Raw genomic sequence first — 115,294 nt, forward strand, 5'->3', positions numbered from 1 at the left:
CATAAAGGGAATGACTTTTTTTATGAATAACTCCAGTGAGAAAATCTCCATTTTTGAATTTATGTTATTAATTGTACTATTTGAAATCGGTACTGCCATTGTCGTTATACGAGGTGCAGATGCAAAACAAAATGCTTGGCTGGCAGTCATCATAGCAACGATGTTCGGAATTATGCTGTTTAGCATGTACTTTAAATCTTTCCTATGGAAAGAAGGAAGTTTATATGAAATTTTAATCGCTTGCTTCGGAAAAAAAATAGGGAAGGTCTTCTCTTCCGTTTATACCGTTTATTTTATCTACTTAGCAAGCCGCGGCCTGCGTGATTTTACGGAACTGCTTGTTTCAGTGGTTTTGCCTCAAACACCGATAGAATTTTCCTCTATCCTGTTTATGACTGTTTCTGCCTATACTCTTTATTTAGGATTTGAAGTTTTCTCGAGGACAACCGTCATTTTTGCACCATATATTTTTGTACTACTAGGTGCAGTTACGCTCTTTTTATGGGTGAATAAGAGCATTGATTTAACAAATTTGCAGCCTATCCTTGGAGATGGCATAACACCCGTTTTTAAAGCGATTTTTCCTGATCTTTTAACCTTTCCCTTTGGAGAACTTATCGTATTCACGATCATCCTGCCACAAGTCGTAAATGTCAAAAAAAAATTCCGGCATATCCTTTTAGCGATCTATACTTCAGGATTGATCATTACAGTTACCATTATTTTAAATGTGAGTGTTTTGAGTGAATCCGGATACTTACGTGCCAATTTCCCATTGCTTAGTTCAGCAAGGGAGATCTCGATTGCTAATTTTCTGGAGAGAATTGATGCCTTTGTTGTTTTCATTGTCATGCTGGGTGTTTTTACAAAGGTTTCTATTTTTTTATATTGTGCGCTTAAAGGACTCGAAGCTATTTATCAGCAGCCTTATCGCTATTTTGCTTTTCCAATCAGCATGCTTTCTGCAACCTTTTCTGTTCTAATCGCTTTTAGCTTAAATGAACATTTAAGGGAAGGATTAGATATTATTCCATACTATTTAAATATTCCGCTCCAAATTGGGCTGCCGCTGTTAATGTTTGCCATTCTTTTGTACAAATCTAAACGTGGGGAGGGAGCAAAAAGTGAAAAGAACAGTAAAAACGTTCAAAAAAATCGGAGTAAAGAAAACGAAGCCAGCAGCTAAAGTAATAACGGTGGATGAAGTAGACCCACTTTCCGATTCATTGGAAGAACATATAAACGAATTAAAATCTCTATTGCATGGTACAAGTGATCTCTTAATTGATGACATTTATGTTGGCAGCCTAAAAGCTAAATTATGTTATATCGAATCTATTTGTGATTCGAGTCATATTTACGAAAAAATCCAGCACCCTTTAAACACAATCCCTACTGTTACAGATCAAAATTTACGGCTCGATAGTAAACGCGAACTGATTCGCCTCTTTTCAAGTGCGCAGCTTCATTTTTCAAATGACTTGAAGGAAGCTGGAAAAAAGCTTGTCGAGGGCTTTGCTTTAATCATATTAAAGGATTCAGAGCCCTACTGTTTTATTCAAGTCAAAGGGACCGAAACCAGAAGCATTTCAGAGCCCACTACGCAAACAACGATAAGGGGTCCTAAAGATGGCTTTGTAGAAGATCTTTCAACAAACTTAAGTCTTATACGTAGCAGAATTAAAAATCCAAACCTATGTTTTCAGAAATATATCATTGGTGAAGATACAAGCACCACCGTTACGATTGGCTATATGGGCAATATTGTAAATGATAAGATATTAAAAGAGGTCAAGACACGGCTTGAGGATATTAAAACATTTGCGATCTTTGAGTCATCGAATATAGAAGAAATGATCGCTGATAAAACTTTCACTCCTTTTCCGCTTATCTATAATTCGGAACGTCCGGATTCTGTTGCGGCTCATATTGTCTCAGGAAAAATTGCTATTTTAGTGGATGGTACGCCTTTTGTGCTGACGGCACCTGCCACATTTAATGACTTTTTCAGCATATCAGAGGATTATTATCAGCCTTTCTTTATGGCATCCTTTTTGCGGATCATCCGTTATTTTTCCTTTGTCATTTCACTGCTGCTTCCATCTCTTTATGTAGCTATTATTACTTTTCACCATGAAATGATTCCAACCACACTGATAACTAAAATATTTTCGCAGCGGGAAGGAATTCCTTTTCCAGCTGTTATTGAGGCGCTTGCTATGGAGATTACATTTGAAATCTTGCGAGAGGCTGGGGTTCGTATGCCACGCGCTGTTGGTCAAACCGTTTCCATTGTCGGCGGACTTGTCATTGGTCAATCGGCTGTAGAGGCAGGCATCGTCTCTAATTTCATGGTCATTATTGTAGCGTTAACAGCAATTGCCAGTTTTGTTTCACCTGTATACAATTTAGCAATTTCAACTCGGATGCTGCGATTTGTATTTATTTTGCTCGGAGGAATGATTGGCTTTTACGGGATTATATTAGCTCTTATTATTATGGTCGCCCATTTAAATAGTTTAAGATCGTTTGGGATACCTTATCTAACCCCAGTTACCCCATTTATTGCTGCCGACCAACAGGATACCTTTGTTCGCCTTCCTTATTTTATGATGTTTTCAAGGCCAAAGTATTTGAAAACGAAAAAGGAGAATAAGCAGTTTAATGATAATTCTCCAACACCGCCATTAAATAAGGGTGGTCAGAAATGAAAAAAATCATATTAGTGTTCTTTTACTTAAGTTTGTCTGTATTGCTTACCGGCTGCTGGGATCTGAAAGAAGTCAATCAAGTATCAATTGTCTCCGGGCTGGCTCTTGATAAAGGTAAAGAATCAAAATATCGGTTAACAATTGAATTATTCAATCCTACCGAGTTAACTCCCCAGACCAGTGCTGGAAACACTGCTAGCATCGTCTTTGGCATAAATGGAGATTCAATTGGGGAAATGATGCTGAGATTAAATGAGATCTTTTCCAGGAAACCTATATTTTCTCATATGAAAACCATGTTTATCAGCGAAGAGCTTGCCCAAAACGGAATCGCCGAATTATTTGATCCTATGGACCGCAACAGAGAAATCCGTAATGATTTTAATATCATGGTTGTAGAAGCACCTCATAGTGCAGCAGACGCATTAAAAATCACCTATCCGCTGCAAAAGGTTTCCACCTTAAAAATAAACACACAAGCTAACAACTTTTTTGAAGAATGGGGTGGAGATCCTGATGTCCGTTTGAAGGATATTGTCGATTCTATGGTATCTGAGGGAAGAGAGCCCATTACAGCTATGGTTGAAATTATTGGTGATCCAAAAGAAGGCTCAAAGACAGAAAATATACAAACCACTCATCCGAATACTTATATAAGGATTAGCGGCATCGCACTATTTAAGGGGGATGCAATGATTGGCAAGCTTCCCATTACAGCGACTCGGAATTACTTGCTCACACAGAATAAATTAAAACAAACATCCTTGTACATAAACTGTCAGGATGAAAAGACAGTTGATATTCAGCTCAAAGATATTGACGTTGGAATCGATATTTCTGTGAAAAATAACGAGCCTACCTATCATATTTCCATAAGTGCGGAAGGTAATATAAATGGGGTACAGTGCTCTAACCAATTGAATTCATTTGCTACAACTGAGGATTATGAAAGAAAAACCGAAGATTATATAAAGAAAGAACTGTCTAATACTATAAGTGAAGTACAAAACGAATTTGGTGCAGATATATTCGGATTTGGAGAATTTTATTACAAATCCTATCCAAAGAAATTTAAACAAATGCAGTCAAATTGGAATGAAGCTTTTGTTCATGCGAAGTTTGAAGTCGATTCAACCGTGAAAATTCGCAGATCTGGCTTAAGAAATGAATCGTATATCTCTGAAATACATGATCAAGATGTAGAGCAATAATCTTGTCCTTGTAAAGTTGCCATTGAACACTTCTAAAGAGAAGGGTATACTCAACTTTAATATTATGAAGAAAGTAGAAATGGTTAAACATATGAAATTGAGTATGAAGTTTCTTATTTTAACATTGCTCAGCTTTACAATGATTGGCACTTTCGTCGGAAGTATTGCATCAAGCATTATCAGCAGCAGTAATCATTTAAAAGAGAATTACCTAGCTGAGAATCAATATTATGCTGAAAAATTGGCTGCTACAGCAAATCTGCTTTTTAAGGATATGTTTAAAAGCCTTGAAGTCGCAGCCAATGATACCTCCTTTAAAACCGCTAATGCTAGTGAAGCAAGCTTGGAATTAAACAACCTTTTGCAATCAACATCTTACTTCAATTCAACATGGTTTGTGGATGCAAGCGGCAGTATTGTTGCCACTGCGCCAGATATTAATTTTGAAGGAAGAAAACTAAGCAGTTCAGGTGCAATGGAAGCTTTAGAGAAAAAATGCCCTTAGTCAGTGAACCTTATACTGGAGCTACTGGCAGGTTAATGATTTTGGTTTCTGTTCCCGTTACAGATCAATCAGGTTTATATGCCGGCTATCTTGGAGGGACCATTTATCTTGAAGAATATAATAGCTTAAAAACGGTTCTTGGCCAGCATCCTCTCACTGGAAATAAATCTTATGTATATGTCGTTGATTCAAACGGGACGATTATTTATCATCCCAATAAAAATTATGTGAATAAGAATGTCCGGTCTAACTTCTACGTTCAGGAAGTCATGAAGGGAAAAACGGGAAGTCTGCAGGGAGAAAACTCACAAGGTATTGATATGCTTGCTGGATATGCTCCAACAGCTGCTTCAATTGGCTGGGGGATTATATCACAAACACCAGTCAATACAATACTGGAACCTACAACCGAGCTACTTAAACAGTCTATACTTAACATGATTCCATTTATGATTTTCATTCTAGTTTTCTCAATTATTTTTCTTACCAAAATAGTTCATCCTATTCGTGACTTAGCTCTTTATGCACAAAATATTAGCCGCAATAAACCTGAACAAATAAAACAAATACCCGCATGGTATTTTGAAGCTCGCGAGCTTAAAAAAGCCATACTAGTAACTGTTGCACATTATCAAACTCGTCTTATTGAAGCTGAAAGCGAGTCCAAACGGGATCAGCTCACAGGCTTATACAATAGACGGGCTTTAGATAAGATGATTGAAGACATGAATCAATATTCTCTTATTTTATTTGATATCGATTACTTTAAAAACGTGAATGACCAGTATGGCCATTTGATGGGGGATCAAGTTCTCATATATACAGCAGAAACCATTCTAGCAGAAACGAAAAACACTGATTTTTGCTTTCGGTGGGGCGGTGAGGAGTTTCTCATTCTTCTCCCGGAAACCAAACAGGAAGAAGCCTATTTTATTTCAGAACGAATAAGAGAAACATTTGCTCGCACATTAAGCCCAATAGACAAGCCAATTACCATTTCGGCAGGTGTCGGAACCCTATATGAAACGTCTGATTATTTTTCCGAGCTGCTGCATTTGACTGACCAAGCTTTATACGAGGCAAAGCATTCTGGTCGCAATACAACAATTAGAGCGAAAAAAACGCCCAAACTTAAATAAGTGACCTGTCATGTAATCAATCAATAAGCTTTTCCTCACATGCCCGCCGCTTGGCGGGCAATTTTTATAATCATGTGCAAGTTTCCGTTCATCATGGCAATTGTTTCTGCAGACTGTCGTTTACCTCATCTTCAAGACGTTTCATTTTCAGCTCAAGCCGGTGAATACCTTCATCAATAGCATTTTCTTTCTTTGCTGTTCCGCTGAATGTCAGAGGCTCTCCGAACGTGATAATCGCTTTCCTGCCTTTTAGAAGCTCCGAAAAGTTTGTTGGCCCTTCATAGTGTGCTGGCAAGATCGGTACATTCCCTTTTATTGCAATAGTTACCGCACCTCTTTTCAATGGTACATCCTCACTTGTTCTGGTGCCGCTTGGAAAAATCCCTACACATTGCCGTGCTCTCAGCAGCTTTAACGGAGTCTTTATCGTACTGGGACCAGGGTTTTCACGATTAACAGGAAAGGCATGGATGGAACGCAGGAACTTATTCTTCCATCTTCCTTCAAACAACTCTTTTTTTGCCATAAAATGTACTGGTGTCGGATATAAAGCTATGGCCAATATAATAACATCAACCCAGCCGATATGTGTACATGTCACGATAAAACCAGTGTTCTGTTGAATATGGTGGTTTCCTTTTACTCTTACAACCTTAAAGATTCTTAAAAAGATATAGATAATAGTACTGATAAATTTATACATCTGCCCCACCTCTTATCACTAGATTATAGCACCTAGTCATAATTATATAGTGGAGGGGTTTGTCCATGCAATTTTTCTTTCCTAGACGTTTATCTCTTCCAGGAGAGCAGCGCCCTGCTCTCCTGCATTTATTTGAGATTGAATAGTTCCATGGGCGGTTGTTGATCATTTTTGTAGGTAAAGAAGTGTGGATTATTTTCATCGTCGAAGACAAGAATATGTGATGATTGTTCATTTGGAATAATGATGATAAGTTCATCGATATAACCATTTAGCCATTGATTATCCACGGGAACACTTGGTTCTAATGGAATTTTAACCATATATCCTGTCTTTGGCAGCGGATCAAGCTTTTTGTAAACACCTGTGATCTGCTGAATCATCTTTTCAGACTCTTTTTGAATCTTTTCATTTGGTGTGATTGTACGTGTGACTTCCCTTTTATTAATATTAAAAATCTCTACATTTTTAGCTGGTGATGCAGCACTCGTATACATAGGTATGGCAATTGCAATTAAAAAACAAAGCAAAACTGCCGCTTTTTGTTTCTTCATATTATCACCTCATTCTTACGATGCCCTATTATAGTGATGATATGACTGATCCAATTATAATAAAAATCTTAGCCCTCTGCTAAATGCTGCCGGGACGTTAGACATGTGATTTTCGCCTGCTCCTGCAAAAAACTCTGTCTCGAGATTAATCTTGGAGATGAGGCTTCGTCTTTCGTACATGGCTTTTGAATCCTCAAAAATTTCCCCTGCCATTTCCTCCGTGCCTGCAGTGATAAATAATTTTGTTGGGTTTTTAAGTTCACTATTGGTGGTAAATTCCGTTTCTAAATTCATGATACTTTTCTGATCCCACCAAATGGATGGGCTGCTGACAAAATAATTCTGAAAGCTGTTTGGCTTTTGGAACAGCGTATATAACGTAAATAAGCCCCCTAATGAATGACCAAAAAGTGTTTGTTTTCGTACATCAATTGGATATTTCCGCTGAATCTCCTTCTGTATTTTATCTGTCAGAAATGATAAAAACTGGGCTGCTTTCCCGCTTTCTGGCCATGGGTTTCCATCTGGCCTTAGAGGAATATTCTTTTCGTCAACAGGTGTTGTGTAATCAGCAAATCTTCTAGAATGAAATCGCTCCTCTCCAGGATAACCAATGCCTACAAGGATTAAAGGCGGTATACCCGTTTTTTCCGGGTGAACTAATTGCAGTTCAACCATTTCTGTAAACATCGTAAAAAATGCATTACCATCCAAGATATACATAACCGGAAAACCTTCTGCAGGAACTGGTGTTTTTGGAATTGAGACCATCATTTGATAATTTTGTTCCTCTGCTGCCAATTCCCACTTTTCTATTTTGTTCGAACTCATATGTATAACACTCCTCTATAAATAATGGTTGTATAAACAGATAATGATAATCATTATCAATTGGAATATATCTTATTTCTCTGCTTTAAACAACCATTACCGTGGGATAAACTGAAAATAGAATGGATCATTCTTCTCAGTTTTAAGGAAGCTTTACTTTGTCCTCATCAGTTCCACAAATTCCATAAGATATGCTAATGATTGAATCTGCTGATTGCATTCAAAACTATCAGAGCAAATATAATTTCCTCTTTTGGTAAAGGTTCCTGCTCCATGTCCTTTAATTTTGGATGTAAATAAACCAACCTTTCCAAATTTCCGGCAGATTGCACATACACCCTTTTTTTCTGCAGGCTGAAAACCTCCTTGCAGCCCGATTAATCTTTCTCCTATCGGAACGATTAACAGCTTGCTGCTGCTTCCTAGTTCTTCCCAGGCTAAATAGGACAGTGTATTCTCCATTTCATCCTGTGATGGCAGTTTGACTTTTTTATTCTTTGGGAACAGTTTTTTTAGTGTTTTATCAGTAATGCTTGGAAAAGAAAAAACATTTGCTTTAATCTTGTCCAGGTATGCTTCTAATTCTTTTCGGTCTGTAATCGCCTCTAATTCTTTTATGAGTGGGCCTTGTTCCTCATCAAGCTGTTTTTCAAAAACGGCTTCCGCTTTTTCTACTGCGAGCATTTTAACTGCCTTTAAAACACCTTGGTCTTGAACATTTGCATAGGCACTTATAAGATGTTCCCCTTTTTCTTTAATAAAATTATATTGATCATTTCGAATAAACGGTTCCATTAAAATCTCTCCATTCATGCATTGGCGTTCTCACTCCTTTTATCTTATAATGTGGTTTCTTCTGAAAGATAGGCATTGTTTTATTCTAATAGAAATATACCTTTTGTTTTTATCCTAAAAAAAGCACTGATTAGATCAGCGCTTTTTTTTATAAACGATTTTTTTTATAGTTTCAGGTGCAAGGCAAAATTCATCTGCCAAGTCACTGATTTGTTTTCCGCTTTGAAACAAGGCGCATATCTGCTCATTTCGGTGCTTTAAATAGATTCTAACACCCGTTTTAGCTCCCCACTTTTCCCTGGCCTCTTCTTGTTTAGGAATATAGATGGATTCACCTTGTATATATTTCTGTATTTCCATTATGAGCTGCTCAGGAAGAACAGCTGTTGCTTTTACGTATTTCACCAAGCTCAGCTCCTTATTCTTTTCATTCAATAAGGGCAAAGCCATTGATGCCGGAAAAGCTTATAGGCGATTTAATTAATGTTCTACCTCACGCAAAGTATCGCCTTGCCGACACCAGGCTTTGCATGAGCTGCTGATAAATCGGGCACGAACCGATTTACTGCCATTGAAATCACCTCCTAAAAAGCATAAATATCTCTGAAAATAGTAGTTACCTGCGTATACATTATTTCAAATACAAGCGAAACAAAAAATTAGGCAGATCCAAGTGGATCTGCCTGCAGGATTAATCTTCTAAATCCACATTATGATAAACACGCTGCACATCCTCTAAATCTTCAAGTGCATCGATTAATTTTTCGAACTGAGCTTTTGCATCTTCATCAAGCTCAACATCCGTTTGCGCAAGCATCGTTTGCTCTGCAACTGTAAAGTCAGTAATTCCAGCATTCTTTAACGCTTGCTGTACAGCATGGAACTGATCAGGTTCAGCATAGATAATAACGGTATCATCCTCTTCAATGATGTCACGCACATCCAGATCTTCTTCCATTAAAATCTCTAAAATGTCATCAGCCGTTTTTCCTTCTAATCCAATGACAGCTGTTGCATCAAACATATAGGAAACAGATCCGCTTACACCCATATTTCCGCCGTTTTTTCCAAAGGCAGCGCGAACATTGGATGCTGTTCTATTCACGTTATTTGTCAAAGCATCCACGATGATCATAGAACCGTTAGGACCAAATCCTTCATAACGCAATTCATCATAGCTCTCATCTGAGCTTCCCTTAGCCTTTTCAATTGCACGATCAATAATATTTCGAGGCACATTGTATGTTTTAGCGCGCTCAAGTACGAACTTTAATGCTTGGTTTGACTCAGGATCAGGCTCCCCTTGTCTTGCCACAACATAGATTTCAAGTGCAAATTTAGAATAAACCCGGCTCGTATTTGCATCCTTTGAAGCCTTTTTTTCCTTAATATTGTTCCATTTACGGCCCATATTTCCCACTCTCTTTCAGCTTTTAACTCTATAATAAATGAATGTATATGCTTGCATATACCGAATATGAACTATTCAAACCATATTATAGCGCAAACCTTTAGCCAAAAAAAGCATGTGGTACTTAATTACATTTCGACTGTGTTTAGTATAATTAATTATCTAACTAAAACTTTTTAAGTCTTTTTTACCTGCCTTGATGTCTAACATATAAAGGAGGGATTTTTTTGGAGATAGCAGATTTATTAAAAAAAGCCAAAAAAGGTGACGACCATGCTTTTTATCTTTTAATAAAAATACATAGGGATCGGCTCTTGAAAGTGGCTATTTCATATTTAAAGAATGAAGGAGAAGCGCTCGAAGCACTTCAAGAGGTTACATTCCGAGCTTATAAATCCATAAAGAAAGTAAAAAAGCCAGAATACTTCTCAACTTGGATCACGCGAATTATGCTTAATTATTGCCACGATCAAGCAAAACATAGAAAAAGAATGACCGTAACAGACTTGTTTGAAGAGCATAATAGTAAAGAAGACTATGAACAAAAAATAGTGATAGAAGAAGCCTTAGCCAAAATTGATGACCGTTCCCGAGAAGTCATTATCTTAAAGTATTATCATGATCTCAAAATTAAAGAGATTGCGGATATCCTTGACAGTCCTGAAAGTACCATAAAAACCTGGCTATATAAAGGGATGAAATCACTGCGAAAAGAATTGGGTGAAGGGAGCGGTATTCATGTTTGAAAGAGAAGAAAAAGAACTGGCACAATCGAGAAACGAGATTGAAAAGATTATGATTTCTGAAGAATTAGCAGATCAAGCCATATTAAAAGGAATTCAGAAAGCAAAAGCTATACAATCAAAGAAAAACAAAACAAGACCATTCAGCTGGCTGCTGTCGGCTTCCCTTATTTTCTTATCGTTTTTCCTTACTATTCATACCTCAGAATCAGCTGCAAAATTTTTTGCCAATATACCTGGTTTAGAACAGGTCATAAGTAAGATTCGAAATGATACGGGCCTTTTGGCGGCTGCTGAAAACAATTATATCCAAAAAATTGGAATGACCAAGGAACATACAAGTGGAAGTGTAACCATTGATTCTATTATTCATGACGAGAAATCTCTCATTGTCTTTTTTACAAGTGAAAATTCAGATGCTGTTCTAAGTATATCTTTGCTTGATGACCAGCAGCAGCCTTTAGATACCGAATATAAATTTGAACAAACGGAAGCATTAGACATATCCGATACATTAGAGTCTGATACCTTAACTTTAACGGATCCTCAAGATACTATGCCGGATGAGATAAATATTCGTGTAGAGGTTAATACAGATAAAATCGAGTATCTTACATTTCCGGTAACATTGGATAAAAAAAAGGCTGCAAAAAAGAAGGAATTTGAACTAAATGAAACAGTCACAGTTGCTGGGCAGCAAATTACCTTTACTTCACTTAAAATTTATCCAACCATGACAGCTGTTCATGTAAAATACCCGGAAGAAAACAGCATGGAGATTTTTGGATTTAACAACCTGCAATTAAGTGATGAGAACGGAAATGTATGGAAGCAATACCCTTCAGATCCTGCTGCCAATACAAGTACTAAAAATGAAGAAGTTGTAATCCTGGAAAGCAGTTATTTTACAGAGTCCGAAAAGCTATATCTGCAATTTGACTCTTTAAGAGCTTTAGATAAGAAGGAAACATCCGTTGTCATAGATGCAGGTAAAGAGCAATTTATAAAAACACCTAGTGATGGTCTGTTATCAGATGTGTATGTAATAAAGGATGATCTATACATTCGCTTGGATACAAATTCATTTGAAAATCTAATCTTTCCTTTAGAAGAAGTAAAGGGCACTAAAGGAGGTTATGGAATCGTTAAAGATACGGACCATATGCGCTATAGTGTTCCCTACAATGGATCACAGCTGGTCCATTTGAATTTAGTTGATTATCCTGCTGAAATTGTAAATAAGACTGAAATAGAAATTAAATGACTTTTAGAGCAAAACCTATCTATTTAGACATTTACAAAAGGAAAAATGACCTCTAAAAAGAGAATTTTGAATACAACCTTTCAATTTACTCTCCTGATCCGCCATTTTATAGTGAATCAGGAGAGTTTTTTTCGCTTTCCTATCAAATTCGGACTTTTTCCTATCAAATGTTTTCGTTTTCCTGTCAAACTCAAGCTTGTTCCTATCAAACCTTTTCAATTTCCTATCAAATTCACTCTCTTTCCTATTAAATCCTATTTCCAACCTTACAACAGTACAAAACCACGCGCTTTTCCATTTACAATCTTTTTCCAAACACCACCACTGTAAAGGGGTTCCGAATTTCGTTTATTTTGTTATACTGTTCTTTATAAACTGCAATTTTGGGGATGAACCTGTTTTGAATTTAATTATGATTATGCTGCCAGTGTTGCTAATTTTTGCTACTGGCTATTTATCGCAAAAAAAATTCGGCTTTGATATTAAATCCATTTCAAGGATGGCTCTTTATATCATGTCACCGGCACTTGCCTTTCGAACGTTTTATGCAAATGAAATTACGATTGATTATTATTATATTTTACTGTTTAGTTTCGGCCTCAACATCATTCTAGCGCTGATCGTTGGAGCAGTAAGCTATTTTACCAAGGCAACTCGGCAGCAAATGTCCGCCATGATGCTTGGCGGTATTTTTATGAATCAGGGGAACTACGGTGCACCCATTGTTCTTTTTGCCCTTGGTGCAGCAGGCTTTGATTATGCGGTCATTATGATGGTCTTTCAATCATTTTTAATGAACACAGTTGGATTATTCTTCGCTTCTCTGGGCGGAGAAGAAGGCGCCAGTGTTAAAGAATCTTTAAGAAGAATGGTAAGAATGCCTGTATTGCATGGCGCCATTTTAGGTGTTCTTCTTCAACTGACTGGAGTAAGTATTCCTGTTAACTTTATGGATGCGATCAGTTTAGTTGCAGATGCCTCCATTCCCACTGTCATGCTGATACTTGGAATGCAGCTTGCTGTTATTTCAAGAAAAAGAGTGGCGTATCGTTTCGTTTCGATTGTTACGGTTATTCGCATGGTGGTTTCACCTATAATCGCCATTATAGTTGTTCATTTTATGCCAATTCCAGAACTGCTTAAGCACGTTTTTATTATACAGGCAGCGATGCCATCTGCTGCGAATACTACCATGCTCGCAGTACAATTTAACACGGAACCGGATCTGGTATCCTTTACAACCTTTATAACAACTATTTTAAGTATCATAACCATTCCGCTTATCCTAATTTACATTGGGGTATAGACTCTTAAACAGCAGGAAAACGTTGAAAGGTTGTTACCCTAATGAAGATCCTCAATCATTCATACCGAAAAAGAGGCGGAATTGAATTTAGTTTTGCCGAGTTTCCAAATTCAAAAGTCCTTCTGGTGCCGATAAAAAATTATTATTTTGTTAAATCTGTGCGCTGGAGTTCAAAAGACGTTCCTGTTACTCGGAGAGATTTAGAGATGATGGAAATTGCCGTGAATGACCTGTTGGGGACAATCGATTTTTATAAGCAAAGGAAAGCACGATTAACCAAAGATTATAAAGTAACAGCTAAAAACAAGGACAGAGATGATTCGTAATTACGATTCCTCTGTCCTTTTTTATGTTAATCATCCAAACCCAACTTTTAGGTTCTCTTCTGAGCGATGGCTTTAAAACTCACATCTTAGAGAGGCAATTTAGTACTATGCCTGTTGATGAAAACGAAAGAGGGCAAGACTCCTGCAGAACGAGGAGACTCTGCATCCGCCCCGCCGAAAGGCATGTACTTTCAAGGGGAATCTTTGTCCATTTAAGTTAAAAGCAACAAAGTTTGCGAAAAGAGCCTAATTTATACTCATAAGTATTTATAACTAGCGGATACTACCCATATGTAAAAATTATAAGGAGGGAACGAAGTGGAGGATAAAACTAAACTGACAGCAAGTGAATTATCAGTTTTATTTGGTTCATATATGGCAGAATCAGTATCTATTTGTGTTTTAAGCTATTTTCTTCAGCATGTTCAAAGTTCTGCAATAAAGCCTTATATCCAGTCTGGGCTTGAATTATCACAATCAAATTACAATTTCATTGAAAATATATTTGTTTCAGAGGAAATCCCTGTCCCAGATGGCTTTACAGAAAAAGACGTAAACATCCACGCTGAACGCTTATATACCGATGAATTTATCCTGCATTATACTATGAATATTGGGCTAATGGGGGTAAATGCTTATAGCAGCGCTCTTCCTAATGCCGCCAGAAAGGATCTTCGGGCATTTTATTCTTCATGTCTCCTATCAAGCACAAATCTCTTTAATCAAGGTATTGATATTGCCCAAGATATGGGGAATTATATTCTAGCTCCTTATATTCCTTATCCAAATGGAGTAGAGTACATCCATTCCAAAAGGTTTTTGGGAGGATGGTTTGGCGAACAAAGACCTTTAACCTCCGTCGAAATTTCCCATCTCTTTACGAACTTATATCGAAATATGCTCGGTTCTGTGTTGCTGATGGGCTTTGCTCAAACTGCTAATACGCCTGAAGTTAAAAAGTTTTTGAAAAGAGGCACTGAATTAGCAAAACATCATTGCGATGTGTTTTCCGAGTTTCTAAAAGAAAGTGATCTCTTCCCGCCGGCAAATTCAAGTATTTCAGCTACCGCTTCCACAGAACCAGTTTTTTCGGATAAGCTCATTATGTTCCATACCAAAGCCTTATACTCTGCTGGCATCGCCTTTTACGGAGCAAGTGTTGGAGCAAGCGGGAGAAAAGATTTAATTACTGCTTATACAAGGCTTATTGCCGAGGTGGCAGATTATTCAAAGGATGGCGTCAGTATCTCAATTGAAAGACAATGGCTTGAAAAACCTCCTTCAGCTCCAGATCGTAAAAATCTTTAAGTTGAGACCTCAAGCAGTGGATATTTGTTTTTTTCCCGCTGCTTGAGGTTTCAGCGTTTTACTATCTCTTTCCGTTTAGATTTATCAACTTCTCTGCTAATGAAATTCTTATATCGAGATGAAAAATGCAGTCAAAAATTATCATATTCACAGGTGTTTTGATTCGCAGTTCATGTGATTTTTCCCACATCATACAATCTTTAAATTTATTATTCTTATAAACTTCTTTTCCCTTGCAAAAAAGCATTAACCTTTTCCTTTCATGCCCATTAATACTATTTTTGTATATCTTATAAGCTTTTGTTCAAAATTTAGTCAAAACTTTATTACAAGATTGTGAAATTAATCACAATATTAGTGAGGAAAATCTGCTCTCATGTTATATTTTAAGTGTAATCAATAACATAATTCTTATCAGTGAAAGGAAGATGTAAGATGATTAACAATTGGCTAAGAGAAAATAACATTGCCGCTGCTCTATTAACTGTTATTCGTGTATACTGGGGTTATTTATGGCTCACTGCAGGCTGGGGGAAAATTACAGGAGGATTTGATTCAACCGGTTTCTTAACAAACGCCGCTGCGAATCCTGTTACAGGACCAGATGGCGGACCCGTTTTTGGATGGTACAGCAGTTTCCTTGAAAGCTTTGCCTTACCAAATGCAGAACTATTTAACTTTATCATTCCTTGGGGAGAGTTTTTAGTAGGACTTGGATTAATTCTAGGCTGCTTAACAACTGCAGCTGCATTCTTTGGATTAATGATGAACTTCTCTTTCTTGCTGGCTGGAACCATTTCTCATAATCCGACAGATATCTTAATGGGAGTCTTTATAGTAGCAGCAGGATATAATGCTGGTAAATTTGGACTTGATCATTATGTATTACCTTTTCTTCGCAAGCAATTTAACAGAGCAAAAGATAGCGACACAAGCACTAGCCGGGCTTAACACTTCCTTGATATAAATAAAAGAGCCATCAATCTTTAGGTTGATGGCTCTTTACTTTAGCTATTTTTTTAAGAGATCACTCAATATACTCACTTTCCGACTAAGCGGGTACTGATTAAGCAGAAGGAGACTGGCTCCCAACCGTTTCAATATTGTCTTTAAATTTCTTCAAAAAAGCGAGCATTACAAATGTATAAATAGACGGAGGAATTCCGCTTAAATTATAAAATCATTTAAAATGTGCTTAAATAGACAGAGTAATTCCGTCTAACTAACCTAAAAACGTGTAAATAAAAGGTTTTATTCAAATTAACGGGAAAATCTCCTCTTATTCCGCCAGTAAATAGCTCAATTCTGGAAATAAGGGTAAATTCTCCGCTTATTTCACCGGTTTCTTCATAAAAGAAAAAAGTAAGATAAGTACACAGCTTTTCTCTTTCTAGTGATTACTAAGAACAACAATCGCTCAGAAAAGAGCCTAAAGAAAAGACAATGCACTGAATCTCCCGCATTGTCTAGACATTTCCCTTACTGTATTAATTCTTTTACCAGCTCCCGGTTTCGCTGCTTAAATGCATCATTATGAGACGAAACCATTGCATATTTTAAGGCATCTGGCTGAATATATTGTTTTGCCATGTTTACGGCGTTGGCTGCATCCTGAAAAGCTCCTGCAATTAAGTGAAGCTTGCCGTCATGCTTTAGGATATCTCCTGCAGCATAAAGCCCAGGAACAGATGACTCACTGTTTGCAGAACCTTTAACGTAGAAGTTTTCTTCCATTTCTATTTGAAGTTCGCTATTTTGAAGGAGGTCGCTATCGCGTTCATATCCATGATTGATAATGACTTCATCAATATCCAGATATGTAACCTCTCCTGTTTCACTATTGGTTAATTCCACTTGCTGGATCAATTCATGATTTTCGCTGGCAATCAGCTTTGAAATCGTTGAATTAAAATAGCAGTCAACAGAACTGTCCATCAGTTGCGTAATCTGTGCTTCGTGTCCATTCAGTGAATCCTTTCTATAGGTCAGATACACCTTTTTAGCAATGGACTCCAGTTCATTTGCCCAGTCAATCGCTGAATTTCCCCCGCCTGAGATGACGACTGTTTTATCTTTAAAATGCTGTAAGGATTTTACGGTATAATTTAGATTTGCAATTTCAAAACGCTCTGCACCTTCAATATCAAGCTTTTGAGGTGTTAGAATTCCGCCTCCAACTGCAACTATCACTGTTTTAGAGTAATGAATAGCTCCAGAAGCTGTTTTTAAAATAAAGATTCCATCTTCATCTCTGCTGACCGAAACGATTTTTTCATTTAATACAACTTCAGGATCAAACGTTAATCCCTGTTTTACTAATTGCTCAATCAGCTTTGCTCCGGGAATTGGCGATAAGCCGCCCACATCCCAGATCATCTTTTCCGGATAAACATGTATTTTACCGCCAAGCTGAGGCTGAAATTCAATTATTTTCGTTTTCATTTCTCTTAGTCCACTATAAAATGCTGAATAAAGACCAGCAGGACCACCGCCAATAATCGTTACATCAAACAATTCCTCTATGTTCATGTCCTTTCACTCCTCAGCTCGCATTAAAATTGATAATCATTCTCACTATACTATACATCTTTTGAGAATATTTTTCAACTGTGTTTGTGAACGTTTTTCAACATCTGTTGACTTCTATTATTGATAAGTTTATAGTTAAATAGCAGTTATATTGAGAATCATTATCATTATTTATATACATTCTAATCTACACATACTGGAGGGCTATTATGGTTCGCCTATATACAAAGGATTTAAACATTGGATACGGTGAACGTCTAATCGTAAAGGACCTCACTGCTTCTATTCCAGATAAACAAATTACAACCATTATTGGTGCTAACGGCTGCGGCAAATCAACATTGCTAAAAGCTATAACTCGGATCATTTCTCATCAATCGGGAACTGTCATTCTTGACGGTGAAAATATTGCTAAAGAAAACACAAAATTATTGGCAAAAAAAATGGCGATTCTTCCTCAAACACCTGAGAGTGCCAGCGGCTTAACCGTAGGTGAGCTTGTCTCTTATGGCAGATTTCCTCACCAGACTGGATTTGGAAGACTGACTAAAAGAGATTATGAAGTGATTGACTGGGCATTAGAAGTCACGGGAACAGCTGAATTCAAATCCCGCTCTGTTGATGCTCTTTCTGGCGGCCAAAGACAGCGTGTCTGGATTGCGATGGCCCTGGCTCAAGAAACAGAGATCATTTTCTTGGATGAACCTACAACTTATTTGGACATGGCTCATCAGCTTGAAGTGCTTGAGCTTCTTCAAAAGCTAAATAGAGAACAGGAACGTACCATCGTAATGGTGCTTCATGACTTAAATCAGGCTGCTCGTTTTGCAGATTACTTAATTGCTTTAAAAGATGGCGAGATTGTCAAAGCAGGGTCATGTGAAGAAGTGGTTACCCAAGATGTGTTAAGAAATGTTTTTCATATCGATGCACTAATTGGACGTGATCCTCGTACAAACAAACCAATGTGTATAACATATGATCTTGTCCGCGACGAATCACAAAGTTTAAAACAGCCTATATTATCAGTGGCAGGAGCACTTTAATTAGCTCCAGCAGAGGGATTCCCAAAACGGATTCCTCTTTTTTTTATTTAAAAAAGTATCTAAGGTATGCACATTCACTATCTGCTGGGGTTATCCCTTAAATATCGTTATTCATAAGGCGGAAATAAACGGGCTAATAAATGGACAAATAGAAGCATATATCGTATCTTAAACACAAAATCTAACGCAGTGAATTGAGGTTTATGTATGAAACGAATTTTAGGCTTTGCTGTTTTTATTCTTATATATACTGCCATCGCTTTTTATATTAGCTGGAATGGCTGGGTTTGGCTTCACACCGTTTTTGGATTCCAAAACCAATGGCTTTTTGCTTTCCTTTCAGGACTTTTATTTTTTTCATATCTCATTGGGCAAAGTTCTAAACGACTCTCTCTTTTTCGGATGATCGGATCTTATTGGTTCGCAGTCCTTCAATACGCCCTTTTAATTCTCCCAATCGCTAATATTTCCGTATGGTTATTACAAATTAGCGGAGTTCGTTCAGAGGATGCTATTACATGGGTTGGTTTCATCGTCTTTATCATTTTCATTTTTCTGTTCCTGTATGGTTCCTATAACGCCTATTCTCCAGTTGTTCGCACCTACAAAGTTCAGCTTAATGAACAAATCAAGCATTTTGACTCTCTAACAATTGCTATGGCCTCTGATATGCACTTTGGCCATTTGTCAGGTTTAGCACATGCACGCCGATTAGTAAAAGAAATCAATCATCTTCAGCCTGATCTCATTTTGCTTCCGGGTGACATTATTGATGACGATCCAGCAGCTTTTATCCGTAAAAATATGGGGGACGTGCTAAAGGAACTATCTGCACCGCTTGGAATTTATGGCGTACTTGGCAATCATGAATATTATGGTGGCGCCATTCCTCAGTTTATCAAAGAGATGGAGCGGGTCGGCATACGTATATTGCAAGATGAAGTCCTATCGATTAAAGATTCCTTTCACCTTGTCGGCAGGAAAGATAAAACAGACAAACAGCGAAAATCAATTCTCGAGCTAACAAATGATTTGAACAAAGACATGCCGATCATCATGATGGATCATCAGCCAGCGGAAATTAAAAAAGCTGAAGAACATGGTGTTGATATCCTTTTAAGCGGACATACACACAGGGGGCAAATGGCACCAAATCACCTTATTACGAGAAGAATCTTTGACTTAGACTGGGGATACCGCCAATTTGGCAAATTGCATGCAATCGTATCCTCTGGATATGGATTCTGGGGTCCTCCAATTCGGATCGGCAGCCGTTCGGAAGTTATTAAAATTGAAGTGAGCACAAACAATCATTAAGCAGAAAAGGCCATCTCCATTGGATAGAGATGGCCTTTATTCTTTTACTATTTTTACTCTGTTGCGGCCGTTTGCTTTGGCCTCGTATAAAGCTTTATCGGCATCTCCGATTAATTGGAAGATATGATCAGGATTTTGAGCTTTACCGACAGCTACACCTAGGCTCAAGGTGACATGATCAGCAGCTCTAGAATATTGGTGAGGAATTTTAAGGCTTTCAATCGCTTGTCTGATTTTTTCAGCTTTATAAAAAGCCTGATCCTGATCTACATCAAATAAAACCGCCACAAATTCTTCGCCGCCAAAGCGTGCGAGAATGCTCGGTTTTTCATTTAAAAGAGATTTAAAAACTCCAGCAACCATAGCAATCACTTGATCCCCTTCAAGATGACCATAATGATCATTATAATTCTTAAATGAGTCTATATCCCCCATCAGCACAGCAAATGGCCTCTCCAGATGATTGTTTTCAAATTCATGCTGAACATACTGGCGAAACCCGCGCCTATTCAGTATAAACGTTAACTCATCCAATACGGACAGCTGCTTTAACTGATGATTTGCATTCGCTAGTTCCTTATGAATTTCCTCATTTTCGGCCATTTTCACTTCTAAGCTCTCATTCATTTCTGTTAAAAGAAGTCTCTGATAAAAATTAGAAGAATGGCTAGTATAAAGCATACGGGAAGCAAGCCAGCAAAAAAACAAGAAAACAGTTAAATTAACATAATGGCCAGAGACAATTTCTGCAGAAGGCTGGGCAATTGGCAGCCCCACATATAAAATCACGATTGGAAGACAGTATAAATAGAGCATCGTTTTATTTGATGCATGAAATAAGACCGACACACACATAAAATTAACGGCAAATGCCATTACATGACCATATGCTTTCTGATCCACAAGAGTCACTAAAGCACCCCAAGTTAAAAAGAAGATGACAAAAAGCCATAGTCCGTTTTGGAACATCTTTGTCTTTCGTTCACTATGATTTCTGCCTCGTTCATAAATAGATATATATATAAGCATTAGGATACTAAAACTCCATAATAGTATATATAAAATGATATATACATCGAACACAAACAATGTTCCGCTTTCTGAATAAGCAGAAGACAAATGCATAAGGATTAGAATGGTTTCAAAGAGAATGACTATTTTGGCAAAAAGCTTGCAGCGCTTAATATTGTCCATTAATAAATGCTTTTCAAGCAGCCGTTTTTTATCCTCTGAAACATCCTGTACAAAGAAGGGAAAAATCTTTTTCATCGTTAGCCTCTCAAATCATATTCACAACATGCTTTTTATTTTGTAAATCCCGATTCATCAAATGGATAAAAACGGAACTTCACTTCACCCACTACAGCTTCATCTGAAATAAATCCAAACTCTCTGCTGTCAAAACTTCTTAAACGATTATCTCCCATCACAAAGTAGGAATCCTCGGGAACCATTCCTTTACCCAAGAGCTCCTGCAAAGTGAAATCAGCAGTCACTTTATCCATTACTAGCTCTCGATTCACATAAGGTTCCTTGTAGGCTTTGCCATTAACATATAATACATCGTCCCTCATCTCCACGGTATCACCAGGCATGCCTATGACTCTTTTCACATAATCCTCATTTTCCACAGGAGAATGAAAAACAATCATATCAAATCTTTCAATTTCACTTGTTTTACTCACAATCAATTTTTGTTCATTTGTAAAAGTTGGAACCATTGATTCTCCCCGGACTGTGACAGGTTCAAATATAAAATGCCGGCAGATAAGAGCTAAAATAAATGCTAATACAAGTGATTTAATCCAAGAAACAACTTCTTTTTTCGTTTGGCTCTCCATACAGTCCCTCCTGCTTCTTTTTTACCATTTTAACATAAATGCTACAGCTCTTATGATATACGGGTTTAAGAATAAGATAAACATATTCTCCGAGAGACTGGGTAATTTGTCGTCCAATTATATATACTCTTTAAATGCAGGACTTAGTTCACTCCAAACATCATATAAATTTTCATCAGGATCAGAAAACACGAAATTCCTGCCCGCATGTCCTCTATTTTCTATCTCTCCTACTGACACTCCTTTTTCAATCAGCTCTTTGTGCAAAGATTGGAGGCTTTCCAACCCATCAACCTCGAATGTCATCGAAAAGCGCTTTTTCCCATCAAAATCTGTAAAGTTAGCACTCTCTCCATCTCTTCTTTTGACGAGAAAGAAGCTTTGATTTGCAAAGTTCACAATAGCCTTATCCATATCTAAATAGCTAATATCGGCTTCAAGAATATCTTTATACCAATTTGCAGCTTCTTCTGGATTTTCAACCGGTATATATTGAGTGCCTACACGGATTAGTTTTTGCTGATTCATTGGATTCCTCTACTTTCTTTAATTTTGAATATTTTTTAAACATTATTTCAATATAATCATATTTTATTTTGTTAGTTATTATTTCCATTCCAGGGTGCTCGCTTTCTGGCGGGAAGGTGCTAAGCCTCCCGACACACAAAGAGCCTGAAGTAATATACAACAGGCTTGCCGATTCAATGAGAGATTTATTCGTTTTTTACACCTTTAATTCAAAGCGCTCATTTACTTCTTCTATTAAGTCATTAAGTGCTTTCTTGCTTAATACAATTTTCCCATCGGCGAGAGCCACGTTGTCATCAAGTATCTCCCCAGTAACAAGACATGCTTGTCTGCTTTCGTATTTACGCAGAATGATCTTTTCATCTTCTACGAAAATTTCAATTGGGTCTTTAATTTGGATGTTTAAAGTTTTTCGAAGTTCTTTTGGAATGACGATTCTTCCCAATTCATCAACTTTGCGTACAATTCCAGTACTTTTCAATATGTTCCCTCCTTATACTTAAATTATCTGATTATTCTTATATATTTTCGTTATATAAATTTTATATTAAATTACTATTTTTTACAATCAGAAATATTAACACATTAAATTAAAAAATACATTCCTAAGCTTAGATCATGAGCAGAGAAATAAAAAAAACCGAATGATTAAAAAACTCCCCTAATCATTCGGATCGATTATATGATTAAATACTTATGGACCAGCCACTTTGCTTAGTTATCTCGTTTTCATAAGCAAATAGATAAAGTAGGGAGCTCCGAGGATGGAGACAACGAGACCAACAGGTAATTCTGCTGGAGCAAGAACAACTCTTCCTATTGTATCTGCGGTCAAGAGCAAAAATGCTCCAAGCATAACGGTTACAGGCAGCATTCGTGCGTGCTTCGCCCCTACAATTCTCTTTGCTAAATGCGGTGCTACTAATCCCAGGAAGGTGATGCCTCCGCCTACTGAAACACATGCACCTGCAAGAGCAACTGCTATGATGAGAAGAATTCTTCTTTCCCGTTCCACATGACTGCCCAATCCGATGGCCATCGGGTCCCCTAAATTTAATACATCTAGAACTCTTGCTTTATAAAAAGCGATTGGTGTAAAGATGAGAAGCCACGGCAACAGCGCTAGCACAAAAGTCCAATTGGTTCCCCAAATGGTTCCAGATAACCAGACAAGCGCCTTCGTGAAATCATTCGGCTCCATCATTAATTGAAATACAAGCATAGCCGCACCAAACGCAGAGTTAATGCCGATCCCCACAAGAATAAGCCGAACTGGTGTTACTCCGTTCTTCCACGCAATCACGTAAATAAGGAGAGCTGCAACAAAAGCTCCTGCTAAAGCTGTAAATGGAAGGGAGAAAATCGATAACGCTCCAATGGCAAATCCTGTTCCCTGAGAAAAGAACATAAAGAGTACAACTGCAAACCCGGCGCCAGCATTAATGCCTAATATTCCAGGGTCTGCCAGGGCATTTTGTGATACCCCCTGCAAGATCGCTCCTGCCAAAGAGATCCCCGCTCCCACCAATAATGCCAGCACCATACGCGGCAGGCGAAAATCAAATAATACCATTTTTGTCCCTTCGTCTCCTGCTCCAAAGATCGTTTTTACCACTTCAAGGGGCGGGATTTTCGTTAACCCGGTGTTTAAGCTGACGAAAAACATAACAATCGTCGCCACAGTAAGGATACTGAGTACGGATATTGTTTTTTTCCATTGATGACCATATGAATCCATTTAAAAATTTCTCCCTTCATTCCGTGCGAGATAGAGAAAGAACGGCACACCGATTAAAGCCGTTACAGCACCAACTGGTGTTTCAAAAGGTGCATTGATCATTCTTCCTGCAATATCAGCCACAACAAGGAGAATTCCGCCCAGAACAGCTGAACATGGAACAATCCATCTGTAATCCAACCCTACTAAAAAACGTGTAATATGAGGAATAACCAAACCGACAAAACCAATCATTCCAGCGATCGATACTGCTGCACCTGTTAAAAGTAAAACAGCGATTGTTCCCAATAGCTTTATTCTTCCGGTATTTTGTCCAAGTCCTTTTGCAACGTCTTCTCCTAGACTTAATACTGTCAAAGACCTAGAAAGAAAGATTGCAAGAAGTATTCCAATTGCAACTGGTAAAAATAAATAAAGAACGCTTGTACTTTGAACTCCTGCCACTCCGCCGGCATACCAAAAGCTTATGTCTTTGGCAACATCAAAGCGAATCCCGATTGCAGTGGAAAGTGAGCTCAGAAGTGTAGTAATAGCTGTTCCTGCAAGTGCAAGCTTTACAGGTGACATTCCGCCTTTAGAAGCAGCGGTAATTCCAAAAACGAGTGCTGCCCCCAAACCTGCTCCAGCAAAAGAAAAAATCATCAATCCTGAATAATGCAACCCAGGAAGTACAGCATAAGCAATAGCCATTAAAAAAGAAGCTCCCGCAGTCACCCCCATGATAGATGGTGATGCAAGCGGGTTTCTAGTCATTGCCTGCATAATGGTTCCAGATACCGCCAATGCGGCTCCAATTAACGCAGCCGCCACCGCACGCGGCAAACGAAGCTCACGGATAATCTGATGTGCAGGATTACTGCTGTCAAACTGAAAGACTCCTTGCCACACTGTACTCAATTGAATATCTGCCGCTCCAAATGCAATGGAAGCAGCAATAATAAGAAACAATCCTATTGTTCCGATGGTTAAAATGAACGAAGCGGCAAATGGCTTAGTTTCAACTTTATATTTTGCATCGTCCTTGTCCTTCATGTGCTTTGTTTCCCCTTTTTCATACATGCTCATATGTATATCATCCTTCAAATTGGCGAACTGAAAAATCATTTTCATTATAGGGGAATGCTGTTAAAATCTCAATGCGTTATTCATTTTAGTACCGGTTTCTCTGCATTATTGAAGATTTGATGAACAGTTTTTAATTTTTTTTACTATAGGGCAAATAATAGATTGTAATCGCAAATGAAAATTGTTATCATTTAGCAGGAAGCTTTATTTATACTATAGGGGGAACAATCATGAATCCAACCAAAAAGAAACTATATAAATTGGCGGCAATATGCACCATGGCTCTTGCATTAGCTGCATGCGGAAACGATGAGCAGCCAGCTGAGGAAGATGCGACAAATGAGAATGACACTGCATCTGAAGAAACAGTTGAAAAAGACCGAGTATTAACGGATGCATTAGGAAATGAAGTTACGATTCCAGCAAAGCCAGAACGGGTTTTAGCATCTTACCTTGAAGATAACTTAGTCGCATTGGGGATTACACCTGTTGCACAATGGTCAGTTAGAGAAGGTGAAACACAAGGCTATTTAGCAAAAGAATTAGAATCAGTTCCTACAATTCCACATGACCTTCCTTTTGAAGCAGTAACAAGTCATAATCCTGATTTAATTATTATGGACTCACCGGGCATGGTAGAAGGCGGCAAGTATGATCAATATAATAAAATTGCTCCTACTTACGTAATCGGTACAGAAGAAAATAATGACTGGAGACAGGAGCTCTTAACAATTGGTGAAATCTTTGGCCGTGAAGATGATGCACAAAAAGTACTTGATGATTATCAGGCTAAGGCTGACGATGCTAAGCAACAGTTAACAGATGCGATTGGAACACAGTCTGCAGCTGCTGTATGGCTAGTAAACAACAGCTTCTTTATCGTAAGTGATAACCTATCGAGCGGCGCAGTAATGTATGGAGACCTTGGCTTAACCGTACCAAGTGTTGTAGAGGAAATTTCAGCTAGTGCTACTGGAAACTGGAGCGCCATTTCACTCGAGAAATTAGTAGAATTAGATGCAGATCATCTCTTCTTGATTAACAGCGATACAAAGATTGAAGATTCCGCTATTAAAGAAGAATTGTGGCAAAACATCCCTGCTGTTAAGAATGGTAATGTCTATGAGTTCGGTCCTGACACAGCTTGGTTATATACTGGAGCTGTAGCAAATGGACAAATTATCGATCACATTATTGAAAATTTAGTAAAATAATGACAAAGCCCCCTTGGGATAAGACCAAGGGGTTCTTTTTATCATTTCAGATAGTAAAAACCAGCAGCACTGGAGAAAATTCAAATCAGTTCTAAATTTAAAATGTATAATTGTAATTAAGTCTCTGTCTCCAGCTCATAAACTTGCCAATTGGCAAGTTTTCTTTATTTAGCTTGTACAGAAATTTGCCATGAGATTCCGAACCGATCTGTTACTTGTCCATATGCAGGACTCCAGAATGTTTCTTGCAGCTCCATGCCAATTTTGCCGCCAGCAGAAAGCTTTTCAAATATAGATTTTGCCTCTTCCACTCCTTCAGGAATGATAGCAATAGTGACTTGGGAGCCTAGTTCATAAGGCTGTCCTGGAAAGGTATCTGATAACATCAATTCAACCTTGCCAATCTTCAACTGAGCATTCATGATACGATTTTTTGCCTCTTCCGGAATTTGAAAATCCGGATCAGCATGTGAATCTCCAAAGGTTGTCACGCTTTCTGTAACTGCCCCTAGAGCCTCTTCATAAAACTTAATTGCTTCTTTCCCATTACCATTAAGCACCAAATACGGATACATATTCACAATCATGACCAGCACCTCATCCACTATTATTTTTAGGAACACACGTTCTTATTAAGAATTTAGCACGTTAGCGGGAAATAAGCAAGAATATTCCATACTTATTGTTGTCCATTTACACAAAAAATATATGTAAACTCAGAGCCAGCCCATCCGGCTGCACAGGGCTTGTATATGAGCAAAATGGTGCTCTCCATGCCATGCATACCTTCCAATATTCTCTTCAAGCGTAACTTCCCCAGACTCTGGATGAATAAATATAATTTTTAGATTATCTTCATCTAAATTCTCCAATAAATATGTCCATCGTTCATGCAGAGCTGAAATAAGTGAAATAGAAACACCTATTGGCAGCTTTGAATCCGGGAGCTCAGCCCACTTAGCCTCGTGATAGGCTTTAATGACTGGCTGATCCTCGGTAAGTGCCCATTTAAAGCGGATATAAGCATTCATATGGCTATCAGCAATATGATGAACCACTTGCCTGACTGTCCAGCCTCCATCACGATAAGCCATATCTAATTGTTCTTCGCTTAACATTCCAACAAGCTGCTGCAATCTATTTGGCAGGTTCTTGATATCATCAATCCAACTGTTTACATGCTCTGCTGTAATCTTGCCTGGATGCTGAAATTCCCCTATCGGATATTGCAGATTCATTGTGAATCCTCCCTTTTCAACTTCTTTAGCAAAACCGAAATTGTTTTTAATTATAGATCTCTTCGCCTCAAGTATTTATATACTGAAGTATTGTCTAATTCTTGTATTCCATAAGTGTTTTCGGGATTCCTTCTTTTGCAAATAAGGACCACAAAAAGATGCTGTAACAAAAAGAAATTAGTATTTCTAAAACACGAATTGATTTGGGTATTTAGACAAGCCCGTTCCATTGCGCTGCGGACTCTCGCTTTCCGTGGGGAGGAAGCTGAGCCTCCTCGAAGCAAAGCTTCTGCGGGGTCTCACCCTTTCCTCTATTGCCCACTGGAGTCGAGTGTCCTCCGCTCCATTTCACTCATGTTGATAAAATATATTTTATAACCATAAAAAACCGAATGCTTAGAAAGATGACTTCCTAACCATTCGGCTCTATAGGGGTTAAACACTTATGTCCAAGCCTCTCTATCTTATTTAATCCACTTTTCAAGCAGTGGACCTTCTTCTCCAAAGACTGGGTCCTGATTTGGTACAGGGACGTTTTTAATCTCAGAAATGGCTTGCGTACGGTCCACTGGATCCTGTTTCCTTGTATTGTAACTGGCTCCATTGGGATAAGCTCCAACCACTTCAAAATCGTGACTGCTTTCCAGCTTTTTGTGGCCCGTGCCTGCAGGGAGCACAATCGCATCGCCTTTTTTCAGCTGCAATCTCTCCCCTTCATCGCCTCCAACAAGTATGGTGGCTTCCCCTTCTTTTACTGCTAAGACTTCATGGGTATTGCTGTGATAGTGGTGAAAGTCAAATACATCTCCAGTCCATGAGCCTTTCCAATTGTGCTGCTGAAAAGTTTCCTGTATAGGAAGACCGTCATCAAATGCTCCTTTATAAACAACCACAGGCAAGTCGCTGTTATTAGGGATTTGGCCATCATCTTGAAGATAAAAGGACGTTACATCCATATTCATAGTCTGATCAGCTCCTTACTCATTTTGCTATACTTCTTCTATACCCTGGACTCTATGGATCAAACGAATAGATTTAGAGATAAACAGCCATTCCCTTCAGTTTGTTTTCTATATATGAATGGCTTCTTTCATCTCCATCTCAGCCAGGAGGCAGTCTTTAAAAAATCGTTTTTCATAGGTAAAAAATGATACACTTAATTTACCATACATATATGTTTTTAGGAGGCACCTTAAGGAAAGGAGTAATACGAATGGATATAACTGCAAAGATACAGTTTTTGCGCACCCGTATGCCTGACCTGTCTATTGAAAATATAGATGAAATTAGCAGAGGCTGGGACCATGATGTCATCATTATTAATCATTCCTATGTCTTCCGATTCCCTAAAAAGAAAGAAGGATTACAGAGGCTGGAAACAGAGGCTTGTCTGCTGTCTAAATTACATGAACATAATCTCTCGATCCAAGTGCCACGTTATGAATTATTTTATAAAGAAGAACGGCTTATTTGTTCCATGCATAAGAAAATTAATGGAGAGCCTCTTGAAAAGCTGGAACATCTCAATTCAGCAAAAGCAGCAGTGCAGCTGGGGTCATTTTTAACGACCTTACATACCTTAAATTCTGAAAAACTGATACACCACGGATTGAAAACCATACATACACAGCGTTATTGGGAAAATTTTTATGCTGAGATTACTTCTAAGATTAGTCCCTATCTTCGTTCTTCTGAGCTAAAGGAAGTCAAAATGATCTTTGAACGTTTTCTTTCCAATAGCCAAAAACATATGTATCCAACAGCTCCTATACATGGCGATTTAACAGGTGCCAATATCTTATATAATCCTGCCAATAAGAACATCAGCGGCATTATTGACTTTACTGATGCACAAATTAGCGATCCTGCTTTTGATTTTGCAGGCTTTTATTGGGAACATGGTCCACATTTTACAAGAGAAGTATTGAAACATTATCAGGTTTCGCTTCCTAAAGAAGAATTGTTTCACCGAGTTTCTGCTTTTTATGGACTTCAGCCTGTTTTTCATGAATGGCTGCATGCTGCAAATGAAAAATCTGACCCAAACTTCGAGAAAGGATTGGATAAATTGCGGAGACTGCAATCTTTACAATAAAATAGCTTTTGCTTGCTCCTTTTCGCGCTCCATTAATTTACAAAAGTTTCAATGATAAGAAAATAGGAAAAGATAGAAAACAGTAAATTGTTTTGCCGAAAGGAGCCTGTTATGACTGAAGTAAAACACTTTCCAAAAGAAGAGGGTCTCGATCATAGCCTTGATTTATTAAAAGAAGGCTATTTGTTTATTACAAATCGCAGTACTGCATTTCAATCAGATATTTTTGAAACACGCCTGCTGGGAGAGCGGGTTATTTGTCTGCGAGGCAAGGAAGCTGCATCAATCTTTTACGATACGCAGAAATTCAAACGAGAAGGTGCAGCCCCAAATCGAATTCAGAAAACCCTGTTAGGGAAAAACGGGGTACAATCACTGGATGGTGAAGCACATCAGCATCGGAAGGCAATGTTTATGTCGTTAATGACACCTGCTTCTCTCCAAAGAATGCGTGCTCTTATAAAAAAAGAGTGGGACATTGCGGCCAAGAAGTTTTCACAAGAAAAAGAAATTATCCTTTACGAAGAAGCCAAAAGGGTGCTTTGTAAAGCAGCTTGTGACTGGGCTGGTGTTCCTCTTAAAGAGAACAATGTTGAGGAAACGGCCAATTTACTTGGATTACTATTTGAAACACCCGCAGCACTCGGCCCTAAGCATTGGCAAGGCAGACACGCACGGACAAAATTGGAAAAATGGCTTAAGGAATTAGTCATAGAAGTTCGAAACGGCAAATTCCTCCCTCCTGAAGATAAATCCTTATTCATTATTTCAAATCACCGCAATTTGGATGGTGAGCTGCTTGATGCAGACATCGCCGCTGTTGAACTATTAAATATTTTGCGTCCTATTGTCGCGGTAGCCGTGTATATTTGTTTTACGGCGCTTGCTGTATACCAGCATCCAAAAGAAGCAGGCAAACTGCGCGGGTATGATGAAAATCTTCTTCAGAACTTTGTACAAGAGGTCAGGAGATTTTATCCATTTTTTCCGTTTGCACCAGCAAGAGTAAAAGCGGACTTCACATGGAATGGATATTCTTTTGAGGAAAATACATTAACACTCCTCGATTTATATGGAACAAACCACCACCCTAAATTATGGGATAACCCTGAGCTCTTTCAGCCGGATCGTTTTTCAAACTGGAAGGACAGTCCATTCAGTTTTATTCCTCAAGGCGGAGGTGACCATGATTTTGGTCATCGCTGTGCAGGCGAATGGGTGACGATTGAAATTATGAAGGAAACGCTGAATTTTCTTGTGAATAAAATTAGCTTCGCCATTCCAGATCAGGACTTAAGCTATAGCTTTAATGATATTCCAGCTCTTCCTCACAGTAAAATCATTATGAAAGAAATTCATTTAAAATAAGTTACATGAATACCAAAAACCGCTGGAGACGATAAAGTCAAAGTTCCCAGCGGTTTAGTATTATATTTTTTTAAGGTAGTTTATTTCCAGCGGCTTTATAAAGCTCGTACCATTCCTGCTTCGTCAGTTTGAGGTCTGATCCTTTACATGCGTCCCTCATTCTTGCAGTATTCGTCGTTCCTAAAACAACTTGAATATTGGCTGGATGTCTTGTAATCCAGGCAACGGCGACTGCAGTATTTGTGACATTATATTTATCTGCAATCCGGTCAAGGACTTCATTTAATTCAGGATATTTTTCCAAGTCGCCAATGAATGGACCATCGAAAAATCCAGATTGAAATGGAGACCATGCCTGCAAAGTCATCTCATTTAAACGGCTATACTCCAGCACACTGCTGTCACGGTTCACTGCTTGATCGATTTTCATATTAACCGCAACACCAGAGTCAATCATTGGTGTGTGGACAATGCTGAACTGCATCTGATTCACAACAAGCTTTTGCTGAATATGTTTTTGCAGCAGCTCAATTTGTTGAGGATTGTGATTGGAAACTCCGAAATAGCGAACCTTTCCACTGCTTTGAAGCTCATCAAAGGCCTCTGCCACTTCTTCAGGCTCCATGAGCGGATCCGGACGATGCAACAGCAGCAGATCAAGATAATCAGTGTTTAATCTTTTTAATATCCCGTTTGCTGCTTCTATTATATATTCTTTTGAAAAATCATAAATGCCCAAGTCTGGACGAATGCCGCACTTGCTCTGTATGACCATTTTTTCACGAACAGCTGGGTTCATTTGAACTGCCTTTGCAAACAGCTCCTCACATTCCCCCTTGCCATAAATATCAGCATGATCAAAGAAATTAATGCCTTCCTCTTGTGCAGTTTGAATTAACACTTCTGCTTCTGCCGTTGAAAGCTGCTTTAATCTCATATTTCCCATAACCATATTCGATACATTTAAATCAGTATGTGCTATATTCGTATATTTCATCTTAGCTCCACCTTCTTCTGTCATATATAACTCATCTTGATTATGCCATAAGTATTGATTGCAGCCAAAATCCTGTCTATATATATGCTCCATATTTCTTTCTTTATTTACTAGACTTTTTAGAAAATTGAATATAAAATTTGTTCTAAGTAAATTTGTAAGGAAAAACACGGTTGACGAGGAATGATCAGCATAGGACTAAAATTACCCGAGTGAACTGCCTAATAACTTACTTTTACTTTCAAAGTACATATTCCTCTGTTATGAAATTTGCATTTAAAGGTGGATCAGCATGGAGCATTCTGAACGATTAAAAAATTTGCCGCCGCAATTTTTTGCATCTCTTGTAAAAAAAGTGGCAAAGGCAGTAAATGAAGGTCGAAATATTATTAACCTGGGACAAGGCAACCCAGACCAGCCAACTCCTCCACATATTGTTAACGCGCTTCAGGAAGCAGTTCTGGACCCTAATACACATAAATATTCGCCATTTCGCGGGATAGATGAACTGAAGGAAGCAGCTGCGGATTTTTATATGAAGGAATATGGTGTAACAATTGACCCTTCAACAGAAGTTGCGATCCTTTTTGGAACGAAAACAGGTCTAGTTGAGCTGCCTATGTGTTTGATGAACGAGGGAGATTTAATGCTGTTGCCTGATCCAGGATATCCGGATTACCTATCTGGAGCGGTATTGGCAGATGTTGAATATAAAACCTTTCCATTGCTGGAGAAAAATCAGTTTCTTCCAGATTACAATGATCTTTCAGATGAAGTAAAGGACAGTGCAAAGCTTCTTTATCTGAATTATCCTAATAACCCTACTGGTGCAGCCGCAGACCATACCTTCTTTGAACAAACAGTCGAAATGGCCAAGAAGCATAATATCGCCATTTTACATGACTTTGCCTATGGAGCGGTCGGTTTTGATCATCAGAAGCCAGTAAGTTTCCTTGAAATTGAAGGTGCAAAAGATGTTGGTATAGAGATGTATACCTTATCTAAAACGTATAATATGGCTGGCTGGCGTGTTGGGTTTGCTGTCGGAAATCCTGTCATCATTGAAGCCTTAAATTTAATTCAAGACCACCTGTATGTCAGCCTTTTTCCTGCAGTTCAAAAAGCCGCAGCTGCAGCTCTTACCGGTGATCAGCAGTGTGTACGAGATCTTGTCGCACGCTATGAAAGCCGCCGCAACACACTGATCTCCTCATGCCAAAAAATTGGCTGGGATGTTTCAGCACCATCAGGTTCATTTTTCGCATGGCTCCCCGTTCCACATGGATATACAAGTGAGGAATTTTCCGATTATCTGCTTGAACATGCTGATGTTGCTGTAGCCCCTGGAAATGGATTCGGAACATATGGAGAAGGCTATATCCGTGTCGGACTGCTTGTAGATGAGGAAGCGATTCAGGAAGCAGTAGATCGCATAGGCAAGCTTGGCCTTTTCCCACCAGCAGATAAGCTGTCCTTAAAAGAATGACAAAATAAATAGAACAAACAAAAGCAGGCAGGAACTGTGTAAACAAAGTCCTGCCTGCTATACTGAAATCTCATGATAACTAATGCTCATGAAAATACTGCCAAAGAACCTTTTTTAAAGATGAAGCTGTCAGTACATAATCTTGGATTCCATTCCTGCTCAATCCCTCAGCAGCATTTGGTTTTACACCAATTAATCTAGCTTTTTCTCCTGTGATAATCTCAATCGTTTTTAAAAAATCAATCAGCCTCCGAATTCCAGCTTCTTCTATCGATCCTGATGCTGTTAAGTCTACAAAAATCGTTTCAAAATCACCTTCAGATATATTTTGCAGACAACTTTCCGAGATCACCCGCAACTTCTCTTCAACGATATCCCCAAAGATCGGAATATAGCCTATTTTTTCACTCAATGGAATAAAGGGTCCTGACAGGACATCTAGTCTTCTTAAGGCACGCTCCAGTTCTTCCTTTTTTTCGAGTAATTCAAAGTCAGTATCATTTAATCTCGTTTGCAGACTGAGCAGCCTTTCCATTAAAATGCTCGTGTCATGATCTTTGCACCGGAATAGCAGATTCGCATGTTCATTTTCATCTATGGATATAAACACCTCATATAAAGATAAGTCCGATTTTGCGGATTTAACATGTATCTCTACCCCTGCAGCTGACTTTTCTGCATGAATCGCTCTTTGAAGCTTAGCCATGCTTTCTCCATCTACAAGGGAATAAAGGTTCCCCCTTAGTAAATTGAATTCCTCATAGGCTGTTTTGGAAAAAGAAAGGATGGTACCGTCCTGTTTAATTTTCACAAAAGGCAGCGGCAGATTTTCATCAATTGCTTGCATATGTGGAATCCTCCGTCCTTGTGCTCCAATCCTTTAGCCAGTCTGTCACTGAATTTAAATCTTTCAAAACAATCGACTGAGATGAGGTAAAAAGATTAAGATCATACATGGATGCGAGTCTGCCTCCTACTAAAATAGCAGGTTTCTGGGGAAGCCCTTCAAATGCTTTCGTATATTCTTTAAGCTTTGGCAGGTTTGTTGCTAGTGAAATAGATACGCAGATCACTTTTGCTTGCCATTTCAAACTATCCTGCAGAGCAACATCTAGGGGCAGGTTTGGTCCATAATACTTCGTTTCCCATCCATGTTCCTGGAAAAGACTGTCCACCATTTTTAACCCGAGATAATGCTGCTCGCCTTCTATGCAAAAGAACATAGCCCTTCTTGTTTTGTTTTCTTCACATTTATTTTTATACATAAGCTTTGATAGGACAAAGTCACATGTGGCTGTTGCCAGATGCTCTTCAGCAACCGTAATTTTATTTTGCTCCCATAGCACCCCAATATATCGCATCGCGGGTGTCATAACGTCATTATAAATAGAGAAGTGATCTTGCTTCTTCTCTTTTTGAATGTATTCTATTGCTTTATCGGTATCTCCCAAAAGAAGGATGGAAGCAAATTCAACTTCTTTACTCATTTGATCACACCCTTTGCTGCCGTTTAAGAATAGTGTAACATACAATCATTTCTGTATGAGATGAACTGCTTATTCTTTTGATCCCGCAGTCTATCCATCTTACCGTGCAACGATTTTATATTGCGTTACTTTCGGAACAATAGCAGCAAGCTCTTGATCAGGATATTTTTTTTCCAGATCATGTATCTTTTTAAAATCTTCGCCTCTTACCCAATTTAAATAATTTTCCTTTGAATCAAAAATAAGCTGTACCGTCAGCTCTCCCTTGCGTTTATCGTTTTGGAGCAGCATAAAGTCAATAAATCCTGGTGCGGTATCAACCATTTTAGATCGATTTCTATAGATCGAAACGACTTCATCAGCCTTATTATCTGGTACGTCAAAAGTTGAAAAAACAGTGTACATTGATGTGTATCTCCTTTTAAAAGGTCATTAATTTTGAATTCCCATCTTACTCCTTTCGACAAATCTTTCCCATTTCCTTTGGTAAATGCATAGAAAAAAGAGATCACACCCATGCAGTTTATTCCACATAGGATGATCTCTACCTTTTTATTATTCTTTTACTCTTCCTGTAAATTCCTCGCCAAAGCTGCGGCACCGCTCAATGTCCTTCCCTTCAGGAGCATACTCAACCTTTAATCCTTCTAATGACTTTAGCTCCACATTTTTTTAGCCTTTCGATTAATAAATCTACTGCGTTACAGTATAAAAGGTATCTCCCGAGCCAAATACAGCTGCCTTTTTCCGGTTAACTGCAGCCCGGCCATATCATCATAAAAGCCCTCAAACTTATACGGAAGATCTCCATCTCTCCATGTAAGAATAATTGCATCATAATCTAATAGCTCCGGTGCGTGACAGTCTGAAAATTCCTTGACCGTTATAGAAAGTTTCAGTTTCCATAATGTCAGCTCCAATCAAATCAGCCATTTCTTTCTGTATTGCCTGACATACTTGCAAATATTAAGAGAATATTGCTCATTTACACCACGATTGATTGAATATGGTGCTGTTTCATTTATGATCCTTAACCCCGCAAGAACTGAGAGGCAGTTCATTTAAATAGCTTATTGCATGATCTTCAAATAAACTACCTTCCCCGCAGCACGGACAGGCATCATAGTACACTTTTCCATTTTCAAAGCAGCCGCAGTCAAAACAATCTAATATATACATAATCTCCTGCTCTTTTCTTGTCCTCATTTTACGCACCTTCCTTTAAGAATGATTATCATTCACTTCATTTTAATTGATAATGATTATCAAAATCAACATTTAATTTTCACTCTTTTGTTGAAACCAAAAGGAAAATAATACCGTCTCATAAATAGGAGGTGCTATGATTGCATAAAAAGAAATTCCTAACAACTTTTAAAATCTTTGTTATTTCTTTTGCTGCTATTTCTCTTTTCACTTACTTTTTCCGTGGCGAACTTCTTTTAGACCATATTGGGATTTACTTAGAAAGACCTTTTACAGAAGAAATTGAGGTTCCCCTTCTCTTCAATGACAAAGATCACAATGACAACGGAATTGCAGATCCTATTGATTTTGTCTATGCAGCCAGAAAAGAAGTTCAACAGCGCACCTTTTATCGAAGCCGCTATTATGAAGGAGGATATCCGCCAGATGATGAAGGAGTCTGTACCGATGTGGTTTGGCGTGCGATGATAAAAGCTAATATTCATTTAAAGGAGTTAATGGATAAGGATATTGCTCAGCATACAAAACTTTATCCTCGGGTAGAAGGAAATCCCGATCCAAATATTGATTTCAGGCGTGTTCCCAATCAAGATGTTTTCTTCAAAAGATTTGCAGAAAATCTTACAACAAATCTAATACCAGGAGATAGTGAAAACCTAAAGCAATGGCAGCCTGGTGATATTGTTGTCTTCTTGACAGATCAATTTCAGCACGTAGGGATTATCTCTGATAAACGCGCAAAGGATGGAACGCCTTATCTCATTCATAATATTCGGCCCTTTGCTGCTGAGGTAAAATTGTCCTCATTTAAAACACCTTTACCGGACATTACCGGTGGAAATATGGAACAGGTGGCAATGATTGACGAATGACAAAGGAGTTCTACATAATTAGTTTTTTTGATAGATAACAGTGAGGAATAATTACTGAGGAACCTTTCTTTTTAGTAGAGATCAATAAATATTGATTGGAGAAATGATATCTTGAATATACAAGGCATTAACCATTTACTATTTTCTGTATCGAACTTGGAAACATCTATTCTGTTTTACAAGTCAGTTTTTAATGCTAAGCTGCTTGTAAAAGGACGTTCAACCGCTTATTTTGATTTAAACGGACTTTGGGTTGCACTGAATGAAGAGAAGGATATTCCAAGAAATGAGATAAACCTGTCGTACACCCACATCGCTTTCTCTATAAATGAAGATGAGTTTGATGCTGTCTTAAAAAAATTGCAGGAACTTCATGTTCATATTTTGCCTGGTCGCCCCAGAGATGAATTAGACAGGAAATCAATCTATTTTACTGATCCAGATGGTCATAAGTTTGAGTTTCATACAGGGACACTTGAGGATCGAATGAACTACTATAAAGCTAAAAAAGAACATATGAAATTTTATTAAGAATTTAGAGGATAAAAAAACCTCGCCCATTTCAGCGAGGAAGTCTGTGATTCGTATTTCACTTTATTTGGCAAGCCCTCTTTTCAGAAGCTCCATTTCCATTTTATAATGCTTTAGAGCTTCTGCATTCGGAAGCTCTCGCGCAAATTTTTCAATGAAACTCCTAATCGTTACTGCTATAATGATCTGCCCCATACATGCCAGTTCTTGTTCATTCGTAATATTTAATTTCTTTTGATCCACAAGGCCAGCAAACATATTATAGTCGTTATTTCGATCCTGATTATCTTGAAAACTTCTTGCATAGGTACTTTCTATTTGATGAGTCATATTCAGAAAAATATTTTTTAAAAAATGCAGATTTTCCTCTTCCTCACTTATAATCGACTCATAAAATTCCAGCATGGCTGAAAACAAGTCACCATTGTTTTTTATTAAGATAGAAGCAAAACGCTGTTTGTTTTCTTTTACATGCTCATTCAGCAAGAAGAAAAAGGCATCTTCTTTATCCTCGAAATACTGGTAAAAGCTCCCCCTTGGAATTCCAGCAGCTTTTATAATATTTGTAATAGATGCCTGCGATAAAGGCACCCTTGAAAACTCTTCTCTTGCCGCTTTAATTAATATTGTTTTTTTATCTTCAGGTAAATTAAAGAATGTAATTTTCGGCAATGGTCTCACTCCTGATTCTCTATCAGACTAGCTATATAATCTGTCGCGTTTTTCCTCTTTTAAGAACTCGATAAAATGCTGTATCAGTAAAAAAGGCTGTCCTTTAACAAGCATGATATATTTATTTTTTAAACTCTCACTTGCATCCTCACTCTTATTGATACGTTCAATAATATATTCTGCTGTTCTTTTCAGGATATCTTTTCTTAGTAATTTCCCTTCTTTTGACAGAGCCATACCAACCGCCCCGATAATAGCGTAGATCATTATAGTTAAAGCCGCATTCTCGGTAGTTGTCATGCCAAACAGCACAAGAAACAGATTCATAATGGAGATAAAAATAAGCGGATATGAAAAAAGTACATATTTTGATGCCTTTTTCATAACTGGCTGTATCTTTTCTTCTAATTTCTCTAGCTCCTTTTTTATAAATGCAGGCATTTCTGCTGTTCTTTGAAACATCAAACTTCCTCCTTAGTTCTGTTGATTTCCTGTTAACAGATCATATGGAAAACGGAAATGGCGATTGTTGAATATCAATCCCTCCAGGTTTTCCTCTTTATTCAGCTCTTTTATTTGTTTCATTTCTTTATGGATTTTTTCCATTTTCCTATCAAGCTCAGCAGCTGATTCAGCCGCTTCTTTAAGCTCATCAATTATATTGCTGGGTACTTCCTTATTGTATTTGTAATAAATTTTATGTTCGAGGCTCGCCCAGAAATCCATCGCAATTGTACGAATTTGAATTTCAACATTGACGAGATCCTCCCGGTCAGACATAAATACAGGGATCTGCAGAATCAAATGCAGGCTCTGATAACCATTTCCCTTAGGATTGTTAATATAATCCTTGCATTCAATCACTCTAATATCTTTTTGCTTTTGGAGCATATTGCTTATTTCAAAAATATCAGAAATGAATGAACAGGTAATCCGAATACCTGCAATGTCATGTATATTTTCTTTAATTGCCGGTAGAGAAAGGTCATAGCCTTTTCTCTGCATCTTCTGCAGGATACTTTCAGGTGATTTCAAACGAGATTTTACGTGTTCAATTGGATTATAGTCATGTATATATTGAAATTCCTGCTTTAAAATGTCAATCTTTGTATTCATTTCATCTAAAGCAAATTTGTAGGTCATCATAAACCGTACAAGATCTGTCTTAAGTGTTTTCATTTTATCCAAGTCAAATATCGTTTTCATGGAAGTCTCCTCTTAATTCTTTACAAGTACAGGACGCTTACATATTACTGCGTTAATTCCTTGTAACTGCAGTTTTTTAACGAGTGCTGCTACTTTGCTATTTTTCATTATTACACCTCAATGTGACATGTTGTCATGTTCATAGTTATATCTTATATGACACGGTGTCATCTGTCAATAATTTTATGACACGGTGTCATGAATGTCATAACAATAGTGAAGAAAAAACAACAAACCATATGAATAGTAAAAACAGCACATTAATCGAATTGTAGGTGTTGTATTTATTGCAGTAAAAATTTGTATTATTTCTGGCAATATCGATTTCTATAATAACTTTTAGTTGCGTAAATACAGCAAGAAATTTATAATGCTTCATATAACTATAACGTTACAGTTCGGAGGGATTGCGTTGGGAACGAGAAATTAAAAATTGGTGAGCTTGCTGAAAGAGCGCAAGTAACAAAAAGAACGATTGATCATTATACAAACTTGGGTCTTCTTCATGCCGAGCGTTCACCTTCAAATTACCGCTATTATGATATATCTGCTGTCTCTCGCCTTGAATTTATTGAAAACCATAAAAAAGATGGTATGCCGCTTTCAGAAATTAAACAGCTTCTGCATAAAAAAGATTTAGAAGAAGCAGAAGAAATAGATGTTCTTGAGCTCCGGCTAAAAATTAAAGGATTACAGCAGGAAGTTTCAGATGTATTGGCTCAGCTAGATAAATCTGATGAAAATAATCATGAGTATGTAAAGAAACAAGTTTCAAGTGAAAGCATGTCCCTTATTCAAGCGCTATTATTATTACTAAATTAAACTTTTTACAGGAGGTGTAAGTCTTACAGATTGCTGTAAGACTGCCATTGACAACCCTTAATTTAACTATATTTGCTATCTTAATTGCATTAACCGCCTTTTTTGTGGCGACCGAATTTGCTATTGTAAAAATACGTTCATCAAAAGTAGATCAATTAATCGCAGAAGGAAGAGCTGGTTCAATTGCAGCCAAAAAAGTCATCACTCATTTAGATGAATACTTATCCGCCTGTCAGCTTGGAATTACAGTCACAGCTTTAGGGATTGGATTTGTTGGGGAATCAACATTTGAAGTCCTTCTTCATCCCCTGTTTGCTTACTTTCAAATAAGTGAATCATGGTCACATGTTTTAACAATTGGAATTGCTTTTGCTATCGCTACATTTTTGCATGTCGTGGTTGGTGAGTTAGCACCTAAAACCATCGCTATTCAAAAGGCGGAAGCAGTTACACTTGCTTTTGCTACTCCAATCATTTGGTTTTATCGCATTTTATTCCCGTTTATTTGGTTCTTAAATGGATCAGCTCGGCTTCTAGTTGGGCTTTTTGGATTAAAGCCCGTGTCGGAGCATGAATTAGCTCACTCTGAGGAAGAACTGCGCATCCTTTTATCTGAAAGTTATAAAAGCGGTGAAATTAATAAAAACGAATTGAAGTATATGAACAACATTTTCGAATTTGATGAAAGAATTGCAAAAGAGATCATGGTCCCTCGTACCGAAATGGTTGCTTTTTCAGCCGATGACTCTTTTACTGATGTCATGAACACAATTAAAACGGAGCGCTATACACGTTATCCTGTAGTAGATGGAGATAAAGATAACATCCTTGGATTCATTAATGTAAAAGAGTTTTTAACTGCTAACCTTCAGAGTGAAGACACACAGGATTTAACATTAGAACGATTTATTAACCCAGTTATTCGTGTAATTGAAACGGTTCCAATAAATGACCTTTTAATCAAGATGCAAAAAGAACGTACACATATTGCTATTTTAATGGATGAATATGGCGGTACTTCTGGCTTAGTTACTGTTGAGGATATTATTGAAGAAATTGTTGGAGAAATCCGCGATGAATTTGACGAAGACGAATTGCCAGAAATTCGAAAAGTTAAAGAAAATCATTATATTCTCGATGCAAAGCTTCTTATTGATGACGTCAATAATCTTTTAGATATTGAATTGGAAGATGAAGATGTCGATACATTAGGCGGTTGGTTCCTCACCCAAAACTTTGATGCTGAGGTGGGCAGTAAGGTAGAGTATGAAGATTTTATCTTTACGGTTACTGAAATAGAAGGTCATCAAATTCATTATATTGAGGTTACGAAGGAGCAAAGCTAATCTGCATAATGAATTTATTAAAGAAAGAGCTGCCATTTTGTTTGGCAGCTTCTCTTTTTTGATAAAAACAAAAAGCTTGGTATCTGCTCCAAACTTTTCATAGAAAGACTATAAAATTTCTTTTTTGTTTTTTATTTCATCTAATTTTAATTGTATTTCCAGCTCTTGTCTCATTTTTTCGGTTTCCAGCATGAAGTTTTCATGTTTGAGCTTTTCCAGTTCCAATTGGTCTTTCACAACTTTGTGCTTTAGCTTTGATTGTTTTTGGAAGTGGTCTGCTAAAATTGCAATAATTGGAATTGAAAACACCATTATGACAGCGATCGTACCTGTCGTCATCATTTTCTCCACCTCATTTTTTATCCTTCTTTACCATATGATAACAAAAATATAATGAGAAGTGCGTTATAATGTCTATTTTCTTCTAATAAAAATATGGAGATGCTTATGCTGCCGAGCTGATCGTTCAAACCCCAAACATACGAACATACCTATTAATCAAACATTTGATTAGTCTATCACTCTGCAAATAATAGGTGATTTTGGTGAAATCTTTTTATTTACTAACATAAAAAATATTGTTATGATAAGAACACTTTTTAGAGAGGGAGGAATAAAGATGAATCAACATAAAAGAATCATATCCATCGGTTTACTGTTCATCTTTATGTCTTATCTTCTCATAGGCTTTCCAAACAATATGGCACAGTCCTTCACTGGAGCTGACGATATTCTGACAGCTGGGGCCATTGGTGTTCATGACCATACTGACGAAAAGGATGATTTGAAAAAAGTCCCGTCGCTTTTATTTGATTCTGCGGCCATCATTGTACTTATGACAACTGCGGCTGCAGCTATTTTTCTTCATTTCTTAAGAAATACGAGAATTAAGATTTTTATGACCCCGTATTTTTATCAGGCAAATTCAATATCTGTTACTCCTTGATTTTTTTAAAGCATTTGATAAAAATTCGAGGAGGAATTATGATGTTATTTCGTTTTCTCATGATTGGATTATTTTCACTTACAGCAGGAAGCATCTTTGCTTACCAAGGCTATGAAGTAGTTCATGTGTTATTTGACTATATGAAACGGCACTAATTGATCCACCGCAGGCATATGCCTGCGGTTTTTTATTTGAAGCATTTCCCTTTTCAAAGGCTGTATTACCTGATCTCCCCTGTAATTGAATTCTTTTCTTGTTGACTTGCCTATATTCATAGACTATTATTTGTAAGTATGTCTGCCGTGGTTCGAGAACCTCCCACGATAAAAAACTAAGGAGAGAGAAATAAAATGAATAGTAAAAACCTTGTACTTAACGGCATTATTGCAGCCCTTTATATTGCCGTTACAATGCTTATTCAGCCATTCGGGTTCACAGCTATTCAGTTCCGTGTATCGGAATTGTTTAACCACCTGATTGTCTTTAATAAAAAATTCCTCTACGGCATCGTATTAGGTGTATTTTTAACCAATTTATTGTTTTCTCCAATGAAAGGCTATGATCTTATTTTCGGGACTGGTCATTCCTTACTATCTTTGCTGATTACAATTTTTATTTGTAAATATGTTAAAAATATATGGGCTCGATTAGCGATTAACACGATTGTGTTTACTCTTATGATGTGGCTGATTGCATTAGAGCTGAAACTGGCTTTTGGATTGCCGTTTTTAGAAACGTATTACACAACAGCAGCCGGGGAATTTATTGTTTTATTGGCGGGAATTCCAGTTATGTACGCTTTGAATAAGCGAATTAATTTGGCAAAAGCATTATAATCACACACTAAAAAAAGAAGCTTGCTCCCATGTGTTGGGAGACAAGCTTCTTTTTATGAACAAATACGATTAATGCTTCACTTCACCACTTGCGACAACTTTTTCTTTTGATAGGAACCATCCGCCTGCCGCGATAAGAATCAACACGATATAGAAGATTGATTTCCATTCAGTAGATTTTGCAAACGCTTCTGGAAGGAATGCCAATGCTGGATGTGACATTGTATAAACAAGCAGCTTAACCCCAACCCAGCCGACAATCATAAAGGCAGCAATTTCAAGCCCAGGTCTTCTTTCAAGAAGTACGACAAAGAAGTTGGCTGCAAAACGCATGATTACAAGACCAATTAATCCTCCAGCAAATATAACTAAGAACTTTCCTCCATCAAGTCCGCCGATATTCGGCAGTCCTGAATCAGGGAGTGCTACTGCTAATGCTACTGCTGCTAAGATCGAGTCAACTGCAAATGCGATATCTGCCAGCTCTACTTTAAAAACAGTCATCCAAAAACCAGATTTTTTCTTGGGACGCTCTTCCCCCGATGCCTCTGCTTTTTTTACAACAAGCTTTCGGTATATGTGATTAAGCGCGATGAATAATAAATAGATCGCACCGATTGCCTGAACCTGCCATACATCTACCAGGAATGAAATGGCAAATAAGGAACCAAATCGGAAAACAAATGCTCCCGCCAATCCATAAAATAAGGCTCTTCTTCTCTCTTCTTCTGGTAAATGCTTTACCATGATTGCAAGTACGAGCGCATTATCAGCTGCCAGCAGTCCTTCTAGTGCAATCAGAACTAATAACACCCATCCATACTCTAAAAATAATGATAATTCCACTTCCTTTTCCTCCTTTAATCGTTTTATTCATATGTTCGGTCCTATATGTAAAATGGCAATAAAAAAACCTTTACCATTTTGGTAAAGGTCCTTAAAAATAATAAAGACCTCTACCGTGAATAGGTAAAGGTCTTGCTAACAGTGTTCACACTGCCAACAAAGCCGAGAGCTAAAAGCTCCGAAATGACGACTTTGCTGTTAAAGCTACTCCCCTTTAGGGAAATCCGAACATATTTAATTATATTCTTATCATATTAAGGATCTTACTTTTTGTCAACTTAATTTTTCTCAGCCAGGTAGTCAGCGAGCTTATGCATGTGAATAAGACTTTCATCAGATGTTGTAATTTCAGCTTCCCAATCACGAATAATTCTTGCTGATATTTGATTTTCTATATGTTCTAAATGAATATATAGCATATTTTCTAGTGTTTTTTCCTTCCAGTTGGGATTCGCCTTATTTAGAACTGCCGCCAGTTCCTTTGCATTTTCATACCACTTATTCCGCTCTTGAGCCATTGTGTCTTTCTCACCATTTTTTGCTGACTTCATCAATCTTCCCGCCAGTAAAATATGATCCTTTAAGAGAGCGGTTACTTGTTCCGTTCCCTTTTCACCAAGGTACGGGGAAAGCGAGACACCAATATCTTCTTGATTTTTGAGGAGCCTTTTGAGTACGGCATCACGGCCATCTAACTCCTCCATTTCGCTTACAATATAGCTTTGGGACCATATGAAATGTTCTGTCCAAACCTTTCTAAACTCATCATTTGTACTGCTGTCTTTTCTGGAGGCCGCTACATGAACCGTAGAAAAGAACATTGTCATTACCATGAATAAAACAGCATATTTAACAGCATATTTCAAATAAATCTCTCCTTTATTATCCTCTCCTTTATATTGGATTTATTTTCTAGATTTATTCTAGGGTAAAAGAAAAAGTCAGAGAAGACTCTTTATAATGATTACTAAAAACAACAAACGTTCAGAAAAGACCTTTCTTATATAAAAAAACCGAATGGTTGGGAATGACCCAATCATTCGGAAATATAGCTGAACATAATAATGTCTCAGTCTCCTGCATTATTTTCAGGATTAAAATAACGATGTCCCCGCATTACAGCTGTCATTCATTAAGCAGCATCAGTATTTTTCTTAGCCGGGTTCCAGGATTTCTTTTTAAATAAAGGCACGATCATAACAAGCAAAGCGATAATCATCAGCGTTAATCCAATAGGACGGTCTAAGAAGATTGATAAACTTCCATCTGAAATGGTCAGTGTTTGTCTTAATGCCTGCTCCATCATTCCTCCTAAGATAAACGCTAAAATAAACGGTGCTGCTGGAAATGAAAAGATCCTCATTAAAAAACCGACAATACCGAAGATCAACAGCAAGTAAAGATCAAATGTACTGAAACTTAACGCATACACCCCTACCATACTAAACGTGATGACAAGTGAAATTAGCATCGGTCTTGGGATCGTTAACACTTTTGAGATATAAGGAATCAGCGGCAAGTTTAAAATAAGCAAAAATACATTTCCTATATACATACTTGCGATAATTCCCCAGAATACTTCTGGATTATCCTGAACAAGCAGCGGACCAGGCTGAATGCCTAAAACAAGAAAAGCACCAAGGAGGACAGCCGTCGTACCCGACCCAGGAATCCCTAGACTGAGCAGCGGAACAAATGCTCCACTCGTGGCGGCATTGTTTGCCGCTTCTGGAGCCGCCAGTCCTTTGATCGAACCCTTTCCGAATTCTTCAGGCTTTTTGGCAATTTTTTTCTCTGTAATATAGGCAATGAAGGAAGCAATTGTAGCACCTGCTCCCGGCAGCACCCCAATGATAAATCCTAAAAATGATTGTCTGGCAATTGGTCCCTTCATTTCATGTGCATCTTCTTTTGTCAGTTTCAAACTGCCAATATTATTATTCTTATCCTTATCAGCGGATTCATTCCTATTAAATATAAGTGTACACACTTCTGCAAGAGCAAATAACCCTAAAGCAATGATTAGAAAGTCAATGCCTTCAAGCAAATAGGCATTTTCAAAAGTAAAACGCGCTGTCCCTGTTTGGCCATCAATCCCAATTGTCACAACAATAATTCCTAACGTGGCAGAAATTAACGCTTTTATCGTTGATCCATCTGATAGACTGGAAATTGCCGTTAATCCGAGAAGCATTAAAGCAAAATACTCTACAGGTCCAAATGAAACTGCAACAGAGGAAAGCAATGGTGAAAATAACATTAATAGCGCAATACTGACTGTTCCGCCTATAAATGAGGCAATGGCTGCGACAGCAAGTGCTTTCCCTGCTTTTCCTTGCTGGGCCATCGGATATCCGTCAAATGCAGTCGCAACCGTTCCAGCAACTCCAGGTGCATTTAACAAAATAGAAGAAGATGATCCGCCAAACACTGCTCCATAATAGACACCTGCCATCATCATCAGTGCAATTGCAGGATCCATGCTATACGTAACTGGAATCATAATCGCAATAGCTGAGATCGGTCCAAGTCCTGGCATCATGCCAATAAAAGTACCAACAAAAACACCTATAAAAACAAACAATATTCCCTGTAAGCTAAGTGCGACTTGAAAGCCTGACAACAATCCTTCCATTGAGCCCATGTATTTCCCCCCTTAAAACGGCAATATTCCTGCCGGTAAATTTATTTGCAGCATATAATTGAATAAAATGTAAATAGATAATGAAAATCCAAGTGACACAATCGCATTTACGACATGTCTTTTATAGCCTAAATACCAAGAGCAAACATATACAAACAATGCTGTCATAATAAAAAAGCCGATCATTTCAAATAGAAAAATATAAACTAGCATGAACACACATACAACCAGCAAAGTTATAATATCTGCTTTTGGAATGGTTCGTTTCTTTTTCTCATCTTCTGTTTCCTTCGTTTTTGATAAAAACAGCAGAATAGATAGAAACAACAATAAAAATCCTAATATCTTCGGAACAAAGTCTGCATCAATGATGGCATAAGGATACTCAGGGAGCTGAAAACTTAACAAAAGATAAAATAAGGAAAAAACAATCAGCACTAATGCGATTTTACGATGAATCATTTTAAGCATTTTCTGCACTCCTTCCTCTACTTATCTAAGTAGCTTTAATTCTTCTAATATGGCATACATTTCTTCATTTTGTTCAGCTAAAAATTGCTTGTATTCCTCGCCATCCATATATAATTCATTCCAGCCGTATTTCTCACGAATTTTTTTCCACTCAGGTGAATCATTGAGCTGCTTAAACTTTTCTTGGTAATATTGGATTTGCTGTTCGTCCATGCCGGCCGGTCCAAAGAAACCTCGCCAATTAATGAATGTTTCATCGATTCCTTGCTCTACCGCAGTTGGGAAATCCTCTAACGTCTCACCTTGAAGCCTTTCAGGTGCTGTAATTCCAAGCACTTTAATCTTCCCTGCCCTCACCTGTTCAACTGTTTCTGAGGTTCCTGCCGAATAAACATCAACGCTTCCATTTAAAAGCTGTGTTAATGCTCCGCCATCCTGGTCAGAAACATACTTTATTTTCGTCACATCTACTCCTGCAGCTCTGGCAATTTTAATAAACTGGATATGATCCATACTGCCCGGCGATGATACGCCTACAATAGAAACACTGCTTGGATCCTTCTTCATATCATCAAAGAGATCATTTAAGGTATCCCATTTCGCATCAGCACTCACAGCGAAAGCACCATAATCCGCAATCACATTTGCAAGTGGAGTAAAGTCCTCATATCCATATTTGGACTGTCCATTTAGCGGAACTAACATAATAGGTGGTGATGTGACAAAAATATTATGCGGATTGCCTTCTTTTCTCGTCATATAAGCCCAACCAACTGCTCCACCGCCGCCTGGCTTATTGATCACCGGCATGCGCTCTTTGATAATGCCTTCCTTCTCAAAGGTTTGAGTTACCAATCTTGCAGTAGTATCCCAACCACCGCCAGCACCTGCTGCTGCAACTACTTCAATTGGATTATTCGGACTCCAGCCATTCTCTCCATATACACCAGCAACATCTTTACCTGAACAAGCAGTTAATAAAACAACAGCACAAGCGATCATATATAAACAAAAGCGCTTATTCATATGCGACTCCTCCTCCTCTTTTGTTGTAAACGTTTTCTTTTTGTTAGTATAGAAAAAATCAGAATACTCTGTAACTATTAAATAAGTAAACTACATTAAAAAAGTTAAATATATTTTGTTCATTTTGTTTACGGTATAGGATATAGGAGGATTAGCTGCTAAAAAGCCTGTTTAGGAAGGTTTATTGGGGATCGAGAGAACTTTTATACTATTTAGAAGTTCTTGATTGGAGTAATAATTCAATTCTATTGGTTTTTTTGATCGTGCTTTCTATTGAATTTATTCGGTATCCTTCCTATCAAATTCAGCCGAGTTCCTATCAAACAGCCCCTTTCCTTTATTGCCTGCAGGAGTCGAGTGTTCTCAGCTCCTTTCACTTATTGTTAATAATAAAAAAACCGAATGATTAGAATTCATCTCCTAATCATTCGGATGTATTACTAGGCTACTAGGCTGAATACTGACGGTCCAAGCCTCTTTTGCTATTCCATATAATATTTCCTTTCAGGTCTTCCAACAATTCCATATTCTAGCTCTGCACTTGCTTCTCCAGTTGAGACCAAATATTCAAGATACCGTCTGGCCGTTGTTCTTGATGCTCCCATCTGGCTGCCGATTTCAACTGCATTCATCCCTTCCATTTTTTCTTGCAGAATACCTTTTACTTTTGACAATGTTAAAGGATCGATTCCTTTAGGAAGCTTTTCTTCAATGGCCGTTTGTATAGTTCTTCTAAAGAAATGATCAATCATCTCTTGATCCAGTTCATTCTTTTGATTTAGTAAACTCTTTTTTTTCTTATATTCCTGTATCGCCATAACAAAGCGCTCAAAGCTTACCGGCTTTATAATGTAGTCAATTACACCATTTCGCAAGGACTGTTCAACCTGATCTTTCTCATTAGAAGCAGAAATCATGATAACATCCACGTTTGGATACTTTTCACGAATTTCAGGAAGAAGACTGCTGCCAAGACGGTCTGGCATATAAATGTCCATTATCAGAAGGTCTGCGCTTTTTTCTTCAAGCAGGTTTAACGTCGCTTGTGCATTTAAGGCTTTTCCGGTCACTTCTACTCCATCAATTTTTTCAATAAATTCTTCATGTATCCGAGCAACCCGATAATCATCTTCGGCAATAATGACTTTGATCATGTTTCGTCCTCCTTGATCTCCTTTGGAAGAAATACTGTAAAGACAGAGCCACCATTAGCTTTTTGATCTATTTCGAGGTGACCCGATAATTGTCGTATCGTTTGGGCAACTAGGCTAAGGCCATACCCTCTGCCTTGCTCCGCTTTTGTTGAGAAGCCTTTCTCAAAGATTCTCTCCATGTCGCTTTCTTCAATGCCATAGCCATTGTCACTTACCTCAAACACGATATCTCTACCAATATCAGTTGTAAAAAAGCTTACTATTCTTTCTGTCTTCCCTTCTGTCGCTTCAAATGCATTGTCAATGATATTGCCGATAATGGTAATTAGAAATGAGATCGTAATATGAGAAGGTAACTGTTCTGTGCTTGAATCAGCATTTATTTTAAAATGGATCTTTCTCTCAGACGCTTTAGCCATTTTTCCAAGCAGAATTGCCTGCAGATTGCTGTCTGCAATTTGTTCGAAAACAATTTTTTGCATATGCTCATGGCTGCCTGATTCCTTCTGAATGAGTTTTACCGCTTCATCATACTTACCAAGCTGCATAAGACCTGATAACACATAAAGCTTATTTGTAAATTCATGTGTTTGTGCTCTTAGTTCTTCCGAGTATTGTTTTACTTCTGATAAAGTATTGACCATTTCGTCTATTTCCGTTTTATCTCTAAAGCTTGAAACGACACCTGTCACTTGATCGTTTTCCATAATGGGAGTGCGGTTAACGATGACTCTTCGATCGCCAAGCATCATATCAATATTTTTTTCTGCCTGACCGGTTTCTAGTACTCTATAAATAGTTGTACCTGGGACTATTTTCTCGATTTTCGTATTAATAACTTCTTCTTTAATGTTGAGAATACTTTTGGCCGCGGGATTCAGCATGGTGATGATTCCCTTCCCGTCAATTGCTATAATGCCTTCTTTAACAGAGTATAAAATCGCGCTTCTTTCATGATATAAAGAGGCAATTTCATACGGCTCTAATCCCAGAATATCTTTGCGAATATTTCTTGCCAAGAAAATTCCGCTGATGACTCCAAATAAAATAGCACCAGTACTGACAAATAAGACCCGCTTCATATTATTGAAAGCGGCTTCTTTCAAATCGTCAACTAAGAAACCGACAGAGACCACTCCAATAATCTCGCCACTTGAATTAAAAATAGGCGATTTCCCGCGCAAAGACGGACCTAAAGAGCCAGTTGCTTCAGATATATAGGACTCTCCTTGCAGCAGGGCGCGGTCATTATCTTCACCCATCATTCTTCTTCCAATTTTATTTTCGTCCGGGTGTGCGTACCTAATGCTGTCAGTATTTCCAATTACAATGAACTCAGCTCCAACATCCTCCCTAATTTCTTCAATTAATGGCTGTATTGTTTCCGAAGGATGATCCTCTTTAAATGCCTCGCGTAATGACGGCATTAAAGAAACTGTATTGGCAACCTGCAGTGCAAGCATCCCCATATTATTCGCAGTCTGTTCATATTCCATCTTTGCGAATAATCCTGTCAGCAGCATAATAATCGTTATGATAATCGCTAAAATGAGAACGATAATCTTCGTTTGCAATGATATCGCTTTTCCTTTATTCATCTAGAGCTCCCTGTTTATTCCTTTTCTATAACTATAATCAATTTTTGTGACTCTGTCATTTCCTTGTTTCTAATTTGCTGGAACGCTTTACCCGAACCACTGATAAAAGCCTTCCTAATAGCGGAAGGCGCCTTTATAGCTTGTTATCTTTAAACTGGAACAGCTGCGAAAAATTCTTCATATAAAGCTGTAACTGCTCTTTTTTCATCGATCACTTTAACGCCAAACATCATGCTTACTTCAGAAGATCCCTGATTAATCATCTCAATATTTACCCCAGCTTCAGCAAGAGCTTTGGAAGCTCGCGACATAGTCCCGACATTATGCCTCATCCCTTCACCAACCACCATAATTAAGGACAAGTGATGCTGTATAACTACTTCATCTGCCTGCAGATCAAGCTTGATGCGCTCAATAATATCCAATTCTGCTGCAGCTGTTAATTGTGCCTCACGCAATATAATTGAAATATCATCAATTCCTGAAGGAGAATGTTCATAGCTTAACCCAAACTCTTCCAATATTGTAAGGAGCCTGCGTCCAAATCCAATTTCACGATTCATTAAATATTTACTTACATATATACTGCAAAACCCATGGTCACTCGCAATCCCTACAACTGGACCATTTACTTGATCCCGACTGCTGACGATCCTTGTACCGGCTGCTGAAGGATTGTTGGTATTGCGAATATGAACAGGAATCTGTTCTGAGAAAGCCGGAATTAACGCTTCATCATGCAAGACAGTAAAGCCTCCATAAGAAAGCTCCCTCATCTCTCGATAGGTAAGCTCACGAATCTCTTTAGGATTCAAAACAATTGCTGGATTCACAGAATAAACTGCATCTACGTCTGTAAAGTTTTCATAAACATCTGCCTTTACTGCTTTTGCAAGAACAGCACCTGTAACATCTGAACCACTCCGAGAGAAAGTCATGATTTCTCCATCTTCACTGTAGCCAAAGAAGCCCGGAAATACGATAATACCTCTTTTTGTTTTTAACCGTGCTAATACCTCATAAGATGATGGCAAAACCTGTGCATTTCCTGGTTCACTTGATACAATTAAACCAGCTGATTCCGGATTTATATATTCTGCCTCCAGCCCTTGTTTTTGAAAGTAACAAGCAACAAGCCATGCCATATAGTTTTCACCACAAGCTTTTATGCTTTCATAAAATTGAAATGAATCTTTGACGGTGCTCATTAAACGTTCACTGAAATCAGCTTTTATTTCGTCAAGGAGTCTTAGGGGCAGTGCAAGCTCGTTGCAAATATTTTCATAACGATTAAAGATTGCCGCTATCACCTCAGGACTGCCCTCGCCGCTTAAATGTTCTTCTGCACAATCTATTAAAAGATCAGTTACTTTTCGGTCCTCTCTGTTCCTTTTCCCAGGGGCTGAGACGACAACGATTTTCCGAGAAGGATCTTCGCAGACAATCTGATAAACTTTTTTAATCTGATCTCCTGTGGCTAAAGAGGATCCTCCGAATTTGACCACCTTCATTAAACACCTCTCCCTATCCATTAAAAATTTAATCTTAATTTTACAGCACCATTCAAAATAATCAAGAGTTTTTCCACCCTAAAAATACATTTGTTCTTCTTTGGTAAACATCATGTTTCTCTTCAATAATATTTGATGAAGGAATACAGGCTATTATTCTCGAATGTTTTATTAATAAAAATTAGATAATGATGTTTAAAATAAATTAAAATGGGTATAGAGAAGGGTATTTAATATGTTTATACACTCGAAGGGAAGTTAACGATGAGAATACTAGTGGTTGATGACAACGAAGCAAATTTATATGTCATCCAAAATATTTTAAAACGTGCGGGGTATCTTGATCTCTTAACATTTACATCAGCAGACGCAATGTTTAACTACTTTCAAGAAAGCTCTCATATTATTGGAGAAAGTTTAGCTGATGTCATCTTAATGGATATTATGATGCCTGAAATGGATGGGATTGAAGCTTGCAGACTGCTGCAGGAATCACAACGGCTAAAGGACATTCCTGTAATATTTGTAACCGCTCTCGAAGATTCCAATAAAGTCGCTGAAGCACTGGATGCTGGCGGTATGGACTATGTGATGAAACCTATAAATAAAGTTGAACTTCTTGCCAGAATACGCGTTGCCATTCGATTAAAAGAAGAAAAGGATTGGCATATGGAGCAGGAAGAAAAAATTAAAACTGAATTAGATTTGGCCACACAAGTACAAATGAGTGTCTTAAGTGAGCCATTAAATTTCGATAACCTGCTTATCAAAGCTTCATATTTACCGGCAAACAAGTTAGCTGGCGATCTTTATTACTGGAGAAAAATCGAAGAAAATCGATATGCTATTATTCAGCTTGATATGATGGGGCATGGGATCTCTGCTTCACTTGTTTGCATGTTCATTTCTTCCGTGCTTCGTGATTTGATGAGAACAGATCCTGATCCTGAGTACGTTATGCAGGAGCTAAACAAATGGATGAATGGGCTAAACAAGCATAACGGACAAATTCCCTATTATTTCACAGCTATTTATCTTGTCCTTGATACAGAAGAAAAAACGGTTCAATATGTAAATGCTGGTCATCCATCAGGCATTGCTCTTTTGGACGAAAAAGAAGTAATAGAGCTTTCAAACAATACATATGCAATCGGTTTTTTTGATGACATTGAAATCAAAAAAACTACCTTTACTTATACAGATTCATTGCAATTACTACTTGTAACAGATGGAATTGTAGAGACATTAGAAGATTCTGGAATTACTCCTTGTGATTACTTAAAAGAGACAACATCATTCCTTTGGAACTCGGCAGCCAAAATTGAACCCATCAACATGATCCTTTCAAAAGAACAGCAATTATTAGCAGATGATGATATGTGCGCCGTTCTTATTCAATCAAAATAAACATTACATACCGATTGGCAAACTACCGGTTTGCTGCTTCCATCTGTCTTTCCATACAAGCTCAGTGGTAAGAACAATAAATATTTTTAAACTTCATCTATAAAATAAAACCCGAACGAATTCAAATTCTTTTAAATAAATGAATTTGATGCATCGTTCGGGTTTTTCTATTCCAGCTTCTGTTACATCGACTATGGGAAGGAGTCTGAGCTGTTATATTGTATTCCAGCAGCCCGCGTTCCCCACCTGTCAAATTTTTCTCATCTTTTTCTTCCTTTTGCATCGCTTAAAAAGAATGTTATCTTTTTTTCATATAAAACTTTTCCTTCATATTAAAAGGTTCAAATATTTGTGTTTCAGTACGGATGGATTCCTTGCTGCCCAGTCCTAAAAATCCATTTTTTGTTAGGCTTTCATTAAATAAGTTTAGAACATGGCCTTGTAATTCCAAGTTAAAATATATCAGGACATTGCGGCAGATAATGACATGAAATTCATTAAACGACCGGTCTGTGACCAGGTTGTGCTGAGCAAATATAATCCGATCGAGTAAATGCTGGTTCAAATAAGCGGCTTCGCTATCCGCCGTGTAATACTCTGAAAAGGACTTCTTTCCGCCTGCAAGCATATAGTTTTTTGTGTACGCTTGCATTTTATGAAGAGGAATAATACCGCTCTCCGCTTTCTTTAATACTGTTTCATTCATGTCGGTCGCATAAATGTTAGTAATAGCACCAAGACCCTCCTCTTCCATTAGAATAGCCATTGAGTAGGCTTCTTCTCCTGTTGAACAGCCTGCATGCCATATTCTTATTTCCGGAAGCCCAGCAAGAAGCGGAACGACTTCTTTGCGAAAGGTTTGAAAAAAGCCCGGGTCTCTGAACATTTCTGTTACATTGATCGAGAAATCACTTAATATTTTGCGAAGCATATGTTCATCATGAATAATTCTTTCTGTTAAAAGGGTCATATTGGCAAGTCGCTCAATCCGAAGTCTATTATCAACTCTGCGTTTGATAGAAGCGCGCATATATTTTCTAAAATCATAGCCTGATAGTTTATATACTGCATGAAGCAGCAAGTCCAATTCTAATTCTTCTTTGTTCATGAATTTTTTCATTCCTCATCTTTCTCAATCAATTCTTCTAATATCCGCCTTCCAAGTGTAAAAGGAAAGAAGGCAATTCTTTAATACCCAAATTCTAAGATGAGTAAACCTTTTTATCATGTGTTTTAAAAAAGATGGCGGCCTGGTTATAGCCGCCATCTTTCCTATTGAAACCCTTCAGTGTTTCTTTAACTGTTTAGGATTCATTAAGTCTCCTGGTACTTTACTTTGCAATCCACACGCGCATGACAGATAGGAGCTGGTCTAGTTTGAGTGGTTTGCTTATATAGTCTGATGCTCCTGCTTCAATGCATTTTTCTCGGTCACCTTTCATTGCTTTTGCTGTAAGAGCAATGATTGGAACGTCATGATGCTGTTCAAGGCTGCGAATTCTTTTCATTGTTTCATAGCCATCCATTACCGGCATCATAATATCCATTAGGACAATATCTACTTGGTCTCTGGCCATTAAAGTGTCAAGGCATTGGAGGCCATTTGCTGCTGTAATAACATTCATTCCTTCTTTTTCTAACGCATTTTTCAGTGCGTAGATATTTCGATTATCGTCATCTACAACGATTACTGTTTTGTCTTTTAAGTCCTTCGCCATCTCTGCTTTTTCAACATGTTCTACATGGTCAATTGTCTTCTCGACTACTTCATGAACAGGATCATTTGATAGACTATTTTCTAATTCTAACGCTGATGCAGCTTCCTCTTCAGCTTTTAATTCCTCTATTGTAGAAGGCATTCCGCCTGGCAGGCTTGGAATCAGTAAAGCAAAGCTGCTGCCTTCTCCTTCAACGCTGTGTTCTACCTTGCAGGTACCGCCAAGCAGGTTCGCAAACTCCTTAGTAATGGATAAACCGAGACCCGTACCGCCAAATTTGCGCATGGTGGCTCCGTCAGCTTGCTGGAAAGCTTCAAAGATCATTTTCTGCTTATCAGGTGCAATTCCAATTCCCGTATCGGAAACGATAATTTTGAGCCAATTCGAGGAATGCTCTGACATAGGCAATAAAGCATATTCCTCCTGTTTCGCTTTTTCTAGCAATACAGTTACCGAGCCTTCTTCTGTAAACTTAAATGCATTTGATAGCAGGTTTTTGACAACCTGCTGCAGACGCATCTCATCGGTATGCATCAGCATCGGAATATCATCATTAGCAATCACAGAAAAATCCAGACCTTTGTGCTTCGCCATTTGCGCAAAATGAAGCTTAATACGATCGGCAAAGTCTACAATATTTACTTCTTCAAACTTAATTTCCAGCTTTCCAACTTCAACCTTTGATAGATCGAGAATATCATTTATCAAGTTTAGAAGATCTTGACCAGAAGAATGAATCACACGTGAAAATTCCTTCTGCTCATCTGTCAGCACTTGATCGGGATCTTCTTCAAGCATTTCAGATAATAATAGAATACTATTTAATGGTGTTCTTAACTCATGTGACATATTCGCAAGGAACTCCGATTTATATTTAGAACTTAAAGTTAATTCCTTCGCTTTTTCTTCGAGCTCTTCCTTTGCAGCAAGAAGTTCTTCTGACTTCAGCTCTGCATCCTTTGTGCGCTCCTCAAGCTGTTCATTAATAATGCGCAGTTCTTCTGCCTGTGTTTGCATTTCTTCAGATTGGGCCTGAAGCTCTTCAGATTGCGTCTGCAATTCTTCAGATTGTGTTTGCAGCTCTTCAGTTTGAGCCTGTGATTCTTGTAGCAAGCGAACAATTTCCATTCTGCCTGCAATATTTGTAATAGCTATTCCAAGTGTTTCAGTGACTTCCTGTATCATTTTAATTTGAGCTGCTGTAAAATGCTGTAACCCAGCAAGCTCGATTACCGCAACAACTTCATCATTCATAAGAATCGGTGCCATTACAATGCTTCTTGGCTGGAATTCACCAAAACCTGTTGAAATCATTCTATAATTGTCTGGTATATCGCGAATTTGGGTTATTTTCTTTTCAATAACCGTTTGGCCAATCAGCCCTTCGCCAGGTGCGAAAGCATCTCTTCCGGCACTATCTTTATCCCCAGCAACAGCCGCAGCACGCGTAAAGAGAACTTCATCGCCACTTTCTTTTTTGATATAGAAAATACCAAGATCTGCTCCAGCAATAGGCGTCAGTTTCTTTATAAAGTAAGACGCAAGCTCATCTACTGTTACAAATCTGCTATAAGCTCCGATAATATCCGCAGAGGTTGTTTGAATCCAATTTTGTTCCGTAATTTCCGCCGTATACTTTTTCTCTTTTTTATTGTAATCCTCTAAAGAAGTGGCCATATAGTTAAACGCCTTCGCAATCTCACCGATTTCATCCTGCGTTTCTACTTCTAAGCGGGGAATCTTAGACAATTCGTTATAATCAATATCATTAATTCCTTTTGTAATGCTATTGATGCTACTGCTTGTACTGCGGATCACCCATAATGTCACACCTACAATCAGAATAATCACAACTGAAACAGCCGAAATAATAAAAATTAGCAACTGATTATATGTATTTGTGGCGCTTTCTAGAGACTCATTCATAAGTCCTTCTTGGTGATCTTTGAAATCGACCAATAGTTGTAAAAGCCTATCCCGGTTTTCAAGTTCTGCTGTATAGATTGCCGATACCCCAGCTTCATTCCCATCATTTATTAACTGAATGATTTCCTGCTCCATCTCTAAGTAGGAGTTATAGCTGGACTGCAATTGATTAAAGATGTCCATCCCGTTTTCTGTATTAATGCTGCGTTCAAGATTAATCAAGTTGCTTTCAATTGTATGGTGACTTTCCTCCATGGAGCTTGCCAGCACCTGAGCATCCAATTCTTCACCATATGAGATAATATTAAGAAGCATTCTGTCGGCTTCATAAAATTCTTGTCTAATTTCTGTCGCTTCATTGACTTTGCTATATCGGTCTTGAACGATTTCCAGCATATTTTCTCTCATGACATTTACCATCATTAAAATGACAAACATGAGCAAAAACAAAAAAAGCGTGGTCAAACCTAAACCGATAAACTGCTTTCTCTTAAAGCTCAAAAATGCCCCTCCTATCTCTAACTTTATTCCTAATACAAATATAGCAATAAAAACGGTTTGTTACGAGTTTTTAAGTTAAAAACTTATAAAATATATAAATGCCAATTTTTTCATTGTTAAATTGATTGAACCCAAGTTTATTAGTCATAATATTTCGTCATCCGGAGGAGATTTTTACATTTCAATCTAAAAAAGCGGCTGGGACAAATCTAATATTACATTTTAGAACACGAATATTAAATGTCATGGTTTGCTTATTAAGACCGTTCCATGGCGCTGCGGACCCTCGCTTTCCGCTGAGAGGAAGATGAGCCTACTCGTCACTGCCGCTCCTACGGGGGTTCATCCCTTCCACTACAGCCCGCAGGAGTCGAGTTGCCTCCACTACATTTCACTCGTGTTTAATCAGGGTATATATTAGAATAACAAAGAAAAAACCGAATGATTAGAGAAATTCACCTCCTAACCAATCGGTTCAATGGCCGTGGTAAATACTTATGTCCCAGCCTCCATTCAAGATCCCTTTTTACTGATATGGGATTTTTTCTTGGTTGGAAGAAATCATCCATTCATATTGTCTTAATCTCAAGTCAAAAAGAGTCAATGGATCACGATAGCGCTCTGGATGCTTTCTCATTTGTTCTAAACCATGAGCAGCACCTTCTATTGCGTCCTTTGTTTCGGTTACTGCTTCCCCTAAAATATCAAATGGCTGCCTAAAAAATATATTTATATCTCTTTCTAATCCTTTTTCAAAAAGATCAAACGGCTGAATAAACCGCTCTGAAATTTGATTTGTAACTTCATAATAATCTTCATGTTCTATAAACTGTTTATATCTGTTATGAAGCATCGTTTTATTTTGCATTCCGCCAAAGAGTTTTCCTGCACTTTTCAATATAAATTGTGATGGTGAAAACTTTAAGAGAATATTCACCTGGTCAAAACGCACAGTTCCTCTTGTCATTCTGTCTGCATCTCTCGCCCAGTCTTCAAGCACTTTAAAGTCACATAGCAGCTGCAGCTTTTCTTCATTATACATATCATTAAAGCCTTCCCCTATATCATCAAGAAAGCGCTGGCTTTCAGCTAGTTCAGCTTCACTGCTGACCATCCAATCTTTAAAACGATTATGAAACTCCGGCATAACTTCCAGTTCGATAAACTGCTGGGCTTTTCGGTTCATCTCTTCATTCAATTCCACATGTATGCTGCCAAAATTACTGCTCTCTGTAATCAGCTCTGAACATTGTTTAAATATATCAGGGAGCTTAGACGTTATTTTATCCTTCATTTCATTTTTCAGCTGGCTAAATGCAGCTGTAATAGATTGCACTTTTCCCTCTTCAGTGTCCTCAAGCTGATGAATAGCGCCTTTTAATTTTGCCTGCATTTCTTCATTCCAACTGATCTGTTCGACCAATGTGTTTTCCTTCTCACTTCTTTTCTCAAGCAGGTAATTGATTGATTTCCTTATATAGTAGAGCACTTTTTTGGTGCGTTCTTCTTCAAGGCTTCTTCCGCTAACTATTTGTCGAATAAATGCTCCTAGCTCTTCCATTTGATCCTGTCCCTGATAATGCAATGAAAATGAAAAGATAGATGCACTAGGAAAACTAGTGTATATTCTTTGAGCCGCTTCCTCTGCAGAATTTCGGGTCCCAAGCTCATCCTGCAGCAAAAGAAAATGTACTGGCAAATTGGGAGCCTTATTTTGTATTATTTCCACAGCCTCAACCTCATCCTTAGAAATTGAATGACTGACATCGATTACTAGCAGTATTTGATCCGCAAAATGCAAGTATTGCTGCAAATTTTTAGTCATTATATGCTGCTGATCTTTTGCATGAATAATAGCCGTCTGCTGCTGCTGAAGAAACGGAACTGGCATTTCTACATCAATCATCATCTGTTGCAGGCCGCCTCTATATTCTCGCATTTCTTCAATTGAATTTAACGGGATCATTTTGTCATCCATTATAGCTGTAAGTTTATTTTCTTCTGAGTACTTAATCATCACGGCACTGCTTTCAAGTTCACCAGCAAAGGGAAAGGATGTGATGGCTTCCAGAAATTCAGCTGCTGAGCTTTTTCCTGCCCCGGAAACAAGCAAATGCTGTTCATCCACATTGAGCAGCTCCCGTACCATCCATTTAAAGCGTTCCCCCATAAAGACACCATTTTCAGATGCCCAGGACATAAGGCTTTCAAACAAGGCAAATGCTGATTGGAGTCCGTCTTGCGTACGTAAGGTGTAACTTAATGTTTTTTCAGCTTGATAGATTGTTTCTTCGTCTACATCTGATGGAAATAATTCTTGCCATGCCAGCACAGCTGAAGCTGCCAATAAAGCGTGCGCTGAGGATGCCATGCTTAACCAGACTTTTAACGTATTCGGCATAAGATGAGCTATTTCACGCACTAAATATTTACCAGAGATCAGCTCTTTATATGCATCATAATAATGTTCCGAGAGTCTATTCCATGTATAGTTATCAGTAGTGTTTACATGGAGCATCATGTAATTTATTTCTTTTAAAAATGCAAAACGCAGGTCTTCTTTTTGCTGATAATGAAGAAATAGAGCAGATGCCAGCTGTTCAAACCTATTTTGATCAACTTCATATAGTGCCATCATTGCTTCGTTATAATAACTAGGTTCAGTTTGCTTGGCTTTTCCATCTGCAATATACCTCTGCAGCACATCAAACCAGCTGACAGACCTGGTACGAATTGATTCATCTGCAGCTAGCTGTAATGCATTGCGCCAATCCTGATGTTTTTCAAAAAACATTCGGGCAATCTCCGTGACATCTGGATAATCTGGATCCAAGGCAACTGCTTCCTTAATGGTTTCAACTGCTAATTCAAGTTTTCCACACTGTATGTATAAGGAAAATAATTGCAGCAGCACTTCCATTTTTAAAATAGTGGAATCTGTTTCAATCGTTTTGTATATATCTTCGGCCATTGACAGTAAATCAAGCTCAAAATAGGCATCCGCCATGTTTTTTTTCGCCCAAGGCTCTAGCTCATTATTGATATTTTCCCATTTAAAAATGGCTGCCTCATAATCTTTATGAAGAAAGTAGAGTTCACCTTGTGCAAACCGAATTTGCGCTAAATCGGGAACCTCACTGCTTTGCTCTTCCATATACACTTCACCAAGAACCTTCAGCGGGTGTACTCCGTCATGACCATCCATAAATATCTCATAATATACTTTTTTCATTAATTGCTTTTCCAAGTGTTCATCAACCTCCGCTATACATCTTTTTACGCACGGACTCATGTATCATATATATCTTGTATTCTATCAAAGAAATGACAAAGATAAATGTCATTTCCCTATCAATTCAAAGACAATCTTATTAAGAAAAGCTGAAGCGCCTTGCTCAGATTAAAGAACGCTGACTAAAATCGCCACGTCCTGTGGCAACGTCTGCACAACCCACATCCTGTGGGCCCCAAGCTTAAAGACAAGATGGCAAGAAGGTTGTTCTTTACCTTCTGGACAGATTGGCTTAAGACCTCGAGGGGCTAGGCGCTGCAGCTAGACATGAAGAAAAGCGGAAGGCGCTTGCTCAGGGGCGACACCTCGAGCCCCTAGCGCCTGCAGCTAGACACTTCCCTAACCATAAACCTATACTTTAAAATGGAAGATTCTTTTGTAAGACAGGTTCTAGGAATATATCATTATCATATGATTAAAAGTAAGAAAAAGTATTCTATTAATTTAAAATACCCAAGTATTGCCCTGCAAGTTATGTAAAAAATGCCTTATTATAAAAGAACGCATAGTATTTTCTTTTACCACTGTCTTTACTCATTAAAACGTTTGAGAGGATCGAAGAAGCGGTATAAATCATATATATCATACTCACTTTGTTCCTGAATTACGACAGTTCGGATGATTTTACGTACCTTTTTCCCAACAGAAAATATGATAAATGAAACTTTTATCATACAAAGACGTCTATATCATATAGCTCAAAATTATGAATAAGGAGTTAACTAACATGAAGAATTCAAAAAAATGGCTGTCTGCATTTGCAGCCCTATCTCTTGCTTTTAGCATAAATGGAACAGCTTTTGCGGCAAACGGAAATGAAAAAGAGAGCATTAATGAAAAGTTTGGCCTGCCTATCGCCGTTTATGGTGAAGCCTTAACTGCTGCTCAAAAAGAAGAAACACGCAGCCTGCTAAACATTAATGACCCTGAAATGGTGGAAGAAATTACGGTAACAGCTGAGGACATCGTTTATTATATTAAAGGAGATCCTCACTCTAATATGTATTCTTCGGCTAAAATTACACGCAAGGAAACGGGCGAAGGTGTCGTCATTAATCAAGTGACACCAGAGAATATTACTGAAGTTTCCGATGAAATGTATGCAAATGCTCTTTTAACAGCTGGCATTGAAGATGCAGTTGTAGATATTGCCTCCCCAGTTAAAGTAAGCGGACATTCTGCATTAGTTGGAATTTACAAAGCATATGATCAAGGTGAGGGCACTGCTCTTAATCAGGATCGTACCGAAGTTGCTAACGAAGAACTCAGTATTGCCACAAAGCTAGCTGGTCAAGAAGGAATGGATCAGGATAAAGTATCTGAGCTTCTGACAGAAATAAAGACCGCTATCGCTGAACAAAACCCGGCGACAAAAGAAGATATTCAGCAAATCATCGACGAACAGCTAAAGACACTTGAAGTATCATTAAGCGAAGAAGATCGACAGCTTCTGGTCGACTTGTTTGAAAGAATGCGTGAACTGAACATCAATTTTGATAATGTTAAAAGCCAGCTCGAGGACTTAGCCAATGATGTAAAAACGAAAATTGAAGAAGCAGTTGGAGACAAAGGATTCCTTCAAGCGGTGTCTGACTTCTTTAAGAACCTTATTGATTCAATAAAAAGCATTTTTTCATAAAGCACGGACAAACATTGCCTGGGGACTTTTTTCTCCAGGCTTCTTTGTCTATAATAAGGAAAGGAAAAGGTCCTATGTGATTCGGAGGACGGCGAACCCCTGATTCGTTATAATATTGTACAGTGAGAAAGCCACATTGAAATAGAAAGCCAAAAATAAAAATGGCTGAATGCTTTATTTCTTGCGATATAATCATTAAAATATGGATAACTACTTAAATAGAGAGGCTGATCCGAGTTTGGAACATAATTCAAATTTTATTCGAACCATTATAAAAGGAGACCTTGAATCCGGGAAACACAATAAAGTGATTACTCGTTTCCCTCCTGAGCCTAATGGCTACTTACATATCGGTCATGCAAAATCAATTATTATTAATTTTGGATTGGCAGATGACTTTAACGGAAAGACCAATTTACGCTTTGATGATACCAATCCGCTGAAAGAAGATCAGGAATATGTCGATGCTATTCAAGAAGATGTCAAATGGCTTGGCTATGAGTGGGACGACCTCCGATATGCATCTGATTACTTTGATGAAATGTATCAGCGCGCCGTTCTATTGATTAATAAAGGCAAAGCGTACGTAGATGACTTGAACCAAGAACAAATTCGTGAGTACCGCGGAACTTTGACAGAGCCTGGAAAAGAAAGCCCTTATCGAAATCGTTCGGTTGAAGAAAACTTATCATTATTTGAGCAGATGAAAAACGGAGAGTTCCAAAACGGTGAAAAAGTGCTTCGCGCGAAAATTGATATGACTTCACCTAACTTAAACATGCGAGATCCTGTCATTTATCGGATTTCACATGCTACCCATCATAACACAGGCGATCAATGGTGCATCTATCCGATGTATGCTTTTGCACATCCCTTGGAGGATGCAATCGAAGATGTCACGCACTCACTTTGTACAACAGAATTTGAGGATCAGCGTCCATTATATAATTGGGTGGTACAAGAATGCGAAATGGAAAGCCAGCCTCAGCAAATTGAATTTGGCCGTTTGAACTTAACCAACACGGTTATGAGTAAACGGAAGCTAAAGCTTCTTGTTGACGAAGGAATTACCGATGGCTGGGATGATCCCCGTATGCCGACGATCTCCGGTTTAAGAAGAAAAGGCTTTACACCTGAAGCTATCAGAGAGTTTGTCAAAGAAACCGGCGTGTCCAAAGGCAGCGGTGCGGTAGATGAGGCAATGCTGGAGCATTATGTGCGTGAGGATTTGAAATTAAAGTCTCCTCGTACGATGGGTGTGCTTCGTCCATTGAAGGTTGTTATTACAAACTACCCTGAAGGCGAAAGTGAAATGCTTGAAGCGGAAATCAATCCTGAAAATCCTGAAATGGGCATGCGCCAAGTTCCATTTTCACGAGAAATATACATTGAACAGGATGACTTTATGGAGGATCCTCCGAAAAAGTACTTCCGTCTCTTCCCTGGCAATGAAGTGCGCTTAAAGCATGCGTATTTTATTAAATGCCATGACGTCATTAAGGATGACGAGGGGAATGTCGTTGAGATCCATTGCACATATGATCCTGAAACGAAAAGCGGAACTGGCTTTACAGGCCGTAAAGTAAAAGGCACAATACATTGGGTCGATGCAAACAGTGCGATCCCTGCAGAATTTCGTTTGTACGAGCCGCTTGTTCTCGACGAAGTGATGAAAGCAGCTGAAGAAGAAGGCGAAGATAAAACGTTCCTTGATTATATTAATCCAAATTCAATTGAGATTATTAAAGGATATATTGAACCAAATATGGAAAATGTTCAGCACCAGGACAAATTCCAATTCTTCCGCCACGGCTACTTCAATGTTGATCCAAAACATTCGGAGCCAGGAAACATTGTGTTTAACAGAATTGTTTCACTGAAGAGTTCATTTAAGTTAAAATAACTGCAATTAAAAAGAAGGTAATCCCCTGATACTGCCGAGGGGTTACCTTCTTTTTTTATACGTTCAAAAGCAGTGTGGTGATAATTCAATGCAGCCGCTGAATGGATGAAGTTCTCTTATGACCAGCCATAATTCCTATTATCCCAGTCTTTTTTCGGCAGCCCTGAGACAAAAGGGTTGCCTTTTACATAATATCGAAGCAGTGCCGATGTCCATATTCCTTTATTTGGAATACCAATACGAGCGGTCTCAACGATTTCCAATGGTGTTTTACTATCTGCCTCATGAATTAATAATTCGCAAGACCCGATATTCTGACCGTCTAATGCTTTTGTAATCTCTATAGCTTTTGTTAGTTTCCCCGGACCATTACTGACTTGTACACCGGTATGATTTCTATTTCGCTCCATTAGTTCTATTCCCTCTGCCGGTTCAATCGCTCTTATTAAAACAGCCTGGGGATCATCTTCTTCTTTTGTCACAATGTTTAACATATGGTGAGTATGCATGGTGTATATGTAGATCGTACCGCCTATTTGGTACATAGAGTTTACTTTCGGCGTACGCCTTCCGTTAAAGGTGTGGCATGCCTCATCACTAACACCTATATACGCTTCCGTTTCTGTAATATAACCGCTGTAGACCTTTGTTCCAATTCTATGAATAAGTTTTTTGCCGAGCAGCTTTTTTGCCACTTCTTCTGTGGAACTATTTACAAAATCAATCATAGAATCCACCTTTCGCATCCTTTTAGACTTAGTATTCCTTTTTTGGTCTTCAATTAAGCTATTTTGGTTCGTTTATTTGTTTAAATACGTGGAGTATCCTCTTTTATATTCGGTTTCCTATCAAAATTTATGATCATCCTATCAAACTATTTCTGTTTCCTATCAAACTCCCTCGATTTCCTATCAAACTATTTCTGTTTCCTATCAAACTCCCTCGATTTCCTATCAAATTTTCCGATTTTCCTATCAAACTTCTTCCTTTACCTATCAAATGCCTTCTTTTAACCATTCTTAAGGTCACTTCTCCTTTAATAAGCAAATGAAAAAAACGGATGCGATTAATTCGCACCCGTCTACATTAGTTATTCATAAAACGCTCTGGAAAATCACTCATAATAACTTCAACGCCAGCTTCAAGAAGCGGATTTTGCTCGTGCGGATCATTTACCGTATATACCCGCAATGGAAAGCCCCTGTCTAGAGCCTGCTGGCCAAACGGAGACAGAGCAAACTCCGGCTGGCAATGGATTGCGTTAGCACCGATTTTTTTGGCCATTTCAACCGCATTTTCTGGAATCCCTATAATTAAATAGCCGATATCGATTGTTTTATGAAGTGAGCGAACTTTTTTTAAACTTTCAGGATTAAAAGATGAAATGATGATCCGCTCTTCCAATTTATACTGCTCTATTAACTTGAGAACCTTTTCTTCCATTCCTTCATAGCGCAGCTGATCATTTTTTAGCTCAATATTAATAACCAATTCATTGCCGGGCATACTAGCCCAGTCAAACACGTTTTTTAATGTTGGAATGGATGAGCCCTTAAACTTTGATGAAAACCAGCTTCCTGCATCAAATCTTTTTAACTGATCGTATGAAAAGTCTTGAATATAGCCGATTCCGTCAGTTGTTCGATCAATCTGCTCATCATGTATAACTGCAAGCTCGCCATCCTTTGTGAGCTGGACATCCAATTCTATCCCTGCAGCCCCTGATTGCAATGCAGCTTCAAAAGCCTCCATTGTATTTTCAGGATAATCACCACTTACACCACGATGGGCAAAAATAGAAGCTTGCTTAGTCACATGAATTTCCTCCCTGTCATCGGCATGACTGCTTTTATTTAATGCATCTGTATTTATGTTATTAGATTTATTTTTATTAATTCCCGCTTTTTTTGGCAGCAGCCTCCAAAGCCTGGTTTGTTTCCTCTACAGCACGGTCAAGAGCTTCTTTTGGATCCACACCTTGATATAAACTCTCCATCGCACTTACGACCTTTTGACGTGCTTCTGGGAATACTGAGATCAAGGCACCTTGTGTAGCAGTAGATGGTTTCGTATCTTTCAGCTGATCAACAGTTACTTTTAATTGAGGATACTTTTCCCACTCTTCCTGAACGATAGCCTCTTCATATGCCGCTGGGTTAATGGCAAAATAACCAGACTGCAAATGCCACTCAGCCTGTACTTCTGGAGTTGTTACATACTTCATAAACTCCCATGCAGCCTTCTGCTTTTCTTCTTCAATATCGCTTGTCATCCAAAGCGATGCGCCGCCAATAATAACCCCTTGACGATCAGCTTCATCCGGCACAGGCAAGTAAGAAGCACCAACTTCAAATGGAGAGTTATCGACCATTGCTCTAATACCCGCTGATGAATCAATGTACATCGCAATTTTTCCAGATTGGAAAGCAGCACGCATATCGTCCCAAACCTGTCCTGTATTGTAGAAAGTACCCTCATTATACATGTCACTGATTAATTCAAAAACCTTTAAGCCTTCTTCACTGTTAAACACCGCTTCTGTTGCATTCCCAGCACGTCCGTTATCTTCGTTTACAAACAAACCGCCTTGTGCAGCCAGAAGTTCTTCAAAAAACCAGCCATAATTCAAGATAGAGAAACCGACCTGGTCGCCATTCGTTAATTTCTTTGCTGCATCCTTTAACTCATCGTATGTAGCAGGAGCCTTTTCTGGATCAAGTCCAGCTTCCTTAAAAGCATCTTTGTTGTAGACTAACACAGGTGTTGATGAGTTAAACGGCATTGAATATTGTACGCCATCTACTGCATAGTAGTTTGTAATATTTTCTTCCCATTGAGAAGTATCATAGCCTTCTTCATCAATAAATTTTTGTACAGGCTGTATTTTACCAGAGTCTATCATATATTTTGTTCCTACTTCAAAAGTCTGCATAATGGTTGGCGCATCTTCTGTACCCGCAACAGTATTAAACTTTGTGATTGCCTCTTCGTATGTGCCTTGGAAAACAGGTTTTACTTCAATTTCTTCTTGAGAAGCATTAAAATCATCTGCTATTTTCTGAACAGCGCCTTCAAGTTCACCACTCATAGCATGCCAGAAAACAACCTCTGTTTTCTCTTCAGTTCCTGTTTCCGCTTCTGTCTCACCCTCAGCTTCTGCTTCATTGCCTGCAGATTCGCCAGAGCATGCAGAAATCACCATTGTAATTGCCAGTAAAAGCATAAATAACCATCTTTTTTTCATTTTAAAAACTCCTATCTTAATAGTTTTATATTAAAATCTGATTACTTTAAAGCTCCCTTTGTTAACCCTTCCTGCAATCTTTTTTGTCCAAGGAATAAAAGCAATAATGTCGGTAAAATTACCATTACTACTCCAGCCATCACCACCCCCCATTCAGTTGAAATTTCTTGAGATTGCATTTGCTTCAAGCCAATTTGCACGGTGCGCACTTGCTCATCGTTTGTAACGAGCAATGGCCACAAATACATATTCCATGCCGTTAGGAAGCAATACATCCCAAGTGTCACCAGGCTCGTCTTTGAAACAGGCATTACAACTGAACGAAAAAAGCGGAAATTGCTGATCCCCGCCACCTGGGAGGCTTCATAAAGCTCTTTTGGAATCGTTTTAAACTGCTGTCTCAGCAGAAATGTTCCAAATGCCATTGCAAAGAATGGAACCGTCAGACCCGTGTAGCTATTGAGCCAGCCGAGCATTTGAACTGTCTGGAAGTTAGGCACCATCGTTGCTTCCCAAGGAATCATCATGGTTGAAATAAAGATAAAAAACAAAAGATTACGCCCTTTAAAAGGGATAAATACAAAGGCAAACGCTGCTAAACTGGAAATAATGACCTGACCCAGCATAATAAGAAATGAAACAATCAAGCTATTAAACAAGTAAGTTAACAGCGGCACTTTCTCAAATGCGTTAATATAATTAGCAAATGTAAATTCTTCTGGCCACAATTTCCCTTGCAGCACTTCTCCGCCTTGCATAAAGCTAATTAGAAAGGCATAGACAATTGGGAAGAACATAATGGCAGCAGCAATCAGAAGCAAAACATAGGTGAAAAGCTTTTGGCCCCATCTCATTGGTAATGCACCTTCCTCTCACCTAGCTTAAATTGGATTAAAGTGACAATCAGAATACCGAAAAAGAGCAAAACTGCCTGGGCGCTTGCAGAGCCCACATTGTAATTGATAAACGCATCCTTATAAATCGCGTACACAATTACATTAGTCGTTTCCATCGGTCCGCCCTTTGTTAAAATATCAATCTGTCCAAACGTTTGAAATGCATTAATCATTGATACCGTAATAACAAAAAACAGTGTAGGTGAAAGCATTGGCAAAGTTATTGTTCTCAATGAATAAAACCGGCTGACACCTGCAATTTTCGCACTTTCATAAAGCTGGCTATCAATATTCTGCAAACCGCCCAGCAGAATCATAAAGGTGAAGCCCGTATTCATCCAGATGGTCGCAATGGAAACGGAAATTAACGCCCAACTTGGATCAAGCAGCCATTGAATTTCCGACAATCCCAGCCAGTTAAGAAAGCGGTTTGCGATCCCAATTGCTGGATTATACATAAACATCCAAATGACAGAAGATGCCGCTACACTCATCCCCATTGTCGATGAAAAGATAGTCCTGAAAAATCCAATGCCGCGAAGCTTTTCATTGGCTAACAAAGCCAAAGCTAATGCTAAAATAATTCCTGGCGGCACGGTGTAGAGCACAAACAATAAGGTAGCTTTCATACTCGTCATAAAGCTGGTTGAGGTAAACAATTGCACAAAATGATCGAAACCAGCAAATGAAAGTGGCACACCTTGAGCATCAGAGTAAAAAAAGCTTAAGTACAAAGTCTTCATTAATGGATAAAATAAAAACACCGTAAATAACAAAATGGAAGGCAATAAATAGAGAAGCCCTTCAAAAAGCGAAGCAAATCTCCATGAATTTTCTAGTCTTTTCCTTTTCTTCACTAATGATTGTGTTTCCGGCTGCGCCTGGGGAAGACTCATAATACAACCTCCAGCACTTTTTTGGAGTGTGTTTCCTCCAATCGTTCTCCTGTAACAGCATCAAATAATTCAAGTTTGCCTGTATCAACAGAAACCTGGAGGGTTTCACCTATTTCAGCGCTCCATTGACCGGGCCACTTAGCAATCCATTGCTTAGTGCCTTCTATTTCAAAAGAAATTAGAGTCTCCGTTCCAAGCACTTCAACATTGGCCACTTTAACTTCTGCAGTAGGAAGCAACTCATTAGCAGGCAATATGGCTTCTGGTCTTATACCTATAATCACTTCTCCATCCTGATAACCATTGACCAGTACGTCCCATTTTTTTGCGATCTGCAGCTTACCTTCATTTAATTTTGCAGCGGTTAAGTTCATTGGCGGTGCTCCAATAAAAGACGCAACAAATGTATTTTGCGGTTTATTATAAATTTCGAGCGGCTTCCCAACTTGCTGTACCTCGCCGTGATTTAAGATCATCATCCGATCAGCCATTGTCATAGCTTCTGTCTGATCATGAGTAACATAGATCATAGTAATGCCGAGCTTCCGCTGAATTTGCCGAATTTCTGACCGCATTTTCGCACGTAGCTTTGCATCTAAATTGGAAAGCGGCTCGTCCATCAGACAAATAGGAGAATGTGTCACAATGGCTCTTGCTAAGGCAACGCGCTGCCTTTGTCCACCTGATAGCTCCTTCGGTTTACGCTTCAAATACTCTGATAAACCCAGCATTTCTGCTGCTTCCTTACAGCGTTTGCTTTGTTCTGATTTGGCTATTTTTTTCACATGCAAGCCGAACATAATATTCTGCTCTACTGTTAAATGTGGAAATAGAGCATAGTTTTGAAAGACCATTGATAAATCTCTTTCACTCGGCCGCAGTCTATTTGCTGTTTCTGTGCCAATGAGCAGCTCTCCTCCTGATACCTCTTCAAGACCGGCAATTATACGCAGCATTGTACTTTTCCCACACCCGGAAGGTCCAACTAAAACAAAAAATTCTCCAGGTTCGATTGCTGCATTAATCCCTTTTAGCACTTCAGGATTTTGACCATAGGACTTTCGAATATCCTTTAGCTGTACTGCTTTCATGAAAGCACCACCTTTTCTTCTGATTTATAAACCCTCCATAACTGCTGTTTACCTGTAGAGGCTGCCATTGCTCCGCTTTCAATTGCATCTTGGATTTGACTTTTATAATGGATAAGCCCGCCTGTAATAATCGGAATATCTGTTTCCTTCTTTATATTTTTCACGATTCCAGGGAGGAGTCCCGGCATAATTTCCAATGCATCTGGCTGGATCTCCCGGCTTACTTTTAAACCGTTTTCGACTGCCTCCGAATCAATAAGAAACAACCTTTGAATAGCAATCAATCCTTCTTGCTTGGCGATTTTAATCAAAGATGGTTTTGTTGCTACAATCCCTGTCGGTTTAATGAATTTTGAAATAAAACGCAGGCCTTCCTTATCCTGACTAATGCCAGGGATTTTTTCTAAATGGAGAAAAACGAGTCTGTTATGCTTTTTAAGCAAGTCAACATATCTCTTAATGACACTGATGTTTCCCATTAACAAAAATGCTGTATGAATATCAGTAGTTAAAAAGTAATCCAATGATTTTGGATCCTTAATAGCCGCAATTACCCTCTCTTCTTTCATGTTCCTTAGAAATTGCTGTTTTTGTTCCATCATATTCATCCCCCGCGGCAATTTAGTTTCGGCAGGATAGACCTAACACTTTGAAAAAAGCCATAAAAACATATGGAGTAATGGGTATCATCCTCCATGTTTTTATGGCTTCTCATATTCATAACCGGTCTATTCACTTGTCATTCACAAGGCTCATTCTAAACTGTGAATGTGAAGAGCATGTTAAAAATTCAGTATATTTTTGTAAATTCAAAATCATTACCCCTTGTGATTTCCATCCATTATAAAATTACCTTATAATGATGATAAGAATATATGAATCTAAAAAGGTACAAATCTTACATATGAAGACAAAGGGGAGAACAATGAATGGGTGTACGTCTCAGAAAAGGACAAAAAGTAGATCTTACGAAATCAAATCCAGGCTTACAAGTGGTTGTCGCAGGTTTAGGCTGGGATGTAAGCGGCGGTTCGGCAAACTATGATCTTGATGCTTCTGCTTTTCTAACAAATGCTGCAGGCAAGGTCCAGAGTGATCTCGATTTTGTATTTTATAATAATCCGACTGGCGGCAATGGATCTGTAATATACACTGGTGATAACCGGACTGGTGCGGGTCATCAGGATGATGAGCAAATTAAAATTGACCTGAATCAAGTTCCGGCATCGATTGAAAAAATTTCTTTTGCTATTACGATTCATGACGCCCAAATGAAGGGGCAAAATTTTGGACAAATTCAAAACGCATATGTAAGGATTTTTAATGCTTTTACAAATGAAGAATTACTGCGTTTTGATCTTGGCCGAGAATTCACTGTAGAAACGGCAATCGTAGCTGCTGAGTTATACCGACATAATGGAGAATGGAAGTTTAATGCAACTGGAGCAGGCTTCCAAGGTGGACTTGCTGCTTTGTGCCGCAATTTTGGTATAGATGTGGACGATGAGCCGGCACCTGCACAGCCACAGGTAGGTAATTTTCAGCCGTCCTTCCAGGCTCCGCCAGCACAGCCATCTTATCAGCAGCCGTCCTATCAGCAGAACACATATAACCAACAGCCATCCTACCAGAGTCAAAGTCAGCCATCTTTCGGACAGGCAAACTATAACAGCAATCCGTACAATCAGCAGCCGTCCCACTCACAGCAGGGTTACGGATCTGCAACACAGCCGACACAACATCTTCAGCCTTCATCTAATTATGGTGATAATGTCAGCTGTACCCGCTGCGGCTCAACAAATGTAAGAACTGGTGAAAAAGGGTTCGGTCTTGGAAAAGCAGCCATTGGCGGACTAATCTTGGGACCGATTGGTTTACTTGGAGGTTTTATCGGAAAAAATCAGCTAAAGTTCTCCTGTAACCAGTGCGGCAATAATTGGTCTCCAAATCAAACCGATTATGCGCAGTGGGCGAATGATCAAAAGAACAAAGCTCAGGCTTTATTTGCCCGTTATAAAAGTCAGGATGTTCTAGATGCAGTTGTTGCCTCTTGTGCCCTTGTTGGCATGGCAGATGGTCGCTTAGATCCAAGTGAACGTCAAAAAATGATGGAATTTATTCATCAAAGCCAAGAGTTAAAGGTTTTTGAAACCAATAAGGTTGTTCAGCAATTTAACATGTTCGTGCAAAAAATTGAAATGGATCCGATTATCGGCCGCGCAGAGGCATTTAAGGCTGTTGGGCGTGTACGGTCGAAACCTGAAATTGCCCGCTTGGTAGCCCGCTACTGCATTGCGATCGGCTATGCAGACGGTCACTTCGATCCAAATGAAAAGCAGGCTGTCACTGAAATTTGCATGGAACTTGGCTTAAATCCACATGAATTTCTATCATAAAAAATAGATCTTCTGCGGCTGCAGCAAATTCAGCTCATATTATCAAGCAGCTGTACTAAAAAAGAACATAACTTATCCGATTTAAGGCTCTGTGAACCCGCAGAGCCTTTTTGGTTTCTTTTCATCTAAATGAATAGTTCTTATTCATTGAGGGTAAACTCCCTTAAATGATATGTGGCAAAGGAGCTGAGTTAGATGCACGAAAATTCATCAACCGAACGATATATGCCTGTTACCTCCTCAACAAGCGGAATGATACAAAATGCTGCTGATGGTGTATATGCTTTTACCGTTCAGATTGTCAATGTATGTTTTGTTGTGACAAATGCAGCTGACGGAGATTGGGTATTAGTTGATGCTGGGATGCCTAAATCGGAAGAAAAAATTATTGATGCAGCAGAGGAGCTTTTTGGAAAAGGAGCCAAACCAAAAGCCATTATTTTAACACACGGACATTTTGATCATGTAGGTGCCATCATAGACCTCGTAGAGAAATGGAGTGTGCCTGTATATGCACACGAATTGGAGCTTCCCTACTTAACAGGACAGCAGAATTATCCTGAGCCAGATTCTTCAGTTGAAGGTGGCTTAATCGCTAAAATGTCCCCATTATTCCCCCATGAAGGAATCAATATTGGCTCACATGTTCATTCACTGCCAGCAGACGGTACAGTTCCTTTAATGTCGGAATGGAAATGGATTCATACTCCAGGACATACACCGGGACATATTTCTTTATTCCGCGAAAACGATAAAACGTTAATTGTGGGAGACGCATTTGTAACAGTTAAACAAGAATCACTTTACAAAGTATTGACACAGGAGCAGGAAATCAGCGGTCCGCCTAAATACTTAACAACTGACTGGGACGCTGCTCGTTCGTCTGTAGAAACACTGCAGAAACTGGATCCGTATGTTGCCATTACAGGTCATGGCATCCCAATGGCGGCAGCTGAATTGGAAGAAAACTTGCTGAAGCTCGTCCAAGACTTTGACTCCATCGCCATTCCAGAGCATGGGAAATATGTGGATGAATAACAAGTTTGATGTTGGATCATAAGTATTCAACACACCATAGAACAGAATGATTAGAAAGTGACTTTTTTAATCATCCTGTTTTTTATTTTTTTATAAACTTGAGTGAAAGAAATGGAGCGGAGGACCCTCGACTCCTGTGGGCAATAGAGGAAAGGGTGAGACCCCGCAGGAGCCTGCGACGAGGAGGCTCAGCTTCCTCCCCAAGGAAAGCGAGGGTCCGCAGCGCAGGTGGAACTGGCTTGTTTAAACAGCTAAAACTATGACATTTGTATATTTGAAATCTTATTATTGTTTTTTCCAGCCATTTTTTAATACAAAAAAAAGTTTATCTTTATTCAAAAAAGGAACAGTAATACAAACATCATTGTTAGGAGAGGTTCCTTTATGTTTTTAGATGGCTTTATTAACCAAAAGGTCCAAGTGAAATTTAAGAACTTGCCTGACTATTTAACAGGACCTGTCACAGGCATTTATGAACCAGATGAATGGTACTTGGTCAAACTTGTGAAAACAGAGAGCATGGGGATTTGGGTTGAAAATCCTTGTTACAAACGTACAAAGATCAAAGAAGAAGATGGAACAGATATACCAAAAGTAAAGCAAAAAGAAGAGGAATGCACAACAAACCTATTAATCCGCTGGGAATATGTTAGTTCAGTCATTACCTTTCCGAATGATGCTTCCCTAGGAGCAGATAAGCAGGCAAGGTTAATCGGATTTGAAATAAAGTAAGTGCTCGTTCAGATCAAACGGAAACTTTTTCCGTTTTTTTCTTTTGCCCTTTTCTCCTCCCCATATGTGAAACTTATCAAATCCCATCGCCTTAAAACTTTGAATTTTTGTTCATCTCAAAATTTTGCTATGATTATAAGAAAAAGCACAGGAGGTTTTTACATTGACGAAACGAAAAATGATCATTACCCATTCCATAAATGATTCATTTATTCAAAAAATACAGGAAACTGTACCAGACTGGGAATTAATCGTTGGGAAAGAACCTCATATTTGGCAGGAACATTTACAGGACGCCGAAATAATTGCAGGCTGGAAAAAGGGGCTCTCTGAATTACTGGAGGATGACAGTCTTAAACTGAAGTGGATCCAATCATGGAGTGCTGGTGTCAATTACATGCCTCTCTCTTCCCTTTCTTCACATGATATTAAACTGACAAGTGCTGCTGGCGTACATGCCTATCCTATTTCTGAAACAATCTTTGCCCTTATGCTTGCTCTCACTCGAAAAATTGACCAGTATGTGAAAAATCAGCAGCAAAAAAAATGGCATCATGCTGATATTAACCTTGAAATCCATGGAAAAACAATCGGTATTTTTGGATTTGGTGCAATCGGAAAGGAAACAGCCAAAATTGCGAAAGCATTCGGCATGCATGTTATTGGCGTCCGTTTCTCCGGCAAATCAGATCCGTATGCAGATGAAATGTATACAACTGCAGAATTAGATGAAATACTTCCAAAATGTGATTACATAGCCGTTACTTTACCTCTTACCAAAGAAACAAAACAGCTTTTTGGTGCGAAGCAATTCTCGCTGATGAAACCATCATCCTTCTTTATCAATATTGGGCGAGGTGAAATTGCTGACGAACAGGCGCTCATTGATGCACTTAAAGATCAGAAAATCGCTGGAGCTGGTCTGGATGTATTTGAAAAAGAACCTCTAGATGAAAACAGCCCATTATGGGAGCTGGAAAATGTCATTATTACACCGCACACGGCCGGCTCAACCGAACATTATGATCAGCGCCTGATAGAGGATATCTTTATCCCGAATTTAAGACAATACCTTGCTGGCGAAGACCCATCTATTAACTTAGTAGATTATAAAAAAGGGTATTAAATCATTTTATATTTATATAAAAAACGAGATTCCCACATAGAGGAGATCTCGTTTTTTTGGCTTCTACATCGTTTGAGCCTTATGCTTTCGCTTGGAAAGGATTTGTTCTAATGCACCTGATCCAAAGAGAACGCCGCTGACAATTAAAACTAAGCCCAGGAGATGAGATACTGTAATCACTTCACCTAAAAATAAAGCTGATCCTGCAAGCGCAAAGAACGTATTTAAGTTTAAGAAAATAGATGCTTCTGCAGGTCCGACCCTGCTGATAGATGCGTTATACACCATATGCCCCACACCGGTAGCAAGAATAGCAGAAACAAAGAATAATAGCCAAACAGATCCGGGAGCATTCGTAAGTTCAGCAAGTCCCCTTGGCTCGACAATAAGACTGATGACAAATAAAATGACCGCCCCCCATACAAGCATATAACCTGTTAAAAGACGAGCGTCCATAGTCTTTGACGCCTTACTTATTAATATAAAACTGAGCGCCTGTGCCAATATAGACAGAAACACATAGAAGTCACCCATTGATAAGCTGGAGACTCCCTCACCGCCTGACAAAACAATAAATGTTACACCTGTGCCTCCAAGCAAAAATCCGAACACTTGGATAAAGGTGGGACGATTTTTCAAAATGACTGTTGAGAAAATGGCCGTCAATAATGGTCCTGCTCCTAAAATAAGGCCTCCATTCGTAGCGGAAGTTTCTGTTAAACCGATCGATAAAAAAGCATGATGTGCGACAACATTTAACAGGCCGGCAAACAGAATGTAGATTAGTTCTTTTCGACTTGGGCTTCTGAGTTTTTTTAAGAGAAATAAGATCAAAAATACTGTGATGCCTGCTGTTAGAATCCTTAATGACGTAATTGTAATCGGGGAAAAGTTTCCGACCAATACTTTGATAATGGAGACGTTAAATCCCCAAATTGCCATCACACATGTAAGCATTAAAAACGTTGGCAAGTTCTTCAACTATAATCCTTCTCTCCTATAAATTTACTTCTTATCTTACCATAGTACAGAACCAGTTAAGCAATCAAATTTTTTATGAAAACTCGTTGCCGTAAAGAATAGATAGAGGTATTGTAAAAGAAATACTAGAAACGGAGTTTTAACATGATTCAGTTACAGTTTCAATTGTCAAATTATTGCGTTAATAAGGAAGATCAGCACATTCACTTGCTCCGCAAGGAATTTTACTTATTACAATTTCTATATGACCATGCTAATCAGCCATTTACAAGAGAACAGCTGCTCGATGCTGTATGGCCAATGGAAATGCCTTCTGACAGGACAGTGGATGATCATATCTATCGCCTGCGAAAAAAACTAAAACCTTGGGAAAATGATCTAAAAATCGAAACGATAAAAGGCTTTGGCTACCTGCTCAATTGTAAAAAAACTGAAAACACCTTTGCTCTAAGCAATGATGAAGATTTTCAAATGTTATCTCAGCGGCTGCTAAGTTTATATCACTTATACGGACATGGAGAAGCAATTGAAAAAATCATTCAGCAATCAGAACTGGGAATTGCCATCCCATCACATTTTCAAAAAATTATTGCTTTTATGAAGGGCGACATTTGGAGCCTTATTGATGATCATTCAAACATAGACGATAACCTTTATTTTCTTATCAATATATTTCAAACATTATCCCATGATTACCAAAGAACACTGCTTTATAATAAAACGGCTATTCAAAAAAATATGTTCTCAGGCAGCACCATGCTTGAAGCAAAAACTCTTGGCCTGCTCACTGCTTATATCATGAGCAAAGACTTTACAGCAGCCAAACTTCATATAGAAAAAATTCCTGGGATTGAACCAAAGATTAAAGATCCAGAGCATGGGTATTTTCCTTTTCTCATGACCATGCAATTAACGATCGCTATTTGTGAAGATAACAAACAAGATATTAAGAGATTGATTTCTATCCTGGAGCGTTTTTTCGAGGATCGGCCGTATAAAAGAGAATTGGGCATTTTCAACATTCTGGAGGGCAGCTATCTTATTAAATCTGGACATATAGAGAAGGGCCGGTTAAAAGTCGAAAATGGATTTGACATTATTAAACAGAGTCATTTCACCTCACATCTTTACTATGCAACAGATATTGCGATTTTCCTTCTTCAAAATTTTGTGCATGATCCGCCGCTTTATAAACAAATCTTGCATATGCGTTCCTTGCTTATTCCCGAGCAGCAGGCAGAAGAGGCTGTTGTCTCCTTAAAAAAAATTCTTGATAAGAAAATCGGTGAGCGATGATATTCCTCTGACATACCACCTCTATAGTTGAGATAGAAATCTCAATGAGAAAGGTGATAGGATGTCAGAAAAAAACAAAGCAAATAAAAGTATATGGCGTAATTCGATTTTCATGAAAATTTTCGCTTCTTATTCTGTATCCATTATGGGCAACTACTTTGATTCAATAGCACTTATGATCATGTTTGGCTACCTTTGGCAGGCAGAACCGATCGTTATCGCATTTATTCCTGTCGCGGTTGCCTTGCCTCAGGCTATATTAAGCCAATTTACAGGTGTCCTTGCGGATAAAATGAACAAAGTGAAGCTCATGCTTGTTTCTGATCTTTTAACAGCAATGCTGACCTTATTATTGTTATGGGCTGCAAATCCGTGGGTTGCCTTACTTTTAATCAGCTTGCGTTCCACTGTTAATGTTGTCCATTTCCCAGCACAGCAGAGTCTAATTAAGCATGTTGTTCCTGAACAGCAGCTGATCAAAGCTGTATCTTTAAATGGAATGGTTATGCAGCTTTCAAAGATTATCGCTCCACTTCTGGGTGGAATTTTAGCTGGCGCGACTTCCCCGCAGCTATGCATTCTTTTAAATGCAATTGCCTTTTTTATCTCCAGCGGGATATTAATGACACTTGTAAAGAATAAAAAAATCACGCAGACATCTGCAGACCCTAATGAAACGGAAGAAGCTTCCACACTCCCGGCTTCCTTCTGGCAGTCTTGGAAGGAAGGGTGGGGATTTATTTTTAGCAGCCGCATTCTCAAAGTCAGCTTTTTACTATCGTTTATCGGACTAAGCTTTATCCAAATGATTGATGTCCAGTTTACAACCTGGCTTCGGGTTTACGCACCGGAACGGCCAGAGCTTATCGGCTGGATCTTCGCCTCTTCCGGTTTTGGCGCATTGATGATGATGATGTTTTTAAATCGGTTCGAGCATTTCCGCTCCTATGGAACTCTTCTTGGCGGCAGTATCTTATTTATCGGAGCTGGATTTGGCGGATTTGGTTTCTTAACAGAAGGTTTTGCCATGTGGCTGCCTGTATTATTAGGAATTTTTATCGGTCTCGGTGTCGGTCTCTACTCCATCGGGTTTCAGTACATTATTCAAAAACATACGACGGAAAAGAGCATTGGCCGGGTATCTGGCATCAGCAACTCCATATCAAGCATGACCGTGGTGATTGCGCCGTTAATTGGCGGAATTCTTGTTCAGAAATGGGGACCTGGCACGATCTTTTTAACCATTGGCGTGATTTGTACACTTATTGGACTTACTTCTCTTCTTTTCCAAAAAGTATTGTGGAAGGAGTCCAAGGAAATTTGCAGCACACAAGAACAAAGCTTATAGTTTATTTGCATTTTCCAAAAAAAAGCAGGAGGCTGTGCTTAAAATGCCCAGCTCTCCTGCTGCTTGTCCTAAATACCTTATCCCTTCAATACATCATGGTCTACATAACGTTCCCCGTTTAATTCGCTAATCACGTTAATTGCCACTTTTGCTCCGTCCCCTGCAGTCACAATGGTATGCACACTGACACCAGCAACTGTTCCAGCAGCCCAAATGCCTCTAACATTTGTCTTGCCCGCTTCATCAGTATCAATGATGGTTTTTACACGCGGCTCTGCACCTTCCTTTGTTGTGATGCCTGCTTCCTCTGCCAAATCTGCCATAAAACCTGTTGCAAGGATGATATGCTTTGCCTCAAATAAAGATTGATCTGTTTTAACAACGAATCCAGAGTCTCCGCCTTTAATAGACTCAACGGATCCCTGCACAAACTCCGCACCAAACTTTTCTGCCTGCTTCTTCCCCTGCTGAACAAGATCTGGTCCAGAAATTTCAGATACACCGTAATGATTTTCAACCCAGGCACGCTTTGTGACACCTTTATCATTGTCGATTACAAGTACCTTTTTTCCTGCCTTCGCTGCAAATATGGCTGCACTTGCTCCAGATGGTCCAGCACCAACAATTAAAATTTCATACATTGTATCTCCTCCATTTCTTCTTATCTATTTAAAGAGTATTAAAAATAAATTTCTTTGTAAAACTGAAAGACTTGAGCAGAAGCTTCATTTTACACATTCATAGAAATTTGTTCACAGAAAAATCAAAATTATCGACAGCCTCCACATTGGAGCTTTTTAACATGTAAAAAGGCGAGCTTCATCCTGTTACTGAAGCTCGCCTCCTTTTTAATTTTTCTCTTGTCTAATTGTCTTTATCAGTTCTTCAAGCCAGTGGATGCTTGACTCGTTTTGAGATGAAATATAGCCGCTCATGAAATCAACAAACCATTCATTCTCTTTGCTGACCTGCAGCTGTGCTTCAATTCCTTTAATTTCGTCCCAATGCCCTCTTACCTTTTCTAATCTTTTATTAAGAATGTTTACGACTTCATCTCGCTCAACATACTTTAAATTGATTAATCCTACCGTCATTCCTTTAATATCATCTGCATTTTTAAATAGGTTGTAAATCAATTTAGGCAGTTCTTCTCGGCCTTTAGCTGTAATTGAAAATACTTGCTTATCTGGACGATTTTCTTCCTTGATAATTTCAACCGTCTCAATTAATCCCTTTTTGGCTAAAGAATCAAAATGGTAATATAGCTTACTCTCTGTTAATCCGCCTAGCTGATCTAGGGGAATTGGTTCAGAAAGCTGTTTTTTTAATTTATATGGATAGGTGTTTTCTTTCATTAGCTTGCTCAAAATAAAAATTTGAACGGACATGATTTTTGCTCCTTCAAGAAAATGATCTCTTTATTATAGCAAAAACTAGGCAGTAACTTCAGCTGTATTCTTTAATCCTTCTGTTTCAGGGTTTTCTTCTGTGCTCTCAACAGGCGCTGGCTTGTGCACAAATGCGACGATTAAAATGTTTAGCAGCAATGCTGCCCCGCCAATAGCAGCCATAGACCAAATAAATGGCGCAGGACTTATGCTGCCGTAGAGACTCGCAAAGTATGCCTGAACAGAATAGTACATTGGTGAAATGTGGCTCATCCATTCATATGGAAGATACATCATATCACGTGTGACTGTGACCCCATTTGCTAATGTTTGAATTAATAAAATCGGTAAGTTTAAAACCATTCCAGCTTCTCCGACTAAAAAGACAAAAACAGCCGTAAAGTTAAAGCAAACGATATAATTTAAAACCTGATGTCCAAATAATTCTAAGAACAAATCTCCACTAGGTTTATTAATGAGGTACGTAATGCCTAACGCAAATAAAGAAGATACAACTGCAACCAATAAAGCCGTTAATTGTACATATGTGAATAAACGTTTCTTACTTGCTTTTCCCCGGCTTTCTCTAAAGGCACTTACTAATTGCATGGCACCAATCATCGCACCTGTATAACCAGCCATTGTTAAGAACATTGGAAGCATATTATGATGCATTCCATCTGGCACTTCATTAATGGAAACAACATTGCCAACATAAGCTGTTTCAATTTTATTTGCTAACAGTTCCGCTTGCTCTTCAGGAACGTTGAAATTCATGATTACACCTTTGGCTGTTTGTTCTGAGAACTGTGTACTCAACTGGCTATTAATCTGTGTAACGACAGAATTCATCGTAGAAGAGACTGTTGTTGCACCTGCTTCATTGATTGTGAAGTCAATACTAGATGAAACTTCTCCTTTTTGGAGATCCGCAGAAAAGTTTTCTGGGATATGCACAACTAATGCTAAATCATTATGTTCTAAATCATTTAATGCTTCCTTATTACTTAATTCCGTTTCAATTTCCTTAAATGGCAAATTCTCTTTCAGCTGATCAGCAATCGTTGCCCCATATTCTCCAGCATCTTCATTAATGATCGCAATTGGCAATTGATCGATATTCCCGGGGATCGATGAGTACCCCGGCAAGAATATTCCCAGCATGGCTGCCGCATAGAATACACCCATAAAGATGGTGGCAATTGCTCCTCTTGTTTTCAAAAACTGCGTAAATTTCATTGTGCTGTCCCCTTTATCTATTCTATTTCGCTTAATAACTTTTAACAAAGTGCTTTTTCTAAAATACTTTAAACAAAGTACTTATGAAGTTTACTCCAATCATTTTACAAAGTCAATATTGCAATTGGAGTTTTTTTTCAGAAAAAACCCCGTTAAGCGAAACGGAAACGACTGTTTGCTTAACGGGGTTTTGTTTGAATTTGTTATTAAAAGGAAATGATTAAACGGAAGATTGGCTCTTAAACTAGAAATATTAGTCTTCATCCTTAACATCTATATCTTCGGGAATTGGTTCATTTAAAACCTCTTCAATGTATTGCTTATACTTTTCCACTTGCTTGAAGTGTGATTGGAATTGATCTTCATTAATTAAATATTCCTGTCCATCATAGAGAGCACGGATTTTATTGTCTAATATAAGCTTTTTCACTTGTGATTCTGAACAAGATAATATTTCTGCCGTTTCCTTAACGGTTAAATACATTATACATCCACCCTTTCTTTACTGTTTCCATATCCTGCGACTAGCTAAAAATAGGTACTTCATTTAAAATGAACTAGGTACAAAGATTCATCTTCTGAATACTAACTCATATTATACTAAAAATAATATAAAGTGAGCGAACCTTAGGAGGACTCCCTTTTTTCAACCTATTATAAATAGAACACATCATACAGGATGATCATTCATATCTTCAGAACGCACCAAAAAAGGAGCACTGCCAAAAGCATGAATAAAAAAAAGATTATTGGTTTGTATTGCATAGCGGGCCTGATATGGATATTTGGCACCAATTATATACTAGAACAATTTGAGCCTTCTCCATTTCTGCAGTTTATTACCAGCAGTAAAGAAGTTTTGTATATTGTTCTGACAGGATTACTCTTTTATTATTTTATCAAAAAAACAGAAGAGCTCAATAAGTCACGTGAAGAGGAAAAGCGGCTTTCTACGCTCATTAATTCAATGGTTGATTTCGTCAACTTTAAAGATGGCAAAGGCAGATGGATTGAGGCCAATGAATTTGGATTGAAGCTCTTTGACTTAGAGCATGTTGACTATAAAGGAAAAACAGATTCTGAGCTTGCAGAGTACACGGGATTTTACCGCGAAGCTTTAATTTATTGCGAGGAATCTGACGAAGCCGCCTGGCAGTATGGGACCATCAGCCGTGTGGAAGAAGTTATTCCCACAAAGGATGGCGGTACTAAAACCTTTGATACGATTAAAGTTCCCTTATTTAATAAAAATGGGAGCCGGCAGGGGTTAGTCATCATTGGAAGAGATATTACGGATCGAATTGAAGTGGAGCGCTTATTAGAGGAAACCAAGCAGCAATATAAATCACTATTTGAATATAACACTGGTATCATTATAATGACAGACTTAGATGGTCAAATTACCCAAGTGAATCCACAGTTTATCGAATCGACTCAATTTACAGAAGACGAGGTAAAGGGAAAATGTCTTTCGAATTTTATTAAAGGGGAGCAGCAGTCTGCTATTCTTGCCAAGATTAACGAAATGGATGCAGATCCACTGCCACAAATCAGTGAAATTGAGTTAACGACTAAAAGTGACGAAAAAATTTCGCTTGAATGTAATATTCTCCCGATCGTCATTAATGAAAAGACGGCTGGAATTATTGTCCAAGGAAAAGATATTACAAAATTACGGATGACCGAGGAAAAACTTCGGCTATCTGAAAAGCTTTCGGCTGTTGGTGAGTTATCTGCCAGTATTGCTCACGAAATCAGAAATCCGCTTACTTCTCTTAAAGGTTTCGTGCAGCTATTAGAAAGCGAAAATGAAAAGCACCGTTTCTATTACCGTATTATGCAGGAAGAGCTGGACCGGATTAATTACATCGTGAGCGAACTTCTTCTTTTAGCAAAACCACAGGAAGTAAGATTTGTGAATGCCGATATACAAACCATCCTGTTTAATGTGACATCCCTTTTAAAAACAGAAGCAACTCTGTTTGATGTGGTCATTGACTTAAAAAAATCAAAGTTTCCTGCTGAAATTGAATGTGAACCTAATCAGTTAAAGCAATTGTTTATTAATATCATAAAAAATGCGATTGAAGCCTCAATTAGCGGCGGCAAGGTAACCATTTCTTTTCACATTGAAGAAAATGAGGCTGTTATATCCATAAAAGATACTGGTGTCGGCATTTCCGCTGATTCATTAAAGAAGCTAGGGCAGCCTTTTTATTCATCAAAAGAAACTGGAACAGGTCTAGGTTTAACTGTCAGTTACCGTATTGTGCAGCTGCATCGCGGAACGATGACCTTTAACAGCAAGGTAAGTGAAGGAACAGAGGTTCTAATCCGCCTTCCGCTGACTCGCTCAAGCCAGTAAGGCAAAATGGTATGTTATGTGTAAATCTGGGACACATGGAGCAATGCTAAGAATGTGCCGGTTGCTAGATGCAGAACCTCCTATTAAAGACTCCTCTCCTGAAAAAGCCGTTCCCACATTTGGGTAACGGCTTTTCCTTTTATTCTCCCTTAATCTCAAGCAGCTTTATACGAAGGTCATTTTCCATATTCGCAAGGTCTTGCTCTGCTTGCCTGCGTTTTGTTCTGCCTTCTTCTTGAATTCTTAAAGTTTCTTCTAAAGTAGAGATTAGATTTTCCTGCGTTTTCTTGAGTGTTTCAATATCTACTAAGCCACGCTCATTTTCTTTAGCTGTTTCAATGGTATTCGTTTTCAGCATTTCAGCATTTTTTAAGAGCAAGTCATTTGTTGTTTTTGAAACTTGCTTTTGCGCTTCAACAGCAGAACGCTGACGAATGAGTGTCAATGCAATCGCCACTTGATTTTTCCACAAAGGGATGGCTGTCATGATGGACGATTGGATTTTTTCAACGAGAGCCTGGTTCGTATTTTGGATGAGGCGAATTTGCGGAGCACTTTGAATCGTGATTTCTCTGCTAAGCTTTAAATCATATAAACGTTTATCCAATCGATCTGCAAATTGAATCATATCATTCACTTCTTGAAACTTCATTTGATCATTGGATTTTTCGGCTTCCTGTTTTAAAGCTGGGATTGTTTTCTCATGAAGTTCCTCCAGCTTTAATTCTCCTGCAGCAATATATACATTTAATGCGTGAAAATACTCTTTATTGCTTTCATAAAGCTTTTCCAGCATAACAATATCTGTTAACAAAAGGTTTTTGCTGCGATCGAGCTTTACACTAATGCGGTCAATTTGAGCTCCTGTTTTTTGATACTTGGATAACACTTCTTGAATTGAGCCTGATAGACGGCCAAACATCCTGGAGAAGAAGCCTGCTTTTTCAGGTTTTAGTTCATCTGGGTTCACTTCATTAAACTTTTTCATTAAATCGCCGATAATCTCGCCAATTTCACCGACGTCCTTTTTCTGAACATGCTCAAGCATGGTGTGTGAAAAGGAGAGCAGCTTCGATTGCGCAGGTGTTCCATACGAAATCATCGCCTGATGGTTCTTTGGATCAATCTGCTCCGCGAGCTGGTATGCTTTTGCCCTATTTTCTTCTGGAATGACATCAATAAGCCTAGGCTGTCTCTTAGCCCCCGCAGCTTCTTGAGCTGGCATTTGCAGAGCATCTTCTCCAAATGGATTCGCCAGCAAGTCATCGAGCAGATTGGCATCAGTTGTTTTCTTTAGTAAAGGAGATTCTTGTTCATTCATTTTATACGCCTGCTTTCATCTGCATTTTTACGGGATTCCTTCAATGTATTAATGGAATGCTTTGCAACATCTATTTCAAAGTGCAGCTGATCAATATCTTCTGCAATCACATCATATAAATCCTTCTCTACAAAAGCAGTTAATTCCTGCAATGTTTTTCTTGTATCTCTCAAAGAATGTTCAAGTTCCATGGTCATTTTCGGCTGAGAAGATAAAAACACATACTTTTCCGCCAGTTCCACAGCTGAGTCAAGATGTGAAAAATAAAACCGTTCAGCAAGGTAAAAGCGCTTTGGTTCTTTTTTTGTAAGGCGGTATATTTTCCGAGTTACACGGATGAACTGCACTCTCTCTTTCAAGGAGGGCATGTGCCGAATGGACATTAAGGCTTTATGAAGTCTTGCCAGCTTGCCTTTTGCTTCATCCAGATTTTTTGTAATATACGCGTATTCTTTCCTCGAAAGACCATGACGCTTTAAGAATCGGGACTTCATTAGTGCACCTGAGAGCCAAAATGTTAATATTCCTGCACTGATTCCAATTACACCAGAGAGCGGGAATGTTTGATCAAAAGCAAAATATGCCATGAGCCAAGCTGTAACAGCTGTTGGAGCTGCAATTAAAGATTTTAATATAAACGCTACAAACGAATTCATATTGATCGCTCCTATCTTAACCCTTTCTTTATATACGATGTATAATCTGCGAAGGTTTCAGCAGACAAACTCCAATTTTTTCATGTAACCGCCTTTTCTTATCCTTAACGATACACGAAAAAACAACAAGTCTCCATAGACTACAATCCGATTCTATTATAAGACTTAAGACTTAGATCTTTGTCCGTTTGGTTAATCTGCACAAATGACTCTAATTCATTAGTGAATTCCCTATTATTCGTTTATTGAATCCACTCGAGGTTTGACAGTTTTTTTGCTGATTCAATACATTTTATTTCATTCGATGACGTTTCAATTAAAAAGGTATCAACTTCAACTACATAGGGCTAGGAATCGAAAACACGATGCAATTTATCTAAAAGGCAGTTATAAGTTTGTGAATTTGGGCAGTTGAACCGTAACGACTGTTCCGTGTCCTGGTTTACTGTCAATTTGCATGGTCCCATTATGCTCTTGAATAATCTTATTGCTTACAGTCAGGCCAAGCCCGATCCCCTTGTCCTTTGTTGTATAAAAAGGAGTGCCCAAGTAATTTAGAATTTCTGGCTCAATTCCCATACCTGAATCTGAAATCTGAACGATGATTAAGTCTTCTTCTTGCTCGCTGATATTGCAATGAATTTGGCCTCCATCTGGCATAGCTTCGATCGCATTCTTTAGAAAATTCATGAATGCCTGCTGCAGCTGATCTGGATTACATTTTAAAAATAATGAGTTTCCCTCAATCGTATTAATAATTTTGACATTATGTATGTAAGCATCTGAACGGAGCATTTTTATAGCACTTGTTATGATGGAAGAGAGAGAACTGCTTTTTAATTCAACGGCCTGAGGTTTTGCCAAAGCCAAGAATTCATTTACACTTTTATCAATATTTTTTAGTTCATCCATTATAATGGTTAAATATTCTGCTTGCCGTTCCTTTTCGTCACTATATTGGAGCAGCTTTGAGAATCCTTTAAGAGCCGTGAGCGGGTTTTTTATTTCATGGGCCACACTTGCAGCCATCTGTCCTATAATTGATAGGCGATCTAGATTTCGAAGCATTTCATCATTCTTTATACGATCATCTATATTTCTGCTAATTTTTAAAAAGAGGTCGATCTCATTTGCTTCGTTATATATAGGTGATATATTCGATTCAATATGCCTAATTTCATTTTGCTCGGTTCTGGTTTTTGCCTGAATAATTTCAGATTTACCATTCTTCGCAATTCTTTGCAGCAGTTCATCTACCGGTTCATCATTTAACGGCTGAATTAAGGTTGCCAGCTTCTTCCCTTTCAATGTTTCAGGGGATACGCCCAGCTCTGTATGGTGTGAAGGGGACGCATACAATACTTCATAATCCTTTGTATAGATTTTAATCATATCAGTTGTATTTTCAGTAATTAAGTTATACAGCTTTTTAATTTGAATTAATTCTCTTTCCATTTCTTTTAATTCCGTTATATCCCGTAAAACAGCGATAATGCCTATTACTTTTCCATTCGAATCACGAAAAGGCGAATATGAGACAGCAATATCCAATTGCCTTCCATCTTTATGATAACGAATCGTGTTTAAATTACTGTAAACCTTTCCTGTCTTTACTTCCCTGATTATATCAATGACAGATACAGGGTTCGGCATTTCCGCTATATTTCTTCCTAGCACATCCTCTTCTGTATATCCAAAAATATACGTAAATGTCGGATTAATCCTTCTAAAACAATCTTGCATATCAAAGATCGCTATTCCATCTGCACTGCTCTCAAGAAACAAATCAAGCACCTCATTGCAGCTAACACCTTCCGTAAAGTCTAATTCGGGATCACCCTTCAGCATAAAAACCTCTCCAGCCCTCTTTTTTATATTATTTTACAGAATCTTGAGATAAATAAGAATACCCTTTTTTATAGTGGTGTCACTGGGACGCCCCGGGTTCTGTCGATTCATGTCACTATATAGGAGTGAATAAAAAAAGCAAGAGTCATTGATTTAACAATGCTCTTGCTATGCTGTGCATATTATTTTTTAAATATCCCAAATGGTTTTCCTACTGGGAGGACAACTCTTCCAAAATGCGTGTTTAAAACTACAGCCGCTGAACCGTAAAACGATAGTAAGGCAATCCCCATTTCAGCCAGAGCTGCCAGCATATGTGTACCTTCTTCCATGATGCCGAAGCTGCTTAATGATAGACCAATAAATAAAAAATCTATAAGGACAAAAATAAAGAATAGTACTTTATGTGTTTCCATTGCACCAACAGTCATGAATAGGCTAAAAATCAGGTAACCAACAAACGCCATGCCAAGCTGATGCGGATCAGCTGCAGCAGCTAACTGTTCCCCAAAGAAACCGAGCTGAATCAGCCAAGTCGTTCCGACACCAAACCAGAATAAACCAAATGCTCCAAATGCTGTCATCCCGAATATATTATTATGCTTTCCATCAAGCACTGCAGCAAATAATTGTGCTAATCCACCAAGGAAAAATGCCCATGGCAAAATGAGAGAAAGCCCCTCTGTCAATTCCAGCTTTTGCGAAGATGCCACAAATGTGACCATTGCCAAGCCGAATAGACCTATTGCTGACGGATCTGCAGTTGTAATCTTAACTTCTGTTTGATTCTGAATCCCCATAAAATCCTCCTATATAATCACACATATACATGTTCAACAAATAACAAACTTATCAAACATACTTATGTAATGTATAAGAATTGAGGGGGACATGTCAATAGAATATTTTGGATCGCAGTCACAGGAATGCTCCTGCACCTCGAAATTTGTCGATAATTACTCGTTTTTTTTATTTATATAGTTCGACATAACTTTTGGATTAGAGTTACGCAACCGCAGATTCTGTGATTCATCATACATACTTTTTACATGATCTTTACACTTCCTCAAGAAATTTTTCAAAGTGATCTAATACAATAAAGTAAGAACATTAATGGCTGGAGGGATGAATTTGAGGATTACTGTAGTGGGCACAGGTTATGTCGGATTAATAACGAGTATTTGTTTATGCGAAATGGGCCATGCTGTCACGAATATTGATATTGATGCCAAAAGAATCACTCAGCTGAACAACGGCCGCTCCGTCATTTATGAACCAGGATTACAGCAGCTGCTCGAGAAAAGCCTAAAAAATCGCAGACTCTTTTTCACAATTGATCCCAGGTTTGCCTATGCACAAGCAGACCTCATTTTTATTGCAGTTGGAACTCCCGAAAATCCTGATGGCACAGCAAATTTGAGTTTTCTTCAAGAAGCAGTATATGCAATTGCCGCACATATCGAAAAAGATGTCATCATTTGTACAAAAAGCACTGTTCCCGTTGGTACAAATGAAAGAATTGCCGAGATGATTAAAGATATGACACCTTCGCAACTTCATGTCAGTATTGTTTCTAATCCAGAGTTCCTTCGTGAAGGCTCAGCTATTAACGATTTCTTTCATGGGGATCGAATCGTTATCGGAACAGAAGACTCAAAAGCAGCTTCCGTCTTACAAGAACTTTATGCTCCTCTTAATACTGAGATTATGGTCACAGATATTCGCAGTGCAGAAATGATTAAATATGCATCGAATGCTTTTCTTGCCACTAAAATTAGTTTTATTAATGAAATTGCAGCTATATGCGAAAAGGTTGGTGCAGATATCAGTCAGGTTGCGGACGGCATCGGCAAAGACAAACGTATTGGATCATCATTTTTAAATGCCGGGATCGGCTATGGGGGCTCCTGCTTTCCAAAAGATACAAAAGCACTCGTACAGCTTGCCGGGCATGTTGATCACCCGTTTGAATTACTCGAAGCAGTCATCGGGGTCAACAATCGCCAGCATACATTAGCTGTAGCAAAAGCCAAAGAAGCAGCCGGCGGACTCGAGGGCAAAAGGGTTGCGCTTTTAGGGTTAGCATTCAAACCAAATACCGATGATATTCGGGAAGCACCTTCTCTGACAATATTAAAAATGCTGATTCAGGAAAACGCGGATGTAATTGCATATGACCCTGCGGCTACCTTAAATATACAAAGATTATTCGGAAATGAAATAGAGTATACCGAGAATCTTGAAACAGCTTTAAAAAATGCGGACCTTGCCATTATCGCAACCGAATGGGAGTCCATTACCAAATTTCCACTCGTTAAATATGCAGAATTAATGAAAGCACCTCTAGTTATTGATGGACGCAACTGTTACTCGCTCAGTGATATAGAACGACATTCAATAACCTATATTTCAGTCGGTAGATCGCCCCACTTACAATCTGCCATAGCAAAAGTGTAAAAATATCAGGAAAGGACTTAAGGATATGAAAATTTTACATGCTATATATGGGATCGATTGCCGCGTCTTTCAGACCGTTAACCGCCATTTTGAAAATAAAGTACTAAATCCATTTTTCCGAATGATTACCCATCTGGGTGGAGCTCGCTTCACAATCGCTATTACACTATTACTCATGCTTGCTGCCCCTTTAAGATTAGCTGCTTTTTCAAGTGCTTTATCGCTGCTGATCAGTCATTTGCCGGTCCATTTCGTCAAAAAATTTTACCCGCGCAAAAGACCATATTTGACACTGGCAGACTCATTCATTCCTGATAATCCACTGAAGGATCATTCGTTTCCATCAGGGCATACAACAGCTATTTTTGCTATTATTATCCCTTTTATTTTATTAATTCCTTATATTGGACTAATTCTTTTTCCTTTGGCTTTTATCGTTGGAATCTCAAGGATCTATTTGGGACTGCACTACCCTACCGATGTCCTTGCGGGCTCCTTGCTTGGCACGATCACTGGTATAGCTTGCTTTTTTGTTTTTCATTCTTAATAAGAGAGGGAGATTCAGGTGAAAATTGCTTTTTTTACAGATACCTTTTACCCGGACATCAATGGGGTTGCCCGTACATTAAAACGTTTCACTGATTATCTATCCTCACAAAATATTGAAGTGAAGGTATTTGCTCCTGATGGTGAAAAGTCTGATGAATATATTTCAGCAAATATTCATCGCTTCAAAAGTCTCTCCTTTTTTCTTTATCCTGAATGCAGACTCGCACTACCTAATCTTTTTAATATGAAAAGAGAATTAACAGAGTTTCAGCCGGACCTCATTCACGTAGCAACCCCCTTTAACCTTGGTTTATGCGGAGTGTTCTTCGCAAAAAAATTAAATATTCCTTTAGTAGGCTCTTATCATACGAACTTTGACCATTATTTAGAGTATTATGATCTGCAATTCTTTTCTAAGATGGTTTGGAAATATATGAATTGGTTTCATCGCCCATTTCAAAAATTATTCGTGCCTTCTCTTGATACAGAAGAGCAATTAACTCAACAGGGGTTTCATAATTTGGAAATCTGGTCAAGAGGCGTTGATTGCGAACTGTATCATCCCTATTATGATAAATTTACTGTTCGGCATAAATACAATATTCGCAGCAAGTATTTACTTGTTTACGTAGGCAGATTAGCTCCAGAAAAAAACGTTAACACACTGCTCGAAATTGCGGATGACCTTCCTCCGCATCTGAAGGAAAATAGTCATTGGCTTATAGTTGGGGATGGTCCTTCAAGAACTGAAATGGAGGAAGCAGCACCGCCGAATATGACATTTACAGGCTATCTAAAAGGAAAAGAACTAGCAAACATCTATACGGCAGGTGACTTATTCGTTTTTCCTTCTACTACAGAAACATTTGGAAACGTTGTACTTGAATCTTTAGCAAGCGGAACTCCAGTTATTGCTGCAAACGCTGGTGGTGTTAAGAATATTATTAAACATGGTTCAACAGGTACACTTTGTACACCAGGTTCAGCCGTAGAGTTTGCAGATTCTATTATTTCCTTGCTCTATGATGATAAATATCGCTATCAAATGGGCTCAAACGCCAGAAATTATGCTCTCACCCAAAAATGGGATACCATTTTCAATTCGCTTCTTGATCATTATTCAGATGTTATAAAAGAGCGATCTGCTGAGAAATATGCTTAAGACCACATAGGATAAGACTTTTTAGTACTCCTCAAGTTTTGTTATTAGCCAAAAAGGTTCCAGCTGATAAGCTTGGAACCTTTTTAGCACTGTGCTATTAAGAAATACTAATTACTCTGCGCCAATACAAATATCATCAAGGACTTATCTTCTTTAAAATTCCAATCAATCATTATATCCTTTACATGGGTCTTAAAAATAGATTCAAATTTGCCGCTTCGATGGAAATAACTTTTTTCAAGCTCATCCTTTGTATATCTAAGCTCTTTTTGAAATCCTTGAGATATGAGTGCCTTTTCGATTGGAATTAATATTCCGATTCTCTCTACTAAACAGATTGTCTTTGAGAGCGGATATGTACGAACTTGATCTGGGACTTTCTGTACAATGGCGCTAATTCTTCCAACCTCTTGTTCAAGACTTTTAATGTCTATATCGGTTTGGAAGCCATCTCCCTCATACTCGTCCAATACAAAAATCAAAACACCAGAGTTATTCGGAAAGTTCCAGTCATGATAGCATTCTGCGACCTCAACATTTAGCGTGATCTTCACAAGACCTCTAATTTCATCCAATAGATGATTAATAATGGATGCTCTAGCATCATCCACATATTTGCCTTGTCCCTGCTGGATTAGAATCTCTTCCATCGGATTAATAAAACCAGTTATATAGGTTACTAAATGTTTAGTTCCAACCGTTGTACGGCATGATTTGGGTCCTCTGCCGAAATTTTTCCTCAGCAATTTGCTGATATAGCTGCTGATGTATTCAGCCTTCGTATGATCCATTTGCTTGGAACTCCCCTCCACTTATAAATATAGAATGATGTGTACTTATTATGTAAAATATGAAAAGGAAGAAAGGGAGGCATGCGAATTACGAGCTTACAACTCCTTACGAAAAGTAAATACAAGGTAGCTTTTATCATTTTGATAATCCCACATGATAAAAATATCTTCTATTATACGGTTAAAAAAATCCTCTAATGTCTGTTTTTGCTCAAGATATCCCTTTTTAATGCTCTCCGAATACCGATAAAGAAGGTTCATATTCCCCGTTTGATAGACGAAGTTTTCAAGCGGAGCCAGTATTCCTTCCGCTTCAATTATGCAGATACTAGGTGCATATTTTAAAATACTTAAATGTTCCGGCCTCTTATGTAAACGCGATCCAATTTTATCAATCATAGAGAAAATAGCGCTTTTCGTTCCTAATGGCAATCTTTCTTCAACATTAGCTTGTCCGTTCCCCAGCAGAATCATTCCTGTGTTTTTCTCATAATTCCAGTCATGGTAAAAGTTAGAATATGGATGACCTAATGTTTGAGTGATTTCAAAAGAAAACTCTTTAATTACAGCTTCTATAATTGCCGTACGAAAATGAATCGCAATTTCCCATTGTTTATTATCCAGCAAAACTTCTTCAGCTGGGGTAATAAAGTTTCGCATGAAAATATAAAGCTTTTTTTCATCTCCATTCACATAGCAAGTTTCAGGACCTTTGCCGAATCTCCTTTTCAGCAGCTTGCTAAGTGTACTGCTCAGATGCAGCATATGATCTTGAGTAGCCTTAATAGTAACCTCTCCTTTCTACGGATGTGGTAGCGGGCCAAACCAGCAGTTTTCTTTCCTTCTATGCTTTGCTGCATTTCATCCGATCCCTTGCAGATCCTATTCTTTTTCAATATGGGTTAATTATAGGTAGTGTAAGAAAGGCACCACATTTGGCTATTATCATTTTCTCGCACTGGACAATCTTCCCAGTCACATGTATATATGGCTTTTTTCCCAACTATCTATCTTTAGAAACCATAAAAGTCTCTATTCTATAAAAAATGATGAAGCAGAGGGATTTATTTGCTTTAACTAAAATGCCTGCCCAACATTTATAATACAAAAAAGGCCTAACTTCCCAATTAAGAAGTTAGGCCACGGATAAGACGACTAAATTATAGTTTCTTCCATTTACCATACAGAAATATGAATAGTTATGTATTTTCTCATAGATTGCGTTTCTCCAAACCTAATGACAGCAAGACATTAGACTTTATTATTCTAACACTATAAAGGATGAACTGCAATCTTTAAGACTCGCGTGGTAAGACCACCTCAATACAGGTTCCTGATGAACTGCTGCTAACGAGCATATCTCCCTTATGCTCTTTAATAATCTGATAGCTGACCGGCATTCCCAGCCCCGTCCCTTGCTCCTTCGTTGTAAAAAATGGCTCGCTAATTCGTTCTAATATTTCTGAAGGAATTCCTGGTCCTTCGTCAACAATGCGGATGATCACTTGGTTTTCTGAAAGAAATTCTCCTTCAATGGTGATTTTCCCGCCGTCTGGCATTGCCTCAATCGCATTTTTAATATAGTTAATAAAAACTTGCTTTAACTGATTTTCATCTCCATATATAGAAGCATCCTTAAAGCAATATGTATCTTCAATCTCTATATCATTCAGCAGTGCCTGGGATCTCATCAATGTAAGAATCTGCTCGAGCAGAGAATCCAGCTTCACTTTTTTATAGGAAACCTTATTAGGTTTCGCTAAGACCATAAGTTCTCTTAGGATTAATTCAATTCTTTCGATTTCTGATTTTATGATCTCAAAATAGCTCGCTTTTTTCCCTTTATAGTCTTTCATCATTAATTGCAGGAAACCTTTTATAGCTGTCATCGGATTTCGGATTTCATGTGCTATACCTGCCGCCAGCTGACCCGCAACAGCCTGTTTTTCAGACATGAATACTTGGTCATTATGATGTGTCATTTTTTTTATAACAGCATAGCTGCCTATTGTTGCTTTATGTAAAACGATTGGAAATGCGGTCAGATGAACATGAATATAATCGCCTGATTTCGTTTTAATATGTGTATCAAAATGACTAAGTGTATCTCGATTTTGTTCTTTAAAATAGTGATTTTGCTCGTTCAAAGATGACGCTGGAAAAATATCATTGATCACCATATCTTTGATTTCTCCAGAAGAATAATCTAAGAAACGCTGACATGCTTCACTTATAAAGGCCAATTGCCCATTCTTTTTAAGAATCAAAAAAGAATCCGCTGTATTTGATAGGATAGAGAAATCATTCATCCTATAAATATAGTTCTCTAGATGGATATTTTCCCATTCTTTTTCGCAGATGGCCATTAGAATACCTCCTTTTTCATATTGTTAAACTCTATACCTTCCTTCATGTCTGAATGCCAAATTCATTGGCATCACCTAACACTGACGCTCAGTCTTATTTCTCTGCCCCTAAATAAAGCATAACGCTCATTGAAAGCAGTAGATGTGAACATAGCATACGCAAGATCATAAAGAGACAAATGGTTATTGCCTATTCCCCTCTCGATCTGAGTAATTCGCGAAGCATGGGACCTAAAGATGTGGGGAATGAAAGTAATCATTGTGTATGTAAATAAATCCTTATAGGAAGGTATAACATTAAATAAAAAAACAAAAAGCCAAAATAAGCGTAGTTAATCTACACTTATTTTGGCTTAAAACCCAGCAGTATCTCTGGAGGATCATTCCCTATTTCATATAAAAATTTAAGTATTATTAATAAGGTAAAGCTTTAAACTCCTACCTCATTCTTCATTTTATACTTATTTCTCCATTCTTTCAATTTGTTTTCTTATTTTTCAGTTTTATATAAAAGCTTTTTTCGCAAACTTTGTTGCTTTTACATTAATGTACAAAGATTTCCACTTCAGAGTACTCGCTTTCCGGCGGGGCGGGTGCTGAGCCTCCTCTTCGCTACGCTCCTGCGGGGTCTCAGCTCCCCACTCGTCCCGCAGGAGTCTCGCACTCTTTCGTTTCAATCAAACAGACATAATACTAAATGACCCTTTAAAAAGTGTTTATTAAAACAACAGTCACTAAGAAAAGAGCCTATATAAAAATCGATCCATATGAATCCACAAATATAATTATCTTTCATACACTTCTTCTCTAGTATGAAAGCCATCACGAATAATTGTTTCTTCCAAATTCTTTGCATCAACTGAAATTGGAGGCAGCAGCAAAAAAGGGACATGTGCTTTCCCATTGTTTACTGTGTTTACTGTTCCCATATCCTCGCCTGCTGCAAGCTTCACCGCCAGCTCCGCCACTTCTTCGGCAAGTATACTAATTGGTTTATAAACCGTCATTGTTTGCGTACCATCAGCAATTCGCTGTACCGCTGCTAGATCTGCATCCTGCCCTGCAACTGGAATTTCACCTGCAAGTCCCGCTTCCTCAAGCGCTTTTATCGCTCCGCCTGCTGTAGCGTCATTGGCAGCGATCACAGCATCAATCTCAGCAGAGTTGGCTTCCAAAGCTTGCTTCATATGTTTGTAGGCATTTTCTGGATCCCAGTTTTTTGACCATGCATCATAAACAATCGTTATATCACCACGATCAATGGAAGGCTGCAGTACATTGAACACTCCTTGTTTAAATAGATGGGCATTATTATCTGTTTCGGCTCCACCAATATAAACATATTTGCCTTTGGGAACAAGCGATCTGATGGCTTCTGCTTGCAGTTCGCCTACTTGCTCGTTATCAAAGGATACATAATAATCAATATCAGCATTGCGGATCAGACGATCATAGGAGATTACTTTAATGCCAGCCAAATGGGCTTTATGAACAATAGCAGCCGTTGCTTCTGCATTATGGGGTACTACGACGAGCAAATCAACGCCTTGATCAATAAGCGTTTCTGCCTGTAAAACCTGAAGTGCGTCATTGCCGTTTGCAGCCATAACTTTAACTTTTGCTCCTAAACTCTCTGCCGCCTGTTTAAAAAGATCCCGATCCTTATACCATCGTTCTTCTTCCAATGTATCCATAGAAAAGCCGATTTCAATGACGTCATCGGAGGCAGGAGCAGGAATTTTAGTAGCTGGGTGTTGCAATTCCATTGTTTCAGTTGATTCACAGGCCGTTAGAAACCCTGCAGAAACCAGCAGCATAAGAAGAAATATATATCGCAATGTTCTTCTCCCTCCTTCTTATTTTCGGAGCACCGCTTTGCGATATTCCATCGGTGTAATGCCGCACATTTTTTTAAATACCTTGCTAAAATAGTTGGGATCATGATAACCAGTTTCGAAGGTGATTTCTTTTATACTTTTCTTTGAATCTCCTAATAAAGACTTTGCCTTCTCCATACGGCATTGTGTTAAGTAATCAATATAATTTACACCTAGCTTTTCCTTAAACATTTTACTAATATAAATGGGGCTGAGTTCGACCATTTGCCCTAAAGATTCCAGTGAAATATCTTTGTGAGAATGCTCAAAAATATATTGTTTCAGTTTGTGGAATGTGTCCGCCTCAAGATGGTCATTGTGGATCATGTATAATTGCTTCATTCCATCGAGCATATGTACAGTTACTCTCTTAAGCTCAGCGGCATTTTTCATTTCATAAGAATAAACAGGGGTTTCAACATCCATGCCAAGCTCACTCATCACGCGTGCAGCTACCCAAAGAACTTCAAGTACTCGCTGCTGTGTGTAGTGAATGGGTGTCCCTTTCTTTTCGTAATAAGCAATCATCTCACTTACATACCGTTTGATGTGTTCCCACTGGCCAAGTCTGATTTGATCTGAAAATTCTTTGCGCTGATGAATCCGCGGCTTGCCATCACTTTTATTTCCGATCTTAGGGACATCTTCATAGAATCGGTATTTGACAGGAAGAGATGTATCCATCGTTGCGATTAAAGCATGCTGATATGACTGTCGTATTTCTTCAAGGCTCTTACACACACTGCCAATCCCGATAAACCACCCATCTGTTTTTGCTTTCGATATGGACAATAGCTCACGCGCAAGGCTCGTCGCCTGTGATCGATATGTTTTTTCAGAATCACAGCATACAATGATAGGAAGCTGATTTCCATGTATAGCACCGATCCATCCTGTATTTTTGCTTCTTATTTTATCCTTTATCACAGAATAAATTTGCTCTTCTCCAGCCGGCACCAATACGAGCATCACATACATATCCATTGTATGAGGAATATCAAGCATTTCGACAAGCAAATCTACATGGACATCGTGAACATGATCAAATAAAAGCTGTGTGAAGATATCCTTCTCCGCAAGGGCAAGTGTTTTTTGCTGCTGAAGCTTTCGTTTTTCCTGGTTATGCTGTTCTTCTTCAATCTTTTGTAATACTTTACCTACAACAGAAACAATATCACTCGCTCGGCTTGGTTTCAGTAAATAATCCTTCACCCCAAGCTTAATCGCCTGATGTAAATATTCAATAGTGTCATATGCCGTCACCATGATAAACTGAATATAAGGAAATTCATCTTTAATGATCTCAACAGCTTCGAGTCCATTTATTCCTGGCATTTTAATATCCATTAAGATAAGATCAGGCTGAAAAGTTCTGGCCATTTCTGCTGCTTCCTGCCCATTTCTTGCCTGATCAATTAGAAGATTAGAAAAACTATTCTCTAAGATCGCCTGCATGCCTTCTCTTTCAATTTGCTCATCATCCACTAACAGGAGTTTCATCATTTCGCTCAGGCTCCTTGCTTATTTATTTTCACGATCACTTTTGTTCCGCTCCCGTTTTCGCTTATGATCTCTATTACATCTTCATAGCCATAAAACAGACGAAGCCTTTTCACAACATTGGGAAATCCAATGCCAGTTGAATGTCCTTCTGTTTGGATTGGCTGCTCTTTAAGAATTTGCTGGATTTTATCACGAGGCATTCCACTTCCGTTATCCTCAATCTCAACGACGACAAAACCGTGTTCTCCTTTAATGCGAAAATGGATGACTCCCCCTTCAATATTTGGCTCAACAGCATGAATCACCGCATTCTCAATAATCGGCTGCAATGTTAAAGCCGGAATGGGCACGTTCAGGCACGCGGGGTCAATGTCCATGTGGAGCTGAAGCCGGTCTGTAAAACGAGCCTTTTGAATATCCATATACTGCTGCAGTACAAGTACTTCTTCATGCAATGAAACAGATCGGTCCAGCTGCTTTAAATTGTAGCGGAGAATACCCGCAACACTTACGAGAAGATTACTTGTTTCCTCTGAACCTTCAAGATATGCTTTTTTCGAAAGCGTATTTAGCGTATTGAATAAAAAATGTGGATTTATTTGACTCTGCAGACCTTTAAATTGACTTTCCTGCAGGAGAATTTTACTTTGCTGCAATTCTCGTTCAAGCTGTGCTTTATGTTTCATTTCAGATATAAGCCCATTGATGTTAATACGCATTCGATCAAAGGTTTTTGCTAAAAAAGCAATTTCCCCTTTTGTTTTTATCTCAACAGGTAAATCGAACCTCCCTTTAGACAGCTCGTTTGCTGCTTTCGTCAGCTGCAAGACAGGTTTTGTAATACTTAATGAAAACCAATAGGTCGCCATAAGCAGCAGAAGTGTAATGAGCAGCAATATCCAAAGCCCCAGCTTCAGCACTTCCTCTGATTGTGCAATAATGCCGCGGTAAAAGCGATCATATGTCTTAAGCTCTTGATCTAGTAAAGTTAGCGTCATTTCTGAGATATAAGTAGAAATCCTTGTCGCCTCTGAAAATTCCTTTGTATATGCCTCATTGTCTCTTTCTCCGAAAAATAAAAGCACTCTGTCAGTTGTCTCTGTAAAACTATCAATCATATGAATGTAATTAGTTAATGTAAATTGATTTTCCTCATTTTGCAATGTTGATACTTTATTTTTCGTTTCCTCTATATGTGAGATGCTGTTGTTCACCTGTGTAAGCTTGAGATCTGTCGGATCAAGCACATAGTTGTTCAAATCGGTGATCACTCGCTGTGTGGCATTCGTCATCTCGTTCATGATTAAATATCGCTGCAGGATATCATTATATTGATTATGCGTTTTGTAATTGTAGTATGTAAGCGCTATCCAAATTGTCGACATAAAAACCAAAACGATTGTTGTTAACATTAATATGTTGCGCTGAATGCTGCTCATTGCTCTTTTCCTGCTTTCACGATGTGAATATCGGTGTAATACCCATTAATATTTAGCGGAACGGTTTCTCCATCTAACCACTCAAGCAGCCTTTGGACCCCTATTTTCCCCATCATTTCTGGATCTTGCTTCACTATGCCATCCAGTTTCTCTTCTTCAAGCAACGGCTGCAATTCTGGTCCATCATCAAAGGTATACAGAAACATTGGCTTTATCTGAAAACGCTTACTGATTTCTTGAATCATCGGCCCTGCCATATTTCCATTCACCGCAATAAATGCTTTTGCTTCTGGGTAATGATTCAATACATCCTGTGTAGCAGCAATAACCGGTTCACGTGTATGTGCTGTTTCCGTTAGCACAACCTTAATATCCTGATATTGGCTGAGAACCTTTTGAATACCGCGGAGTCTTTCTTCCTGATAAAATTCAGAATGGCTATCATACAGCAGCACTACATTTCCTGATATCCCCATATCTTGTATTACATTTGCTGCCAGCATTTCTCCAGCCTTCAATTGATCTGAGCCTACATACGTTTTGCGTAAACTTTCCGTCATTGGGACATCATTTGCTACAGTTATGACTGGTATGCCATGAAAGGAAGCTTTTACTTTTGTCATTTCTTTAAACTCGTCTGTATCCAATCCTTGGAGAATTAAACCATCTACCTTCGATTGAATCGCGATGTCTATCTTCTTTAAAAAATCTTGTTCATTATTATTATAACTGCCCCAAACTTCAAGGCTCACCTGTTCCTTTTCTGCCTGCTGTGCTGCACCGTAGGCAACTCCATCCCAAAAGGGTGTATCTAAATCTTGTGTAATTAGTACGAGTCTTTGCTGTTCCTCCCCTTTTATCGAGCTGATTTTCTGCGAATCAGAGCGAAGTATTTTCTTTGCAGAATCTATTGTTAAATAACAGAGTGTAATCAGCACACTGCTCAGTAAAATTAGAGCGGCTTTTTTCCGCAATCGAAATGACCCCTTCCCCTATGCGAATCTAAGATCATTTTATCATGACCATGAAAAGCTTGGATATTAGTAATTTTGGATAAAATATGTTGTACAGGTGCAAAATTCGAGGGTTATATAGTTTGGGGCCTTGCTGTTTTAATATGGAATTGAAATGCTATAAAGGGGACTTAATTTAATAGTCCCCTAACATCCCTATCTTTTTTTCCTTGTCATAACATCAAAAATGACTGCACCAGCCAGCACTCCGCCGCGAATCATGTACTGATACGAAATACCTACCCCAAGCAAGTTCATTCCATTTGTGAGCGAGGCCATAACGATGGCACCAATAATGGCACCTGTTACCTTTCCAACACCCCCAGCAGAAGAAACCCCGCCTACGTATGCAGCAGCAATCGCATCCAGTTCAAATAAAGTTCCTGCCGTTGTTGTCGCAGACTGCAGCCGTGCCGTAAACAAAATACCCGAAAGAGCTGCCAGCATTCCCATGGATCCGAACACAATATAGGTAATCTTTTTAACATTCATTCCGCTAAGATGCGCCGCTTCCGGATTGCTGCCCACCGCATAAATATGCCGGCCAAGCACCGTCTTTGTTGTTAAAAAATGATATACAATTACAACAAGCAGCATAACAATCACTGTCCACGAAAAGCCATTATACCCTGCTAAGATCCATGTAATATAGGCTATAATTGCCGAAACAAAGACTAGCTTTAAGGTAAAAATACCTTTTGAAACAACCTCAAACTCATACTTGATTTTATTTTTTCTATTGGTGAACTCACTATAAATATAGAATAGGATACCGGCAATTCCGACTAAAATGGAAAGCAAATGCAGTCCGCTGACCTGCAGCAGAGATGGAATATAGCCGTTTCCAATCGCATTAAAGGTATCATCCTGAATAATAATGGTTCCTGTTTTTTCTGTTACCTGCAATAATGCTCCCCGGAAAATGAGCATGCCGGCCAATGTTGCCACAAAGGAAGGAATTCCAATTTTTGCAACAAGCACCCCATTTAACAGACCGACCATAACGCCAAGAATTAGAATGATTGGAATGGTCAAAAACACGGACACACCAGCCTGTGTTAATAAAATCGCGGCAATGGCACCGAGAAATCCAGCTGCATAACCAACAGATAGATCAATATGCCGGATCACAATTACTAGTGTCATACCAACAGCAAGTACGGCAATGTAGCCGGCGGAATCTAATAGATTGCTAATGTTGCGGGAAGACATGAAAAGGCCGTCCGTCATAATCGAAAACGTTAAAATAATAACGAATAGTGCTATATACATGCCATAATCACGAATATTTTCACTAACGAGCGTTTTTGCTTCGTTAAATAAGTTCATCTGTTTAACCTCCTATTGCGTTGCGAGTTCCATGATTTTCTCTTGATCGGCCTCTGCTATTGAAAGCTCACCTTTGATCTCACCCTGTGCCATTACATACACCCGATCACTCATCCCCAGAACCTCTCCCAGTTCAGAGGAAATCATGATAATACTTAATCCGTTTTCAATCAGCTCATTCATAACCGAATAAATCTCAAACTTAGCTCCAACATCAATTCCTCTTGTTGGTTCATCTAAGATCAGCAGCTTCGGCCCTACAAACAGCCACTTTGCAAGTGACACCTTTTGCTGATTGCCGCCGCTTAACTTGCCTACATTCTGTTCAATAGAAGAAGCTTTTATATATAGTGACTTTTTATAGCTCTCAGCCACTTTGATTTCCTCGTTATCATTTATCACTCCGCCAGAAGCAATATGATGAAGATTAGCAGCAGAAATATTATTTTTAATATCCTGAAGCAGGAAAAGTCCATCTCCCTTTCGGTCCTCTGTCACATATGCTAATCCAGCTTGAATTGCATCACTTGTATGCTTATATTCTTTTAACTCTCCATTGACCATCAGGTCCCCTTGAAGCTTATACGACTTGGCATTTCCAAAAACGCTAAGCGCCAGTTCTGTGCGCCCGGACCCCATCAAGCCCGCAATACCGATAATCTCTCCCCGCTTAACATGAAGATTGACGTTTTTAACGACATTTCTGCCTAATTGCGGATCATAAGCAGACCAATTATGCAGCTCCAGAATTTTCTCTTCTGAAGTGTGTTTTGGTCTCTTTGGATAAATATCATCGATCTCGCGTCCAACCATATTTTTAATAATGACGCTCTCTGATATTTCACCCTTCATCGCATCAAGCGTGCAGACGGTCTCTCCATCTCTCAGCACCGTGGCTTTATCTGCAATTGAGATAACTTCTTTGAGTTTATGAGAAATCATAATGCTTGTAATTCCCTGGTCCTTTAACTCCGATAAGAGATTTAGAAGATTTTCACTGTCATCCTCATTGAGAGCGGCTGTTGGTTCATCTAAAATCAGCAGCTTTACATCTTTCGTTAGTGCCTTGGCGATTTCTACAAGCTGCTGCTTCCCAACACCTAAATCCTTCACAAGCGTTTCTGGATTCACCTGTAAATTCACTTTTTGCAGCATTTTTTTCGCTTCAACAATGGTCTGATTCCAATCAATGACACCGCCATTTTTGACTTCATTACCGGCAAAAATATTTTCATAGACTGTTAAATCCGGGAATAAGGCCAGCTCCTGATAAATAATGGCGATTCCCTCTTTTACGCTATCGCTTATTTTATGAAACTGCTGTACTTTTCCTTCAAAAACGATATCGCCTTCATATGTTCCATAAGGATACACACCGCTGAGCACCTTCATTAATGTCGATTTCCCGGCACCATTTTCACCTATTAAACAATGAATTTCTCCTTTTTCTACTTTAAAGCTAACATTGCTTAAAGCTTTGACACCGGTAAAGCTTTTTGAAATTGAGTTCATTTCTAGAATATTTTGAGCCATACTTTCACTCCTATCACCTAAGCGGATGTGTACATCACTTCACCCGTTCACATTCTCCACCAGCTATAGCCTTAACAATGGCGAATAGTGATAGATTGCTCTATCACTACCTGCCACCAGCAATCTTACAGTCCTGTAAATTCGCTTGCCTCGTAATACTCAGAATCAATTAATTCCTTCTTAACATTTTCCTGATTAACTACAATGACATTTGTTTGTTTTGCTTTCACTTCTACCGCGCCATTATCATAAGAACCTGTTGTTTCAGGTGTGTCTCCATCTAAAATTGAAATCGCCATTCCCATTGCATCTGTCACAAGTGTACGAACATCTTTGAAAACTGTCATAGATTGTTTTCCATCAATGACATATTGAATGGAAGCTTTTTCTGCATCCTGCCCTGTGACTGTGTAAGAAGAAATATCACCATCAGAAGCAAACACATCTGCAATTGAACGAGCTGTTCCATCATTAGGTGCAAGGATTGAAATATCACCCTTCATATCAGCTCCAACAGCTGTTAGGTTCGTTTGCGCTTTATTTTTTGCTTCATTTGGATCCCAGTTTGTTGTTACCTGGCCAAGAATTTTACTCATTTCGTCACGTGTAAGCTCTGCCTTGTCTTTTAGCGCTTCTGCTTCACTTGAATTGGCAATTTTAAAAGTTCCGTCAGCGATTTTTGGCTGAAGAGTGCTCCATGCCCCTTCAAAGAATAAGAATGCATTATTATCTGTTGCTGCTCCTGCATACAAGTAAAGCGGTACATCTGTGCCTGATGCTTGATCGATTAAATATTGGCCTTGTGCCGCACCAACAGCAACACTGTCAAACGTTACATAATAATCAACTGCGTCTGTATTTGTAATGAGACGGTCATACGCAATAACCGTAATGCCTTCTTTCTTAGCAGCTTCTACAGCTGATGCCGCTGCATCACCGTCCTGAGGACAGATAATGAGAACATCAATGCCTTTGCTGATCAATGTTTCCACATTTTCCTTTTCTTTTGCTGAAGAGCCTTGGCTGAATAGTATTTCAGTTGTGTAGTCAGAATCATCTAAAGCAGCTTTGAAGCGTTCTTCATCCTGAACCCATCTTGGTTCATCCTTTGTAGGCAGGACAATCCCCACATCTACTCCGCTGCCGCTGCCGCCAGCACCGCTGCTGCATGCCGCAAGCATTGCTGCAAAAAGTGTAAAAATAAACAATAAGGACATTCTCTTTAATCGTTTTCTCATTCTGAAACCCCTTTCAAAATTGTTTGTCTGTTTACACTTTTCATTATATTTTGGCAGGGGTTTAGTTTGTAAGCGTTATCAATAGCAATCTTTTAGCATTAACTGGATTTTTTTATTATTTGAGGTTTATAGGGTTGAGGATGGTTATGCAGGATAGAAAGAGAGTTTTGGATGAAAAATTACATATTTAATATTTATTACTTATTAATGAAGCAGGATCACGCTATGTTATGTTGGTTGATTGAAGCGGAAGGCGGCGAGACTCCTGTGGGACGAGTGGGAAGGTGAGACCCCACAGGCGCATGCGCCGAGGAGACTCACCGCCCGCCCCGCGGAAAGCGAGCTGCCTGAAGCGGAAATCAACCTAGGCAGAAACTCTTAAATTTTTCCTCTGTTTCCTAAATACCGCTTTCCACACTATAAAGTTAGCAATTAATAAGATACCTAAGTATAGATACGAACCGTAGCTCAGCTGCTGAATGGCTATATAATGCCCGCCTGCTAATAGTCCAACAGGAATGAACAATATAAATGCTTTCCACCCTTGTGAATTGCCCACTTCTTCAAGAGGCTTCGAAAAAGGAATCCTGCTCCCAAAACTAACATAGCAAATCACTGTATATAGAAAGCTTGCCACGAGAACAGCTGCTAAGTCGGGAATAATTCTTGTTCCGTAAATGAAACAAAAGATGATGCCTAAAACAATATATAGCGGAATATAAAGCGAAATTAAAAAGGCTTTTAAACTGCTTTTACGTAAATTAGTATAATCCTCAATCGGAAAAATTTTATACACCCAGGAAGCCTTATACTTACTTGAATAGCCTAGCATGAGCACTGTCGTTGGGATAATCAGCATACTGAAATAAACATTCAAATAGCTGACACTTTCTGTGAAATCAGCTTCCCCGCCAGATGCAACATTAAATATGAAGATAAAAGGAATCACCAATGAAAAACCTAGTGATGGATAGACCTTCAGCTTAAACTCCCGCTCCTGCTTCATCATTAAGGTAGTAAAGCGATAAAAGGCTCTTTCATCGTTGGTTCTGCAAATAACCTTTAACAGCAGTTCTTTGAGATGATTTTTTCTTTCTTTTTTCGATTTGCTTGAGCTTAAGAGCTTTTGCAGATTTCGTTCAAACGTCGGAATAAGCTTCATATAAATCCAGATCGATAGGATCGGCACTACAATGGCTAAGATGCTAAAAATAATCGTCATAATGGAAGTATTTCCATTCAGCAATAATTCGTATGGTGCCGCAAACCACATGGGAATAAGGAAAATGCTCCACCAATGATAATCAGCCACCATATTTAAATCGACAAATTCAAAAGACCTGGCAAGAAATTGATACCCCACCATCAGCACTAATGATAAGCCAATTTGCACATAGTTGATCATATCCTTCAGCTTTTCTCCGTCAAAAAACTTCAAAATGGCAATATATAAGATTGCTGTGATGACAACAATAAATATATTAATAAGGATCAATTCTATAAGGGTTATAAGGAAAAAGATTATTCCTTGTCTAAATAAGCTCACCACAAGCGGAATGGCTGTTAGGGCAATCGTCAAATAGGATAAATAAATGAAGATATGCATAAACTTAGCCGCATTCACTGTTTTTGCAGAAATCGGCTTTGTTAATAAAATGCTTCGATCTCTAACATCAAGTAAGACATTGGAAAAATCAGCAATCATCGATGTCATAATCATAAAAATAATAATGGCATAAGCAATACTGAGCTGAAACAGATAACTGTCTCCAAAACCCATAAAAGGAATTAGAACAAGACCAATAAGAACATAAATCCATAGTGATTTCATGTATCCATATTTTTTGTCCTCTTGCCCTTTTTTGTTGGCCTCTTGATTAAAAAAAGTCGGTACTCTGCGCTCATCCATGGTCAGTTTGATTTGGAGGATTTTTCTCATAGCAGTATAATCAACACCGATTTTCGTAAACAAAATTTGAATTTTATCAAGCAGCTGCAAGGTTTTAAAATCGTCCATTACTGCACCTCTTGAACAACGGAAACAAATCGTTCGCCAATTTCCTTATGATTATTAAAGCCTGTTAATTGATTAAAAATCCCTTCAAGCGAGCCGCCCATATTGCCTTCCTGAAGCTGTTCAAACGTTCCATCTGCTGCGATTCTTCCATCATTCAGCAGGATGATGCGGCTGCTGATTTTCTCCACGACATCCATAATATGTGATGAGTAAAAGATCGTTTTTCCTTCTGCAGCAAGCTGAGCAAGAATCTCTTTAAAAATCATTACACTATTCGCATCCAAACCATTAATCGGTTCATCTAAAAATAATAAATCAGGGTTATGTATCACACTCGCAATGATTAATAGTTTTTGTCTCATTCCTTTTGAATAAGAAGATATTCTGGAGTGATAAACTTCTCCAATTCCAAATAGCTCCATTAAAGATTTTGCCTTTTCTGCAGCCACTTCCAACTCCATCCCGTACATCTGCCCAATAAAACTTAAATACTCATAACCTGTTAAGTTATCATAAATATCTGCTACTTCAGGAACGTAGCCGATTCTTCTTTTGTATTCAATGCCGCTTTTTTGAATATCCTCACCAAACAGTTTAATGTCTCCTTCGTATTCTCCTTCAATGCCTAATATCATTTTAACTGTCGTACTTTTTCCGGCACCATTTGGTCCGATATAGCCAATAATTTCTCCTCTTGAGACTCGCAAGTCAATTCCTTTCAGAATCTGCTTGCTCCCAAAGCTTTTCGTCAAATTAGAAATACTTAATACCTCCTGCTGCTCCATTCCATATTCCTCCCATCCATTTTCCAGTTACTATAACATACGAATGAAAGTTAAAACAGTTTCTAAAATTTAGATTTGTTTGTGCAAAATTTGCTTTTTAAGGATAATGGGGTGATGATTCCTGCTCCATGGGACTCGCTTTCTGCCGGGAAAGGTGCTGAACTCTGCACCGCTGCCTTCCGGTGGATTCTCAAGCTCTCCTAAAAAAAAACTACAGCCTTTATGAAAAGATTAAAAATTTCCTATAATTTGAATTTATAACTTGAACCTCTAGTTCCTAGAGGTTTTATAATGAACACATACTTTTAAGAAAGAGGGATGATCATGGATAAAGGCAATTCGTTTTCTATTGGGCAATTCTCTGAAAAAACAGGGATCTCAATTCGGACTTTACATTATTACGATGAAATTGGCCTTTTAGTACCTGAAAAGCACCCCAGTTCTGGCCACCGTATTTACAATCATGATGATTTACTGACATTGCAGAAAATTATTAGCCTTAAATTCCTTGGATATAGTCTTGATAAAATAACAAACTTATTAAAAGAAAGCCGCTTTACTGTAGATTTAAATGAAACATTAACACTTCACTTGGATGCATTAGAAAAAGAGAAAGAACGCATTCATCAATCCATAACAGCTATACAAAGGGTCATCAAGGTACTGCAGGCGGAGGAAGAAATAGATAGCACAATACTATTCACCCTAATCCATAGCGTGCAAACAGAACAAATACAGGCAGATTGGATGGAACGTCATATGCTGACAGATATTAAAGAAAGCTTATCGCTGAAAACAGAGGATGATAAAGCCAAACTAGATCAAACGTATATTCAATTATCCAAGGAAGTAAAGGAGCTATATGGTCAGCCTATTGATGACCCAAAAGTCCAAAATATGATCAGTGCCTACATTAAATCCTCTTTTGAATTTCTCGGAGACGATCTGTTAGAAAAACTCGCTAATGCCAATATAGAAGAAATTGATATCAAAGAACTGGAAGAAATGACGCATAATCCTTTTACTGAAGAAGAACAAGAGTGGCTTAATTTAGCGATGGAATATCATATGAAACAAGCAGAGGTAGAATAATTCTTTTTTCGATGGCGGGCACTTGCTTTAGTTTTACTACCCGCCTCTTTTCATAGATGCGAAGCACTTTCAATCGCTCTTTATGCCCGTCGGCTTCTTTTTTTATCGCTGGCGGGCACTTATTTACCTTCTTTGTGCCCCTCGGCTTCTTTTTTCATCGCTGACGGGCACTTTCTACCGACCTTTGTGCCCGCCGGCTTCTTTTTTTATCGTTGACGGGCACTTATTCACCTTCTTTGTGCCCGCCGGTTTCTTTTTTTATGGCTGACGGGCACTTATTCACCTTCTTTGTGCCCCTCGGCTTCTCTTTTTATCGTTGACGGGCACTTATTCACCTTCTTTGTACCCGCCGGCTTCTTTTTTTATCGTTGACGGGCACTTATTCACCTTCTTTGTGCCCGCCGGCTTCTTTTTTTATGGCTGACGGGCACTTATTCACCTTCTTTGTGCCCGCCGGCTTCTTTTTTTATGGCTGACGGGCACTTATTCACCTTCTTTGTGCCCCTCGGCTTCTTTTTTCATGGCTGACGGGCACTTATTCACCTTCTTTGTGCCCCTCGGCTTCTCTTTTCATCGCTGGCGGGCTCTTTCTACCGACTTTTGTGCCCGCCGACTTCTTTTTTCAGATTAAGTCCATATAATTGTGTAAAAAGAAAGAGTCATTTTATTCCTATTTGTCCACAATGTTAACGACCAAGAAAACATTGGAAAGAGGGATAAAAATGACTCAGTTACAGTTTAACCTAGATATGGACGTTTTAAAAGAATCGATTATGAATTCTAATCTTGAGCTTATTGTGAAATCTACCTTAGTATTAGTCTTGAACGAATACATGGAAAAAGAACGAGATGACTATTTAAATGCAGCTGCCTATGAACGTTCTTTAGACCGTCGTGATTATCGAAATGGATATTATGAACGTGAACTCATCATGAGTATCGGAAAGTTAAGAATAAAAGTTCCCCGAACAAGAGGAGGTGAATTTTCGCCTTCTATCTTTGAGAAATTTTCGCGTGTTGATCAGACACTTATATTATCTATGTTAGAAATGGTCATCAATGGAGTTTCCACTAGAAAAGTAAAGAATATCGTAAAACAATTATGTGGCCAGAGTGTATCAAAATCTTTTGTTTCCTCCCTAACAGAGAAACTGGATCCTGTAGTAAAAGCCTGGGCTAATCGCCCACTTAATGTCGAATATTATCCGTATCTCTACGCTGATGCCACCTATATAAAAGTTCGAGAGAATAACAAGGTCATTTCAAAAGCAGCTTATTTGATTACTGGTATGGGTGAGGACAAAAAGCGTAAAGTACTTGGCTTTAAAATAGATCACGTCGAGAGCTTTCAAGCATGGCAAGAGTTCTTTCAAGATTTAAAATCTCGAGGGTTACAATCACCAAAATTAGTGATTTCAGATGCACATGCTGGATTAAAGAAAGCAATAGAAAGAGTATTTATAGGTACGGCATGGCAAAGGTGCACTGTTCATTTCAAACGAAATATTGTTAACGCACTTCCAAAAACAGGATCACGACAAATCATTTCTGATCTGAGAAGAATATACCAAGTAGTATCAGTTGAAGAGTCAAGAAAATATAGGGACAAATTTATTGAACTATATGCAGAAAATAAGAAAGTAAGAAAGGCAATCGAAATTCTCGAAGAAGGTTACGAAGACACGATCCAATTTCTAAATGAACCAGAAAAGTATCAAATACACATTTTAAGCAATAACTCATTGGAAAGGCTCAACCAAGAAATTAGAAAACGAGTGAGTGTGATCCGTATCTTTCCTAATAATCAGTCTGCATTTCGATTAATTGGTGCATTGTTAATGGAGAATGAAAATTTAGAATTAAATAAGAAAGTATACCTTACCGCGGAGCGAAATTTTGCTTAGGAGAAGGGGGTACCCCCTTCTCCTAAGCAAAATCAACTAACAGCTATTAATAGGTGGTAACATTGTGAAAAGGAATTTACACAATAATAAGGACTTGACTTTTTTTCACAGCTGGCGGGCTCTTTCTACCGACTTTTGTGCCCCCCCACCTTCTTTTTTCACAGCTGGCGGGCTCTTATTTACGCTCTTTGTGCCCCTCGGCTTCTTTTTTCACAGCTGACGGGCTCTTTCTACCGACCTTTGTGCCTGCAAGCTTCTTTTTTCATAGCTGACGGGCACGTTCAACACCTCTTTATGCCCCCCACCTTCTTTCTTCACAGTTTGCCGGCACTTCCTCTCGCTCTTAAAACAGCTAAACCAGCAGCACGTTATCCTTTCCTCCTTAAAAAGCAAAAACCCGAACTCTTTTAACCATAGTTCGGGTTTTTGTTGAAATGAAATCTATTTGTCTAAGGAAGCCTATTTATATAGTAAAAACTGCTTTCTAACTTTCAAGAATGATCGTAATTCATCTTCCCATTTGTTTTTCATTTCATCCACTGTTTTCCCTGATTCAATGTCCTCCCGAATCCAGCCATTCCCCATCAGCTGGTCGAAGAATGAGATCCCGCTGCTGTTTTCGGCTCTGAATTCAAATTGATCCGGATATAAGTCATGAATTGTTTTAACAATATGCAAGCCTGCTTCAACTGGTTTAAAGTCATCGCTGTCGGTAATATGGATTTGGACTCCATGGGAAAGGGTTCCTGCATGCTTAGAGAATGTTGGTGTGAACGAGGCTGCTCGGAATGTCACGCCAGGCAGCTTCTTTCCATTTAAGCTTTTAGCAAGCTCATCTCCATTGATAAAAGGAGCGCCAATTAGTTCGAAAGGTTTCGTAGTGCCGCGCCCTTCAGATATATTGGTTCCCTCAATTAAAGCACCGCCAGGATAAGCTAAAGCTGTATCTAGTGTTGGCATATTCGGAGACGGCATCACAAATTCCAGTGGTGTGTCCGAATAATACATGCTCCGCTTCCAGCCTTTCATTTCGACCACATGCAAATCTGCACCAATTTCAAATTCTTCGTTAAAAAGCTTTGCCAGCTCCCCAACTGTCATCCCATGGCGAAGCGGAATAGCATAATTGCCGATAAAGGAAGAATATTTCATATCAAGAACGGGTCCCTCTACCTTTAAGCCTCCCAGCGGATTTGGGCGATCCAGTACAACAAAAGGAATACCCTTTTCCTTTGCTGCTTCCATCGCATAAGCCATTGTGTATATATACGTGTAAAAGCGTGTCCCCACATCCTGTATGTCAAATAGAAGCACATCTATTCCTTCAAGCATTTCAGGTGTAGGTTTTCTTGTCGCGCCATATAAACTGTAAACAGGCAACCCGGTTTTTTCATCAATATAATATTCAACATATTCTCCTGCCTGTGCACTTCCTCTTACTCCATGCTCAGGTCCATATAATGCAACAAGATCTGTTTCTGGATCCTCGTGCAATACATCAACAATGCTGTTTAATGATTGATCAACACCTGTTGGATTCGTAATTAAGCCGACTTTTTTGCCTTTAATTAAATCCTTTTCCTTATCTAATAAAACCTCAACGCCTAATTGAAAGCTTTTCCCCTTCTTTTTCTTGTCATTCTTCGCTGAAACGCCTGCTAAACCGGAAAGCACTAATGTAATGGTTATTAAGAAAATGATCCATTTCTTCATTCAAGCATCTCCCCTCAATTGATTCCCAGAAACAGCAGACCCCTTACGAACCCGCTGTTCCTAAAAACTTTAATAATTTAAGCCATAGCCAAATTCATATAATGTATTTCCATCACGATCAGGAATCGTTACAGGCAATTGACCGCTTGGATTGATTTCCCCGAAAATAGCNCTTATTCACCTTCTTTGTGCCCGCCGGCTTCTTTTTTTATGGCTGACGGGCACTTATTCACCTTCTTTGTGCCCCTCGGCTTCTTTTTTCATGGCTGACGGGCACTTATTCACCTTCTTTGTGCCCCTCGGCTTCTCTTTTCATCGCTGGCGGGCTCTTTCTACCGACTTTTGTGCCCGCCGACTTCTTTTTTCAGATTAAGTCCATATAATTGTGTAAAAAGAAAGAGTCATTTTATTCCTATTTGTCCACAATGTTAACGACCAAGAAAACATTGGAAAGAGGGATAAAAATGACTCAGTTACAGTTTAACCTAGATATGGACGTTTTAAAAGAATCGATTATGAATTCTAATCTTGAGCTTATTGTGAAATCTACCTTAGTATTAGTCTTGAACGAATACATGGAAAAAGAACGAGATGACTATTTAAATGCAGCTGCCTATGAACGTTCTTTAGACCGTCGTGATTATCGAAATGGATATTATGAACGTGAACTCATCATGAGTATCGGAAAGTTAAGAATAAAAGTTCCCCGAACAAGAGGAGGTGAATTTTCGCCTTCTATCTTTGAGAAATTTTCGCGTGTTGATCAGACACTTATATTATCTATGTTAGAAATGGTCATCAATGGAGTTTCCACTAGAAAAGTAAAGAATATCGTAAAACAATTATGTGGCCAGAGTGTATCAAAATCTTTTGTTTCCTCCCTAACAGAGAAACTGGATCCTGTAGTAAAAGCCTGGGCTAATCGCCCACTTAATGTCGAATATTATCCGTATCTCTACGCTGATGCCACCTATATAAAAGTTCGAGAGAATAACAAGGTCATTTCAAAAGCAGCTTATTTGATTACTGGTATGGGTGAGGACAAAAAGCGTAAAGTACTTGGCTTTAAAATAGATCACGTCGAGAGCTTTCAAGCATGGCAAGAGTTCTTTCAAGATTTAAAATCTCGAGGGTTACAATCACCAAAATTAGTGATTTCAGATGCACATGCTGGATTAAAGAAAGCAATAGAAAGAGTATTTATAGGTACGGCATGGCAAAGGTGCACTGTTCATTTCAAACGAAATATTGTTAACGCACTTCCAAAAACAGGATCACGACAAATCATTTCTGATCTGAGAAGAATATACCAAGTAGTATCAGTTGAAGAGTCAAGAAAATATAGGGACAAATTTATTGAACTATATGCAGAAAATAAGAAAGTAAGAAAGGCAATCGAAATTCTCGAAGAAGGTTACGAAGACACGATCCAATTTCTAAATGAACCAGAAAAGTATCAAATACACATTTTAAGCAATAACTCATTGGAAAGGCTCAACCAAGAAATTAGAAAACGAGTGAGTGTGATCCGTATCTTTCCTAATAATCAGTCTGCATTTCGATTAATTGGTGCATTGTTAATGGAGAATGAAAATTTAGAATTAAATAAGAAAGTATACCTTACCGCGGAGCGAAATTTTGCTTAGGAGAAGGGGGTACCCCCTTCTCCTAAGCAAAATCAACTAACAGCTATTAATAGGTGGTAACATTGTGAAAAGGAATTTACACAATAATAAGGACTTGACTTTTTTTCACAGCTGGCGGGCTCTTTCTACCGACTTTTGTGCCCCCCCACCTTCTTTTTTCACAGCTGGCGGGCTCTTATTTACGCTCTTT

The 115,294-nt window shown here is 38.5% G+C and carries 104 protein-coding genes, 1 pseudogene and 1 riboswitch; of the genes and pseudogenes, 39 read left to right on the top strand and 66 right to left on the bottom strand.

Annotated features, from left to right (window positions below):
* Positions 1 to 22: 22 nt before the first annotated feature.
* The 5 genes from B7E07_RS19635 to B7E07_RS19655 all read left to right on the top strand — a co-directional run bounded on the left by B7E07_RS19635 (position 23) and on the right by B7E07_RS19655 (position 5,566).
* The gene (locus B7E07_RS19635; protein WP_176215252.1) at positions 23 to 1,186 is read left to right on the top strand and encodes a GerAB/ArcD/ProY family transporter; all 1,164 of its coding nucleotides are present in this window, start codon (positions 23 to 25) and stop codon (positions 1,184 to 1,186) included.
* On the top strand, positions 1,125 to 2,711 hold the full coding sequence (locus B7E07_RS19640; protein WP_257391505.1) for a spore germination protein: 1,587 nt from the start codon (positions 1,125 to 1,127) through the stop codon (positions 2,709 to 2,711). The genes B7E07_RS19635 and B7E07_RS19640 overlap by 62 nt, the downstream gene beginning before the upstream one ends.
* The gene (locus tag B7E07_RS19645; protein ID WP_080848506.1) at positions 2,708 to 3,922 is read left to right on the top strand and encodes a Ger(x)C family spore germination protein; all 1,215 of its coding nucleotides are present in this window, start codon (positions 2,708 to 2,710) and stop codon (positions 3,920 to 3,922) included. Before B7E07_RS19640 ends, B7E07_RS19645 begins: the two co-directional genes overlap by 4 nt.
* Positions 3,923 to 3,986: 64 nt before the next feature.
* Positions 3,987 to 4,427: a hypothetical protein gene (locus tag B7E07_RS19650; protein ID WP_080848507.1), complete on the top strand. Its 441-nt coding sequence runs from the start codon at positions 3,987 to 3,989 to the stop codon at positions 4,425 to 4,427.
* Complete coding sequence (locus B7E07_RS19655; protein ID WP_080848508.1) at positions 4,418 to 5,566, top strand: diguanylate cyclase domain-containing protein; 1,149 nt, start codon at positions 4,418 to 4,420, stop codon at positions 5,564 to 5,566. The genes B7E07_RS19650 and B7E07_RS19655 overlap by 10 nt, the downstream gene beginning before the upstream one ends.
* 91 nt (positions 5,567 to 5,657) lie before the next feature.
* On the opposite strand, the gene B7E07_RS19660 is transcribed toward B7E07_RS19655, so the two are convergent.
* The 6 genes from B7E07_RS19660 to B7E07_RS19685 form a co-directional block, all read right to left on the bottom strand.
* Entirely contained in the window at positions 5,658 to 6,269 is a 612-nt protein-coding gene (locus tag B7E07_RS19660) for a lysophospholipid acyltransferase family protein (RefSeq protein WP_080848509.1), read from the bottom strand.
* Positions 6,270 to 6,397: 128 nt separating this feature from the next.
* Entirely contained in the window at positions 6,398 to 6,823 is a 426-nt protein-coding gene (locus B7E07_RS19665) for a hypothetical protein (protein WP_080848510.1), read from the bottom strand.
* A gap of 54 nt (positions 6,824 to 6,877) precedes the next feature.
* A complete protein-coding gene (locus tag B7E07_RS19670) occupies positions 6,878 to 7,654 on the bottom strand; it encodes an alpha/beta hydrolase (protein WP_080848511.1) in 777 nt (258 codons plus the stop codon).
* Between the two features lie 153 nt (positions 7,655 to 7,807).
* A complete protein-coding gene (locus B7E07_RS19675; protein WP_080848512.1) occupies positions 7,808 to 8,467 on the bottom strand; it encodes a FusB/FusC family EF-G-binding protein in 660 nt (219 codons plus the stop codon).
* Between the two features lie 117 nt (positions 8,468 to 8,584).
* A complete protein-coding gene (locus B7E07_RS19680; protein ID WP_080848513.1) occupies positions 8,585 to 8,854 on the bottom strand; it encodes a CD3324 family protein in 270 nt (89 codons plus the stop codon).
* A gap of 286 nt (positions 8,855 to 9,140) precedes the next feature.
* Positions 9,141 to 9,860 (bottom strand): YebC/PmpR family DNA-binding transcriptional regulator, encoded by a 720-nt coding sequence (locus B7E07_RS19685; RefSeq protein WP_080848514.1) that lies wholly within the window; start codon positions 9,858 to 9,860, stop codon positions 9,141 to 9,143.
* Between the two features lie 227 nt (positions 9,861 to 10,087).
* Here B7E07_RS19685 and B7E07_RS19690 point away from each other — a divergent pair, with 227 nt between their 5' ends.
* The 6 genes from B7E07_RS19690 (at position 10,088) to B7E07_RS19725 (ending at position 15,758) form a co-directional block, all read left to right on the top strand.
* Positions 10,088 to 10,606 (top strand): sigma-70 family RNA polymerase sigma factor, encoded by a 519-nt coding sequence (locus B7E07_RS19690; RefSeq protein WP_080848515.1) that lies wholly within the window; start codon positions 10,088 to 10,090, stop codon positions 10,604 to 10,606.
* Positions 10,599 to 11,867, top strand: a complete 1,269-nt coding sequence (locus B7E07_RS19695) for a DUF4179 domain-containing protein (RefSeq protein ID WP_080848516.1) — start codon at positions 10,599 to 10,601, stop codon at positions 11,865 to 11,867. The genes B7E07_RS19690 and B7E07_RS19695 overlap by 8 nt, the downstream gene beginning before the upstream one ends.
* 400 nt (positions 11,868 to 12,267) lie before the next feature.
* Positions 12,268 to 13,173: an AEC family transporter gene (locus tag B7E07_RS19705; RefSeq protein ID WP_080848518.1), complete on the top strand. Its 906-nt coding sequence runs from the start codon at positions 12,268 to 12,270 to the stop codon at positions 13,171 to 13,173.
* A 41-nt stretch (positions 13,174 to 13,214) separates the two neighbouring features.
* Positions 13,215 to 13,499 (top strand): hypothetical protein, encoded by a 285-nt coding sequence (locus B7E07_RS19710; RefSeq protein ID WP_080848519.1) that lies wholly within the window; start codon positions 13,215 to 13,217, stop codon positions 13,497 to 13,499.
* 318 nt (positions 13,500 to 13,817) lie between these two features.
* A complete protein-coding gene (locus tag B7E07_RS19715; RefSeq protein ID WP_257391506.1) occupies positions 13,818 to 14,807 on the top strand; it encodes a DUF3231 family protein in 990 nt (329 codons plus the stop codon).
* 435 nt (positions 14,808 to 15,242) lie between these two features.
* A complete protein-coding gene (locus tag B7E07_RS19725) occupies positions 15,243 to 15,758 on the top strand; it encodes a DoxX family protein (RefSeq protein ID WP_080848521.1) in 516 nt (171 codons plus the stop codon).
* Between the two features lie 528 nt (positions 15,759 to 16,286).
* Here the strand turns inward: B7E07_RS19725 and B7E07_RS19730 are convergent.
* Positions 16,287 to 17,336: an NAD(P)/FAD-dependent oxidoreductase gene (locus B7E07_RS19730; protein WP_080848522.1), complete on the bottom strand. Its 1,050-nt coding sequence runs from the start codon at positions 17,334 to 17,336 to the stop codon at positions 16,287 to 16,289.
* Positions 17,337 to 17,545: 209 nt separating this feature from the next.
* Here B7E07_RS19730 and B7E07_RS19735 point away from each other — a divergent pair, with 209 nt between their 5' ends.
* Positions 17,546 to 18,382: an ABC transporter ATP-binding protein gene (locus B7E07_RS19735; protein ID WP_080848523.1), complete on the top strand. Its 837-nt coding sequence runs from the start codon at positions 17,546 to 17,548 to the stop codon at positions 18,380 to 18,382.
* 207 nt (positions 18,383 to 18,589) lie between these two features.
* Entirely contained in the window at positions 18,590 to 19,699 is a 1,110-nt protein-coding gene (locus tag B7E07_RS19740) for a metallophosphoesterase (RefSeq protein ID WP_080848524.1), read from the top strand.
* 36 nt (positions 19,700 to 19,735) lie between these two features.
* Here B7E07_RS19740 and B7E07_RS19745 read toward each other — a convergent pair whose 3' ends face one another.
* From B7E07_RS19745 to B7E07_RS19770, 6 genes are all read right to left on the bottom strand, one after another.
* On the bottom strand, positions 19,736 to 20,968 hold the full coding sequence (locus tag B7E07_RS19745) for a GGDEF domain-containing protein (RefSeq protein WP_080848525.1): 1,233 nt from the start codon (positions 20,966 to 20,968) through the stop codon (positions 19,736 to 19,738).
* A 35-nt stretch (positions 20,969 to 21,003) separates the two neighbouring features.
* Complete coding sequence (gene lepB / locus B7E07_RS19750; RefSeq protein WP_080848526.1) at positions 21,004 to 21,540, bottom strand: signal peptidase I; 537 nt, start codon at positions 21,538 to 21,540, stop codon at positions 21,004 to 21,006.
* Between the two features lie 117 nt (positions 21,541 to 21,657).
* Positions 21,658 to 22,068: a VOC family protein gene (locus B7E07_RS19755; RefSeq protein WP_080848527.1), complete on the bottom strand. Its 411-nt coding sequence runs from the start codon at positions 22,066 to 22,068 to the stop codon at positions 21,658 to 21,660.
* A 196-nt stretch (positions 22,069 to 22,264) separates the two neighbouring features.
* Complete coding sequence (locus tag B7E07_RS19760; protein ID WP_080848528.1) at positions 22,265 to 22,549, bottom strand: AbrB/MazE/SpoVT family DNA-binding domain-containing protein; 285 nt, start codon at positions 22,547 to 22,549, stop codon at positions 22,265 to 22,267.
* A 237-nt stretch (positions 22,550 to 22,786) separates the two neighbouring features.
* Positions 22,787 to 23,806: a FecCD family ABC transporter permease gene (locus B7E07_RS19765; RefSeq protein WP_080848529.1), complete on the bottom strand. Its 1,020-nt coding sequence runs from the start codon at positions 23,804 to 23,806 to the stop codon at positions 22,787 to 22,789.
* The gene (locus B7E07_RS19770; protein WP_080848530.1) at positions 23,807 to 24,871 is read right to left on the bottom strand and encodes a FecCD family ABC transporter permease; all 1,065 of its coding nucleotides are present in this window, start codon (positions 24,869 to 24,871) and stop codon (positions 23,807 to 23,809) included.
* 230 nt (positions 24,872 to 25,101) lie between these two features.
* On the opposite strand from B7E07_RS19770, the gene B7E07_RS19775 reads away from it, so the two are divergent.
* On the top strand, positions 25,102 to 26,085 hold the full coding sequence (locus B7E07_RS19775; RefSeq protein WP_080848531.1) for an iron-hydroxamate ABC transporter substrate-binding protein: 984 nt from the start codon (positions 25,102 to 25,104) through the stop codon (positions 26,083 to 26,085).
* 164 nt (positions 26,086 to 26,249) lie between these two features.
* On the opposite strand, the gene B7E07_RS19780 is transcribed toward B7E07_RS19775, so the two are convergent.
* From B7E07_RS19780 to B7E07_RS19790, 3 genes are all read right to left on the bottom strand, one after another.
* Entirely contained in the window at positions 26,250 to 26,672 is a 423-nt protein-coding gene (locus tag B7E07_RS19780; RefSeq protein ID WP_080848532.1) for a VOC family protein, read from the bottom strand.
* A 129-nt stretch (positions 26,673 to 26,801) separates the two neighbouring features.
* Positions 26,802 to 27,323 carry a YfiT family bacillithiol transferase gene (locus B7E07_RS19785; protein ID WP_080848533.1) on the bottom strand — a complete coding sequence of 174 codons (522 nt, stop codon included), beginning with the start codon at positions 27,321 to 27,323 and terminating at the stop codon, positions 26,802 to 26,804.
* Between the two features lie 464 nt (positions 27,324 to 27,787).
* Positions 27,788 to 28,285, bottom strand: a complete 498-nt coding sequence (locus B7E07_RS19790) for a cupin domain-containing protein (RefSeq protein ID WP_080848534.1) — start codon at positions 28,283 to 28,285, stop codon at positions 27,788 to 27,790.
* A gap of 251 nt (positions 28,286 to 28,536) precedes the next feature.
* Between B7E07_RS19790 and B7E07_RS19795 the strand changes: the two genes are divergently transcribed.
* Together B7E07_RS19795 and B7E07_RS19800 are read left to right on the top strand one after the other, a co-directional pair.
* On the top strand, positions 28,537 to 29,418 hold the full coding sequence (locus tag B7E07_RS19795) for a phosphotransferase family protein (protein ID WP_176215254.1): 882 nt from the start codon (positions 28,537 to 28,539) through the stop codon (positions 29,416 to 29,418).
* Between the two features lie 111 nt (positions 29,419 to 29,529).
* Positions 29,530 to 30,786 carry a cytochrome P450 gene (locus tag B7E07_RS19800; protein ID WP_080848536.1) on the top strand — a complete coding sequence of 419 codons (1,257 nt, stop codon included), beginning with the start codon at positions 29,530 to 29,532 and terminating at the stop codon, positions 30,784 to 30,786.
* 70 nt (positions 30,787 to 30,856) lie between these two features.
* On the opposite strand, the gene B7E07_RS19805 is transcribed toward B7E07_RS19800, so the two are convergent.
* Positions 30,857 to 31,783 carry an aldo/keto reductase gene (locus B7E07_RS19805; RefSeq protein ID WP_080849296.1) on the bottom strand — a complete coding sequence of 309 codons (927 nt, stop codon included), beginning with the start codon at positions 31,781 to 31,783 and terminating at the stop codon, positions 30,857 to 30,859.
* Between the two features lie 292 nt (positions 31,784 to 32,075).
* Here B7E07_RS19805 and B7E07_RS19810 point away from each other — a divergent pair, with 292 nt between their 5' ends.
* On the top strand, positions 32,076 to 33,269 hold the full coding sequence (locus B7E07_RS19810) for a pyridoxal phosphate-dependent aminotransferase (protein WP_080848537.1): 1,194 nt from the start codon (positions 32,076 to 32,078) through the stop codon (positions 33,267 to 33,269).
* Between the two features lie 79 nt (positions 33,270 to 33,348).
* On the opposite strand, the gene B7E07_RS19815 is transcribed toward B7E07_RS19810, so the two are convergent.
* The 5 genes and pseudogenes from B7E07_RS19815 to B7E07_RS19835 all read right to left on the bottom strand — a co-directional run bounded on the left by B7E07_RS19815 (position 33,349) and on the right by B7E07_RS19835 (position 35,962).
* Complete coding sequence (locus B7E07_RS19815) at positions 33,349 to 34,116, bottom strand: STAS domain-containing protein (RefSeq protein ID WP_080848538.1); 768 nt, start codon at positions 34,114 to 34,116, stop codon at positions 33,349 to 33,351.
* On the bottom strand, positions 34,103 to 34,756 hold the full coding sequence (locus tag B7E07_RS19820) for a cobalamin B12-binding domain-containing protein (RefSeq protein WP_080848539.1): 654 nt from the start codon (positions 34,754 to 34,756) through the stop codon (positions 34,103 to 34,105). Before B7E07_RS19820 ends, B7E07_RS19815 begins: the two co-directional genes overlap by 14 nt.
* A gap of 99 nt (positions 34,757 to 34,855) precedes the next feature.
* Complete coding sequence (locus B7E07_RS19825; protein WP_080848540.1) at positions 34,856 to 35,161, bottom strand: antibiotic biosynthesis monooxygenase family protein; 306 nt, start codon at positions 35,159 to 35,161, stop codon at positions 34,856 to 34,858.
* Positions 35,162 to 35,311: 150 nt separating this feature from the next.
* Positions 35,312 to 35,741: pseudogene (locus tag B7E07_RS23980) on the bottom strand (flavodoxin).
* A 32-nt stretch (positions 35,742 to 35,773) separates the two neighbouring features.
* Entirely contained in the window at positions 35,774 to 35,962 is a 189-nt protein-coding gene (locus B7E07_RS19835; RefSeq protein ID WP_080848541.1) for a hypothetical protein, read from the bottom strand.
* Positions 35,963 to 36,102: 140 nt separating this feature from the next.
* Here B7E07_RS19835 and B7E07_RS19840 point away from each other — a divergent pair, with 140 nt between their 5' ends.
* Positions 36,103 to 36,834 carry a DUF1287 domain-containing protein gene (locus B7E07_RS19840; RefSeq protein WP_080848542.1) on the top strand — a complete coding sequence of 244 codons (732 nt, stop codon included), beginning with the start codon at positions 36,103 to 36,105 and terminating at the stop codon, positions 36,832 to 36,834.
* Positions 36,835 to 36,945: 111 nt separating this feature from the next.
* A complete protein-coding gene (gene fosB, locus B7E07_RS19845; protein ID WP_080848543.1) occupies positions 36,946 to 37,365 on the top strand; it encodes a metallothiol transferase FosB in 420 nt (139 codons plus the stop codon).
* Positions 37,366 to 37,428: 63 nt separating this feature from the next.
* On the opposite strand, the gene B7E07_RS19850 is transcribed toward fosB, so the two are convergent.
* From B7E07_RS19850 to B7E07_RS19860, 3 genes are read right to left on the bottom strand one after another with little or no spacing between them, the layout of a single operon-like run.
* Positions 37,429 to 38,046: a TetR/AcrR family transcriptional regulator gene (locus B7E07_RS19850; RefSeq protein WP_306807572.1), complete on the bottom strand. Its 618-nt coding sequence runs from the start codon at positions 38,044 to 38,046 to the stop codon at positions 37,429 to 37,431.
* Between the two features lie 18 nt (positions 38,047 to 38,064).
* Positions 38,065 to 38,499: a DUF5392 family protein gene (locus tag B7E07_RS19855; RefSeq protein WP_080848545.1), complete on the bottom strand. Its 435-nt coding sequence runs from the start codon at positions 38,497 to 38,499 to the stop codon at positions 38,065 to 38,067.
* A gap of 12 nt (positions 38,500 to 38,511) precedes the next feature.
* Positions 38,512 to 39,243, bottom strand: a complete 732-nt coding sequence (locus tag B7E07_RS19860) for a GTP pyrophosphokinase (RefSeq protein WP_080848546.1) — start codon at positions 39,241 to 39,243, stop codon at positions 38,512 to 38,514.
* A gap of 474 nt (positions 39,244 to 39,717) precedes the next feature.
* Here B7E07_RS19860 and B7E07_RS19865 point away from each other — a divergent pair, with 474 nt between their 5' ends.
* Positions 39,718 to 40,065, top strand: a complete 348-nt coding sequence (locus tag B7E07_RS19865) for a MerR family transcriptional regulator (protein ID WP_373886079.1) — start codon at positions 39,718 to 39,720, stop codon at positions 40,063 to 40,065.
* A 47-nt stretch (positions 40,066 to 40,112) separates the two neighbouring features.
* Positions 40,113 to 41,411: a hemolysin family protein gene (locus tag B7E07_RS19870; protein ID WP_080848548.1), complete on the top strand. Its 1,299-nt coding sequence runs from the start codon at positions 40,113 to 40,115 to the stop codon at positions 41,409 to 41,411.
* A gap of 108 nt (positions 41,412 to 41,519) precedes the next feature.
* Here B7E07_RS19870 and B7E07_RS19875 read toward each other — a convergent pair whose 3' ends face one another.
* Complete coding sequence (locus B7E07_RS19875; protein WP_080848549.1) at positions 41,520 to 41,750, bottom strand: hypothetical protein; 231 nt, start codon at positions 41,748 to 41,750, stop codon at positions 41,520 to 41,522.
* A 280-nt stretch (positions 41,751 to 42,030) separates the two neighbouring features.
* On the opposite strand from B7E07_RS19875, the gene B7E07_RS19880 reads away from it, so the two are divergent.
* Positions 42,031 to 42,357: a hypothetical protein gene (locus B7E07_RS19880; protein WP_080848550.1), complete on the top strand. Its 327-nt coding sequence runs from the start codon at positions 42,031 to 42,033 to the stop codon at positions 42,355 to 42,357.
* A gap of 296 nt (positions 42,358 to 42,653) precedes the next feature.
* Positions 42,654 to 42,698, top strand: a riboswitch (PreQ1 riboswitch).
* Positions 42,699 to 42,707: 9 nt separating this feature from the next.
* Entirely contained in the window at positions 42,708 to 43,193 is a 486-nt protein-coding gene (locus B7E07_RS19885; protein WP_080848551.1) for a QueT transporter family protein, read from the top strand.
* Between the two features lie 69 nt (positions 43,194 to 43,262).
* Here B7E07_RS19885 and B7E07_RS19890 read toward each other — a convergent pair whose 3' ends face one another.
* The 8 genes from B7E07_RS19890 to B7E07_RS19925 all read right to left on the bottom strand — a co-directional run bounded on the left by B7E07_RS19890 (position 43,263) and on the right by B7E07_RS19925 (position 52,443).
* Positions 43,263 to 44,039 (bottom strand): TerC family protein, encoded by a 777-nt coding sequence (locus B7E07_RS19890; RefSeq protein ID WP_080848552.1) that lies wholly within the window; start codon positions 44,037 to 44,039, stop codon positions 43,263 to 43,265.
* 278 nt (positions 44,040 to 44,317) lie between these two features.
* Entirely contained in the window at positions 44,318 to 44,905 is a 588-nt protein-coding gene (locus B7E07_RS19895; protein ID WP_080848553.1) for a hypothetical protein, read from the bottom strand.
* A 266-nt stretch (positions 44,906 to 45,171) separates the two neighbouring features.
* Positions 45,172 to 46,683 carry a tripartite tricarboxylate transporter permease gene (locus B7E07_RS19900; RefSeq protein ID WP_080848554.1) on the bottom strand — a complete coding sequence of 504 codons (1,512 nt, stop codon included), beginning with the start codon at positions 46,681 to 46,683 and terminating at the stop codon, positions 45,172 to 45,174.
* 12 nt (positions 46,684 to 46,695) lie between these two features.
* On the bottom strand, positions 46,696 to 47,154 hold the full coding sequence (locus B7E07_RS19905) for a tripartite tricarboxylate transporter TctB family protein (RefSeq protein ID WP_080848555.1): 459 nt from the start codon (positions 47,152 to 47,154) through the stop codon (positions 46,696 to 46,698).
* A 21-nt stretch (positions 47,155 to 47,175) separates the two neighbouring features.
* A complete protein-coding gene (locus B7E07_RS19910; protein WP_080848556.1) occupies positions 47,176 to 48,180 on the bottom strand; it encodes a tripartite tricarboxylate transporter substrate binding protein in 1,005 nt (334 codons plus the stop codon).
* Positions 48,181 to 48,662: 482 nt separating this feature from the next.
* Positions 48,663 to 49,334 (bottom strand): response regulator, encoded by a 672-nt coding sequence (locus B7E07_RS19915; RefSeq protein WP_080848557.1) that lies wholly within the window; start codon positions 49,332 to 49,334, stop codon positions 48,663 to 48,665.
* Complete coding sequence (locus B7E07_RS19920) at positions 49,331 to 50,932, bottom strand: ATP-binding protein (RefSeq protein WP_080848558.1); 1,602 nt, start codon at positions 50,930 to 50,932, stop codon at positions 49,331 to 49,333. The genes B7E07_RS19915 and B7E07_RS19920 overlap by 4 nt, the downstream gene beginning before the upstream one ends.
* Positions 50,933 to 51,081: 149 nt before the next feature.
* Positions 51,082 to 52,443: an aspartate kinase gene (locus tag B7E07_RS19925; protein ID WP_080848559.1), complete on the bottom strand. Its 1,362-nt coding sequence runs from the start codon at positions 52,441 to 52,443 to the stop codon at positions 51,082 to 51,084.
* 264 nt (positions 52,444 to 52,707) lie between these two features.
* Here B7E07_RS19925 and B7E07_RS19930 point away from each other — a divergent pair, with 264 nt between their 5' ends.
* Positions 52,708 to 53,850, top strand: coding sequence for a SpoIIE family protein phosphatase (locus B7E07_RS19930; RefSeq protein ID WP_080848560.1), 1,143 nt, complete (start codon positions 52,708 to 52,710; stop codon positions 53,848 to 53,850).
* A 298-nt stretch (positions 53,851 to 54,148) separates the two neighbouring features.
* Here the strand turns inward: B7E07_RS19930 and B7E07_RS19935 are convergent, their stop codons facing one another.
* The 3 genes from B7E07_RS19935 to B7E07_RS19945 all read right to left on the bottom strand — a co-directional run bounded on the left by B7E07_RS19935 (position 54,149) and on the right by B7E07_RS19945 (position 61,242).
* Positions 54,149 to 54,970: a CheR family methyltransferase gene (locus B7E07_RS19935; RefSeq protein ID WP_373886060.1), complete on the bottom strand. Its 822-nt coding sequence runs from the start codon at positions 54,968 to 54,970 to the stop codon at positions 54,149 to 54,151.
* 211 nt (positions 54,971 to 55,181) lie between these two features.
* Positions 55,182 to 57,995: a response regulator gene (locus B7E07_RS19940; RefSeq protein ID WP_080848561.1), complete on the bottom strand. Its 2,814-nt coding sequence runs from the start codon at positions 57,993 to 57,995 to the stop codon at positions 55,182 to 55,184.
* 526 nt (positions 57,996 to 58,521) lie between these two features.
* Positions 58,522 to 61,242: a tetratricopeptide repeat protein gene (locus tag B7E07_RS19945; protein ID WP_257391508.1), complete on the bottom strand. Its 2,721-nt coding sequence runs from the start codon at positions 61,240 to 61,242 to the stop codon at positions 58,522 to 58,524.
* Positions 61,243 to 62,014: 772 nt separating this feature from the next.
* Between B7E07_RS19945 and B7E07_RS19950 the strand changes: the two genes are divergently transcribed.
* Both B7E07_RS19950 and B7E07_RS19955 read left to right on the top strand, forming a co-directional pair.
* Entirely contained in the window at positions 62,015 to 62,926 is a 912-nt protein-coding gene (locus B7E07_RS19950; protein ID WP_139785672.1) for a DUF1002 domain-containing protein, read from the top strand.
* A 238-nt stretch (positions 62,927 to 63,164) separates the two neighbouring features.
* A complete protein-coding gene (locus tag B7E07_RS19955) occupies positions 63,165 to 64,829 on the top strand; it encodes a glutamine--tRNA ligase/YqeY domain fusion protein (protein ID WP_080848564.1) in 1,665 nt (554 codons plus the stop codon).
* A 116-nt stretch (positions 64,830 to 64,945) separates the two neighbouring features.
* On the opposite strand, the gene B7E07_RS19960 is transcribed toward B7E07_RS19955, so the two are convergent.
* The 7 genes from B7E07_RS19960 to B7E07_RS19990 all read right to left on the bottom strand — a co-directional run bounded on the left by B7E07_RS19960 (position 64,946) and on the right by B7E07_RS19990 (position 71,558).
* Positions 64,946 to 65,554: a DNA-3-methyladenine glycosylase gene (locus B7E07_RS19960; RefSeq protein WP_080849300.1), complete on the bottom strand. Its 609-nt coding sequence runs from the start codon at positions 65,552 to 65,554 to the stop codon at positions 64,946 to 64,948.
* A 361-nt stretch (positions 65,555 to 65,915) separates the two neighbouring features.
* On the bottom strand, positions 65,916 to 66,644 hold the full coding sequence (locus B7E07_RS19965; protein ID WP_080848565.1) for a glycerophosphodiester phosphodiesterase: 729 nt from the start codon (positions 66,642 to 66,644) through the stop codon (positions 65,916 to 65,918).
* Between the two features lie 76 nt (positions 66,645 to 66,720).
* On the bottom strand, positions 66,721 to 68,073 hold the full coding sequence (locus B7E07_RS19970) for an ABC transporter substrate-binding protein (RefSeq protein WP_080848566.1): 1,353 nt from the start codon (positions 68,071 to 68,073) through the stop codon (positions 66,721 to 66,723).
* A gap of 41 nt (positions 68,074 to 68,114) precedes the next feature.
* The gene (locus tag B7E07_RS19975; protein ID WP_080848567.1) at positions 68,115 to 68,927 is read right to left on the bottom strand and encodes a carbohydrate ABC transporter permease; all 813 of its coding nucleotides are present in this window, start codon (positions 68,925 to 68,927) and stop codon (positions 68,115 to 68,117) included.
* Positions 68,924 to 69,865 carry a carbohydrate ABC transporter permease gene (locus B7E07_RS19980; RefSeq protein ID WP_080848568.1) on the bottom strand — a complete coding sequence of 314 codons (942 nt, stop codon included), beginning with the start codon at positions 69,863 to 69,865 and terminating at the stop codon, positions 68,924 to 68,926. The genes B7E07_RS19975 and B7E07_RS19980 overlap by 4 nt, the downstream gene beginning before the upstream one ends.
* Positions 69,862 to 70,956 (bottom strand): ABC transporter ATP-binding protein, encoded by a 1,095-nt coding sequence (locus B7E07_RS19985; protein ID WP_080848569.1) that lies wholly within the window; start codon positions 70,954 to 70,956, stop codon positions 69,862 to 69,864. Before B7E07_RS19985 ends, B7E07_RS19980 begins: the two co-directional genes overlap by 4 nt.
* On the bottom strand, positions 70,953 to 71,558 hold the full coding sequence (locus B7E07_RS19990) for a glycerol-3-phosphate responsive antiterminator (RefSeq protein WP_373886061.1): 606 nt from the start codon (positions 71,556 to 71,558) through the stop codon (positions 70,953 to 70,955). The genes B7E07_RS19985 and B7E07_RS19990 overlap by 4 nt, the downstream gene beginning before the upstream one ends.
* A gap of 327 nt (positions 71,559 to 71,885) precedes the next feature.
* Between B7E07_RS19990 and B7E07_RS24910 the strand changes: the two genes are divergently transcribed.
* From B7E07_RS24910 to B7E07_RS20010, 4 genes are all read left to right on the top strand, one after another.
* Complete coding sequence (locus B7E07_RS24910) at positions 71,886 to 73,352, top strand: TerD family protein (RefSeq protein ID WP_080848570.1); 1,467 nt, start codon at positions 71,886 to 71,888, stop codon at positions 73,350 to 73,352.
* Between the two features lie 195 nt (positions 73,353 to 73,547).
* Positions 73,548 to 74,390: an MBL fold metallo-hydrolase gene (locus B7E07_RS20000; protein ID WP_080848571.1), complete on the top strand. Its 843-nt coding sequence runs from the start codon at positions 73,548 to 73,550 to the stop codon at positions 74,388 to 74,390.
* Between the two features lie 384 nt (positions 74,391 to 74,774).
* Positions 74,775 to 75,122, top strand: a complete 348-nt coding sequence (locus B7E07_RS20005; RefSeq protein WP_080848572.1) for a hypothetical protein — start codon at positions 74,775 to 74,777, stop codon at positions 75,120 to 75,122.
* Positions 75,123 to 75,285: 163 nt separating this feature from the next.
* Entirely contained in the window at positions 75,286 to 76,248 is a 963-nt protein-coding gene (locus B7E07_RS20010; RefSeq protein WP_080848573.1) for a D-2-hydroxyacid dehydrogenase, read from the top strand.
* A 63-nt stretch (positions 76,249 to 76,311) separates the two neighbouring features.
* Here B7E07_RS20010 and B7E07_RS20015 read toward each other — a convergent pair whose 3' ends face one another.
* On the bottom strand, positions 76,312 to 77,229 hold the full coding sequence (locus B7E07_RS20015) for a DMT family transporter (RefSeq protein ID WP_306807573.1): 918 nt from the start codon (positions 77,227 to 77,229) through the stop codon (positions 76,312 to 76,314).
* Between the two features lie 144 nt (positions 77,230 to 77,373).
* On the opposite strand from B7E07_RS20015, the gene B7E07_RS20020 reads away from it, so the two are divergent.
* Positions 77,374 to 78,525 (top strand): winged helix-turn-helix domain-containing protein, encoded by a 1,152-nt coding sequence (locus tag B7E07_RS20020; RefSeq protein ID WP_080848574.1) that lies wholly within the window; start codon positions 77,374 to 77,376, stop codon positions 78,523 to 78,525.
* A 61-nt stretch (positions 78,526 to 78,586) separates the two neighbouring features.
* The gene (locus tag B7E07_RS20025; RefSeq protein WP_080848575.1) at positions 78,587 to 79,873 is read left to right on the top strand and encodes an MFS transporter; all 1,287 of its coding nucleotides are present in this window, start codon (positions 78,587 to 78,589) and stop codon (positions 79,871 to 79,873) included.
* A 77-nt stretch (positions 79,874 to 79,950) separates the two neighbouring features.
* Here the strand turns inward: B7E07_RS20025 and B7E07_RS20030 are convergent, their stop codons facing one another.
* The 4 genes from B7E07_RS20030 to B7E07_RS20045 all read right to left on the bottom strand — a co-directional run bounded on the left by B7E07_RS20030 (position 79,951) and on the right by B7E07_RS20045 (position 82,984).
* On the bottom strand, positions 79,951 to 80,514 hold the full coding sequence (locus B7E07_RS20030) for an FAD-dependent oxidoreductase (protein WP_080848576.1): 564 nt from the start codon (positions 80,512 to 80,514) through the stop codon (positions 79,951 to 79,953).
* A gap of 207 nt (positions 80,515 to 80,721) precedes the next feature.
* Positions 80,722 to 81,261 (bottom strand): PadR family transcriptional regulator, encoded by a 540-nt coding sequence (locus B7E07_RS20035; protein ID WP_080848577.1) that lies wholly within the window; start codon positions 81,259 to 81,261, stop codon positions 80,722 to 80,724.
* 45 nt (positions 81,262 to 81,306) lie between these two features.
* Positions 81,307 to 82,500 carry a YhgE/Pip domain-containing protein gene (locus B7E07_RS20040; RefSeq protein WP_080848578.1) on the bottom strand — a complete coding sequence of 398 codons (1,194 nt, stop codon included), beginning with the start codon at positions 82,498 to 82,500 and terminating at the stop codon, positions 81,307 to 81,309.
* A 253-nt stretch (positions 82,501 to 82,753) separates the two neighbouring features.
* Positions 82,754 to 82,984 (bottom strand): excisionase family DNA-binding protein, encoded by a 231-nt coding sequence (locus B7E07_RS20045; protein ID WP_080848579.1) that lies wholly within the window; start codon positions 82,982 to 82,984, stop codon positions 82,754 to 82,756.
* 246 nt (positions 82,985 to 83,230) lie between these two features.
* Here B7E07_RS20045 and B7E07_RS20050 point away from each other — a divergent pair, with 246 nt between their 5' ends.
* Positions 83,231 to 84,865, top strand: a complete 1,635-nt coding sequence (locus tag B7E07_RS20050; protein WP_080848580.1) for a PAS domain-containing sensor histidine kinase — start codon at positions 83,231 to 83,233, stop codon at positions 84,863 to 84,865.
* A 139-nt stretch (positions 84,866 to 85,004) separates the two neighbouring features.
* On the opposite strand, the gene B7E07_RS20055 is transcribed toward B7E07_RS20050, so the two are convergent.
* From B7E07_RS20055 to B7E07_RS20070, 4 genes are all read right to left on the bottom strand, one after another.
* Positions 85,005 to 86,186 carry a toxic anion resistance protein gene (locus tag B7E07_RS20055; RefSeq protein ID WP_080848581.1) on the bottom strand — a complete coding sequence of 394 codons (1,182 nt, stop codon included), beginning with the start codon at positions 86,184 to 86,186 and terminating at the stop codon, positions 85,005 to 85,007.
* Positions 86,183 to 86,842 carry a 5-bromo-4-chloroindolyl phosphate hydrolysis family protein gene (locus B7E07_RS20060; RefSeq protein WP_080848582.1) on the bottom strand — a complete coding sequence of 220 codons (660 nt, stop codon included), beginning with the start codon at positions 86,840 to 86,842 and terminating at the stop codon, positions 86,183 to 86,185. Before B7E07_RS20060 ends, B7E07_RS20055 begins: the two co-directional genes overlap by 4 nt.
* A gap of 387 nt (positions 86,843 to 87,229) precedes the next feature.
* Entirely contained in the window at positions 87,230 to 88,690 is a 1,461-nt protein-coding gene (locus tag B7E07_RS20065) for a PAS domain S-box protein (RefSeq protein WP_080848583.1), read from the bottom strand.
* A 182-nt stretch (positions 88,691 to 88,872) separates the two neighbouring features.
* Positions 88,873 to 89,484, bottom strand: a complete 612-nt coding sequence (locus B7E07_RS20070) for an acetate uptake transporter (protein ID WP_080849305.1) — start codon at positions 89,482 to 89,484, stop codon at positions 88,873 to 88,875.
* A gap of 337 nt (positions 89,485 to 89,821) precedes the next feature.
* Between B7E07_RS20070 and B7E07_RS20075 the strand changes: the two genes are divergently transcribed.
* From B7E07_RS20075 to B7E07_RS20085, 3 genes are read left to right on the top strand one after another with little or no spacing between them, the layout of a single operon-like run.
* The gene (locus tag B7E07_RS20075; protein WP_080848584.1) at positions 89,822 to 91,147 is read left to right on the top strand and encodes a UDP-glucose dehydrogenase family protein; all 1,326 of its coding nucleotides are present in this window, start codon (positions 89,822 to 89,824) and stop codon (positions 91,145 to 91,147) included.
* 25 nt (positions 91,148 to 91,172) lie between these two features.
* Positions 91,173 to 91,694, top strand: a complete 522-nt coding sequence (locus B7E07_RS20080) for a phosphatase PAP2 family protein (RefSeq protein WP_080848585.1) — start codon at positions 91,173 to 91,175, stop codon at positions 91,692 to 91,694.
* An 18-nt stretch (positions 91,695 to 91,712) separates the two neighbouring features.
* On the top strand, positions 91,713 to 92,858 hold the full coding sequence (locus tag B7E07_RS20085) for a glycosyltransferase family 4 protein (RefSeq protein ID WP_080848586.1): 1,146 nt from the start codon (positions 91,713 to 91,715) through the stop codon (positions 92,856 to 92,858).
* Positions 92,859 to 92,965: 107 nt separating this feature from the next.
* Here B7E07_RS20085 and B7E07_RS20090 read toward each other — a convergent pair whose 3' ends face one another.
* The 12 genes from B7E07_RS20090 to B7E07_RS20145 all read right to left on the bottom strand — a co-directional run bounded on the left by B7E07_RS20090 (position 92,966) and on the right by B7E07_RS20145 (position 108,749).
* The gene (locus tag B7E07_RS20090; protein ID WP_080848587.1) at positions 92,966 to 93,649 is read right to left on the bottom strand and encodes a Na-translocating system protein MpsC family protein; all 684 of its coding nucleotides are present in this window, start codon (positions 93,647 to 93,649) and stop codon (positions 92,966 to 92,968) included.
* Positions 93,650 to 93,745: 96 nt separating this feature from the next.
* Positions 93,746 to 94,414 (bottom strand): Na-translocating system protein MpsC family protein, encoded by a 669-nt coding sequence (locus tag B7E07_RS20095; RefSeq protein ID WP_080848588.1) that lies wholly within the window; start codon positions 94,412 to 94,414, stop codon positions 93,746 to 93,748.
* A gap of 530 nt (positions 94,415 to 94,944) precedes the next feature.
* The gene (locus B7E07_RS20100) at positions 94,945 to 96,015 is read right to left on the bottom strand and encodes an ATP-binding protein (RefSeq protein WP_080848589.1); all 1,071 of its coding nucleotides are present in this window, start codon (positions 96,013 to 96,015) and stop codon (positions 94,945 to 94,947) included.
* A 785-nt stretch (positions 96,016 to 96,800) separates the two neighbouring features.
* Complete coding sequence (gene xylF, locus B7E07_RS20105) at positions 96,801 to 97,832, bottom strand: D-xylose ABC transporter substrate-binding protein (protein ID WP_080849307.1); 1,032 nt, start codon at positions 97,830 to 97,832, stop codon at positions 96,801 to 96,803.
* 39 nt (positions 97,833 to 97,871) lie between these two features.
* Positions 97,872 to 99,395 carry a response regulator gene (locus tag B7E07_RS20110; protein ID WP_080848590.1) on the bottom strand — a complete coding sequence of 508 codons (1,524 nt, stop codon included), beginning with the start codon at positions 99,393 to 99,395 and terminating at the stop codon, positions 97,872 to 97,874.
* A 5-nt stretch (positions 99,396 to 99,400) separates the two neighbouring features.
* Positions 99,401 to 100,834: a sensor histidine kinase gene (locus B7E07_RS20115; RefSeq protein ID WP_080848591.1), complete on the bottom strand. Its 1,434-nt coding sequence runs from the start codon at positions 100,832 to 100,834 to the stop codon at positions 99,401 to 99,403.
* Positions 100,831 to 101,808 (bottom strand): sugar ABC transporter substrate-binding protein, encoded by a 978-nt coding sequence (locus tag B7E07_RS20120; RefSeq protein WP_080848592.1) that lies wholly within the window; start codon positions 101,806 to 101,808, stop codon positions 100,831 to 100,833. The genes B7E07_RS20115 and B7E07_RS20120 overlap by 4 nt, the downstream gene beginning before the upstream one ends.
* A gap of 195 nt (positions 101,809 to 102,003) precedes the next feature.
* Positions 102,004 to 103,176, bottom strand: a complete 1,173-nt coding sequence (locus B7E07_RS20125; RefSeq protein WP_080848593.1) for a sugar ABC transporter permease — start codon at positions 103,174 to 103,176, stop codon at positions 102,004 to 102,006.
* Between the two features lie 12 nt (positions 103,177 to 103,188).
* On the bottom strand, positions 103,189 to 104,709 hold the full coding sequence (locus B7E07_RS20130; RefSeq protein ID WP_080848594.1) for a sugar ABC transporter ATP-binding protein: 1,521 nt from the start codon (positions 104,707 to 104,709) through the stop codon (positions 103,189 to 103,191).
* Positions 104,710 to 104,834: 125 nt separating this feature from the next.
* Positions 104,835 to 105,947 (bottom strand): sugar ABC transporter substrate-binding protein, encoded by a 1,113-nt coding sequence (locus B7E07_RS20135; protein ID WP_080848595.1) that lies wholly within the window; start codon positions 105,945 to 105,947, stop codon positions 104,835 to 104,837.
* A gap of 364 nt (positions 105,948 to 106,311) precedes the next feature.
* Positions 106,312 to 107,964, bottom strand: a complete 1,653-nt coding sequence (locus tag B7E07_RS20140; protein ID WP_080848596.1) for a hypothetical protein — start codon at positions 107,962 to 107,964, stop codon at positions 106,312 to 106,314.
* Positions 107,964 to 108,749, bottom strand: coding sequence for an ABC transporter ATP-binding protein (locus B7E07_RS20145; RefSeq protein ID WP_080848597.1), 786 nt, complete (start codon positions 108,747 to 108,749; stop codon positions 107,964 to 107,966). The genes B7E07_RS20140 and B7E07_RS20145 overlap by 1 nt, the downstream gene beginning before the upstream one ends.
* A 324-nt stretch (positions 108,750 to 109,073) precedes the next feature.
* Between B7E07_RS20145 and B7E07_RS20150 the strand changes: the two genes are divergently transcribed.
* Together B7E07_RS20150 and B7E07_RS20155 are read left to right on the top strand one after the other, a co-directional pair.
* On the top strand, positions 109,074 to 109,841 hold the full coding sequence (locus B7E07_RS20150) for a MerR family transcriptional regulator (RefSeq protein WP_080848598.1): 768 nt from the start codon (positions 109,074 to 109,076) through the stop codon (positions 109,839 to 109,841).
* A 722-nt stretch (positions 109,842 to 110,563) separates the two neighbouring features.
* Positions 110,564 to 111,745, top strand: a complete 1,182-nt coding sequence (locus B7E07_RS20155) for an IS256 family transposase (RefSeq protein ID WP_080844263.1) — start codon at positions 110,564 to 110,566, stop codon at positions 111,743 to 111,745.
* A gap of 459 nt (positions 111,746 to 112,204) precedes the next feature.
* Here the strand turns inward: B7E07_RS20155 and B7E07_RS20160 are convergent, their stop codons facing one another.
* A complete protein-coding gene (locus tag B7E07_RS20160; RefSeq protein WP_080848599.1) occupies positions 112,205 to 113,458 on the bottom strand; it encodes an exo-beta-N-acetylmuramidase NamZ family protein in 1,254 nt (417 codons plus the stop codon).
* 464 nt (positions 113,459 to 113,922) lie between these two features.
* On the opposite strand from B7E07_RS20160, the gene B7E07_RS20165 reads away from it, so the two are divergent.
* Positions 113,923 to 115,104 (top strand): IS256 family transposase, encoded by a 1,182-nt coding sequence (locus B7E07_RS20165; RefSeq protein WP_080844263.1) that lies wholly within the window; start codon positions 113,923 to 113,925, stop codon positions 115,102 to 115,104.
* The last annotated feature ends 190 nt before the right edge of the window (positions 115,105 to 115,294 follow it).

The organism is Cytobacillus gottheilii (assembly GCF_900166665.1).
In the GTDB taxonomy this organism is placed as follows: Bacteria; Bacillota; Bacilli; order Bacillales; family Cytobacillaceae; genus Cytobacillus; species Cytobacillus gottheilii_A.

Bases quoted from the DNA above. Each gene is read 5' to 3' on its own strand.
- B7E07_RS19635 (WP_176215252.1), top strand. From the start codon at position 23: ATGAATAACTCCAGTGAGAAAATCTCCATTTTTGAATTTATGTTATTA.
- B7E07_RS19645 (WP_080848506.1), top strand. From the start codon at position 2,708: ATGAAAAAAATCATATTAGTGTTCTTTTACTTAAGTTTGTCTGTATTG.
- B7E07_RS19650 (WP_080848507.1), top strand. From the start codon at position 3,987: ATGAAGAAAGTAGAAATGGTTAAACATATGAAATTGAGTATGAAGTTT.
- B7E07_RS19655 (WP_080848508.1), top strand. From the start codon at position 4,418: ATGCCCTTAGTCAGTGAACCTTATACTGGAGCTACTGGCAGGTTAATG.
- B7E07_RS19660 (WP_080848509.1), bottom strand. From the start codon at position 6,269: ATGTATAAATTTATCAGTACTATTATCTATATCTTTTTAAGAATCTTT.
- B7E07_RS19665 (WP_080848510.1), bottom strand. From the start codon at position 6,823: ATGAAGAAACAAAAAGCGGCAGTTTTGCTTTGTTTTTTAATTGCAATT.
- B7E07_RS19670 (WP_080848511.1), bottom strand. From the start codon at position 7,654: ATGAGTTCGAACAAAATAGAAAAGTGGGAATTGGCAGCAGAGGAACAA.
- B7E07_RS19675 (WP_080848512.1), bottom strand. From the start codon at position 8,467: ATGAATGGAGAGATTTTAATGGAACCGTTTATTCGAAATGATCAATAT.
- B7E07_RS19685 (WP_080848514.1), bottom strand. From the start codon at position 9,860: ATGGGCCGTAAATGGAACAATATTAAGGAAAAAAAGGCTTCAAAGGAT.
- B7E07_RS19695 (WP_080848516.1), top strand. From the start codon at position 10,599: ATGTTTGAAAGAGAAGAAAAAGAACTGGCACAATCGAGAAACGAGATT.
- B7E07_RS19710 (WP_080848519.1), top strand. From the start codon at position 13,215: ATGAAGATCCTCAATCATTCATACCGAAAAAGAGGCGGAATTGAATTT.
- B7E07_RS19725 (WP_080848521.1), top strand. From the start codon at position 15,243: ATGATTAACAATTGGCTAAGAGAAAATAACATTGCCGCTGCTCTATTA.
- B7E07_RS19730 (WP_080848522.1), bottom strand. From the start codon at position 17,336: ATGAACATAGAGGAATTGTTTGATGTAACGATTATTGGCGGTGGTCCT.
- B7E07_RS19735 (WP_080848523.1), top strand. From the start codon at position 17,546: ATGGTTCGCCTATATACAAAGGATTTAAACATTGGATACGGTGAACGT.
- B7E07_RS19740 (WP_080848524.1), top strand. From the start codon at position 18,590: ATGAAACGAATTTTAGGCTTTGCTGTTTTTATTCTTATATATACTGCC.
- B7E07_RS19745 (WP_080848525.1), bottom strand. From the start codon at position 20,968: ATGAAAAAGATTTTTCCCTTCTTTGTACAGGATGTTTCAGAGGATAAA.
- lepB (WP_080848526.1), bottom strand. From the start codon at position 21,540: ATGGAGAGCCAAACGAAAAAAGAAGTTGTTTCTTGGATTAAATCACTT.
- B7E07_RS19755 (WP_080848527.1), bottom strand. From the start codon at position 22,068: ATGAATCAGCAAAAACTAATCCGTGTAGGCACTCAATATATACCGGTT.
- B7E07_RS19765 (WP_080848529.1), bottom strand. From the start codon at position 23,806: ATGGATTCATATGGTCATCAATGGAAAAAAACAATATCCGTACTCAGT.
- B7E07_RS19770 (WP_080848530.1), bottom strand. From the start codon at position 24,871: ATGAGCATGTATGAAAAAGGGGAAACAAAGCACATGAAGGACAAGGAC.
- B7E07_RS19775 (WP_080848531.1), top strand. From the start codon at position 25,102: ATGAATCCAACCAAAAAGAAACTATATAAATTGGCGGCAATATGCACC.
- B7E07_RS19780 (WP_080848532.1), bottom strand. From the start codon at position 26,672: ATGATTGTGAATATGTATCCGTATTTGGTGCTTAATGGTAATGGGAAA.
- B7E07_RS19785 (WP_080848533.1), bottom strand. From the start codon at position 27,323: ATGAATCTGCAATATCCGATAGGGGAATTTCAGCATCCAGGCAAGATT.
- B7E07_RS19790 (WP_080848534.1), bottom strand. From the start codon at position 28,285: ATGAATATGGATGTAACGTCCTTTTATCTTCAAGATGATGGCCAAATC.
- B7E07_RS19795 (WP_176215254.1), top strand. From the start codon at position 28,537: ATGGATATAACTGCAAAGATACAGTTTTTGCGCACCCGTATGCCTGAC.
- B7E07_RS19800 (WP_080848536.1), top strand. From the start codon at position 29,530: ATGACTGAAGTAAAACACTTTCCAAAAGAAGAGGGTCTCGATCATAGC.
- B7E07_RS19805 (WP_080849296.1), bottom strand. From the start codon at position 31,783: ATGAAATATACGAATATAGCACATACTGATTTAAATGTATCGAATATG.
- B7E07_RS19810 (WP_080848537.1), top strand. From the start codon at position 32,076: ATGGAGCATTCTGAACGATTAAAAAATTTGCCGCCGCAATTTTTTGCA.
- B7E07_RS19815 (WP_080848538.1), bottom strand. From the start codon at position 34,116: ATGCAAGCAATTGATGAAAATCTGCCGCTGCCTTTTGTGAAAATTAAA.
- B7E07_RS19820 (WP_080848539.1), bottom strand. From the start codon at position 34,756: ATGAGTAAAGAAGTTGAATTTGCTTCCATCCTTCTTTTGGGAGATACC.
- B7E07_RS19825 (WP_080848540.1), bottom strand. From the start codon at position 35,161: ATGTACACTGTTTTTTCAACTTTTGACGTACCAGATAATAAGGCTGAT.
- B7E07_RS19835 (WP_080848541.1), bottom strand. From the start codon at position 35,962: ATGAGGACAAGAAAAGAGCAGGAGATTATGTATATATTAGATTGTTTT.
- B7E07_RS19855 (WP_080848545.1), bottom strand. From the start codon at position 38,499: ATGTTTCAAAGAACAGCAGAAATGCCTGCATTTATAAAAAAGGAGCTA.
- B7E07_RS19860 (WP_080848546.1), bottom strand. From the start codon at position 39,243: ATGAAAACGATATTTGACTTGGATAAAATGAAAACACTTAAGACAGAT.
- B7E07_RS19875 (WP_080848549.1), bottom strand. From the start codon at position 41,750: ATGACGACAGGTACGATCGCTGTCATAATGGTGTTTTCAATTCCAATT.
- B7E07_RS19880 (WP_080848550.1), top strand. From the start codon at position 42,031: ATGAATCAACATAAAAGAATCATATCCATCGGTTTACTGTTCATCTTT.
- B7E07_RS19885 (WP_080848551.1), top strand. From the start codon at position 42,708: ATGAATAGTAAAAACCTTGTACTTAACGGCATTATTGCAGCCCTTTAT.
- B7E07_RS19900 (WP_080848554.1), bottom strand. From the start codon at position 46,683: ATGGGCTCAATGGAAGGATTGTTGTCAGGCTTTCAAGTCGCACTTAGC.
- B7E07_RS19905 (WP_080848555.1), bottom strand. From the start codon at position 47,154: ATGCTTAAAATGATTCATCGTAAAATCGCATTAGTGCTGATTGTTTTT.
- B7E07_RS19910 (WP_080848556.1), bottom strand. From the start codon at position 48,180: ATGAATAAGCGCTTTTGTTTATATATGATCGCTTGTGCTGTTGTTTTA.
- B7E07_RS19915 (WP_080848557.1), bottom strand. From the start codon at position 49,334: ATGATCAAAGTCATTATTGCCGAAGATGATTATCGGGTTGCTCGGATA.
- B7E07_RS19920 (WP_080848558.1), bottom strand. From the start codon at position 50,932: ATGAATAAAGGAAAAGCGATATCATTGCAAACGAAGATTATCGTTCTC.
- B7E07_RS19925 (WP_080848559.1), bottom strand. From the start codon at position 52,443: ATGAAGGTGGTCAAATTCGGAGGATCCTCTTTAGCCACAGGAGATCAG.
- B7E07_RS19930 (WP_080848560.1), top strand. From the start codon at position 52,708: ATGAGAATACTAGTGGTTGATGACAACGAAGCAAATTTATATGTCATC.
- B7E07_RS19935 (WP_373886060.1), bottom strand. From the start codon at position 54,970: ATGAAAAAATTCATGAACAAAGAAGAATTAGAATTGGACTTGCTGCTT.
- B7E07_RS19950 (WP_139785672.1), top strand. From the start codon at position 62,015: ATGAAGAATTCAAAAAAATGGCTGTCTGCATTTGCAGCCCTATCTCTT.
- B7E07_RS19970 (WP_080848566.1), bottom strand. From the start codon at position 68,073: ATGAAAAAAAGATGGTTATTTATGCTTTTACTGGCAATTACAATGGTG.
- B7E07_RS19975 (WP_080848567.1), bottom strand. From the start codon at position 68,927: ATGAGATGGGGCCAAAAGCTTTTCACCTATGTTTTGCTTCTGATTGCT.
- B7E07_RS19980 (WP_080848568.1), bottom strand. From the start codon at position 69,865: ATGAGTCTTCCCCAGGCGCAGCCGGAAACACAATCATTAGTGAAGAAA.
- B7E07_RS19985 (WP_080848569.1), bottom strand. From the start codon at position 70,956: ATGAAAGCAGTACAGCTAAAGGATATTCGAAAGTCCTATGGTCAAAAT.
- B7E07_RS19990 (WP_373886061.1), bottom strand. From the start codon at position 71,558: ATGATGGAACAAAAACAGCAATTTCTAAGGAACATGAAAGAAGAGAGG.
- B7E07_RS24910 (WP_080848570.1), top strand. From the start codon at position 71,886: ATGGGTGTACGTCTCAGAAAAGGACAAAAAGTAGATCTTACGAAATCA.
- B7E07_RS20000 (WP_080848571.1), top strand. From the start codon at position 73,548: ATGCACGAAAATTCATCAACCGAACGATATATGCCTGTTACCTCCTCA.
- B7E07_RS20005 (WP_080848572.1), top strand. From the start codon at position 74,775: ATGTTTTTAGATGGCTTTATTAACCAAAAGGTCCAAGTGAAATTTAAG.
- B7E07_RS20020 (WP_080848574.1), top strand. From the start codon at position 77,374: ATGATTCAGTTACAGTTTCAATTGTCAAATTATTGCGTTAATAAGGAA.
- B7E07_RS20025 (WP_080848575.1), top strand. From the start codon at position 78,587: ATGTCAGAAAAAAACAAAGCAAATAAAAGTATATGGCGTAATTCGATT.
- B7E07_RS20030 (WP_080848576.1), bottom strand. From the start codon at position 80,514: ATGTATGAAATTTTAATTGTTGGTGCTGGACCATCTGGAGCAAGTGCA.
- B7E07_RS20035 (WP_080848577.1), bottom strand. From the start codon at position 81,261: ATGTCCGTTCAAATTTTTATTTTGAGCAAGCTAATGAAAGAAAACACC.
- B7E07_RS20040 (WP_080848578.1), bottom strand. From the start codon at position 82,500: ATGAAATTTACGCAGTTTTTGAAAACAAGAGGAGCAATTGCCACCATC.
- B7E07_RS20045 (WP_080848579.1), bottom strand. From the start codon at position 82,984: ATGTATTTAACCGTTAAGGAAACGGCAGAAATATTATCTTGTTCAGAA.
- B7E07_RS20050 (WP_080848580.1), top strand. From the start codon at position 83,231: ATGAATAAAAAAAAGATTATTGGTTTGTATTGCATAGCGGGCCTGATA.
- B7E07_RS20055 (WP_080848581.1), bottom strand. From the start codon at position 86,186: ATGAATGAACAAGAATCTCCTTTACTAAAGAAAACAACTGATGCCAAT.
- B7E07_RS20060 (WP_080848582.1), bottom strand. From the start codon at position 86,842: ATGAATTCGTTTGTAGCGTTTATATTAAAATCTTTAATTGCAGCTCCA.
- B7E07_RS20065 (WP_080848583.1), bottom strand. From the start codon at position 88,690: ATGCTGAAGGGTGATCCCGAATTAGACTTTACGGAAGGTGTTAGCTGC.
- B7E07_RS20080 (WP_080848585.1), top strand. From the start codon at position 91,173: ATGAAAATTTTACATGCTATATATGGGATCGATTGCCGCGTCTTTCAG.
- B7E07_RS20090 (WP_080848587.1), bottom strand. From the start codon at position 93,649: ATGGATCATACGAAGGCTGAATACATCAGCAGCTATATCAGCAAATTG.
- B7E07_RS20095 (WP_080848588.1), bottom strand. From the start codon at position 94,414: ATGCTGCATCTGAGCAGTACACTTAGCAAGCTGCTGAAAAGGAGATTC.
- B7E07_RS20100 (WP_080848589.1), bottom strand. From the start codon at position 96,015: ATGGCCATCTGCGAAAAAGAATGGGAAAATATCCATCTAGAGAACTAT.
- xylF (WP_080849307.1), bottom strand. From the start codon at position 97,832: ATGCTGCTGGTTTCTGCAGGGTTTCTAACGGCCTGTGAATCAACTGAA.
- B7E07_RS20110 (WP_080848590.1), bottom strand. From the start codon at position 99,395: ATGATGAAACTCCTGTTAGTGGATGATGAGCAAATTGAAAGAGAAGGC.
- B7E07_RS20115 (WP_080848591.1), bottom strand. From the start codon at position 100,834: ATGAGCAGCATTCAGCGCAACATATTAATGTTAACAACAATCGTTTTG.
- B7E07_RS20125 (WP_080848593.1), bottom strand. From the start codon at position 103,176: ATGAACTTATTTAACGAAGCAAAAACGCTCGTTAGTGAAAATATTCGT.
- B7E07_RS20130 (WP_080848594.1), bottom strand. From the start codon at position 104,709: ATGGCTCAAAATATTCTAGAAATGAACTCAATTTCAAAAAGCTTTACC.
- B7E07_RS20135 (WP_080848595.1), bottom strand. From the start codon at position 105,947: ATGAGAAAACGATTAAAGAGAATGTCCTTATTGTTTATTTTTACACTT.
- B7E07_RS20140 (WP_080848596.1), bottom strand. From the start codon at position 107,964: ATGGACGATTTTAAAACCTTGCAGCTGCTTGATAAAATTCAAATTTTG.
- B7E07_RS20145 (WP_080848597.1), bottom strand. From the start codon at position 108,749: ATGGAGCAGCAGGAGGTATTAAGTATTTCTAATTTGACGAAAAGCTTT.
- B7E07_RS20150 (WP_080848598.1), top strand. From the start codon at position 109,074: ATGGATAAAGGCAATTCGTTTTCTATTGGGCAATTCTCTGAAAAAACA.
- B7E07_RS20155 (WP_080844263.1), top strand. From the start codon at position 110,564: ATGACTCAGTTACAGTTTAACCTAGATATGGACGTTTTAAAAGAATCG.
- B7E07_RS20160 (WP_080848599.1), bottom strand. From the start codon at position 113,458: ATGAAGAAATGGATCATTTTCTTAATAACCATTACATTAGTGCTTTCC.
- B7E07_RS20165 (WP_080844263.1), top strand. From the start codon at position 113,923: ATGACTCAGTTACAGTTTAACCTAGATATGGACGTTTTAAAAGAATCG.